At 61.3% G+C, this 111,058-nt stretch carries 108 protein-coding genes, 1 other RNA gene and 2 pseudogenes (1 of these 111 cut by a window edge); 64 read left to right on the forward strand and 47 right to left on the reverse strand.

Going from position 1 to position 111,058, the window contains the following annotated elements; all coding sequences use genetic code 11:
* Positions 1-83: 83 nt before the first annotated feature.
* Positions 84-1,478: a NorM family multidrug efflux MATE transporter gene (locus AD663_RS01055; protein WP_053213255.1), complete on the reverse strand. Its 1,395-nt coding sequence runs from the start codon at positions 1,476-1,478 to the stop codon at positions 84-86.
* Positions 1,479-1,635: 157 nt separating this feature from the next.
* On the opposite strand from AD663_RS01055, the gene AD663_RS01060 reads away from it, so the two are divergent.
* The 4 genes and pseudogenes from AD663_RS01060 to AD663_RS01070 all read left to right on the forward strand — a co-directional run bounded on the left by AD663_RS01060 (position 1,636) and on the right by AD663_RS01070 (position 6,216).
* On the forward strand, positions 1,636-2,556 hold the full coding sequence (locus AD663_RS01060; protein WP_053213119.1) for a LysR substrate-binding domain-containing protein: 921 nt from the start codon (positions 1,636-1,638) through the stop codon (positions 2,554-2,556).
* Between the two features lie 346 nt (positions 2,557-2,902).
* Positions 2,903-3,817 (forward strand): annotated as a pseudogene (locus AD663_RS29530) (Cache 3/Cache 2 fusion domain-containing protein); the annotation flags it as partial.
* Positions 3,818-3,997: 180 nt separating this feature from the next.
* Complete coding sequence (locus AD663_RS29535; protein WP_371261145.1) at positions 3,998-4,720, forward strand: methyl-accepting chemotaxis protein; 723 nt, start codon at positions 3,998-4,000, stop codon at positions 4,718-4,720.
* Positions 4,721-5,001: 281 nt separating this feature from the next.
* Positions 5,002-6,216 (forward strand): aldose 1-epimerase family protein, encoded by a 1,215-nt coding sequence (locus AD663_RS01070; RefSeq protein WP_003177297.1) that lies wholly within the window; start codon positions 5,002-5,004, stop codon positions 6,214-6,216.
* A gap of 6 nt (positions 6,217-6,222) precedes the next feature.
* Here the strand turns inward: AD663_RS01070 and AD663_RS01075 are convergent, their stop codons facing one another.
* Together AD663_RS01075 and AD663_RS01080 are read right to left on the reverse strand one after the other, a co-directional pair.
* Entirely contained in the window at positions 6,223-7,716 is a 1,494-nt protein-coding gene (locus tag AD663_RS01075; protein WP_003177298.1) for a YifB family Mg chelatase-like AAA ATPase, read from the reverse strand.
* A gap of 189 nt (positions 7,717-7,905) precedes the next feature.
* Entirely contained in the window at positions 7,906-8,166 is a 261-nt protein-coding gene (locus AD663_RS01080; protein WP_003177299.1) for an accessory factor UbiK family protein, read from the reverse strand.
* A 414-nt stretch (positions 8,167-8,580) separates the two neighbouring features.
* On the opposite strand from AD663_RS01080, the gene glnK reads away from it, so the two are divergent.
* The 4 genes from glnK (at position 8,581) to sutA (ending at position 11,349) form a co-directional block, all read left to right on the forward strand.
* Entirely contained in the window at positions 8,581-8,919 is a 339-nt protein-coding gene (gene glnK, locus AD663_RS01085) for a P-II family nitrogen regulator (protein ID WP_002555808.1), read from the forward strand.
* 33 nt (positions 8,920-8,952) lie between these two features.
* Positions 8,953-10,287 (forward strand): ammonium transporter, encoded by a 1,335-nt coding sequence (locus tag AD663_RS01090; RefSeq protein WP_003177300.1) that lies wholly within the window; start codon positions 8,953-8,955, stop codon positions 10,285-10,287.
* 211 nt (positions 10,288-10,498) lie between these two features.
* A complete protein-coding gene (locus AD663_RS01095) occupies positions 10,499-10,924 on the forward strand; it encodes a secondary thiamine-phosphate synthase enzyme YjbQ (RefSeq protein WP_003177301.1) in 426 nt (141 codons plus the stop codon).
* A 101-nt stretch (positions 10,925-11,025) separates the two neighbouring features.
* A complete protein-coding gene (gene sutA / locus AD663_RS01100) occupies positions 11,026-11,349 on the forward strand; it encodes a transcriptional regulator SutA (protein ID WP_003177303.1) in 324 nt (107 codons plus the stop codon).
* Positions 11,350-11,549: 200 nt separating this feature from the next.
* Here the strand turns inward: sutA and AD663_RS01105 are convergent, their stop codons facing one another.
* The 6 genes from AD663_RS01105 to AD663_RS28035 are packed head-to-tail and all read right to left on the reverse strand — an operon-like array spanning position 11,550 to position 16,154.
* Complete coding sequence (locus AD663_RS01105) at positions 11,550-12,254, reverse strand: HAD family hydrolase (protein WP_053213120.1); 705 nt, start codon at positions 12,252-12,254, stop codon at positions 11,550-11,552.
* Positions 12,251-13,150, reverse strand: a complete 900-nt coding sequence (gene xerC / locus AD663_RS01110; RefSeq protein ID WP_003177306.1) for a tyrosine recombinase XerC — start codon at positions 13,148-13,150, stop codon at positions 12,251-12,253. The genes AD663_RS01105 and xerC overlap by 4 nt, the downstream gene beginning before the upstream one ends.
* A 2-nt stretch (positions 13,151-13,152) precedes the next feature.
* Complete coding sequence (locus tag AD663_RS01115; RefSeq protein WP_003177307.1) at positions 13,153-13,878, reverse strand: DUF484 family protein; 726 nt, start codon at positions 13,876-13,878, stop codon at positions 13,153-13,155.
* Between the two features lie 13 nt (positions 13,879-13,891).
* Complete coding sequence (gene dapF / locus AD663_RS01120) at positions 13,892-14,722, reverse strand: diaminopimelate epimerase (protein ID WP_053213121.1); 831 nt, start codon at positions 14,720-14,722, stop codon at positions 13,892-13,894.
* 4 nt (positions 14,723-14,726) lie between these two features.
* On the reverse strand, positions 14,727-15,974 hold the full coding sequence (gene lysA, locus AD663_RS01125) for a diaminopimelate decarboxylase (protein WP_053213122.1): 1,248 nt from the start codon (positions 15,972-15,974) through the stop codon (positions 14,727-14,729).
* Between the two features lie 9 nt (positions 15,975-15,983).
* Positions 15,984-16,154, reverse strand: a complete 171-nt coding sequence (locus tag AD663_RS28035; RefSeq protein ID WP_003177310.1) for a lipoprotein — start codon at positions 16,152-16,154, stop codon at positions 15,984-15,986.
* 184 nt (positions 16,155-16,338) lie between these two features.
* Here AD663_RS28035 and cyaY point away from each other — a divergent pair, with 184 nt between their 5' ends.
* From cyaY to rnk, 3 genes are all read left to right on the forward strand, one after another.
* Complete coding sequence (gene cyaY, locus AD663_RS01130; protein WP_003177311.1) at positions 16,339-16,671, forward strand: iron donor protein CyaY; 333 nt, start codon at positions 16,339-16,341, stop codon at positions 16,669-16,671.
* Between the two features lie 4 nt (positions 16,672-16,675).
* Positions 16,676-16,894 carry a DUF1289 domain-containing protein gene (locus AD663_RS28045; protein WP_083455083.1) on the forward strand — a complete coding sequence of 73 codons (219 nt, stop codon included), beginning with the start codon at positions 16,676-16,678 and terminating at the stop codon, positions 16,892-16,894.
* A 147-nt stretch (positions 16,895-17,041) separates the two neighbouring features.
* Positions 17,042-17,452: a nucleoside diphosphate kinase regulator gene (gene rnk, locus AD663_RS01135; protein ID WP_053213123.1), complete on the forward strand. Its 411-nt coding sequence runs from the start codon at positions 17,042-17,044 to the stop codon at positions 17,450-17,452.
* A gap of 13 nt (positions 17,453-17,465) precedes the next feature.
* Here the strand turns inward: rnk and AD663_RS01140 are convergent, their stop codons facing one another.
* The 3 genes from AD663_RS01140 to AD663_RS01150 all read right to left on the reverse strand — a co-directional run bounded on the left by AD663_RS01140 (position 17,466) and on the right by AD663_RS01150 (position 21,242).
* On the reverse strand, positions 17,466-20,309 hold the full coding sequence (locus AD663_RS01140; protein WP_053213124.1) for a class I adenylate cyclase: 2,844 nt from the start codon (positions 20,307-20,309) through the stop codon (positions 17,466-17,468).
* Positions 20,310-20,488: 179 nt separating this feature from the next.
* Positions 20,489-20,734 carry a TIGR02647 family protein gene (locus AD663_RS01145; RefSeq protein WP_053213125.1) on the reverse strand — a complete coding sequence of 82 codons (246 nt, stop codon included), beginning with the start codon at positions 20,732-20,734 and terminating at the stop codon, positions 20,489-20,491.
* Positions 20,735-20,957: 223 nt separating this feature from the next.
* Complete coding sequence (locus AD663_RS01150) at positions 20,958-21,242, reverse strand: hypothetical protein (RefSeq protein ID WP_053213126.1); 285 nt, start codon at positions 21,240-21,242, stop codon at positions 20,958-20,960.
* Between the two features lie 124 nt (positions 21,243-21,366).
* Here AD663_RS01150 and AD663_RS01155 point away from each other — a divergent pair, with 124 nt between their 5' ends.
* Entirely contained in the window at positions 21,367-22,026 is a 660-nt protein-coding gene (locus tag AD663_RS01155; RefSeq protein WP_003177317.1) for a glutathione S-transferase family protein, read from the forward strand.
* A gap of 131 nt (positions 22,027-22,157) precedes the next feature.
* Here AD663_RS01155 and argH read toward each other — a convergent pair whose 3' ends face one another.
* A complete protein-coding gene (gene argH / locus AD663_RS01160; RefSeq protein WP_003177318.1) occupies positions 22,158-23,552 on the reverse strand; it encodes an argininosuccinate lyase in 1,395 nt (464 codons plus the stop codon).
* A gap of 463 nt (positions 23,553-24,015) precedes the next feature.
* Between argH and AD663_RS01165 the strand changes: the two genes are divergently transcribed.
* From AD663_RS01165 to AD663_RS01190, 7 genes and pseudogenes are all read left to right on the forward strand, one after another.
* A complete protein-coding gene (locus AD663_RS01165; RefSeq protein WP_003177320.1) occupies positions 24,016-24,762 on the forward strand; it encodes a LytTR family DNA-binding domain-containing protein in 747 nt (248 codons plus the stop codon).
* A gap of 135 nt (positions 24,763-24,897) precedes the next feature.
* Positions 24,898-25,839, forward strand: coding sequence for a hydroxymethylbilane synthase (gene hemC / locus AD663_RS01170; protein WP_003177321.1), 942 nt, complete (start codon positions 24,898-24,900; stop codon positions 25,837-25,839).
* A pseudogene (locus AD663_RS29210) lies at positions 25,836-26,582 on the forward strand (uroporphyrinogen-III synthase); the annotation flags it as partial. The gene hemC and the pseudogene AD663_RS29210, both read left to right, overlap by 4 nt.
* A 36-nt stretch (positions 26,583-26,618) precedes the next feature.
* The gene (locus AD663_RS29215; RefSeq protein ID WP_033046367.1) at positions 26,619-27,752 is read left to right on the forward strand and encodes a uroporphyrinogen-III C-methyltransferase; all 1,134 of its coding nucleotides are present in this window, start codon (positions 26,619-26,621) and stop codon (positions 27,750-27,752) included.
* The gene (locus AD663_RS01180) at positions 27,749-28,996 is read left to right on the forward strand and encodes a heme biosynthesis protein HemY (RefSeq protein WP_053213127.1); all 1,248 of its coding nucleotides are present in this window, start codon (positions 27,749-27,751) and stop codon (positions 28,994-28,996) included. Before AD663_RS29215 ends, AD663_RS01180 begins: the two co-directional genes overlap by 4 nt.
* Before the next feature lie 284 nt (positions 28,997-29,280).
* Positions 29,281-29,823, forward strand: coding sequence for a disulfide bond formation protein B (locus AD663_RS01185; protein WP_003177324.1), 543 nt, complete (start codon positions 29,281-29,283; stop codon positions 29,821-29,823).
* A gap of 175 nt (positions 29,824-29,998) precedes the next feature.
* Positions 29,999-30,457 carry an Rsd/AlgQ family anti-sigma factor gene (locus AD663_RS01190; protein WP_003177325.1) on the forward strand — a complete coding sequence of 153 codons (459 nt, stop codon included), beginning with the start codon at positions 29,999-30,001 and terminating at the stop codon, positions 30,455-30,457.
* Between the two features lie 58 nt (positions 30,458-30,515).
* Here AD663_RS01190 and AD663_RS01195 read toward each other — a convergent pair whose 3' ends face one another.
* Complete coding sequence (locus AD663_RS01195) at positions 30,516-31,181, reverse strand: FKBP-type peptidyl-prolyl cis-trans isomerase (RefSeq protein ID WP_003177326.1); 666 nt, start codon at positions 31,179-31,181, stop codon at positions 30,516-30,518.
* Positions 31,182-31,372: 191 nt separating this feature from the next.
* Between AD663_RS01195 and AD663_RS01200 the strand changes: the two genes are divergently transcribed.
* Positions 31,373-32,563, forward strand: coding sequence for an AlgP family protein (locus AD663_RS01200; protein WP_003177327.1), 1,191 nt, complete (start codon positions 31,373-31,375; stop codon positions 32,561-32,563).
* Here the strand turns inward: AD663_RS01200 and AD663_RS01205 are convergent.
* On the reverse strand, positions 32,560-33,027 hold the full coding sequence (locus tag AD663_RS01205) for a TIGR02444 family protein (RefSeq protein WP_053213128.1): 468 nt from the start codon (positions 33,025-33,027) through the stop codon (positions 32,560-32,562). The genes AD663_RS01200 and AD663_RS01205 overlap by 4 nt on opposite strands.
* A gap of 50 nt (positions 33,028-33,077) precedes the next feature.
* Between AD663_RS01205 and AD663_RS01210 the strand changes: the two genes are divergently transcribed.
* From AD663_RS01210 to rhtB, 3 genes are all read left to right on the forward strand, one after another.
* Positions 33,078-34,988 (forward strand): ATP-binding cassette domain-containing protein, encoded by a 1,911-nt coding sequence (locus tag AD663_RS01210; protein ID WP_003177329.1) that lies wholly within the window; start codon positions 33,078-33,080, stop codon positions 34,986-34,988.
* Positions 34,988-35,569, forward strand: a complete 582-nt coding sequence (locus AD663_RS01215) for a mechanosensitive ion channel family protein (RefSeq protein WP_003177330.1) — start codon at positions 34,988-34,990, stop codon at positions 35,567-35,569. Before AD663_RS01210 ends, AD663_RS01215 begins: the two co-directional genes overlap by 1 nt.
* 102 nt (positions 35,570-35,671) lie before the next feature.
* Positions 35,672-36,304, forward strand: a complete 633-nt coding sequence (rhtB, locus tag AD663_RS01220; protein ID WP_003177331.1) for a homoserine/homoserine lactone efflux protein — start codon at positions 35,672-35,674, stop codon at positions 36,302-36,304.
* 137 nt (positions 36,305-36,441) lie between these two features.
* Here rhtB and AD663_RS01225 read toward each other — a convergent pair whose 3' ends face one another.
* The 4 genes from AD663_RS01225 to AD663_RS01240 all read right to left on the reverse strand — a co-directional run bounded on the left by AD663_RS01225 (position 36,442) and on the right by AD663_RS01240 (position 39,769).
* The gene (locus tag AD663_RS01225) at positions 36,442-37,185 is read right to left on the reverse strand and encodes a hypothetical protein (protein WP_003177332.1); all 744 of its coding nucleotides are present in this window, start codon (positions 37,183-37,185) and stop codon (positions 36,442-36,444) included.
* 3 nt (positions 37,186-37,188) lie between these two features.
* Entirely contained in the window at positions 37,189-37,776 is a 588-nt protein-coding gene (gene lpoB / locus AD663_RS01230) for a penicillin-binding protein activator LpoB (RefSeq protein WP_003177333.1), read from the reverse strand.
* A gap of 208 nt (positions 37,777-37,984) precedes the next feature.
* The gene (locus tag AD663_RS01235) at positions 37,985-38,356 is read right to left on the reverse strand and encodes a YcfL family protein (RefSeq protein WP_003177334.1); all 372 of its coding nucleotides are present in this window, start codon (positions 38,354-38,356) and stop codon (positions 37,985-37,987) included.
* 18 nt (positions 38,357-38,374) lie between these two features.
* A complete protein-coding gene (locus AD663_RS01240) occupies positions 38,375-39,769 on the reverse strand; it encodes a COG3014 family protein (RefSeq protein ID WP_053213129.1) in 1,395 nt (464 codons plus the stop codon).
* 316 nt (positions 39,770-40,085) lie between these two features.
* Here AD663_RS01240 and AD663_RS01245 point away from each other — a divergent pair, with 316 nt between their 5' ends.
* Positions 40,086-41,984, forward strand: a complete 1,899-nt coding sequence (locus AD663_RS01245) for a cytochrome c/FTR1 family iron permease (protein WP_053213130.1) — start codon at positions 40,086-40,088, stop codon at positions 41,982-41,984.
* A gap of 108 nt (positions 41,985-42,092) precedes the next feature.
* Complete coding sequence (locus AD663_RS01250) at positions 42,093-42,548, forward strand: YaiI/YqxD family protein (RefSeq protein ID WP_003177337.1); 456 nt, start codon at positions 42,093-42,095, stop codon at positions 42,546-42,548.
* 123 nt (positions 42,549-42,671) lie between these two features.
* On the opposite strand, the gene elbB is transcribed toward AD663_RS01250, so the two are convergent.
* The gene (elbB, locus tag AD663_RS01255; RefSeq protein ID WP_003177338.1) at positions 42,672-43,340 is read right to left on the reverse strand and encodes an isoprenoid biosynthesis glyoxalase ElbB; all 669 of its coding nucleotides are present in this window, start codon (positions 43,338-43,340) and stop codon (positions 42,672-42,674) included.
* 125 nt (positions 43,341-43,465) lie between these two features.
* On the opposite strand from elbB, the gene AD663_RS01260 reads away from it, so the two are divergent.
* On the forward strand, positions 43,466-44,713 hold the full coding sequence (locus AD663_RS01260) for a sterol desaturase family protein (RefSeq protein ID WP_053213131.1): 1,248 nt from the start codon (positions 43,466-43,468) through the stop codon (positions 44,711-44,713).
* Here AD663_RS01260 and AD663_RS01265 read toward each other — a convergent pair.
* Positions 44,694-45,317 carry a DedA family protein gene (locus AD663_RS01265; RefSeq protein ID WP_053213132.1) on the reverse strand — a complete coding sequence of 208 codons (624 nt, stop codon included), beginning with the start codon at positions 45,315-45,317 and terminating at the stop codon, positions 44,694-44,696. The genes AD663_RS01260 and AD663_RS01265 overlap by 20 nt on opposite strands.
* Positions 45,318-45,522: 205 nt before the next feature.
* Here AD663_RS01265 and hemB point away from each other — a divergent pair, with 205 nt between their 5' ends.
* Both hemB and ppk1 read left to right on the forward strand, forming a co-directional pair.
* Entirely contained in the window at positions 45,523-46,536 is a 1,014-nt protein-coding gene (gene hemB / locus AD663_RS01270) for a porphobilinogen synthase (protein WP_003177341.1), read from the forward strand.
* A gap of 17 nt (positions 46,537-46,553) precedes the next feature.
* Entirely contained in the window at positions 46,554-48,770 is a 2,217-nt protein-coding gene (ppk1, locus tag AD663_RS01275; RefSeq protein ID WP_003177342.1) for a polyphosphate kinase 1, read from the forward strand.
* A gap of 173 nt (positions 48,771-48,943) precedes the next feature.
* Here ppk1 and ppx read toward each other — a convergent pair whose 3' ends face one another.
* The 5 genes from ppx to AD663_RS01300 all read right to left on the reverse strand — a co-directional run bounded on the left by ppx (position 48,944) and on the right by AD663_RS01300 (position 53,545).
* On the reverse strand, positions 48,944-50,446 hold the full coding sequence (gene ppx, locus AD663_RS01280) for an exopolyphosphatase (protein WP_003177343.1): 1,503 nt from the start codon (positions 50,444-50,446) through the stop codon (positions 48,944-48,946).
* Between the two features lie 255 nt (positions 50,447-50,701).
* Positions 50,702-51,436: an amino acid ABC transporter ATP-binding protein gene (locus AD663_RS01285; RefSeq protein ID WP_053213133.1), complete on the reverse strand. Its 735-nt coding sequence runs from the start codon at positions 51,434-51,436 to the stop codon at positions 50,702-50,704.
* Entirely contained in the window at positions 51,423-52,073 is a 651-nt protein-coding gene (locus AD663_RS01290) for an amino acid ABC transporter permease (protein ID WP_003177345.1), read from the reverse strand. The genes AD663_RS01285 and AD663_RS01290 overlap by 14 nt, the downstream gene beginning before the upstream one ends.
* Positions 52,070-52,738, reverse strand: coding sequence for an amino acid ABC transporter permease (locus AD663_RS01295; protein ID WP_003177346.1), 669 nt, complete (start codon positions 52,736-52,738; stop codon positions 52,070-52,072). The genes AD663_RS01290 and AD663_RS01295 overlap by 4 nt, the downstream gene beginning before the upstream one ends.
* Before the next feature lie 21 nt (positions 52,739-52,759).
* Positions 52,760-53,545 (reverse strand): transporter substrate-binding domain-containing protein, encoded by a 786-nt coding sequence (locus AD663_RS01300; RefSeq protein ID WP_003177347.1) that lies wholly within the window; start codon positions 53,543-53,545, stop codon positions 52,760-52,762.
* A gap of 254 nt (positions 53,546-53,799) precedes the next feature.
* Between AD663_RS01300 and AD663_RS01305 the strand changes: the two genes are divergently transcribed.
* The 6 genes from AD663_RS01305 (at position 53,800) to AD663_RS01330 (ending at position 59,909) form a co-directional block, all read left to right on the forward strand.
* Positions 53,800-54,507 carry a FadR/GntR family transcriptional regulator gene (locus tag AD663_RS01305; protein WP_053213134.1) on the forward strand — a complete coding sequence of 236 codons (708 nt, stop codon included), beginning with the start codon at positions 53,800-53,802 and terminating at the stop codon, positions 54,505-54,507.
* A 121-nt stretch (positions 54,508-54,628) separates the two neighbouring features.
* Positions 54,629-54,958 (forward strand): thioredoxin TrxA, encoded by a 330-nt coding sequence (trxA, locus tag AD663_RS01310; protein WP_053213256.1) that lies wholly within the window; start codon positions 54,629-54,631, stop codon positions 54,956-54,958.
* A gap of 241 nt (positions 54,959-55,199) precedes the next feature.
* Positions 55,200-56,459 carry a transcription termination factor Rho gene (gene rho, locus AD663_RS01315; RefSeq protein ID WP_003177350.1) on the forward strand — a complete coding sequence of 420 codons (1,260 nt, stop codon included), beginning with the start codon at positions 55,200-55,202 and terminating at the stop codon, positions 56,457-56,459.
* 125 nt (positions 56,460-56,584) lie between these two features.
* Complete coding sequence (gene ubiD, locus AD663_RS01320; RefSeq protein WP_003177351.1) at positions 56,585-58,051, forward strand: 4-hydroxy-3-polyprenylbenzoate decarboxylase; 1,467 nt, start codon at positions 56,585-56,587, stop codon at positions 58,049-58,051.
* Complete coding sequence (locus tag AD663_RS01325) at positions 58,051-59,019, forward strand: CDP-6-deoxy-delta-3,4-glucoseen reductase (protein WP_003177352.1); 969 nt, start codon at positions 58,051-58,053, stop codon at positions 59,017-59,019. The genes ubiD and AD663_RS01325 overlap by 1 nt, the downstream gene beginning before the upstream one ends.
* Before the next feature lie 221 nt (positions 59,020-59,240).
* Positions 59,241-59,909: a gamma-glutamylcyclotransferase gene (locus tag AD663_RS01330; protein ID WP_003177353.1), complete on the forward strand. Its 669-nt coding sequence runs from the start codon at positions 59,241-59,243 to the stop codon at positions 59,907-59,909.
* On the opposite strand, the gene glpT is transcribed toward AD663_RS01330, so the two are convergent.
* Together glpT and AD663_RS01340 are read right to left on the reverse strand one after the other, a co-directional pair.
* Positions 59,885-61,234, reverse strand: a complete 1,350-nt coding sequence (glpT, locus tag AD663_RS01335) for a glycerol-3-phosphate transporter (protein ID WP_003177354.1) — start codon at positions 61,232-61,234, stop codon at positions 59,885-59,887. The two genes, AD663_RS01330 and glpT, sit on opposite strands and share 25 nt — an antisense overlap.
* Before the next feature lie 255 nt (positions 61,235-61,489).
* A complete protein-coding gene (locus tag AD663_RS01340) occupies positions 61,490-62,467 on the reverse strand; it encodes an NADPH:quinone oxidoreductase family protein (RefSeq protein WP_003177356.1) in 978 nt (325 codons plus the stop codon).
* A 150-nt stretch (positions 62,468-62,617) separates the two neighbouring features.
* Here AD663_RS01340 and AD663_RS01345 point away from each other — a divergent pair, with 150 nt between their 5' ends.
* The gene (locus AD663_RS01345) at positions 62,618-63,034 is read left to right on the forward strand and encodes a flagellar basal body-associated protein FliL (protein ID WP_003177357.1); all 417 of its coding nucleotides are present in this window, start codon (positions 62,618-62,620) and stop codon (positions 63,032-63,034) included.
* A 63-nt stretch (positions 63,035-63,097) separates the two neighbouring features.
* Here AD663_RS01345 and AD663_RS01350 read toward each other — a convergent pair whose 3' ends face one another.
* The 4 genes from AD663_RS01350 to AD663_RS01365 form a co-directional block, all read right to left on the reverse strand.
* The gene (locus AD663_RS01350; protein WP_003177358.1) at positions 63,098-64,216 is read right to left on the reverse strand and encodes an ABC transporter permease; all 1,119 of its coding nucleotides are present in this window, start codon (positions 64,214-64,216) and stop codon (positions 63,098-63,100) included.
* The gene (gene rbbA / locus AD663_RS01355) at positions 64,216-66,942 is read right to left on the reverse strand and encodes a ribosome-associated ATPase/putative transporter RbbA (protein ID WP_003177359.1); all 2,727 of its coding nucleotides are present in this window, start codon (positions 66,940-66,942) and stop codon (positions 64,216-64,218) included. Before rbbA ends, AD663_RS01350 begins: the two co-directional genes overlap by 1 nt.
* Positions 66,939-67,904: an HlyD family secretion protein gene (locus AD663_RS01360; RefSeq protein WP_003177360.1), complete on the reverse strand. Its 966-nt coding sequence runs from the start codon at positions 67,902-67,904 to the stop codon at positions 66,939-66,941. The genes rbbA and AD663_RS01360 overlap by 4 nt, the downstream gene beginning before the upstream one ends.
* 81 nt (positions 67,905-67,985) lie before the next feature.
* Positions 67,986-68,435, reverse strand: coding sequence for an EVE domain-containing protein (locus tag AD663_RS01365; RefSeq protein WP_003177361.1), 450 nt, complete (start codon positions 68,433-68,435; stop codon positions 67,986-67,988).
* Between the two features lie 196 nt (positions 68,436-68,631).
* On the opposite strand from AD663_RS01365, the gene AD663_RS28835 reads away from it, so the two are divergent.
* A complete protein-coding gene (locus AD663_RS28835; protein ID WP_003177362.1) occupies positions 68,632-68,778 on the forward strand; it encodes a hypothetical protein in 147 nt (48 codons plus the stop codon).
* A 35-nt stretch (positions 68,779-68,813) separates the two neighbouring features.
* Here AD663_RS28835 and AD663_RS01370 read toward each other — a convergent pair whose 3' ends face one another.
* From AD663_RS01370 to AD663_RS01380, 4 genes are all read right to left on the reverse strand, one after another.
* Positions 68,814-69,419, reverse strand: a complete 606-nt coding sequence (locus tag AD663_RS01370; RefSeq protein ID WP_053213135.1) for a 5-formyltetrahydrofolate cyclo-ligase — start codon at positions 69,417-69,419, stop codon at positions 68,814-68,816.
* Between the two features lie 119 nt (positions 69,420-69,538).
* Positions 69,539-69,718, reverse strand: a non-coding RNA gene (ssrS, locus tag AD663_RS28060) — 6S RNA.
* A 30-nt stretch (positions 69,719-69,748) separates the two neighbouring features.
* Entirely contained in the window at positions 69,749-70,066 is a 318-nt protein-coding gene (locus AD663_RS01375) for a cell division protein ZapA (protein WP_003177364.1), read from the reverse strand.
* Positions 70,063-70,272 carry a TIGR02449 family protein gene (locus AD663_RS01380; protein WP_003177365.1) on the reverse strand — a complete coding sequence of 70 codons (210 nt, stop codon included), beginning with the start codon at positions 70,270-70,272 and terminating at the stop codon, positions 70,063-70,065. Before AD663_RS01380 ends, AD663_RS01375 begins: the two co-directional genes overlap by 4 nt.
* 130 nt (positions 70,273-70,402) lie before the next feature.
* On the opposite strand from AD663_RS01380, the gene AD663_RS01385 reads away from it, so the two are divergent.
* The 8 genes from AD663_RS01385 (at position 70,403) to gcvH (ending at position 79,499) form a co-directional block, all read left to right on the forward strand.
* Positions 70,403-70,957, forward strand: a complete 555-nt coding sequence (locus tag AD663_RS01385; RefSeq protein WP_003177366.1) for a YecA family protein — start codon at positions 70,403-70,405, stop codon at positions 70,955-70,957.
* A gap of 25 nt (positions 70,958-70,982) precedes the next feature.
* Complete coding sequence (pepP, locus tag AD663_RS01390; RefSeq protein ID WP_003177367.1) at positions 70,983-72,317, forward strand: Xaa-Pro aminopeptidase; 1,335 nt, start codon at positions 70,983-70,985, stop codon at positions 72,315-72,317.
* Positions 72,314-73,501 (forward strand): 2-octaprenyl-6-methoxyphenyl hydroxylase, encoded by a 1,188-nt coding sequence (gene ubiH / locus AD663_RS01395; RefSeq protein ID WP_003177368.1) that lies wholly within the window; start codon positions 72,314-72,316, stop codon positions 73,499-73,501. The genes pepP and ubiH overlap by 4 nt, the downstream gene beginning before the upstream one ends.
* A 73-nt stretch (positions 73,502-73,574) precedes the next feature.
* Positions 73,575-74,792: a 2-octaprenyl-3-methyl-6-methoxy-1,4-benzoquinol hydroxylase gene (locus tag AD663_RS01400; RefSeq protein WP_172680573.1), complete on the forward strand. Its 1,218-nt coding sequence runs from the start codon at positions 73,575-73,577 to the stop codon at positions 74,790-74,792.
* 138 nt (positions 74,793-74,930) lie between these two features.
* Positions 74,931-75,935 (forward strand): extracellular solute-binding protein, encoded by a 1,005-nt coding sequence (locus tag AD663_RS01405; protein WP_003177370.1) that lies wholly within the window; start codon positions 74,931-74,933, stop codon positions 75,933-75,935.
* Between the two features lie 219 nt (positions 75,936-76,154).
* A complete protein-coding gene (locus AD663_RS01410; RefSeq protein WP_003177371.1) occupies positions 76,155-77,771 on the forward strand; it encodes an iron ABC transporter permease in 1,617 nt (538 codons plus the stop codon).
* Positions 77,772-77,979: 208 nt separating this feature from the next.
* Positions 77,980-79,062 carry a glycine cleavage system aminomethyltransferase GcvT gene (gene gcvT / locus AD663_RS01415; protein ID WP_003177372.1) on the forward strand — a complete coding sequence of 361 codons (1,083 nt, stop codon included), beginning with the start codon at positions 77,980-77,982 and terminating at the stop codon, positions 79,060-79,062.
* Between the two features lie 53 nt (positions 79,063-79,115).
* A complete protein-coding gene (gcvH, locus tag AD663_RS01420; protein ID WP_053213137.1) occupies positions 79,116-79,499 on the forward strand; it encodes a glycine cleavage system protein GcvH in 384 nt (127 codons plus the stop codon).
* Between the two features lie 76 nt (positions 79,500-79,575).
* Here gcvH and AD663_RS01425 read toward each other — a convergent pair whose 3' ends face one another.
* The 5 genes from AD663_RS01425 to AD663_RS01445 form a co-directional block, all read right to left on the reverse strand.
* Positions 79,576-79,896 carry a DUF2388 domain-containing protein gene (locus tag AD663_RS01425; RefSeq protein ID WP_172680574.1) on the reverse strand — a complete coding sequence of 107 codons (321 nt, stop codon included), beginning with the start codon at positions 79,894-79,896 and terminating at the stop codon, positions 79,576-79,578.
* Between the two features lie 64 nt (positions 79,897-79,960).
* On the reverse strand, positions 79,961-80,410 hold the full coding sequence (locus AD663_RS01430) for an NfeD family protein (protein ID WP_003177375.1): 450 nt from the start codon (positions 80,408-80,410) through the stop codon (positions 79,961-79,963).
* Positions 80,411-80,419: 9 nt separating this feature from the next.
* Positions 80,420-81,340, reverse strand: a complete 921-nt coding sequence (locus tag AD663_RS01435; protein ID WP_003177376.1) for an SPFH domain-containing protein — start codon at positions 81,338-81,340, stop codon at positions 80,420-80,422.
* A 124-nt stretch (positions 81,341-81,464) separates the two neighbouring features.
* Positions 81,465-83,249: a GspE/PulE family protein gene (locus AD663_RS01440; RefSeq protein WP_003177377.1), complete on the reverse strand. Its 1,785-nt coding sequence runs from the start codon at positions 83,247-83,249 to the stop codon at positions 81,465-81,467.
* 144 nt (positions 83,250-83,393) lie between these two features.
* Positions 83,394-83,732 carry a hypothetical protein gene (locus AD663_RS01445; protein WP_053213138.1) on the reverse strand — a complete coding sequence of 113 codons (339 nt, stop codon included), beginning with the start codon at positions 83,730-83,732 and terminating at the stop codon, positions 83,394-83,396.
* 126 nt (positions 83,733-83,858) lie between these two features.
* On the opposite strand from AD663_RS01445, the gene AD663_RS01450 reads away from it, so the two are divergent.
* Positions 83,859-84,329 (forward strand): Lrp/AsnC family transcriptional regulator, encoded by a 471-nt coding sequence (locus AD663_RS01450; protein WP_053213139.1) that lies wholly within the window; start codon positions 83,859-83,861, stop codon positions 84,327-84,329.
* Between the two features lie 152 nt (positions 84,330-84,481).
* Here AD663_RS01450 and AD663_RS01455 read toward each other — a convergent pair whose 3' ends face one another.
* The gene (locus AD663_RS01455) at positions 84,482-85,849 is read right to left on the reverse strand and encodes an inorganic triphosphatase (protein ID WP_003177380.1); all 1,368 of its coding nucleotides are present in this window, start codon (positions 85,847-85,849) and stop codon (positions 84,482-84,484) included.
* A 158-nt stretch (positions 85,850-86,007) separates the two neighbouring features.
* On the opposite strand from AD663_RS01455, the gene argE reads away from it, so the two are divergent.
* From argE to AD663_RS01470, 3 genes are all read left to right on the forward strand, one after another.
* The gene (argE, locus tag AD663_RS01460) at positions 86,008-87,165 is read left to right on the forward strand and encodes an acetylornithine deacetylase (RefSeq protein ID WP_003177381.1); all 1,158 of its coding nucleotides are present in this window, start codon (positions 86,008-86,010) and stop codon (positions 87,163-87,165) included.
* Positions 87,166-87,298: 133 nt separating this feature from the next.
* Complete coding sequence (argA, locus tag AD663_RS01465) at positions 87,299-88,597, forward strand: amino-acid N-acetyltransferase (RefSeq protein WP_003177382.1); 1,299 nt, start codon at positions 87,299-87,301, stop codon at positions 88,595-88,597.
* A gap of 477 nt (positions 88,598-89,074) precedes the next feature.
* The gene (locus AD663_RS01470; protein WP_003177384.1) at positions 89,075-90,421 is read left to right on the forward strand and encodes an OprD family porin; all 1,347 of its coding nucleotides are present in this window, start codon (positions 89,075-89,077) and stop codon (positions 90,419-90,421) included.
* 94 nt (positions 90,422-90,515) lie between these two features.
* On the opposite strand, the gene AD663_RS01475 is transcribed toward AD663_RS01470, so the two are convergent.
* Complete coding sequence (locus tag AD663_RS01475) at positions 90,516-90,944, reverse strand: DUF86 domain-containing protein (protein ID WP_003177385.1); 429 nt, start codon at positions 90,942-90,944, stop codon at positions 90,516-90,518.
* The gene (locus AD663_RS01480; RefSeq protein ID WP_003177386.1) at positions 90,934-91,329 is read right to left on the reverse strand and encodes a nucleotidyltransferase domain-containing protein; all 396 of its coding nucleotides are present in this window, start codon (positions 91,327-91,329) and stop codon (positions 90,934-90,936) included. The genes AD663_RS01475 and AD663_RS01480 overlap by 11 nt, the downstream gene beginning before the upstream one ends.
* Before the next feature lie 336 nt (positions 91,330-91,665).
* On the opposite strand from AD663_RS01480, the gene AD663_RS01485 reads away from it, so the two are divergent.
* The 7 genes from AD663_RS01485 (at position 91,666) to AD663_RS01515 (ending at position 97,278) form a co-directional block, all read left to right on the forward strand.
* Positions 91,666-92,304 (forward strand): peroxiredoxin, encoded by a 639-nt coding sequence (locus AD663_RS01485; protein WP_003177387.1) that lies wholly within the window; start codon positions 91,666-91,668, stop codon positions 92,302-92,304.
* A 242-nt stretch (positions 92,305-92,546) separates the two neighbouring features.
* Positions 92,547-93,140: an NADPH-dependent FMN reductase gene (gene ssuE / locus AD663_RS01490; protein ID WP_003177388.1), complete on the forward strand. Its 594-nt coding sequence runs from the start codon at positions 92,547-92,549 to the stop codon at positions 93,138-93,140.
* Between the two features lie 89 nt (positions 93,141-93,229).
* Positions 93,230-94,195, forward strand: a complete 966-nt coding sequence (locus AD663_RS01495; protein ID WP_003177389.1) for a sulfonate ABC transporter substrate-binding protein — start codon at positions 93,230-93,232, stop codon at positions 94,193-94,195.
* Positions 94,196-94,220: 25 nt separating this feature from the next.
* Positions 94,221-95,369 (forward strand): FMNH2-dependent alkanesulfonate monooxygenase, encoded by a 1,149-nt coding sequence (gene ssuD, locus AD663_RS01500; RefSeq protein WP_003177390.1) that lies wholly within the window; start codon positions 94,221-94,223, stop codon positions 95,367-95,369.
* Positions 95,370-95,376: 7 nt separating this feature from the next.
* On the forward strand, positions 95,377-96,159 hold the full coding sequence (gene ssuC / locus AD663_RS01505; protein ID WP_003177391.1) for an aliphatic sulfonate ABC transporter permease SsuC: 783 nt from the start codon (positions 95,377-95,379) through the stop codon (positions 96,157-96,159).
* A complete protein-coding gene (gene ssuB / locus AD663_RS01510) occupies positions 96,156-96,962 on the forward strand; it encodes an aliphatic sulfonates ABC transporter ATP-binding protein (protein ID WP_053213140.1) in 807 nt (268 codons plus the stop codon). The genes ssuC and ssuB overlap by 4 nt, the downstream gene beginning before the upstream one ends.
* Positions 96,963-97,062: 100 nt before the next feature.
* A complete protein-coding gene (locus AD663_RS01515) occupies positions 97,063-97,278 on the forward strand; it encodes a molybdopterin-binding protein (protein WP_003177394.1) in 216 nt (71 codons plus the stop codon).
* A 149-nt stretch (positions 97,279-97,427) separates the two neighbouring features.
* On the opposite strand, the gene AD663_RS01520 is transcribed toward AD663_RS01515, so the two are convergent.
* Both AD663_RS01520 and AD663_RS01525 read right to left on the reverse strand, forming a co-directional pair.
* Positions 97,428-98,063, reverse strand: a complete 636-nt coding sequence (locus AD663_RS01520) for a TetR/AcrR family transcriptional regulator (protein ID WP_003177395.1) — start codon at positions 98,061-98,063, stop codon at positions 97,428-97,430.
* A gap of 285 nt (positions 98,064-98,348) precedes the next feature.
* Positions 98,349-99,725, reverse strand: coding sequence for a glutamine synthetase family protein (locus tag AD663_RS01525; protein ID WP_003177396.1), 1,377 nt, complete (start codon positions 99,723-99,725; stop codon positions 98,349-98,351).
* Between the two features lie 278 nt (positions 99,726-100,003).
* Between AD663_RS01525 and AD663_RS01530 the strand changes: the two genes are divergently transcribed.
* From AD663_RS01530 to AD663_RS01565, 8 genes are all read left to right on the forward strand, one after another.
* On the forward strand, positions 100,004-100,780 hold the full coding sequence (locus tag AD663_RS01530; protein ID WP_003177397.1) for a gamma-glutamyl-gamma-aminobutyrate hydrolase family protein: 777 nt from the start codon (positions 100,004-100,006) through the stop codon (positions 100,778-100,780).
* Positions 100,781-100,820: 40 nt separating this feature from the next.
* The gene (locus AD663_RS01535) at positions 100,821-102,179 is read left to right on the forward strand and encodes a glutamine synthetase family protein (protein ID WP_003177398.1); all 1,359 of its coding nucleotides are present in this window, start codon (positions 100,821-100,823) and stop codon (positions 102,177-102,179) included.
* A 58-nt stretch (positions 102,180-102,237) separates the two neighbouring features.
* Positions 102,238-103,602: an aspartate aminotransferase family protein gene (locus AD663_RS01540; RefSeq protein ID WP_053213141.1), complete on the forward strand. Its 1,365-nt coding sequence runs from the start codon at positions 102,238-102,240 to the stop codon at positions 103,600-103,602.
* A gap of 179 nt (positions 103,603-103,781) precedes the next feature.
* The gene (locus AD663_RS01545; RefSeq protein ID WP_033045876.1) at positions 103,782-104,879 is read left to right on the forward strand and encodes a polyamine ABC transporter substrate-binding protein; all 1,098 of its coding nucleotides are present in this window, start codon (positions 103,782-103,784) and stop codon (positions 104,877-104,879) included.
* Between the two features lie 183 nt (positions 104,880-105,062).
* Entirely contained in the window at positions 105,063-106,160 is a 1,098-nt protein-coding gene (locus AD663_RS01550; RefSeq protein WP_003177401.1) for a polyamine ABC transporter substrate-binding protein, read from the forward strand.
* 66 nt (positions 106,161-106,226) lie between these two features.
* Positions 106,227-107,369 (forward strand): ABC transporter ATP-binding protein, encoded by a 1,143-nt coding sequence (locus AD663_RS01555; protein WP_003177402.1) that lies wholly within the window; start codon positions 106,227-106,229, stop codon positions 107,367-107,369.
* On the forward strand, positions 107,366-108,286 hold the full coding sequence (locus tag AD663_RS01560; RefSeq protein ID WP_003177403.1) for an ABC transporter permease subunit: 921 nt from the start codon (positions 107,366-107,368) through the stop codon (positions 108,284-108,286). The genes AD663_RS01555 and AD663_RS01560 overlap by 4 nt, the downstream gene beginning before the upstream one ends.
* The gene (locus AD663_RS01565; protein WP_053213142.1) at positions 108,283-109,170 is read left to right on the forward strand and encodes an ABC transporter permease subunit; all 888 of its coding nucleotides are present in this window, start codon (positions 108,283-108,285) and stop codon (positions 109,168-109,170) included. Before AD663_RS01560 ends, AD663_RS01565 begins: the two co-directional genes overlap by 4 nt.
* Positions 109,171-109,904: 734 nt before the next feature.
* On the opposite strand, the gene AD663_RS01570 is transcribed toward AD663_RS01565, so the two are convergent.
* Positions 109,905-110,543 (reverse strand): HD domain-containing protein, encoded by a 639-nt coding sequence (locus tag AD663_RS01570; protein WP_003177407.1) that lies wholly within the window; start codon positions 110,541-110,543, stop codon positions 109,905-109,907.
* Between the two features lie 201 nt (positions 110,544-110,744).
* Here AD663_RS01570 and AD663_RS01575 point away from each other — a divergent pair, with 201 nt between their 5' ends.
* Positions 110,745-111,058: the beginning of a GlxA family transcriptional regulator gene (locus AD663_RS01575; RefSeq protein WP_053213143.1), read on the forward strand. 652 nt of this gene lie beyond the right edge of the window; the window shows 314 of its 966 coding nt (coding positions 1-314); its start codon is at positions 110,745-110,747; the stop codon falls past the right edge of the window.

Here is a 111,058-nt window from a genome sequence, read left to right on the forward strand (position 1 = left end):
TCGCGAATGCAGTGTGTCAGCCAGGCATTTATTCACTGACACACCGCATTCGCGAGCAAGCCCGCTCCCACAGGGAATTTGTTTCACTTGGCTTGGATAGCTTCGAAACCTCGCTGCCCAGGCTCACGGCGAATCATCCGCTTCATCTTCCACTCAAACGCCAGCGTCAGGCTCACCGCCGCGCAGGCCAGGCCGAGGGCCAGGCCCCACCAGACGCCGGTCGGGCCCCAGCCCAGGTGGAAGGCCATCCACCAGGCTGACGGAGCGCCGATCAGCCAGTAGCAACCCAGGCCCACCAGAAAGGTCGTCTTGGCGTCCTTGAGTCCACGGATGCAGCCCATGGCAATGGTCTGCGTGCCGTCGAAGAGTTCGAACCAGGCCGCCACCGCCAACAGGCTCACCGCCAGATTGATCACGTCGCGAAACGCGGGATCGTTGTGGTCGAGGAACAAGCCGATCAATGGGTGCGGCAACAACCAGAACACCATGGCAAACGCCAGCATCGCAGCCGCGCCAAAGCCGATTCCGACCCGACCGGCCAGGCGCGCCATGGGCAACTGCCCGGCGCCATAGTGCTGGCCGATGCGCATGGTGATGGCGTAGGACATTCCAGCCGGGACCATGAACGCCACCGAGACGATTTGCAGGGCGATCTGGTGCGCCGCCAAAGGCGTGCTGCCCATGGTGCCCATGCACAGCGCGGCGAACGCGAACAAGCCGACTTCCACCGCATACGTGCCGCCAATCGGCAGGCCCAGGCGCCAGAGTTCCTTGAGGTACTGGCGGTTGGGGCGCGACAGGCCATCCAGCAATGGATAGGCCCGGTAGGCCGGATGCCGATGGATATGCCAGGCCAACGCCAGGGCCATGCAATTGGCGACGATGGCCGTGACCAGGCCGATCCCCATCAAGCCGAGCTTCGGCAGGCCGAACATGCCAGTGATCAGCGCGTAATTGAGCAGGAAGTTGGCTACCGTGCCGCCGAGGCTGATCACCATCACCGGGGTGGCGCGGCCAATGGCACTGGTGAAGCCGCGCAGGGCCATGAAACTCAAGTAGCCGGGCAGGGCGAACGGCAGCGCCACCAGGAACTGGCCGGCGGACACCACGTTAGTCTCGGTCTGGCCGAACAGCAGCAAGACCGGCTTGAGGTTCCACATCAATAGCCCGGCCACCAACGCCATGAGCCACGCCAGCCAGAGCCCGGCCTGGGTCAGCCGGGTGGCGCCTTCAACGTCGCCGGCCCCCTGACGGATCGCCACCAGGGTGCCCACCGCTGCGATCACGCCGATGCAGAAAATCGACACGAACGAATAGGTGGCAGCCCCAAGCCCGCCGCCGGCCAAGGCTTCGGGGCTCAGGCGCGCCATCATCACGGTGTCAGTGAGCACCATCAGCATGTGCGCCAGCTGCGAGGCAATCAACGGCCCCGCCAGCCGCAGGATGGCCCAGAGTTCGGTACGCACAGGATGCTGCATGATCATCACGCTCCATGTTCAAGCAAGGCAGTAAAGCGATGATTCTCGGCGCTCTTGGCGGTTTGCACAAAAGGATAAAAAACATTGCTGGCATGATTAAAACTCATGCTGGCGAGCTTTCTGATAGGGTTGCCCAAACGCCATAGGAGCTTTGCAAATGTCTCGTCGTCTCCCTCCTCTGTATGCGCTGCGGGCATTCGAAGCGGCGGCGCGATACAGCTCGTTTACCCGTGCGGCCGAGGAGCTGTCGATTACCCAGAGCGCGGTCAGCCGGCACATTCGTACGCTGGAAGATCACTTCGCCTGTCGGCTGTTCCAGCGCAGCGGCCGCAACCTGCAACTGACCGAAGCGGCGCGCTTGTTGTTGCCGGGCGTGCGCGAGGGTTTCATGGCCCTGGAGCGCGCCTGTCATACCTTGCATGGCGAGGACGGGATCCTGCGCATGAAAGCGCCGTCGACCCTGACCATGCGTTGGTTGCTGGCGCGTCTGAGTCGCTTCCGGCATTTGCAACCGGGCAACGAAGTGCAACTGACCAGCGCCTGGATGGACATCGATTCGGTGGACTTCAACGTCGAGCCCTTCGATTGCGCGGTGTTGCTGGGCAACGGGCATTTCCCCGCCGACTGGGAGACCAGCCTGTTGTTTCCCGAGGAACTGATCCCGGTGGGCGCGCCGAACCTGTTGAACGACCAGCCCTGGGATGTGGCGCGGTTGGCCAGCGCCGAGCTGCTGCATCCCACGCCGGATCGCCGGGACTGGCGCAACTGGCTCCAGCGCATGGGGCTGGCGGACAAGATCTCGCTCAAGGGCGGGCAGGTGTTCGATACCCTGGAGCTGGGCATGATCGCGGCGGCCCGTGGCTACGGCGTGTCCATGGGGGACTTGCTGATGGTGGCGGAAGATGTCGCACAGGGGCGCTTGAGCCTGCCATGGCCGACTGCCGTCGCCAGCGGTGAGCATTATTACCTGGTCTGGCCGAAAACCCGGCCCGGAGGCGAACGCCTGCGCCGGCTCAGCGATTTCCTCCAGAGCGAGGTGAAGGCCATGCAGCTGCCGGATGTGCACCGCCTGGGCTGAATCGTTGAAATACGGATGGTGGCCACTTGGCGTTAATCCTCGCAAGCCACTCAAGTATTCGGCCTCGCTGCCGAATCCGTGAACATAGAACCTTCGTTCAGAAAGGGCTAAACACACCTTACCCTTGAATAAAATGCCGAGCGTGCGACGTGATCAGGATGATCCAGTCTCTCGGCCAGGAGCCGTCATGTCTCAACCCCGTGCCCGGATCGCCTCACAGCTAGGCCTTGCCCTCGCCGTGATATTGGCGATCGTGATCTCCGGCAGTACCGTCTTCGCCCTGCGTTCGCTGGACGCCGCCAACCTCGCCACCCGTGAAGAACACCTGGCCAGCGAAGCGCGGCTGATGGCCGATCAGCTCAATACCTTCCACAGCACCTTGCGCGAGAGCACTCAGCGGTTGGCGGGGCTGTTCGAAAAGCGCTTCAGCGCGGGCCTGAGCGTGCATCCGGACCAGCCGGTGGCGGTGGCGGGCGTACAAACCCCTGGCTTGAGCCTGGGCAGCGAAGTGTTGAATAACAATTTCAAGGAAGTCGATGACTTCAAAGTGATGACCGCCGGGGTTGCCACGGTATTCGTGCGCAGTGGCGACGATTTCATCCGCGTCAGTACTTCAGTCAGCAAGCAGGACGGCACACGGGCCATCGGTACCGTGCTTGACCGCGCCGGCCCGGCCTACGGTCCGGTGATGAGCGGGCAGAGCTACATCGGGCGGGCCCTGCTTTTCGGGCGCTTCTACATGTCGCAGTACACGCCGGTACGCGACAGCAGCGGCAAGATCATTGCCGTGTTGTATGTAGGCTTCGACTATACCGATGCGCAGAACGCGCAATTCGAGAACCTCAAGCGCTTCCGCATCGGCCAGACCGGTTCGCTGGCCCTGCTGGACGAACAAAACAAGTGGCTGGTGCCGCCAGCCGGCGTGCAGGCGCTGGACCAGGCGAGTGCAACCATTGTCGGGCTGGTCAAGAAACCGGGCAAGGGTGCGTTCTGGACTGATACCGCCGAGGATTTCTACAGCGTTGCCGTGCCGTTCGAGGGCGGACCGTGGGCGGTGGTGGCGAGCATGCCAAAAACCGAGATTCGCGCCGTGACCTGGAGCGTCGGTACACAATTGGCCATCGGCAGTCTGTTGGCGATGCTGCTGGCGGTCGGTTCGGCAATGTGGCTGTTGCGTAGCAAATTGGCGCCGCTGGGGGATCTGGTGCGTCAGGCCGAAGCGTTGGGCGCCGGCGACCTGAGCGTGCGCCTGAACGTGTCGAGTCATGACGAAATCGGCCAGTTGGCCCGGGCCTTCAACCAGATGAGCCAGGCGTTGTCGACGATGGTCGAGCACATCCGCAAGGCCTCCCTGGAGGTCAACAGTCGCGCCCAAGCCCTGTCCGGGTTGTCCAGCGGTGCGTATGAAGGAATGGAGCAGCAGTCCGGCGAAATCACCAGCATGGCCGGTGCGGTGGAAGAATTCAGCGCCACGTCGCTGAACATTGCCGACAACATGGGCAACACCGAGCGCCTGGCCCAGGAAAACGCCCAGCAAACGCGCATCGGTCGGACCTCGATGGATGAGGCGTCATCGTCCCTGGAACAGATTGCTGGTGCGCTGAACAGCACTGCCCAGGTCATCAACACCTTGGGCCAGCGCTCCCAGGAAATCGGTGGCATCGTCGGCGTGATCACCTCCATCGCCGAGCAAACCAACCTGCTGGCCTTGAACGCCGCCATCGAAGCCGCCCGCGCCGGTGAGCAGGGGCGCGGTTTCGCCGTGGTGGCCGACGAAGTCCGCAGCCTGGCATCCCGCACCCGTCAGGCCACTGACGAAATTTCCGGCATGATCAACAGCATCCAGCAGGAAACGGGCAATGCCATCAGCACGATGGAGCAAGGCAACCTGTTGATGCAGGAAGGCCTGTCGCGCAACGCCAACGTGGCCTCGGCCCTGGCACGCATCGACGAGCAGAGCCGTTCGGCGGGCCAGCAATTCGCGGCGATCACCACCGCCACCCAGGAGCAAAGCAGCACCGCGACCTTGCTCAGCAGCAATTTGCAGAGTATTGCCATGGCCAACAGCGAACAGCGTCAGGTGGTCTCGAACCTGGCGGTCACCGCCAAGGAACTGGAAAAATTGGCCCAGGACCTGCGCCAAGAGGTTGATCGGTTCCGTTAACGCATTCTGCGACCCCTCGCGAGTAGGCCCACCACAGGTTCTTAGTGGTGAGTCTGGAACCTGAAAGCGCCTCCTCATCCCTGTGGGAGCGGGCTTGCTCGCGTAGATGGCTGCACAGCCAACCTCACCGCCAACAGGCCCACCGCTTTCGCGAGCAAGCCCGCTCCCACAATGTATTGACCTGCCCGTCGCTTTTTTTAGGAAATTTGCAGTTTTTAAGCTTGCTGAAACGTTTCTTCAAGTCTATAAAAACCGCACAACTCCAATAAAAGGCCCCGTTCATGACTCCGCTCAAACTACTCATCACCCTTGGCGCCCTGGGCGCTGCGTCCCATGCCATGGCCTGGGATTACGTCCTGCTCGACACCGATAAAGCGGCGCAGCCCTGGCAAATCACCAGCCAGCAACTCGGCGCGAAAACCGACAAACCCTTTTCCGTGACGATGCGCACCCTGCACGGTGGCCGGCAGGAGGGCGTCAGCGTCGTCGACATCGACAACGGCACCATGAAGCTTTCCGTTGTTCCGACCCGCGGCATGAATGTGCTGCAGGCATCGGTCGGCAGTGTCCGGATGGGTTGGGACTCGCCGGTCAAGGAAGTGGTCAATCCCGCCTTCATCGAGCTCAACGGGCGCGGTGGGTTGGGCTGGCTTGAAGGCTTCAACGAATTGGTCACTCGCTGCGGCTACGAATGGGTCGGCCACCCCGGCATGGATAACGGCGAACTGCTGACTCTGCACGGTCGTGCGGCCAACATCCCGGCCAACAAGGTCACTTTGCACATCGATGAAAAGCCTCCCTACGCCATCACCCTGCGGGGCGAGCTGAAGGAACAGGCGTTCAAGAAAGTCGATTTCTCGGTACAGACCGAGCTGGTCACCGAGCCGGGCAGCACAACGTTCGCCCTCAGCGATACGCTGACCAATAACGGCGATTATCCGAAGGAATACCAAGCCCTTTATCACAGCAACTTCAGCACGCCATTCCTGGAGCAGGGCGCTCGTTTTGCGGCGCCGGTCAAGCAGGTCTCGCCGTTCAACGACAAGGCGAAGGGAGAGCTGGCGGACTGGCAAACCTATCGGGCGCCCACCAAGGACTACGACGAAACGGTCTACAACGTAGTGCCCTATGCCGACGCCAAGGGCGACACGCTTACGGTGCTGCACAACAAGGCGGGCAGTCTCGGTGTCTCGGTGGGCTTCAACACCAGCACGCTCCCCGTGTTTTCCCTGTGGAAAAACACCGATACCCAAGGGCAGGGCTACGTGACCGGGCTGGAGCCAGGCACCAGTTTTTCCTATAACCGCCGGTATCAGCGACCACTGGGCCTGGTGCCTACAATCGGGCCGAAAGAGCACCGGCAGTTCCAGATCCACTACAGCTTGCTGGCGGACAAGGGCGCCGTGGATAAAGCGCTCAAGCGCATCGACGCAATCCAGAACGGTCAGAAAACCGAAGTGCGGGAAACCCCGTTGGCGGACCCGACCAAACCATGATGCGGCTCAGGGGGTAGCGGGTCGATACTGCAGGGCTTCGGCCAGGTGCTCGCGGCGGATCATCACCGCTTGCTCCAGGTCCGCCAGTGTCCGGGCGACCTTGAGTAGGCGGTGAGCGGCACGCAGCGACAGGGTCAAGCGTTCGCAGGCGGTTTCCAACCAGGTTTCGTCAGCTGTGGATAACGTGCAGTGCCGGCGTAAGCCCGGCAGGTCGAGAAACGCATTGGCGCAGCCCTGGCGCTTGTGTTGGCGCTCACGGGCTTGCGCTACGTGCTCGGCCACCGTGGCGGTATCCTCGCCCGTGTCGTTCCTGGGGTTCAGCGCCGTCGCCTCACGGGCAACGGTCAGGTGCAGATCGATCCGGTCCAGCAGCGGGCCGGAGAGTTTGTTGCGATAGCGCTGCACCATGTCCGGCGTGCAGCTGCAGCGGCCACTGGGCTCGCCAAGATATCCACAAGGGCAAGGATTCATCGCCGCCACCAACTGGAACCGTGCCGGAAAACGCACCCGGTCACGGGCGCGAGACACCACGATATGCCCTGACTCCAGTGGCTCTCTCAAGACCTCCAGTACCTTGCGGTCGAATTCCGGCAGTTCATCCAAGAACAGCACGCCGTGGTGGGCGAGGGTGATTTCCCCTGGCTGCGGCTTTGACCCACCGCCCACCAGCGCCGGGCCCGAAGCCGAGTGGTGCGGCTGGCGAAACGGACGTTGCGGCCAGTGGCTCAACGGCACGCAACTGGCGACTGACTGGATCGCTGCGACTTCCAACGCCTCACTTTCGGCCAAGGGCGGCAGCAGCCCCGGAAGGCGGCTTGCCAATAGTGTCTTGCCGGTGCCCGGTGGTCCGCTGAACAACAGGTTGTGCGCCCCCGCGGCGGCAATCAGCAAGGCGCGCTTGGCTGCGGCCTGGCCTTGTACTTCGTTCAGGTCGGGGTAGGGCTTGCTGGCCGAGAGCAGGCCATTGGACACATACGGCTCGACCGGGGTGTGACCATTGAAGTGCGCCACCGCTTCGAGCAGATGATCCACGGCGATTACCTTCAGCCCGGACGCCAGGCAAGCTTCTTCGGCGTTCGCCCTCGGCACCACGAGCATGCGCCCGGCCTTGCGCGCCGCCAGCGCCGCAGGCAGTACCCCGCGTACCGGGCGCACCGCGCCGGATAATGCCAATTCGCCGAGACACTCCACATCGTCCAGCGTCAGGGTCGGCACCTGCACGCTGGCCGACAGGATGCCTAAGGCGATGGCCAGGTCGAATCGGCCGCCATCCTTGGGCAGGTCCGCCGGAGCCAGGTTCAGGGTGATGCGCCGCGCCGGAAAATTCAGGCCCGAATTGATGATCGCACTGCGCACCCGGTCCTTGCTTTCCTTTACCGCCGCTTCCGGCAGGCCGACCATGGTCAGCGACGGCAAGCCATTGGCCAAGTGGACTTCAACGGTAACGGCAGGAGCCTCGACCCCCACTTGGGCGCGGCTGTGGACGATGGCGAGCGACATGAATCGTTCCTTGAGTGAAGAGGACACCGCGTCCTGCGGCTCTGGAAGATTAGTCGTGGGGATGGGCTTGGGCGGGGCAATCGAACAGGGAAATTTTGGCAGGATGTTGCAAGCAGCCGAAAGGATGACGAAAAAAGACCGCCATGAAGGCGGTCATTTTTCGCACGGTGTCGTTGCCCCGGCAGGTATTTATTCGCCGCCGGCCCCAAGTCTGGCTTCAAGCTCGGCGACCTTGGCCTCCAGGCTTTCAAGCCGTGCCCGGGTCCGCGCCAGGACAACCATCTGGCTGTCGAATTCTTCCCGGCTCACCAGGTCCAGCTTGCTGAAGCCGCTTTGCAGCAAGGCCTTGAACTGGCTTTCGATTTCGCTTTTGGGCAGCGGGTTGTCGCCGCTCAGGAGGCGGGAAGCGTGGCCGCTCAGGGCGTCGAGGAGGTCTTTGGGCGCAAGCATGGCAGGTGTCCTGAAAACAATGGCGGGCAGTGTATCACGCAGGGCCTATAGTCAATTCGTGAGCAAGGGATGCACGCTTTTCGCGCACGAGGCCGGGCGTCGTCGCACCGTTGTTGTGCGTATCGCTGCGCTGGATGACGCGGTGCAGCCTGGCTCGCCGGGCAAGAGACTGAAATCAGAGGGTTTGGACACAGATGGCAAGGTTTCTGCTTAGAGCCTGATGACCCATGCACTGAGGCAGTCGTCGAGACGAATGCAGTGCAGCCGGCGGAGCGGGGAGTTTCGTCAGGAGCGGTTAACTGGCGCCGGTCGGGCAACTTGGGCCGACGATGCGTTACAAAGCCAGGCACTGCGCTTAGACTTGAGTCGGGTTTGTTTTCCTGGGGCAAGTCCACCAATTCGGGAGAAAGTTTCATGAAGCTAGTCACTGCCATCATCAAGCCGTTCAAGTTGGACGATGTACGCGAGTCGTTGTCCGAGATCGGCGTGCAGGGCATTACCGTTACCGAGGTCAAAGGCTTTGGTCGGCAGAAAGGTCACACCGAGCTGTATCGCGGCGCGGAGTACGTGGTCGATTTCCTGCCCAAGGTGAAGATCGATGTCGCCATTGACGACAAGGATCTGGACCGCGTGATCGAGGCGATCACCAAGGCCGCCAACACCGGCAAGATTGGTGACGGAAAGATCTTCGTGGTCAATCTGGAACAGGCTATTCGCATCCGTACCGGCGAAACCGATACCGACGCCATCTAAGCCGCCAAACCCAACGCCCCAGGAGAAAACAATATGACTCTGCGTAAATTCGCAGGGCTAGGAGCCCTGTTGTCCTTCGCAATGCCTGGCCTGGCCATGGCGGAAGAAGCGGCAGCCCCAGTCCTGAACTCCGGCGACACCGCCTGGATGCTGACTGCCACGATTCTTGTACTGTTCATGACCATTCCCGGTCTGGCGCTGTTCTACGGCGGCATGGTCCGGTCAAAAAACCTCCTTTCCGTGATGATGCAGTGCTTTGCCATTACCGGTCTGATCAGCGTCCTGTGGGTCATTTATGGCTACAGCATCGCGTTCGACACCACCGGCATGGAGCAGGGCGTCGTCAACTTCAACTCCTTCGTCGGCGGCCTGGGCAAGGCATTCCTGGCGGGCGTTACGCCAGCGAGCCTGACCGGTCCGACGGCGCTGTTCCCGGAAGCGGTGTTCATCACCTTCCAGATGACCTTCGCCATCATCACTCCAGCCCTGATCGTCGGTGCATTTGCCGAGCGGATGAAGTTCTCCGCCATGCTGATCTTCATGGGCGTGTGGTTCACCCTGGTGTATGCGCCAATCGCGCACATGGTCTGGTCCGGTAACGGCGGCCTGTTGTGGGACTGGGGCGTGCTGGACTTCGCTGGCGGCACCGTGGTGCACATCAACGCCGGTATCGCCGGCCTGGTGGCATGCCTGGTACTGGGCAAGCGCAAGGGCTTCCCGACCACGCCAATGGCTCCGCATAACCTGGGTTACACCCTGATGGGCGCGGCCATGCTGTGGGTTGGCTGGTTCGGCTTCAACGCCGGCTCCGCCGTTGCCGCCAACGGCACCGCGGGCATGGCGATGCTGGTGACTCAGATTGCCACCGCTGCCGCGGCGCTGGGCTGGATGTTTGCCGAGTGGATCACCCATGGCAAGCCAAGCGCACTGGGCATTGCCTCGGGCGTTGTGGCGGGCCTGGTAGCGATCACTCCGGCCGCCGGTACCGTGGGCCCGATGGGCGCCTTGGTCATCGGCCTGGCAGCGGGCGTGGTGTGCTTCTTCTGCGCCACCACCCTCAAGCGCAAACTCGGTTATGACGATTCCCTGGACGCCTTTGGCGTGCATGGTATCGGTGGTATCCTCGGCGCAATCCTCACCGGTGTGTTCGCAGCGCCGGCCCTGGGTGGCTTCGGCACCGTGACCGATATCGGCGCGCAAGTGTGGATTCAGTTCAAGGGCGTGGGCTTCACCGTGGTCTACACGGCGATCGTCACCTTCATCATTCTCAAGGTACTGGACGCGGTCATGGGCCTGCGTGTCTCCGAGGAAGAAGAAGCAGTGGGCCTGGACCTGGCCCAACACAACGAGCGCGGCTACAACCTGTAAGCAAGCGCAAAAAAAATGCCCGGTTCGCCGGGCATTTTTTTGCCTGCGATTTGTCATTGCTCACAGGAAGTGCGGGTTTTTCCGACGCCTTTTGTTGTGTATGCGACATGGGTTTTTGAACCGCCAATGGCTTACATGGAGGCAAGAATATTAGGCCCTTTGTTTTTTCCCAGAGCGCGCTAGAATGCGCGCCGAACGTGTGGAGATCTGTATGTGGCAACAGACGCTGATCACCCTGCGGGCAAGGCCCCGGGGCTTTCATCTGGTGACAGACGAACTGCTCGCCGGCCTGCCTGAACTCCAGGCGTGTCGTGTCGGTCTGTTGCATCTGTGGCTGCAGCATACCTCGGCCTCGTTGACCATCAACGAGAACGCTGATCCGGCGGTACGTCGAGACTTCGAACGTTTTTTCAATCGGCTGATCCCACAAGGAACCGCCGGCTATGAGCACAACGACGAAGGCCTGGACGACCTCCCGGCGCACTTCAAGGCCAGCGTGCTCGGTTGCCAGCTCAGCCTGCCGGTTACGGCGGGAAGGCTGGCATTGGGTACCTGGCAAGGTGTTTATCTGGGCGAGCACCGTGATCATGGCGGTGCTCGTAAAGTCCTCGCCACCTTGTACGGTGAAGGGGCATGACCGCTGATTGCCGGCGGATGTTGAATTTTTTCTGGCAGCCTTCGACAGATGGCGAAGCTGGGCTATAACTAATCTGCTTTTCGCAAGTCATGAGGTAGAACATGAGCGACGATGATCTGGAAAACGACGACCTCGAAGTAGGCGATGAAGACGAAGCCGAAGAAGGCTTGGAAGCGGCGGCTGAAGACGTTGCCGACGACGATGGGGCCGATGTACCGGCGCCGACCGCCAAAGGCAAGGCCAAGGCCGCAGTGTCGGTCGACGAGTTGCCGAGCGTAGAGGCCAAGAACAAGGAACGTGATGCGCTTGCCAGGGCCATGGAGGAATTCCTGGCCAAGGGCGGCAAAGTGGTGGAAGTGGAGGCCAACGTGGTCGCCGATCCGCCCAAGAAGCCTGACAACAAGTACGGCAGCCGCCCTATCTGAGTTTCTGCTTCTTGCTTGCTGAAAAAGCCCGCCGTCGCTGCGGGCTTTTTCATGGGCGCAGTCATTGTAGGAGCGGGCTTGCTCGCGAAGGCGACGTTACATTCAACAACTGTGCAAGCTGACCCATCGCTTTCGCGAGCAAGCCCGCTCCCACAGAATTTGCGTCCGGCATAGCGCCGCAGTACACCGCTTAAAAGGGTTCAGGACCGGCTATGCCATCCCGCCAACAATTCGGGCAATTCGGTCAGGCTGCGGATTTCTGCATCCGGCGCGTGCTCGGCATCCCAGGCTTTGCCCGTTGGGTTGAACCACACCGCGCGCAGGCCGGCCTGTTGGGCGCCGGCGATGTCATCGCCTGGGTGATCACCAATGTGCACTGCGGTCTGCGCCGTGGCACCGCCGCGCTGCAAGGCTTCGTGGAACAGCCGGGCGTCAGGCTTGGCGATGCCGATGTCCTCGGCGCACAAAGCGAACTTGAAATAATCCGCCAACCCCAGGCGACGCACGTCGGCGTTGCCATTGGTGACCACCCCGAGGGCGTAACGATTGGCCAGGATCTCCAAGGTGGGCTGCACCTCGGGGAAAATATCCAACTGATGGCGGGCATGCAGGAACGTCTCGAATGCCTGGTCCGCCAGTTCCGATGCCTGCCACTGATCATAGCCGGCCTCCTGCAAGGCACGGAACAGCACCCGCCGGCGCAACGCACTGATGCGGTGCTTCAGCGCGGGTTCTTCGCGTAATACTTGCTCGCGAATCGAAAAAAGATGTTCCACCGGCACGCCGCCCAGGTCAGGTGCGTTGTCGGTCAGCCACTGGCGTAATACGGCTTCGGCGCTGGCGATCACTGGAGCGGTGTCCCACAGGGTGTCGTCCAGGTCGAAAGTGATGAGCTCGATGGTCATGATTCGTCGCCCTTGATGCGTTTGGCCCTGGGATGGGCACTGTCATAGACCGTCGCCAGGTGCTGGAAATCCAAATGGGTGTAGATCTGGGTGGTCTTGATGTCCGAATGGCCGAGCAGCTCCTGGACGGCACGCAGGTCCTGGGAGGACTCCAGCAGGTGGCTGGCAAACGAATGCCTGAGCATGTGCGGGTGCAGGTTCTGGCCCAGCTCCCGTGCGCCGGCGGCCTTGACCCGCAGCTGAATCGCCCGTGGACCGAGGCGTCGGCCCTGCTGGCTGATGAAAACGGCGTCGTCGGCAGGGTTGGCCAGCGCCCGTAGCGGCAGCCAGAGGTCCAGCGCCTCGCGGGCCTTGCGGCCGATGGGCAGCAGGCGTGTCTTGCTGCCCTTGCCGAGCACCTGGACCATGCCGTCGGCCAGGTCCAGTTGATCCAGGTTCAGCCCCGTCAGCTCCGAAAGCCGCAGGCCGGAGGAATAGAACAGTTCGAGAATCGCCTGGTCTCGCCGCGCCAGGAAATCATCCTCGACCGCACCTTCGAGCAATTGCAGCGCACGATCGGTGTCGAGGGTTTTCGGCAGCCGGCGTTCGCCCTTGGGCGGCGCCAGGCCGGTAGCCGGGTCGTGGGTGCAAAGGCCCTCACGGTTGAGGTACTGGTACAAGCCGCGCACCGCCGATAGCAGCCGCGCCAGGCTGCGGGAGGATTGCCCCTGCTGATGCAGGCGTGCGACCAGGCTACGCAAGCGCTGGATGTCCAATGCCGACCAGCTGTCGATGTTCTGCTTCTGGCACCAGTGCAGTACTTTTTCCAGGTCGCGACGATAGGCCGACAACGTGTGGGGCGACACCTGGCGCTCACTGCGCAGGTGCTCGCAGTAGGCGTCCAGCTGTCGTTCCATTGTCAGCGTACCGAGCGCAGCGAACCGGCGACCCGTGGCAGCACGCGGCCGGTGACTTCGGCGATGTAGCTCAAGAACAGCGTGCCCACCGAACTCTTGTAGTGCTGCGGATCGCGGCTGGCGATGGCGAGCACGCCGTGTACGCCTTGATGGGCGATGGCGACGACTGCGGTAGAGCCGATCTGCTGGCGCTGTTCTTCGCCGAACAGGAAGTCCAGCTCATGTTCGCGCAGGCTGCCGCTGACGCTTTTGTTTTCCGTGAGCAGGCCGCCGATGGCCGTCTGGGCTTCGGCGTGGGTCACCCAGCGGCCCACGGGCATGGCGTTGTCGCCGAACAGGATGAGGCTGACAAAAGGCACCTGGAAATCCTGGCGCAGGCTGTCTTCGACACTCATCACCAGATCTTCGAGGGTGCTGGCATCCATCAATGCCAGGATCAAGCGGCGGGTCTTGTCGAAGAGCCGGTCGTTGTCCCGGGCCACGTCCATCAGGTGCGAAAGACGGTGGCGCATTTCGATGTTGCGCTCGCGCAGGATTTTCATCTGGTGTTCCACCAGCGACACGGTGTCCCCGCGTCGATGGGGAATGCGCATGGTCGCCAGCAGTTCTTCATGCTCGACGAAGAAGTCCGGGTGAGCCTCCAGGTAAGCGGCCACGGACGCAGCTTGGGTAAGCTGATCCGTGGATTCGTCGGGCTGCGGGGCTGGAACCTGTGGCTTGTCGGTCATGGGATTGGCTCACTCAAAGACGAACTTGTCCTTCGTATACGCGTACCGCCGGGCCGGTCATCATCACCGGTTGGCCAGGGCCTGCCCATTCGATGGACAAGCGCCCGCCCGGCAGGTCGATCAACAATGGCGAATCCATCCACCCCTGGCTGATCGCGGCGACAGCAGCGGCGCAGGCGCCGGTACCGCAGGCCTGGGTTTCCCCGGCGCCACGTTCCCAGACGCGCAGTTGGGCGCGATGGCGGTCGATGACTTGCAGGAAACCGACGTTCACCCGCGCCGGAAAGCGCGGATGATGCTCGACTTTCGGCCCCAGCTCATGCACCGGGGCACTGTTGATATCGGCCACTCGCAGCACAGCATGGGGATTACCCATGGACACCGCCGCCAGCTCCACCGTGGCGCCGTCCACCTCGACCTGATAACTCAGGGCCTGGGCCGGTGCTTGGAACGGAATATCCGCCGGCACCAGACGCGGGGCACCCATGTTCACGCCGATCTGGCCGTCGCTGCGCACATCCAGTTCGATGATGCCGCTCTTGGTTTCGACGCGAATCTGCCGCTTGGCGGTCAGGCGCTTGTCCAGCACGAAGCGGGCGAAGCAGCGCGCACCGTTGCCGCATTGCTCCACTTCCGAACCGTCGGCGTTGAAGATCCGATAACGGAAATCCACGTCCGGGTTATTGGGCGCCTCGACGATCAGCAACTGGTCGAAACCGATACCGGTGTGCCGATCGCCCCATTGCTTGGCGTGCTTGGGCAGGATGTGCGCGTGCTGGCTGACCAGGTCGAGGACCATGAAGTCATTGCCCAGGCCGTGCATCTTGGTAAAACGCAGCAGCATGGTTTTACTCCGGCAGCAGGCTTTCGCCGGCAAACAACTCGGCTACCGTCTCGCGGCGACGCACTTGGAATGCCTGATCACCGTCCACCAGCACCTCGGCGCAACGGCCACGGGTGTTGTAGTTGGAACTCATGACAAACCCATAGGCACCGGCCGAATGCACGGCCAGCAGATCGCCTTCTTCCAGCGCCAGTTCCCGGCCCTTGGCCAGGAAATCGCCGGTTTCGCAGATCGGTCCGACGATGTCATAGCTGCGGGCAGCGGTATCGCGCGGGCGTACCGCCGTCACGTCCATCCACGCCTGGTACAGCGCCGGGCGGATCAGGTCGTTCATCGCCGCATCGACGATGGCGAAATCCTTGTGCTCGGTGTGCTTGAGGTATTCGACCTGGGTCAGCAGCACGCCGGCGTTGGCCACGATGTAGCGGCCTGGCTCGAACATCAGCGCCAGGTCGCGACCTTCGAGGCGCTCGCGCACGGTCTTGATGTAGTCGGCCACCAGCGGCGGTTCTTCGTCGCGGTAGCGCACGCCGACACCGCCGCCCAGGTCGATGTGCCGCAGGTAGATCCCGCAGTCGCCGAGGCGGTCGACCAGTGCCAGCAGGCGGTCGAGGGCATCGATGAAGGGCTCGAGAGTGGTCAGCTGCGAGCCGATGTGGCAATCGACGCCCAGCACTTCCAGGTTCGGCAGTTGGGCGGCGCGCACGTACACGTCTTCGGCGTCGGCGATGGCGATGCCGAACTTGTTTTCCTTCAGGCCGGTGGAAATGTACGGGTGGGTACCGGCATCGACGTCAGGGTTCACGCGCAGGGAAACCGGTGCACGGACACCCAGCTCGGCGGCAACCACTTGCAGGCGTTCGAGCTCGTCGGTGGATTCGATGTTGAAGCAGTGGACCCCCACTTGCAGGGCGCGACGCATGTCCTCACGGGTCTTGCCGACGCCGGAGAAGACGATTTTGTCGGCGCTGCCCCCGGCGGCCAGGACGCGTTCGAGCTCGCCGCCGGAAACGATGTCGAAACCGGCGCCCAGGCGTGCCAGGACATTGAGCACGCCCAGGTTGGAGTTGGCCTTGACGGCGAAGCACACCAGGTGCGGCATGCCGTCGAGGGCATCGGCGAACGTGCGGTATTGGGCTTCGATGTGTGCACGGGAATAGACGTAGGTCGGCGTGCCGAAACGTTCGGCGATCGCAGACAGGGCAACCCCTTCCGCGAACAGCTCCCCGCCACGGTAGTTAAAAGCGTCCATGGCGTTCCCTTAGTAAGTGGTGTGGGTGTCGTGCGCGTGGGCCTTGGATTGCGACGACTTGGCCTGTTCTTCAGGGGACTTGCTGTCATCCGGCAGGTACAGCGGACCTTTTTGACCACAGGCTGTCACAAGGCAAGCAACCGCGACGAGCGCAGCAAGGGAAGAGATCAGGCGCTTCATGGCGAAATCCTTGAAAATGCGTTAATTGCGCCGGAGTATACCGGCCACCCGGCAGCTTGCCTATGCAACGGGGCTCCCGTCCGGCGGCGCTGGTGTCGTTGATCGGTATATCCTTTGCAATCGTCGGGCGGCGTCCGTATCTTGCGGCGCTTGAGCATGAGCAGACATTTTCGAGGTTGCCACAATGAGTTTGACTGAAGCCCGTTTCCACGATCTGGTCGATGCGACCCAGCAAACGCTGGAAGATGTGTTCGACGACAGCGGCCTGGACATCGACCTGGAAAGCTCCGCCGGTGTGCTGACCGTCAAGTTCGAGAACGGCAGCCAGTTGATCTTCAGTCGCCAGGAGCCGTTGCGGCAATTGTGGCTGGCAGCCGTCTCCGGTGGTTTCCACTTCGACTACGACGAGGAAAGCGAGCGCTGGATGTGCGACAAGAGCGAAGAGCAGTTGGGCGAGATGCTCGAGCGGATCGTCAAGCAGCAGGCGGATGTGGTACTCGATTTCGAAGGCCTGTGACCGCGTGAGCCAGACTGCCCAGGCGCGTCCGCCCAAGCCGCTCTACAGCAATGTCAGCCCGGCCGTGCCGTCACCGTGCACCGGCGTGTGCAAGCTCGATGAGCAAAAGTTCTGCCTCGGCTGTTTCCGTCACGTGGAGGATATCCGCCAGTGGCGCTCGGCCGATGATGAGCGACGGCGGGCCATCTGTGCCGAGGCGGCTCAACGACGATCCTCAGCCTGATCAACGCCACTGTCCGCCTGGGTTGTTTATTTATTGAGCTGTGGTAGTGTCCGGCTATGCCTCAACTCATCGAGGCTGGTGAAAACCCCGTCTTCCTTTGGCGGGGTTTTGCTTTTTTTGTGCAGAAGAAAGGAGTCTGCCTGAATCATGACCGCACCTTCCATCACCCTTACCCGTCTGGACGTACAGCGTCTGGAACGCCTGATCGACAGCCTCGACGAGACGCTGCCGGGCGTGATTGGGCTGCAAACCGAGCTGGATCGCGCCGAGACCCTGGTGGGCCACGATGAAGTGCCCGCCGACGTCGTGACCATGAATTCACGCGTGCACTGCCGCGAAGAAAGCAGTGGCAAGGATTATCACCTGACCCTGGTTTATCCACAGGACGCCAATGCCGACGAAGGCCGGATTTCTATCCTGGCGCCGGTGGGCAGCGCCTTGCTGGGCCTGAAGGTCGGCCAGCACATCGACTGGCCGGCCCCGGGCGGCAAGACGTTGAAACTGACGTTGCTGGACGTTGAATATCAGCCGGAAGCAGGCGGCGATTTCCACCTTTAAGTGTCCGGATATTTCAGACCAGGGCCAGTGCCTCGTTCAGGGCGCGTTCCAGGTCGGCCTTGTAGCGCAGGTACAGATTGCTTGAACAGGCATCGTCGCCCACCAGCCCCGACAGGTCCAGGTCGGTGATATAGCAACGATAGCGCTGGGCTTCGCGGCGCTGTCCGATGATTTCCCTGGCGACCACGCGAAACAGCTGGTCGCCATGCTCCAGTTCGGAAAACTCCTGCTGATCGCAATACAGGGTGACGTGCACTTGACCGTGCGCGGCTTTGCCAATGATCGCCTGCACGTCATAGAACGGATTGTTCACCGGCGTCTGCGGGGCCGACCGTGCTTCGATCCGCCGCGCCCGGCCACTGCCTGAGGGCAGCAACTGGTAGTAGAGCGTTTCCAGGCCCAACGGCTGGGCAACCTCCATCGATAACAGCGCGTCCCGGCGGTACAACAGTGATTGCAGGAAGCGCTGCAACGGCACCAGCAAGCTTTGTTCGTCGTGATAGGGCAGGCGCTGCTGCCATAGAGCGTTGAGCTCATCGAGCACGTACAGATCGGCTTCGTCCTCGTAGACCCGGTAGAACACCTGGATGCACTCGGGCTGGCCCATGGGCAGGATCAACGCCAGGTCGTGGTCGTCCAGGGCCATCGGGTCCAGGTGCAGCGGGCTGTAGGCGGTCGGTTCTTCACCCAGATAATCCGTCAGCGCCGACAGGCTGCCCAGCGCCACGAGATTGACCTGGCCGGGCACCAGCTCCAGCACGTGGTAGTGCTGCTGGACCTGGAGCAGATAACGATAATTGAGCCTGCTCAGTAGCAGGGTCTGCGCCGTTTCGATGACTTCCTCGACGCGCCGCGCGATGAACTGGGCGCGGTTGTGGCAGAAGCAGCGCACCTGCAAACGCGGTTGACGCTGGTCGTTGGGCAGATCGTTGAGGTAATCGCGCAGGCAGTCGAGCAAGGCATGCTCGCCGTCGAAGCGGTTGACCAGCACTTCGTTCCAAGTGTTGAGCGTGACTTGGTCGAGGGTCAGCACCAGGTTCTCCCTGACTCCGGCGTAGCTCAGGGAGTCGGTGCGCTCGGTGGTCATCAGGATATTCAGGTCGCGGTGATGCTTGAGCGGATCAACGCCGACGTTCACCAGGATCAACACTTCGCCGGGTACGCTGGCGCGCAGCAATTGCGCTTCGTCCACCGTGGCCAGGGGCAGGGCGATGGTCTGTTGCAGACTGCCGAGCAGGTTGAACAGCTCGAACTCGCTCAGGTCGCTGTCGCCGGGGTGCAGCGCCAGGCGCGTGCTGCTGTCGATTACGCCGTTGCGATGGCACCAGGTCAGCAGTTCCAGTAATTCACGGCTGCGCTTGATCGGCGCGAAATTTTCCCATTCCAGTGCGTTGAGGCTGCCGTTGTAGAGGCCCCACTGGTTCTGTCCCGGCTCTTTCTTGTTCGGCGACTGGACCAGCGTCAGGGTGTCTTCGGCCAAGTCCGGAGCGATGCCGGGATTGATGAATTCGACCTTGTCGGCCTTGCGCTCGAAGGCTGCATACAGGCGCCGGCCAAGAACGTTGAGGTCGCGCTTGTTGATGACGCTGACGGTTTTTTCAGTGCGGGCGAACTGCGTCAGGAAGCGGTAACTGTGAGTGAGTTCGTTGACCAGCGCGCGCCGTTCGTTGCTGACCTGGCGCACCTTCCACTGGCTGCGGCTGTCCAGCAGCGCCAGTTGCCGCTGGTCCCAGCCCCATTCCCGGGCCAGTCGCTCGAGCAGTACTCGTTGCCAGCCACTGCTGCGTCCCTGGCCTGTGAGCTTGCGATTGACCTTCAAGTACAGCGCCCGGCGAATCAGTTCCAGGCGCTCGGGTTCGCCACGGGTGCTGAGGTATTCCTCGAGGCGGCGGTAAACCACCATGTAGGGGTCGAGTTCTTCCAGGTCCAGGCGGTTGGCGAACACGGCTTGCTTAAAGCGCAGGCTCAGGCAGCGGACGTCGGGATGTTCGCTGGCGTAGACCTCGGTCAGCAGCAGCTTGAGCACTGACTTGTAGGGCGACTCGATGCCTTTGAACAGCTGCCACAGGCCGGCACCAATGAACTCGCCTGGCGGGATATAAGCCAAGTGCCCGAGATCCAGCGTTTCGTCGGCGCGGATGAAGCGCTTGGAAATCAGCGTATGGGTGTACTGCTCATAATTGTCTTCTTCATACACCGGCACCAGCCACCAGATCGGCGTACGCCCGGCCAGCCAGATCGCGGTGCGGTAGAACTCGTCCAGCAACAGGTAATGCTGAGTCGTGCCGCAATCGTCTGAACTGAGTTGGTTATCCCGCTCGCCCCGCACGAAACGCGCCGGATCGATGAGGAAAAAATGAGCTTCGGCGCCCTGGGTCGCGGCCCATGTCTCCAGCAACTGGCATTTTTTGCGCAGCTCGGCCAGTTCGTCATCGCTCAGGTCCGGGCCGTGGCAAACCCACACGTCCATGTCGCTCTGGTCAGCCTGGGCGAGGGTGCCGAGGCTGCCCATCAGGAACAGCCCGAGGATCGGCCGTGGCGGGTTGCTGCCGTGGCGCGGCTTGTAGGAGAACGACCGTGTCAGCCGCTGGGCCTCGGCGAGAACGTTGGCATCGGGCTCGTAGTTGGACAATCCGGCCGGCGTGCTGCCGGAGACGTAGCCGGGCAGTAGCGGATGATTGACGTGAAAGAACAGCGGCAGCAGCGTCAACACGCCTTGCTGGCGAGGCGACAGGCCTTCCAGGGCGCGATCCATCCGGACGGTGTTGAGTTTGAGAAAACGGGCGCGCAGCTGGCTCAGGACCTTGCGGTCGATTCCCTCGTCCAGATCGGGGCGTATTTCATGGTTGCGGGTCATGTCGGCTCAAACCGGCTCGCGGCATCGAACGTGGGAGAACACAGGTGATGGCAGTTTAGCGCCCGGATTGAGGAATTCTTAAGCTGAAAGTAGGAATTTGGCGTCAGATTTTTCTTAGGCAGGCGCCAATGCGCCTGCGGAAATCCCGAGCAAGGAGATTTCCGTGGGCGACAGGGGGATCAAGCGGCTTCTTGGACGCTGAGTATGGTCAGAACGGTTTGTATGTTTTGCGCCGCATCGCGTCCCAGGCTGGTCAGATAACCACCATCGGGTTGGCTGATCAGTTCTTTTTCGTACAGGCGTTGGGCGGCGGCAATGACTTTAGGGGCAGCGGTCTGATGAATTTTCAGGCCTTCCTGGGAACTGTCCAGGTTGAAGAGTGCAAGGATTTCCAGTTCGGCAACCAGCTCAGGGGTAAGCGACATAAGGACTCCAGACTTTCTAGGAATTTGGACGACAGCGTCACTAAGGTGAGCGTAGTCGGGCGGGCTGTCCAGTGTCAGTGTCATGCTTTTTTGCTTTTGGGTGACCGCAGGAGCCATTTATCGTGGCGAGGGAGCTTGCTCCCGCTGGGCCGCGAAGCGGCCCCAAAAGCTTTGCGACTGCTGCGCAGCCGAGCGGGAGCGTGCGCCCACGAAGTCTGCGGAGTTATTTCTTTTCCGGCGGTAACTCAGGTAGCGCGCGCAATGCGGCTTCGTACCACTCGGTATTGAAAGGGCGGTCTTCTTCCAAGATCGCGTCGATCTCCACCGCCAGCACATGGGCCATCAGGTTGAGAATCTCGTCGCGCTCATAACCCACCAGGGTCAATTTGTTGAACGTGGCTTTCGCCGCTGGCGGGTTGTCACTTTCGATCTGGTTTTCGATGGCTTGGATCAGGGTGTTCTCGACGAATTCTTCCTCGTCGCTGTCGATGTCGGTTGGCTCGCTCATGGCAGGCTCCTTGAATGAAGGCCGCCAGTTTACCTGCATTGCGCGGCGTGATGCGCCTGGCGAGAAGTGCCTGGGCAGTCTATAACGCTAGGCTGCCCACCCCGCACGGCCTGGAGGCTTTGTAATGCTTGAGCTTTATGGTTTCTCCGTCAGTAATTATTACAACATGGTCAAGTTGGCGCTGCTGGAGAAGGGCTTGCCCTTCGAAGAAGTGTTGTTCTACCCCAGCCAGACTCCCGAAGCCCTGGCCGTCAGCCCGCGCGGCAAGGTGCCGGTGCTGAAAACCGAGCAAGGGTTCATCAACGAAACCAGCGTGATCCTTGAATACATCGAGCAAACCCAACCTGGCAAAGCCTTGCTGCCCAGTGACCCGTTCGAGCGTGCCCAGGTATTGGCCTTGTGCAGAGAGATCGAGTTGTACATCGAGCTGCCGGGGCGAGCCTGCTACGGCGAAGCGTTTTTCGGCATGACGGTACCCGATGCCATCAAGGAAAAGACCCGGGCCGAATTGCTCCTGGGGTTCGCTTCGCTCGGCAGGCACGGCAAATTCTCGCCCTACGTGGCGGGCGATAGCATGAGCCTGGCCGATCTGTATTTTCTCTACAGCTTATCGCTGGCCCTGCAGGTGGGCAGGAAGCTGTTCGATATCGACCTGTTGGCAGACATGCCGGCGGCCAAGGCGCTGATGGAGCGGATGGAGCAGAACCCGCATGTGCAGCGGATCGCGGCGGATCGAGACGCGGCGATGCCGGCGTTTTTGGCGATGATCGCTGCCAAGAAGTGAAGTGTTGAGGTGATCTCAGGATCGCCTTCGCGAGCAAGCTCGCTCCCACATTGGATCCCCAGTGAACACAATTCTTGTGAACATATAGAGATCTACTGTGGAAGCGAGCTTGCTCGCGAAGCTTTTGGCTTTTAGCGGCTGGCCAGCAACGCCTGGCCGCGCACCACGGCCGCCTTGACTTGAGCCGGCGCGGTACCGCCGATGTGGTCGCGGGCATTGACCGAGCCTTCCAAGGTCAATACTGCAAACACGTCCTGCTCGATCTGGTCGCTGAACTGGCGCAGCTCGTCCAGGCTCATTTCCGCCAGGTCCTTGCCGCTGTCCACGCCGTATTTCACGGCATGGCCAACGATTTCATGGCAGTCACGGAACGGCAGGCCGCGGCGTACCAGATAGTCGGCCAGGTCGGTGGCGGTGGAGAAGCCGCGCAGGGCCGCTTCACGCATTACCGCGTGCTTGGGCTTGATGGCGGGGATCATGTCGGCAAAGGCCCGCAGCGAATCGCGCAAGGTGTCGGCCGCGTCGAACAATGGCTCTTTGTCTTCCTGGTTATCCTTGTTGTAGGCCAGCGGTTGGCCTTTCATCAGGGTCAGCAGGCCCATCAGCGCACCAAACACCCGGCCGCTCTTGCCCCGGACCAGTTCCGGCACGTCGGGGTTTTTCTTTTGCGGCATGATCGAGCTGCCGGTGCAGAAGCGGTCTGGCAGGTCAATGAACTGGAACTGCGCGCTCGTCCACAGCACCAGCTCTTCGGAGAACCGCGACAGGTGCATCATCGCGATGCTGGCGGCGGAGCAGAATTCGATGGCGAAATCGCGGTCCGAGACGTTATCCAGCGAGTTGCCGCCCACCGCGTCGAAACCCAGCAACTGGGCAGTGTATTCACGGTCGATCGGGTACGTGGTACCGGCCAGCGCGGCGCTGCCCAGGGGCATGCGGTTGGTGCGTTTGCGGCAGTCGACCAGGCGCTCGTAGTCGCGGCTGAGCATTTCGAACCAGGCCAGCATGTGATGCCCGAACGTTACGGGTTGAGCGGTCTGCAGGTGCGTGAACCCCGGCATGATGCTCCCGGCCTCACGCTCGGCCTGCTCCAGCAAGCCTTTTTGCAAGCGGGTGATCTCGGCCAGGATCAGGTCGATTTCATCGCGCAGCCACAGGCGGATGTCGGTCGCGACCTGGTCGTTACGGCTGCGGCCTGTGTGCAGTTTCTTGCCGGTCACGCCGATGCGATCGGTCAGGCGCGCCTCGATGTTCATGTGCACGTCTTCGAGGTCGACGCGCCAGTCGAACTGGCCGGCCTCGATTTCAGCCTGGATGGTCTTCAGGCCGTCGATGATGCTGTCACGTTCGGCATCGGTCAGTACGCCGACCTTGGCCAGCATCGTGGCGTGGGCGATCGAACCCATGATGTCGTGGCGATACAGGCGCTGGTCAAAGTTGACGGAGGCGGTGAAGCGGGCGACGAAGGCGTCGACGGGTTCACTGAAGCGGCCGCCCCAGGACTGATTGGTCTTGTCAGTGCTCATGAATTCGCTCGTGATCGGCTGTGGAAAAAGTAGCGGTTAAAGGCTGCGGCGGATGATAGCAGGGTTGCCAGGGCTGGCGCTGGCACTGGTCGGCAGGTTTTTCGATGTAAGCCGGGCGTTACAGCGGGATTTTTCGTACAACGATATTTTTCGATTGAGCAATATCGTCTTGGCAACCGTCTACAGTGGACGGTAGGACTTTTGCTTTTTCCATCCATGGCGCACCGGACGAATAAAAGAAGGGGGAGCTCATATTGATCAGATCGAGAGTTAACAATCCCTACGGCGACGCCGTGCGACAACGGGCCTCGAGCATCGGTCGGCAAGCGCTGGTAAAGATAGACAACCGCTTCGCGGCACTTTTTGGCCCTCGAACGAGTCTTAGCGTGGATCGCGGTGACGGATGTCACTTCCCCTTACTACGCTATCCTTGTGCGAGACTCACGCAGGAATCCAGCGCAATATGAATGTCCTGATCGTTGATGACGAACCACTGGCCCGCGAGCGCCTGAGCCGAATGGTTGGCGAGCTCGAGGGTTACAGTGTCCTGGAGCCGAGCGCCACCAATGGCGAAGAGGCATTGGCCCTTATTGACAGCCACAAACCGGATATCGTGCTGCTCGACATTCGCATGCCTGGCCTGGACGGTCTGCAGGTCGCGGCGAAGTTGTGTGAACGCGAGTCGCCGCCCGCCGTGGTGTTCTGTACCACCCGGGATGATTTTCCACCCGAGGTGTTGCAGGCTGGCGCCGTCGGCTACCTGGTCAAACCGGTGGCAGCCGAGGCGTTGGTCGAAGCCTTGCGCAAGGCTGAGCGGCCCAACCGGGTGCAACTGGCCGCGCTGACGCGCCCAGCGGCCGAAAGCGGCAGCGGCCCGCGCAGCCATATCAGTGCGCGCACCCGAAAAGGCATCGAGCTGATCCCGTTGAACCAGGTGGTCTATTTCATTGCCGACCACAAATACGTGACCCTGCGCCATGAGAGTGGCGAGGTGCTGTTGGACGAACCGCTCAAGGCTCTTGAAGACGAGTTCGGCGAACGCTTCGTGCGCATCCACCGCAATGCCCTGGTGGCCCGCGAGCGTATCGAGCGCCTGCAACGCACGCCCCTTGGGCATTTCCAGTTATTTCTCAAGGGCCTTAATGGCGACGCGCTGATCGTCAGTCGGCGGCACGTGGCCGGCGTGCGCAAGATGATGCAGCAACTTTAACCCGGCGTTGCGAGATTCAGCGCGCCATTTGCAAAGGCGATGGCGGCCAGGGAGGGCATGGGGTCGTGATTCAAGTCAAAGCGGTTTTGACTGAGCTGTTATTATCCGCCGTATCTTTTAAGTACGGATTGATCCATGTCCCCTCGCGAGATCCGCATTGCCACTCGTAAAAGTGCCCTGGCCCTGTGGCAGGCCGAATACGTCAAAGCCCGTCTGGAAGCCGCCCATGCCGGCCTCGTCGTGACGCTGGTGCCCATGGTCAGTCGCGGCGACAAGCTGCTGGACTCGCCCCTGTCGAAAATCGGCGGCAAGGGTCTGTTCGTCAAGGAGCTGGAAACCGCGTTGCTGGACAACGAAGCCGACATCGCCGTGCATTCCATGAAAGACGTGCCGATGGACTTTCCCGAAGGCCTGGGCCTGTTTTGCATCTGTGAGCGGGAAGATCCGCGAGATGCGTTCGTTTCCAACACCTTTCCCAGCCTTGAAGCGCTGCCGGCCGGCAGTGTGGTCGGCACTTCCAGTCTGCGTCGCCAGGCCCAGTTGCTGACGCGCCGTCCGGATTTGCAGATCCGCTTCCTTCGCGGCAACGTCAACACGCGCCTGGCCAAGCTCGACGCCGGCGAATATGACGCGATTATCCTCGCCGCCGCCGGCCTGATCCGCCTGGGCTTCGAAGACCGCATCACCTCGGCCATCAGTGTCGACGACAGTCTGCCGGCCGGCGGGCAAGGCGCCGTGGGCATCGAGTGTCGCAGTGCTGACAGCGACATCCAGGCCCTGCTGGCGCCGCTGCATCACAAAGACACCGCCACGCGGGTGTTCGCCGAGCGCGCCCTCAACAAACATCTCAACGGCGGCTGCCAAGTCCCGATCGCCTGCTACGCGGTGCTGGAAGACGACCACGTCTGGTTGCGCGGGCTGGTAGGCGATCCGAGCGGTGGCCGGTTGCTCAGTGCCCAGGCCCGGGCGCCGCGTAGCGATGCCGAGGCGTTGGGCGTGCGGGTGGCCGAGGATCTGTTGAGCCAGGGCGCCGATGACATCCTCAAGAAAGTCTACGGCGAGGCTGGCCACGCGTGACGGGCTGGCGACTGCTGCTCACCCGGCCGGCGGATGAGTCCTCGGCCCTGGCGGCTGTCCTGGCCGAGGCGGGTGTCTTCAGCAGCAGCCTGCCGTTATTGGATATCGCGCCGCTGCCCCTGGGCGATGCCGAGCGGACGATCCTCCAGCAGTTGGACCAATATTGTGCCGTGATCGTCGTCAGCAAGCCTGCGGCACGTTTGTGCGTGGAGCTGCTGCGCCAATATTGGCCCCAACCTCCAGATCAGCCATGGTTCAGCGTCGGGGCCGCCACCGGTGAAATCCTGGCCGGTGCCGGCCTCACGGTGTTCTACCCCGAGAGCGGCGACGACAGCGAAGCCTTGCTCGAACTCCCTGCGTTGCGCCAGGCTGTCACACGGCCCGAACCACGGATCCTGATCGTGCGGGGCGAGGGTGGACGCGGCTTGCTCGCAGAGCGTTTGCGCGAGCAAGGTGCTAGGGTCGATTATCTGGAATTGTACCGTCGCGGCCTGCCGCATTACCGCGAAGGCGAATTGCCGGCGCGGGTTGAAGCGGAACGCTTGAACGCGCTGGTGGTCAGCAGTGGGCAGAGCTTCGAGCATCTGCAGCGGCTGGCGGGCGATGCGTGGCCGACGCTGGCGCAGTTGCCGTTGTTTGTTCCAAGCCCAAGGGTTGCCGAGATGGCGCGTGCCGCTGGGGCCCGAACAGTTGTGGATTGCCGTGGCGCCAACGCCGCGGCTTTGCTGGCGGCGTTACGGGAACAGTCCGTGCCGTTTTCTAATGCAAAGGATGGATACGTGAGCGAAACAGCCTTGCCAAAAGAAGATCAAGACCAGCCAGCGATCGTTGCGCCGGTTGAACCTCCGGCCCCGGTGGCACCGCGTCGCGGCAACGGGCTGGCGATTGTTGCACTGCTGCTCGGAGCCGCCGGCGTGGCCGTTGGCGGTTGGGGTGTGTGGCAGGTACGTCATCTGCAAGCCAATAACCAGCAACAGTCCACCCAAGTCCAGGCGTTGAGTGACCAGGCCCAGACGCTCAAGCTCAATGAGCAGCGCCTGACCGAGCGCCTGGCGCAGTTGCCCCCGGCCGAAGAGCTCGAGGAGCGTCGTCGCCTGGTGGCCCAGTTGCAAGGTGATCAGCAGCGCTTGAACCAGCGGTTGGAAACCGTGCTTGGCGCGAGCCGCAAGGATTGGCGTCTGGCTGAAGCCGAACACCTGTTGCGCCTGGCCAGCCTGCGTCTTTCTGCATTGCAGGACATCAACAGTGCCCAGGCCCTGGTGCAGGGTGCTGACGAAATCCTGCGCGAGCAAAACGATCCTGGTTCGTTCGCTGCCCGTGAGCAACTGGCCAAGACCCTCGCCGCGTTGCGCAGTACCGAGCAACCGGATCGCACCGGGTTGTTCCTGCAACTGGGTGCCTTGCGTGACCAGGTGCTGCAACTCAGTGAGCTGGCGCCCGAATACAAGGACCGCGGTGAATCCCTGCTGGGCCTGACCGCCGATGGCGATGGTGCCAGCCGCTGGGCACAGTGGTGGGACCAGATCTCGCATTACATCCGCATCGATTTCAACGCCGATGAGAATGTCCGTCCGCTCCTGGCCGGGCAAAGCTTGATGCAAGTGCGCCTGGCCCTCAGCCTGGCGCTGGAGCAGGCGCAATGGGCCGCTCTTAATGGCCAGGCGCCGGTGTACACCCAGGCGCTGACCGAAGCACGGGACGTCCTGAAGAACAACTTCAATCAGGACAATCCGCAGAGCAAGATCATGCTCGAACGCGTGGTTGAGCTGTCCAGGCTACCGGTGACAGTGGTCACGCCAGACCTGACGGGCACGCTGAGCAGCGTCCAGGCCTATCTTGAGCGTCGTAACCTGAACGCCGAAGAGTCGGTCAAGCCGCTGCCCAAGGCGGGCGGGCAGGAGGCTACGCCATGAAGCGTCTCTACGTGATTCTGTTCGTGGTCATCGCTGCCGCCGCCTTGCTGGGCGTAGCGATTTCCGAGCATTCGGGTTACGTGCTGGTGGCATACAAGAACTTCCGCTACGAAGCCGGCCTGTGGGTCACCCTGGCACTGGTCGCCGTGCTCTGGTTGCTGTGGCGCGGCGTCAGCGGCTTGATCGGGCTGGTGACCACTTCTACCGGTGTGGTCAATCCATGGTCGCGGCGCAATCGCAGTCGTCGCGTGCAAGTGGCAATCGAACACGGCCAATTGGACCTGGCCGAAGGTCGCTGGGCCAGCGCCCAGCAGCATCTGCATCGTGCCGCCGAGGCCGAGCGCCAGCCATTGTTGTATTACCTCGGCGCTGCCCGGGCGGCCAATGAACAAGGGCTTTACGAGCAGAGCGACAGTTTGCTGGAGCGCGCCCTGGAGCGTCAGCCCCAGGCGGAACTGGCCATTGCGCTCACCCACGCGCAATTGCAGACCGACCGCGGCGACACCGAGGGCGCGTTGAATACGTTGCAAGCCATGCATGAGCGTCATCCCCATAACGCCCAGACCCTGCGCCAATTGCAACGATTGCATCAGCAGCGCGGCGATTGGTCGGCAGTGATCCGTCTGCTGCCTGAACTGCGCAAGGACAAAGTACTGCCGGCCAGCGAACTGGCGGAGCTGGAGCGTCGGGCATGGGGCGAGAACCTCACCCTGGCAGCCCATCGTGAGGAGGACGGCACTGTTGGCCTGCAATCGCTCAATCGTGCCTGGCAACAACTGACCTCCGCGCAGCGTCAGGAGCCGGCGTTGATCCTGGCCTATGCCGAGCAACTGCGACAGCTGGGCGCCCAGGCCGAAGCCGAAGAGGTGCTGCGGGTCGCCCTCAAACGCCAGTACGACAGCCATCTGGCGCGCCTCTACGGTTTGGTTCGTGGTCACGATCCGATTCGACAGTTGCAAACGGCCGAAGGCTGGCTCAAGGACCATCCGGCCGATCCAAGCCTGCTGCTGACGCTGGGGCGCCTGTGCCTGCAAGGCAGCTTGTGGGGCAAGGCTCGGGATTATCTGGAAAGCAGCTTGCGGGTCCAGCGTAACCCCGAAGCGTGCGCCGAACTGGCACGGTTGCTGGCGCAACTGGGGGATGCCGAGCGCAGCAATCAATTGTTCCAGGAAGGCTTGGGGCTGCTGGATGAACGCTTGCTGGCCGCACCGTTGCCGGTCCCGGCCCAGGTCCTGCCTACTTGAGTCGGCGGGACAATCTTAAAATCGACATGAGTCCATGGGGTGAGGAGGCAAGCTTCCTCACCCCCCGGGATGACGCGATTCTTGAATGAGCGGCGCGATAACAGGCCCGATTTAGGCGCTTTGCTCGTGCCTTCGGCAAAGTCCTACAGCGCGTTGCGCCGAATCCCTTTGTACCCGTCGGGAATTCCCTACATCCCTGGTGAACTGTCTGCCCGGGCCCGCCTTGAAAGGCCCGAGGGCTTTCCTCTACCGTAACTACTTGTCTCTTCTGTTACGGAACCGCCATGTCCTTGGCCAGCTCACGCTTCTCGTTTCTCATGGCTTCCACCGCCGCAGCCCTGGCTTTTGGCATTGCCAGCTATCTGGAATATTCGGTCGGTCTGACGCCTTGCAGCCTGTGTGTCTTGCAGCGGTTGTGCCTGCTGCTGTTCCTGGTGAACGGCCTCATCGCTTGCGTACACGGTCCAGGTCAAAAGGGCAGCATCGTCTACGGGGCGATGGGATTGGTTTTTGCCTCTGCCGGAATGACCCTGGCCTGGCGTCAGGTGCTGATGCAGAGCCGTTCGTTCGAGCGGTTGCCCAGTTGCGTCGCTCCGCTCGACAGGGCGGACTCTTGGTGGTGCGCCCTGCGCAGCGTTCTTGATGGCGCGGTCGACTGCGCGAATATCACCTGGACGTTGTTCGACTTGAGTATCCCGGAGTGGAGCCTGCTGTTTTTTCTCGCAGTCTCGATCGCAATGAGCTACCTGCTGTTGCGCCTGGTCTGGAACGCCCTGGTGCGCCCGCTTAGCGGCGATACGTCGCAGCTGGTCCGGGTATTGGATTAAACACTTGTATGAACATTATCTCCTGCGTACCTTGAAGCCGTTGTCGTGCGGGCATAATCTGGCCGGCACGTGTTATTGGAATTGTGCCGCTCGATCACGTTGTGCCTGGCTTGTCCCTGATCAATCAGGCGCGTGCAGGCTGCGAGGGGCATGACTCACAAGGGAAGAAATCACCATGCTCGAAAGTTGTCAGAATGCTCAGGAACGCTGGGGTGGGGTGCATCTGCTGATCGACCGCTGGTTGCAGGAGCGTCACGAACTGGTTCGGGCCTATGACGCTCTCGGCGACAAGCCTGAAGCGCTGGGCGAAAGCCGCAAGCCCCTGTTGGAGTTCTGCGGTGTGCTGGTCGACTATGTGTCTGCCGGTCATTTCGAGATCTACGAACAACTGACGGGCGAGGCCAAGGCCTTCAACGACAAGCGCGGCCTGGAACTTGCCGAGCAGATCTATCCGCGCATCGACGTCATCACCGAAAAGCTGCTGGCGTTCAACGACCTGTGTGATGAAGGCAAGTGCGTCGCGGAAAAATTCAAGGAGCTGGGCGGCTTGCTGCACGAACGTTTCGAACTGGAAGACTGCCTGATCGAAGTGCTGCACAACGCTCACAAGGAAGAAGCTGCGGTCCAGGCCTGAGGGTTCGCAGTCATCAAAAACGGTGCGCATTGCGCACCGTTTTTCGTTTCGGGCAGTGTCAGGTCGTCGCGCCCAGCAACTCGATTTCAAACACCAATGGCGTGAAGGGTGGGATTACGTCCCCGGCACCTTCGGCGCCATAGGCCAGGGTCGAAGGAATCACCAACCGCCATTTAGCGCCTACCGGCATTTGCGGCAATGCGCTGCGCCAGCCATCAATCACGCTGTCGAGATTGAACCACTGCGCCTGGTGGTTGGAGTCGAATACGGTGCCGTCCGGCAGCCGACCGATATACAACACCTGGACCTTGCCATGAGGACCGGCCTTCGCACCTTTGCCTGGCTTGATTTCGGTCAGCAGGATGCCGTCGGCGAGTTGCTGGACGCCGGGCCGATTTTTTTCTGCGTTGAGAAATTTCTGCTCCGTCTTCAACGCCACTTCAATTTGCGGGGTTGTCGATGAGGCCGTCAGTTGTGCCTGATGTTCGGCCAGGATCTGTTCAATGCGCTCATCCTTGAGTGCCAATGGCTTGCCCTGATAAGCCTGTTGAAGCCCTTCGACCAACGCTTGGATCTGCAGGTCGGGCACGTCCTGGCGCAGGCGTTCACCCAGGCTTGCGCCAAGGCTATAAGCCAAATCGTGTGCATCGTTTGCGCCGGTTTTTTCAACGGCCATGGCCGTGGAGCAAGCGATGCACAGCAATAAAAACAGGTGACGCGACATGTCTGCTCTCCGGTCTCGAATCGAGAAATTATGCCAGTGACGATCTCTGTAGTGATGGGTTGTCCAGGCACTGGTGCAGAAGATTTTTCGTCCCTTGCAACGCAACGTCTTGTGTACTGTCAACATGCCCTAGCGGCGGTTGCAGCAGAGGTCTAGTATGAGCCGCACTCACGTCAGTCAGGAGGTAAACCATGTCGGCCACCAAGAAGCCTGTAAACACTCCGTTGCACTTGCTCCAACAACTTTCGGGCAGCTTGCTCGAGCATCTTGAAAATGCCTGCTCCCAAGCCCTGGCTGATGCTGAAAAACTGCTCGCCAAGCTGGAAAAACAACGCGGCAAAGCGCAAGAAAAACTGCACAAGTCGCGCACCAAATTGCAAGACGCAGCCACCGCTGGCAAGGCCAAGGCACAAGCCAAGGCCAAGGACGTCGTGAAAGAACTCGAAGACCTGCTCGATGCCCTCAAGGATCGCCAGTCCGAAACCCGCACCTACATTCTGCAACTCAAGCGTGATGCCCAGGAAAGCCTGAAACTGGCCCAGGGTGTTGGTCGCGTGCAGGAGGCTGCGAGCAAGGCGCTGACACTTCGAGCGGCCAAGCCTGTCGCTGTATCGGCCAAGAAGCCAGCGGCTAAACCCGCCGTGGCAAAAACACCGGCGAAAGTGGCTGCCAAGCCAGCCGTTAAAGCAACCGCCAAAGCGGCCAGCAAGCCAGCCGCCAAACCGGTCGCTGCCAGCGCTGCCAAACCTGCTGCTAAAAAACCGGTCGTCAAAGCTGCCGCCAAGCCAGCGGCCAAACCTGCTGCAAAAAACGCAGCCGCTAAACCTGCTGCCAAGGCAACTGCAAAACCTGCTGCCAGCAAAGTCGCCGCGGCCAAGCCTGCGGCCAAAGCGGCTGCGAAACCCGCTGCCGTCAAACCAGCAGCAACCAAGACCGCCGCGGCCAAACCTGCGGCTAAAGCGACTGCGAAACCCGCTGCCGCGAAACCAGCAGCGACCAAAACCGCCGCGGCCAAACCTGCTGCCAAAGCGGCTGCAAAACCCGTCGCCAAACCCGCCGCGGCCAAGCCTGCAGCGAAAGCGACCGCCAAGCCTGCCGCTGCCAAAGCACCCGCCAAAGCGACCGCTAAATCCGTTGCCAAACCTGCTGCGGCCAAACCTGCTGCCGCGAAGCCAGCCGCTGCAAAACCTGCCGCCAAGCCAGCGGCCAAACCTGCCGCGAAAAAACCCGCTGCCGCAAAACCTTCGACTGCACCAGCAGCCAAGCCTGCGACATCGACTCCAACAGCGACTCCTGCGCCAACCGCCAGCACTCCGGCCCCGGCGATCAACCCAACCGTCGCCGTTGCGCCGAGCACCAGCACCCCAACCAGCGCTTCCTAAGTGCCGGACACCGCGACGCGCAGCTGATGCAGCGCGTCGTGGTTCGCTGGGTCAGCACTCGCCGCCACCAGCCCTTGCAGCCATTGTGCTGAACCGTCCTGTTGTACCTCAGGCCAATCCCCGACCGCCGTCTCCAATCGCTCCAGCAATCGCCGTTCGGCATCCAACTCAAGCTGCTTGATCTGTTCCCGCAAGGAATAAAGCACTGCGTCTTCGCAAGCCTTGGTCTTCCATTGGATGCGCAGCGTGCGCAAGGGCCTGACCACGTCAGCGTCCCAAGACTCGGCCAATTGTCGAAGCTGTTGCAACCGTTGTTCACTGCACGCTACGCCGCGCCGTTCCAGCCATAAACCGCACAGCAGCAGGCAGACGTTGGCGCCGGCATCTTGTAGCGCCAGGCAGGCATGCTCGACGCCAGGCTTGGCGTAGAGGTCGAGGGAAAAGCTCCACAGGTCAGGGTGCATCGTGCTACTCGCGCCAGTTGCGAGCGAAGCTGGTAGACTCCGCCGCCATTATGATCCGACTTCAGAACCTCACTTTACAGCGTGGCCCGCAACGTCTGCTAGAAGACGCCGAGCTGACCCTGCACGCCGGCCACAAAGCCGGTCTCATCGGTGCCAACGGCGCCGGCAAATCGAGCCTGTTCGCCTTGCTGCGAGGCGAATTGCACCCGGATTCGGGCAATTGCCTGTTGCCGGCCGATTGGCGCATCGCCCACATGCGCCAGGAGGTCGATACCCTCGAGCGCCTGGCGGTGGACTATGTGCTCGACGGCGACCTGCGCCTGCGCCAGGTGCAACGCGACCTGGCGGCAGCGGAGGCGGCTCACGACGGCGCCGCCCAGGCCCGTCTGCACTCGGAACTCGACAGCGCCGACGGTTACACCGCCGATGCCCGTGCGCGCAAATTGCTCGCCGGCCTGGGTTTTACCAATGAACAGATGGACCGTCAGGTCGGGGATTTTTCCGGCGGCTGGCGGATGCGCCTGAACCTGGCGCAGGCGCTGATGTGCCCATCCGATCTGCTGTTGCTCGACGAGCCGACCAACCACTTGGACCTCGACGCGATCATCTGGCTGGAAGACTGGCTCAAGGGTTATCCCGGCACGCTGCTGCTGATTTCCCACGACCGTGACTTCCTCGACGCCGTGGTCGATCACGTCGCTCATGTCGACCAACGCAAGCTCACCTTGTACCGCGGCGGCTACAGCGCGTTCGAGCGGGCCCGTGCCGAACGCCTGGCCCAGCAACAGCAAGCCTACGAGAAGCAGCAGGCGCAGCGTGCGCACATGGAAAGCTACATCGCCCGCTTCAAGGCCCAGGCCACCAAAGCCCGCCAGGCGCAGAGCCGGATCAAGGCGCTGGAGCGGATGGAGGAGCTGTCCGCGGCCCACGTCGATTCGCCGTTCGATTTTGTCTTCCGCGAATCCACCAAGATCTCCAGCCCGCTGATCGACCTGTCCGATGCGCGCCTGGGCTATGGTGACAAGACCGTGCTGGAGAAGGTCAAGCTGCAACTGACCCCAGGCGCACGGATCGGTCTGCTGGGCCCCAACGGTGCCGGTAAGTCGACCCTGATCAAGAACCTCTCCGGCGAACTCGAACCGCTGGCCGGGCGCCTTACCCGAGGCGAGAACACGGTCGTCGGTTACTTCGCCCAGCATCAGCTCGATTCCCTCGATTCCAAGGCCAGCCCGCTGCTGCATCTGCAACGCCTGGCGCCGACCGAGCGTGAGCAGACGTTGCGTGATTTCCTCGGTGGTTTCGATTTCCGCGGGGCGCGCATTGACGAGCCGGTGCTGAATTTCTCCGGTGGCGAAAAGGCGCGCCTGGCGCTGGCACTGATCGCCTGGGGCCGGCCGAACCTGTTGCTGCTCGACGAACCGACCAACCACCTGGACCTGGAAATGCGCCTGGCCCTGACCATGGCCTTGCAGGAATTCAGCGGGGCGGTGCTGGTGGTGTCCCACGATCGGCATCTGCTCAAGAGCACCACGGACAATTTCTTCCTGGTGGCCGACGGCAAGGTCGAGGAATTCGACGGCGACCTGGAAGACTATGCGCGCTGGCTGGTGGAGTATCGCCAACGCAACGCCCCGGTCAGTACCACGCCGGTCAACCCGGACAAGACCGACAAGAAAGCCCAGCGCCAGGCTGCGGCAGCCCTGCGTCAGCAGTTGGCCCCGCACAAGCGCGAGGCGGACAAGCTCGAAGCCGAACTGGGCAAGCTCCACGAGAAATTGCAGAAAATCGAAACCAGCCTCGGCGACAGCGGTCTCTACGAGGTGGCGCGCAAGGATGAATTGCGTGATCTGCTGGCCGAGCAGGCCAAACTGAAGGTTCGAGAAGTGGAGCTTGAGGAGGCGTGGATGCAAGCGCTTGAACTGCTGGAAAACCTGCAAGCGGAGCTGGAGGCGTTGTCCTGATGGAAGCGATGACGTTGCCTGTCCCGATTATGTGGATCGAGCCGATCTGGCTCGGTGTGCAAGTGCTGCTGATCCTGCTGGCCGGCTATGTCGCGCAGCGCTTCGTGGCGCGTGCCCTCACTGGCCTTGGCGAGCGCTACCCCTTTCCGCCGCAATTGGTGATCATCCTGCGGGGCGTGCTGCGCTGGTTGATCATGGGCAGCGCGGTGCTGGTGGTGCTCGAACGCCTGGGCGTCTCGGCCACGGTACTGTGGACCGCGTTATCGGGTTTTGTCGCGGTGGCGGCGGTGGCGTTCTTTGCCATCTGGAGCGTCTTGTCCAACCTGCTCTGCGCCGTCCTGATCTACACCGTCGGGCCGTTTCGCCTGGGGGACGTGGTCGAGTTGGTGGAAGCTACCGACAAGCCCGGCATCAAGGGGCGAGTGGTCGCGATCAATCTGCTTTACACCACACTGATCGAGCCCGATGAGCTCGGCACGGGCAGCTCGATGGTGCAGGTGCCCAACACGCTGTTCTTCCAGCGTTCGGTCCGACGCTGGCGCGGCAGCGAGGCGTTTCCGGTGGGTGGTTTCGTCGAATAACCTGGCCTCGGCAGATCATTTGTCTTTATAAAAAAACGGTGGTCAACCTCACGGCGGCGCATTAGCTTAGGCGTTTTCGACGAATCTGAGCCGAGGTGTGCAATGTTGCTGGAAACATGGCTGGCGTTTTTTGCTGCGTGTTGGGTCATCAGCCTTTCTCCAGGCGCCGGTGCCATCGCATCGATGTCCAGTGGTCTGCGCTATGGTTTCTGGCGTGGTTACTGGAACGCCCTGGGCCTGCAACTGGGCCTGGCGCTGCAAGTCGTCATCGTCGCTGCCGGTGTTGGCGCGATACTCACGGCATCGGCTACCGCTTTTCATGCGATCAAATGGTTCGGCGTGGCTTATCTGGTCTATCTGGGTATCAAGCAGTGGCGAGCCATCCCCGGCGACATCAGTGACGACGCTGTCGTGCGGCCTATCGGTAACCCTTTAGCGCTGGTGTTCCGCGGTTTTCTGGTCAACATCAGCAACCCCAAGGCCCTGGTGTTCATGCTGGCGGTGCTGCCGCAGTTCATCGATCCCCATGCCCCGCTGGTCAAGCAGTACCTGATCCTGGGCGTGACCATGATCTGCGTCGACCTCATCGTCATGGCCGGGTACACCGGGCTGGCGTCCAAGGTCCTGCGCCTGCTGCGCACGCCGCAACAGCAACGGCGGATGAACCGCACTTTTGCCGGCCTGTTCATCGGGGCGGCGGGTTTCCTGGCGACGATGCGCAGGGCTGCGGTGTAAACAGCTTTTGCACTACACCTGTGGCGAGGGAGCTTGCTCCCGCTGGGCTGCGAAGCGGCCCCAAGATCTTGCGGTCGCTGCACAACCGAGCGGGAGCAAGCTCCCTCGCCACAAAAGCATCTATCCAGCGGTGTGGCTCAGCGCAGGATCACCGGCGCGGTATCCCGGGGCAGGTTGTTGCGCTGCACGGGTTCGCCAGGCTGTTCGTAACGCGGGCCGCCAAGCTGTTCGCTCAGCTGTCGCGCCACGTCCTCACCCAGGGCCTTGGACACGTCGCGCACCACCCGTGGACGGTTGAGGCTGATGTGTACGTCCCGGTGGTTCAACAGCTTGGTGTCCTGGCCTTCGCCCATGGCGGTGAACGCCGAGGTGATTTCGTAGGTCTTGGTGTTGATCAGGCTGAAGTCCGCCACCAGTGTCAATGCAAGCACCGCCGAATAGCTGTTGGTGTTGGCCAGTTCATTGATGTCGCGGGTGAAATCGATGTCCGACACCGTGCCGAACAGCACGTAGTCGGCGCCCTTGAAATTCCCGGCCTTGATGCGCTTGATCACGTCATAGACATCGCCCTTGGACGACGCGGTGTAAGGCGTGCCCTGGACCAGCTGGAACATGCCGCTGCGCAGCATCTCGCCCTTGATGTCACCGGTGAACTTGCGCAGTTCGCCTTGCTCGATGTAGCTGCTGGTGGCTTCCATCTCGTCGTAGCTCGACGAGGCGCTGGCGCTGTAGGGGTTCGCCTGGAAATTGCTCTGGGCTGAAACGGTGTGGATGTATTCCTCTACCCGTTCTTGGTACGCAAGGTCAGTGACCGCGACTTTTGGGGCCGCCTGCGCGCTGAACGCACAGGCCAGGGCCATGATGCCGATCCATGTGCGCATGGCTTATCGCTCCGTGGTCTTGCGGATTTCTTTCTCGTCCATCCACTCGGCCAGACCGCTCTCGACGTCGATCAGTTGCAGGCTGAATTTGTAGAAGACGTCCTTGTAGTCGCTGCTGCGCTTGACGATCGAGCTGATGGAGCCTTCGAGGCGGTACTTGGCGGCGATCATGTTGCCGGTCTTGGCCACGGTGCTTTTCTTGTACAGGCCACTCTGGTTTTGCAGCTTCAACTGGTCGACCTGGCTGTCCATGGCGGTGTTGTCGCTGGCGAAGCGCGCCGCACCGGTCTTCATCAACTGGGTCTTGATGCTGGTGGTGATTTCACGGGTGTCGATGTATTCGCTGGTCTTGTTCTTCACGTCATAGACCTGGACCACCGGGCGACCTTGCAGGATGCCGGACTGTGCCAGGGAACGGGTCATGGACTCGGCAATCATCTGCAGGTCGGTGGAGCCGAATTCATTGGTCACGGTTTCCACGGCCTTGGTGTCGCCGTAGCTGATGTTCTTGTTGCCCAGGACAGGCGAGTTATTGGCGCAGCCGCTGACCAGCAGGGCCGCGAGGGCGAGGGAAGAAATGCGTACGAACATGTGGGTGCTCTCGAAAGCTGAATGAAATGGGGCTAAGGCGTAATGCCGGTCAGTACAGGAACTTGTGCCGACGATCCCCTGTGGCGAGGGAGCTTGCTCCCGCTGGGCTGCGAAGCAGCCCCAAAATCTTGCGGTCGCTGCGCAACCGAGCGGGAGCAAGCTCCCTCGCCACGGGGTCTGGTGTTGGCTTGACTGACCGGAACCAGGCTCAAGGCGTATTGATTTCCAGACGGAAGTCCACGGCCTTGGGGGTCGGCGCGATGGCGGGCAGGAAGCTGGTCTGTTCGCCGTACAGCGTCAGGGTTTTCCAGGTTTCCTCCTCGGCAATCGGGAAGCCTTCGGGGCCCAGCCAGGCGAAGCGGTAGTACATCGTCTTGTTGTTGTAGCTGGTGTTGCTCAGCTGCACGTTGACGGTCATGTAGCCGTTTTCCCGGGCCACGCGCATGGCGCCGACCACGATGTTCTTGGTCTTGCCCATCGCCACGACCTTGCTGGCGGCGGTGCCCGGCTCCGGTGGCGGCGGGGTGGCGCAACCGGCCAGCAAGGCCAGGGCGCCGACGGCGATCAGTTTTAAACGCATGCGAGCAAGACTCCGTTCTTAAGGTTTGAGGGTGGCGACGGCGGTCGGGTTGGCGGTCGGGATCACCTGGGCGGCCAGGCCACCGGTGAAGACCTGATTACCCACCGTCCGCAGGCTGATGACTTGGTAGCGCTGATCGACGGTGACCTTGACCACCGAGCCGCCCACTGCGCTTGGCAGGGTGACCTGGTGCTCGCCTTTCTTCAGGCGCAGGCGCACCACTTGGGTGTAGTCGGGCAGGGTGCGCCAGGTGCGGGTGTCGGCACCTTCAAGCACGGCCGAGGTGAGGCCCACGGCGAGGCCGGCCAATGGATTGGTGTCGTTGATCTGTTTCTGCGCCACGCCACGGGTGACCGCGCGCACGGTGGTGCGCAGGATGATGCCGGGCATGTCGTCGCGCAGGGCGCGGCGGGACATGGCGGTGGTGCTGTTGAGCTGGGTCAGGTCCATCTGACGGCCGTCCACCCCGATCTGGGCAAACGTGGCGGTAGAGGTGTCAGGCTTGATAATCGGGAACGACAACGGCGTGATGACCAGGTTGCCGCTGATGGGCAAGGGCAGGGGGATGCGGATCGAGTCCCGGGACGGCGCCAGGCCGCTCTGCACCACGATCAGGATGTCGCTGTCGTCGTTCTTGGCGGCAGGTTTGTCCAGGTTGAGCAGTGCCTGTTCCAGCAACGGGGTGTTGGGGCGCAGTTCGGCCGCCTTGCGATAACCCGGTGCAGCCAGGTCTTTTTCGCCCAGGGCTTCATAGACGAAACCGGCCAGGTAATGGCTGAACGCACTCTGGTAACTGTTCTTGAGGCTGACCACTTCCGGAGCGTCGAGGCTGGCTACCGGATAGCCCTTGAGGTCCTTGTATTCGGTCTTGACCCCTTGCTGCTCGGCTTCTTCCTCGCGCTTGAGGTATTCCTTGTCCCGCAGGTCGGCGATTACAGCTTCGCGCTCGTGGGTCTTTTTGATCTGGGTCCGTGCGCCGTCGAAGTCGTTCACGGCCAGCAGATTCAGGGCCATTTGCGTGGTCAGCATGACCTTTTCGTAGTCATAGCCTTCGTAGCGACGGACCTTATCGTTGACCAGGAAGCTGCCGAACTGCGCGAGGTATTTGGTCGTGTCGAGCTTGACCGCGTCTTCCCATTGGCCCACTTGCACGTCAGCGCTGGTCCAGGCCGTCTGGCTGCCGGAGAGGTCGCCCTTGGCGCGGAGCAGTTCACCCTTCTCGAAGTAATACAGCAGGTCTTTGTCCTTGCTGGTGTTGTTCTTTTCCAACAGGGTCAGCGCGGCGTCGACGTTGCCGGCAGCCAGTTGCTGGTTGGTCTGGGCCAATTCGCTGTCGTAGTTGCGAAAGGCCGAACAGCCGGACAACAAAGTGCTCGCACCGAGGGCGACCAAAAAAACGGCACGGGAGGCCATGAACAATTCTTCCCTGAGTATCAGCCTGAAGGGTGCGGGTCGGGCTGGAGCGATCCACGGACATGCGCCGGGACGCTGTCGGTTCCTCATAAAAAGAGGAGCTGTTATGCCATCGGATAATAAGAAGGCGGGCGGGATTATAAACATGGCCGTTGGCTATGTAATGGCTTTTCAATCTCGAACTGCCTTTTTTGTGACATCACCTCCAAAGCATGAATTTCCGATGAAAATGTGCCGCCAATGCACATCCGCCCTTGAGCCAAAGTCATTGGAAGTGAACAATGTGTTACTTCTTATTACCAATCGAGAGTCATTCATGACTGCCCCGCTCCGTTTTCTGGCCTGGCTTGCAGTGCCGCTGCTCGCGCTGTGCAGCAATCCTCTGCTGGCCAACACTGTCGAGGGCGCCTCCCAAGCGCTGCATCTGCTGGATTACATCGGGGCGGATTACCCGGCAACGGTCGAAACGGGCAAGATCATTAATGATTCCGAATATCGCGAACAGCTTGAGTTCGCCCAAGTGCTGGAGGGCTTGATTGCCGAGCTGCCGGCCAAGCCGGAAAAGGCTGAGTTGAGCCAAGGCATCGTGGCCCTGCGCGGTGCCATCACCCAGCGGCAGGACGCCGCCGATGTTTCCCGCCTCGCACGCCAGCTGGGCGCAAGATTGGCGGTGGCGTATGAAGTCAGCCAGGCACCGGTCATCACACCGGATCCGGCCCGAGGGGCGCCGCTGTATGCCCAGAACTGCTCGGTGTGCCACGGCGCCAACGGTGCCGGTGATGGCCCCGCCGGTGTTGGCCTGGAGCCGCCGCCGTCCAACCTGCGGGACGGCCGGCGCCTGGATCACCTGAGTCTCTATGCGATTTACAACACCCTCGGCATGGGCATCGAAGGCACCGACATGCCAGCTTTCGCCGATCAGCTCGATGACCGGCAACGCTGGGACCTGGCGACCTACATTGCCAGCTTCAGCGCCGACCCGGCCGCTGCCAAAAGCGAGCAGACCTACAACCTCGCCGACCTCGCGCGCCAGACTCCGGCTGAAGTCCTCGCTGCGCAAGGCCCGGCGGCGGCCGCTACTTTCCGTGCCCAGCGGGCCCAGCCGCCACAGGTGCAGCGTGGCCCGGCTCAGTTGCTCGACTACACGGCCGCTACTCTGGACAAAAGCATCGCGGCGTATCGCGCCGGTGACCATGACCAGGCCTATGACCTGTCGGTGGCGGCGTATCTGGAGGGCTTCGAGCTGGTGGAAAGCTCCCTGGACAACGTCGACGCCAACGTACGCAAGGACACTGAAAAGGCCCTGATGGCCTATCGTCAGTCCCTGCAGGACGGCTTGACGGTCGCCCAGGCCGAACAACGCCTGGACGCGGCCAAAGCCAAGTTGAAGGAATCTGCCGGCCTGCTGGGTGGCGATGGCCTGAGCTGGTCGCTGAGCTACATCTCAGGCTTGCTGATCCTGCTGCGCGAAGGGCTGGAAGCAATCCTGGTCCTGGCGGCGATCCTGGCGTTCCTGCGCAACACCGGCCAGCAATCGGCGGTGCGCAGTGTCAACCTCGGTTGGGGCCTGGCGCTGTTGGCCGGGCTGGCGACCTGGGGATTGGCGGCCTATGTGATCGATGTCAGCGGTGCCCAGCGCGAACTGCTTGAAGGCGCGACGGCATTGTTCGCCAGTGTGATGGTGTTGTGGCTGGGGGTGTGGATGCACGACCGGCGCCATGCAGCGGCCTGGCAGGACTATATCAAGAGCAGCCTGGTGGGCGGCGGTGGCCGTTTTGGTTTTGCGATCCTGGCGTTTTTCTCGGTCTACCGCGAGCTGTTCGAAGTGATCCTGTTCTATGAAACCTTGTGGTTGCAGGCCGGCCCCGCCGGGCACAACGCCGTGCTGGCGGGCGGTGCGACAGCGCTGGTGCTGTTGGTCGGCCTGGCCTGGGTGATCCTGCGGGGTTCGGCGAAACTGCCGCTGGCGCTGTTCTTCAGTATCAATGCCGCGTTGCTCTGCGCGCTGTCTGTGGTGTTTGCCGGTCATGGCGTGAAGGCGTTGCAGGAAGCCGGGATCTTCGGCACCCGCCCGGTGGCGTTCTTCGATTTCGACTGGCTGGGTATTCATGCCGATGCCTACTCGCTGTCGGCCCAGATGGTAGCGATCCTGGCGATCGTGGTGTTGTATGGGCGCAGTTGGGTGGTGGAGAAGCGTCGGGTCCAGGTTTCCTGACCAGTAGCATTCGCGGCACATATCGCGAGCAAGTTCACTCGCACAGGATGTAGGCTGTCCTTGTGGAAGCGAGCTTGCTCGCGATGCATTTAGAGAGGAGCAACCCCGATGCGCGTATGGATCGACGCCGATGCCTGCCCCAAGGCCGCCAAGGAGTTGGTGGTCAAGTTCGCCCTGAAGCGTCAGTTTGAAGTGGTGCTGGTGGCCGGCCAGCCGCAGATCAAGCCGGGCCTGGCCTGCGTGAAGCTGATCGTGGTGCCTAGCGGCCCTGACGCGGCGGACGATTACCTGGTGGAACACGCCGTGCCCGGTGAGCTGGTGATTTGCAGCGACGTGCCCTTGGCCGACCGATTGGTGAAGAAGGGTGTCGCCGCCCTGGACCCGCGGGGCAAGGAGTTCGATGCGCAGAACATGGGCGATCGACTGGCGGTGCGCAACCTCTTCACTGACTTGCGTGAGCAAGGCCATATGGGCGGCGGCCCGGCGGCGTACAGCGAGCGGGACAAGCAAGGGTTTGCCAATGCGTTGGATCGGATACTGACACGTTTGGCCCGAGCCTCTTAAGTCTTGCCTGGAACCCCTTGTGGGAGCGGGCTTGCTCGCGAAGACGGTGTGTCAGCCAACAAAGATGTCAGCTGAACCGACGCCTTCGCGAGCAAGCCCGCTCCCACAGGGATGGCGGCGGTGTCAGGCGTCGTTCTCGTGCGTCAGTTCCAACACCCGATCCACCAGCTTATTGATGCCCGAGGCCGCTTCGCTGATGTGCTGCGCCAGCATGTAGGCCGGGGTGCTGACCAGTTTGCGCGCGGTGTCTTCGACGATGTCGCTCACGGCGCAGTCCTGGTGAGTGCCGCCCATCTTGGTCACGGCGGCTGCCGTATCGCTGTCGGTGCCAATGGTGCAGGTCACCCCTGGGCCATAGATCTTTGCCGCCAGGGCCGGGGAAATGCACATCAGCCCCACTGGCTTGCCGGCTTCGGCAAAGGCTTCAGTCAGCGCCAGGACCTCTGGCTGGACTGTGCAGCCGGCGCCTTCGACGGCGAAGTTGGAGAGGTTTTTCGCCGAGCCGAAACCACCCGGTACGATCAAGGCATCGAAATCCTCGACCCTGGCTTCACGCAAATCCTTCACGTTGCCCCGGGCGATCCGCGCCGACTCCACCAGAACGTTGCGGCTTTCGGGCATTTCTTCACCGGTCAGGTGATTGATTACGTGCAGTTGGGCAATGTTGGGGGCGAAACATTGCACCTGCGCGCCACGCTGGTCGAGACGCAGCAACGTGATCACGCTTTCTTGGACTTCTGCGCCGTCATACACGCCACAGCCGGAAAGGATCACTGCAACTTTTTTGCTCATGGGTTTTCTCCAGATTCATGGCGTTAAATGTCCACTAATTTGTCACTCGTTGCCATAGGGTTATCTGGCAGCTACACCTAATCTGCCGACTATCTCCCTGCTTGCTCATGCCTCCGGGTCGCGTCATGAATTTCATTCTGTATGCCGTGCCGTTCTTCTTCGTGCTGATTGCCGTCGAGTTGCTGGCTGATCGTTGGCGCGGCGTGAGTCACTATCGCCTCGCTGATGTGATCAACAGTCTGAGTACCGGCGTGCTGTCGACTACTACCGGCCTGCTGACCAAGGGCGTGGGGCTGGTGACCTACGCCTTTGCGTTGAAACACCTGGCCGTCATTCAATTGCCTGTCGACCGGGCCTGGGTCTGGGTGTTCGCCTTCGTGCTCTACGACCTTTGCTACTACTGGCTGCACCGCATGGGCCATGAGCGCAACATTCTCTGGGCCGCGCACTCGGTGCACCATCAGAGCGAGGACTACAACCTGTCCACTGCGTTGCGCCAGACCAGCACAGGATTTGTGTTGAGCTGGATCTTCTATATCCCCCTTGCCGTGCTGGGGGTGCCGCTGGCGGTATTCGTCAGCGTGGCGGCGCTGAATCTGCTGTACCAGTTCTGGGTCCACACCCAGCACATTCCCAAGCTCGGCTGGCTGGAGTGGTGCTTCGTCACGCCGTCCAATCATCGTGCCCACCATGCACAGAACCCTCTCTACATGGATCGCAACTACGGCGGGGTGTTCATTATTTGGGACCGTCTGTTTGGCACCTTCCAGGAAGAAGACGAAGATGAGCCCGTGATTTTCGGCGTGACCACGCCATTGGCGAGCTGGAATCCGTTGTGGGCCAACCTGCAGTTCTATGTGCAGTTATGGGCGGACGCGCGCCGGGCCGGGCGCTGGCAGGACAAGCTGCGGATCTGGTTCATGCCTACCGGTTGGCGGCCTGTGGACGTCGCTGCGAAGTACCCGCTGAACAAACCGGACCTGGGCGCGTTCCGCAAGTTCGAGGTGCCGCTGGACAGGCGCCAGCAGGTTTACGTAGCGCTGCAGTTCTGCGTCTACATTGCCTTGGGCAGTTACTTGATGAACCTGGAGAACAGCCTGCCGACCGCCGCCCTGATACTGGGGTGGGGCGCAGTGGCGTTCGGTCTGTTCGTGTTGGGGATGACCCTGGAGAATCGCCCGTGGGCGCTGAGGCTGGAGCTGTTGCGGCTGGCGTCGAGCCCGCTGCTGGTGTGGCTGGCCCCGCTGGCCGGATTGTGGCCGAACGATGCGGCGATAAGCCAGGGGGCCTGGCTCGGGTTGCTCAGCTACAGCCTGCTCAGTGGCATCGGGCTGTATTGCTGCAGCAACCGGTTCACTCGGTTGGCGTCGTAGATTCGCTGGAGCTGGCCTGTTCCAGCCGCTCCGCTTCGAGGATTTTCCTGGCCAGGCGTGCGTTCTTGATGCGTCGGCGCAGCCACAAGACCAAACCCAGCAACAGCAGGGCGCCGAGTACCCAGAGTTCGTATTTCTTGATGCTGCCCAGCATGCCTTCGAGCACCGCGCCGAAGTGGTACGCCGCGGCCGCCAGCGCCGTGGCCCACACTGCCGCACCGATGCCATTGAGCAACAGATAGCGGCCCGGCGGATAGCCGGACAGGCCGATCGCCACCGGCATGACCGTGCGCAGGCCATAGACGAAGCGGAAGCTCAACACCCAGATGTCCGGGTGCCGGCGGATATGTTCCAGCGCGCGATCGCCCATCAATTGCCAGCGCGGCTTGCGCGCCAGCAGCTTGCGCCCGTGCTTGCGTCCCAGGAAATACCACAGCTGATCGCCCGCGTAGCTGCCGCAGAACGCTACGACCACCACGAGATTGATGTCCATGTAACCACGGAACGCCAGGAAGCCTGCGAGCACGAGGATGGTTTCGCCTTCGAAGAACGTGCCGATAAACAGGGCCAAGTAGCCGAAGTCATGCAGAAATTGTTGGAGCATTGTCTGGGTGCTGGCGAAATGAACGCGCAGCCTAACCCTTCAGGCACATTCAGGAAAGTATCGAAATGTGTCTCGACGTGAACATTTCCTACAACCACAATAACTGCGACTACCGGTCACAGGTGCACATAACTGTCATACGTTCGTCATAATGGCCGCTTATAACTGTCACGCTCGCCCGTCCGCGCGGGCTCAGGAGTCTGCCGTGAGCTTTACCCCCGCCAATCGTCTGTTCCCTGCCACCCGCCTGCGTCGCAACCGCCGTGATGAGTTCTCGCGTCGGCTGGTGCGTGAAAACGTGCTGACCACCGATGACCTGATCCTGCCGGTGTTCGTGCTGGACGGCGAGAACCGTCGCGAAGCCGTGGCATCGATGCCCGGGGTGGAGCGGCTGACCATCGACCTGCTGCTCAAAGAAGCCGCTCATTGGGTCGAGCTGGGCATACCTGCTCTGGCGCTGTTCCCGGTCACGCCGCCGGCACTCAAGTCCCTGGACGCCGCCGAAGCCTGGAACCCGGAGGGCATCGCCCAGCGCGCGACCCGCGCACTGCGCGCGCGCTTTCCGGAACTGGGGGTGATCACCGACGTGGCGCTGGACCCGTTCACCACCCACGGCCAGGACGGCATTCTCGATGAAGAAGGCTACGTGCAGAACGACATTACCGTCGACGCGCTGGTCAGGCAGGCGCTGTCCCACGCCGAGGCTGGTGCCCAGGTAGTGGCGCCGTCGGACATGATGGACGGTCGTATCCAGGCCATCCGCGAAGCCCTTGAAGTGGCCGGCCACGTCAACGTGCGGATCATGGCCTACTCGGCAAAATACGCCAGCGCCTATTACGGCCCGTTCCGCGATGCGGTCGGTTCGGCCCTGAACCTGGGCAAGGCCAACAAGGCCTCTTATCAGATGGACCCGGCCAACAGCCACGAAGCCTTGCACGAAGTGGCGGCTGACTTGTCAGAAGGGGCAGACATGGTCATGGTCAAGCCGGGCATGCCCTACCTCGACATCCTTTGCCGGGTCAAAGAAGAATTCAAAGTGCCGACCTTCGTTTATCAGGTCAGCGGAGAGTACGCCATGCACATGGCAGCCATCCAGAACGGCTGGTTGGGCGAAGGGGTGATCCTGGAGTCCTTGACCGCTTTCAAACGCGCGGGCGCTGATGGCATCCTGACTTACTTCGCCGTGCGCGCCGCCCAACTGCTACGAGAGCAGAAATAGCCTCTCAGGAACTTGCGATGAATACCGAAGGACTCTCTGAAGTTGCAGTAAAAGACGCTCAACCCGTAATCGAGCAAATTGCCGAAACGCCGCCGGAGCTGGAGCCTACTCCCCCGGTCGTCAACGAGCCTGCGCCGGCTCCGGCGATTGCCATTCCGAACCTGGATGACAGCAGCCTGTACATCCATCGTGAGCTGTCGCAACTGCAGTTCAACATCCGCGTGCTGGAGCAGGCGCTGGACGAGTCCTATCCGTTGCTGGAACGCTTGAAGTTCCTGTTGATCTTTTCCAGCAACCTGGACGAGTTCTTCGAGATTCGTGTCGCCGGCCTGAAGAAGCAGATCACCTTTGCCCGTGAACAGGCCGGTGCCGACGGCCTGCAACCGCACCAGGCCCTGGCGCGCATCAGTGACCTGGTCCACGGCCATGTCGACCGCCAGTACGCGATCCTCAACGACATATTGTTGCCGGAGCTGGAAAAACATCAGGTCCGCTTCATCCGTCGTCGCAACTGGAACACCAAGATCAAGACCTGGGTGCGTCGCTATTTTCGCGATGAGATCGCGCCGATCATCACCCCGATCGGTCTCGACCCTACGCACCCGTTCCCGCTGTTGGTCAACAAGAGCCTGAACTTCATCGTCGAGCTGGAAGGCATCGACGCCTTCGGTCGCGATTCGGGGTTGGCGATCATCCCGGCGCCGCGCTTGCTGCCGCGCATCATCCGCGTGCCGGAAGATGTCGGTGGTCCGGGCGACAACTACGTCTTCCTGTCGTCGATGATCCATGCCCATGCCGATGACCTGTTCCAGGGCATGAAGGTCAAGGGTTGCTATCAGTTCCGCCTGACGCGTAACGCCGACCTCTCGGTGGACACCGAGGACGTCGAAGACCTGGCCCGCGCCTTGCGCGGCGAGCTGTTCTCACGTCGCTACGGCGATGCGGTGCGCCTGGAAGTGGCCGATACCTGCCCGAAACATCTGTCCGATTACCTGCTCAAGCAGTTCAACCTGCATGAGACCGAGCTGTATCAGGTCAACGGTCCGGTCAACCTGACTCGCCTGTTCAGCATCACCGGCCTGGACAGCCATCCGGAGCTGCAATACCTGCCGTTCACGCCGCAGATCCCGAAACTGCTGCAAAACAGCGAGAACATCTTCAGCGTGATCAGCAAGCAGGACATCCTGCTGTTGCACCCGTTCGAGTCGTTCACGCCGGTGGTCGACCTGCTGCGCCAGGCCGCCAAGGACCCCCATGTGTTGGCGGTGCGCCAGACCTTGTACCGCAGCGGTGCCAATTCGGAAATCGTCGATGCCCTGGTGGACGCGGCGCGCAACGGCAAGGAAGTCACAGCGGTGATTGAATTGCGGGCGCGCTTTGATGAAGAGTCCAACCTGCAACTGGCCAGCCGTCTGCAAGCGGCCGGTGCGGTGGTGATCTACGGCGTGGTCGGCTTCAAGACCCACGCCAAGATGATGCTCATCCTGCGGCGCGAAGCCGGTGAAATCGTGCGTTACGCCCACCTGGGCACCGGCAACTATCACGCTGCCAACGCCCGCCTGTACACCGACTACAGCCTGCTGACTTCCGATGATGCCTTGTGCGAAGACGTCGGCAAGCTGTTCAGCCAGTTGATCGGCATGGGCAAGACCCTGCGCATGAAAAAACTGCTGCACGCGCCGTTCACCCTGAAGAAGGGCATGCTCGACATGATCACCCGGGAGACGCAGTTCGCCCTGGACGGCAAGCCGGCCCACATCATCGCCAAGTTCAACTCGCTGACCGACCCGAAGATCATCCGTGCGTTGTACAAGGCCAGCCAGTCGGGCGTGCGCATCGACCTGGTGGTGCGTGGCATGTGCTGCCTGCGGCCGGGCATCCCCGGGGTCTCCCATAACATCCACGTCCGCTCGATCATCGGGCGCTTCCTGGAGCATACGCGGGTGTTCTACTTCCTCAACGGCGGTGAGGAGCAGATGTTTTTGTCCAGCGCGGATTGGATGGAGCGCAACCTCGACAAGCGGGTCGAGACCTGCTTCCCGGTGGAAGGCAAAAAGCTGATCCTGCGGGTCAAGAAGGAGTTGGAGAGCTACCTCACCGACAACACCCACAGCTGGAGCCTGCAGTCCGACGGTCGCTACATCCGCAACACGCCGACCGGCAACCAGAACCCGCGCAGCGCCCAGGCAACCTTGCTGGAGCGCCTGAGCAGCCCGGTGTTGGCGGTTCGTTAAGTCATCCTGCGAAGTGCGCTCCCCCTGTGGCGAGGGAGCTTGCTCCCGCTGGGGCTGCGAAGCGGCCCCAAATCCGAGGTCGTGATCCGTCAATCAAATCATCGCAGCCGCTCTTGGGAGGGCTTCGCCCTCCAGCGGGAGCAAGCTCCCTCGCCACGGAGGCTGCGCAGGGCTCAGTGGATGTTCAGCACAATCCCGACTCGGGTCAGCCATTCGGCTTCCTGGGCGAAGTCCGCCTGGGTCAACTGGTTCTCTTCCAGCCAGTTTTCCGGAAACAGCACATCCAGCTGGGCGCCGTCGGCGTGCAGGGTGACCTGGGGCATTTCCTGGGTGCCACGGATGTGGTGGAACAGAATCGCAAAGCGCAGCAGCACGCACAGGCGAATCAGCTTGATGCCGTCATCGCCGAACTCGGCAAACTTATCCTTGGGAATATTGCGGCGGTGGCCACGCACCAACAGCGCGAGCATCTGTTGGTCCTCCCGGGAAAACCCGGCCAGGTCCGAGTGCTCGATCAAATAGGCGCCGTGCTTGTGGTAGTGGTAGTGGGCGATGTCCAGGCCCACTTCGTGCACCTTGGCGGCCCAGCCCAGCAGTTCACGCCAGACTCCGTCGTTCAGGTCCCAGTCGTCGGCCACCTGGTCGAAAGCATGCAACGCCTTGCGCTCGACCCGCGCGGCCTGTTCCTGATCGACGTGATAACGCTCCATGAGCGAGCCCAGGGTGCGTTCCCGGACGTCTTCGTGGTGATGACGACCCAGCAGATCGTAGAGCACGCCTTCGCGCAGGGCGCCCTCACAGTGATCCATGCGTTGCAGTTCCAGGGCATCGAAGATGGCTTCGAGGATCGCCAGGCCTGCCGGGAAAATGGCCCGGCGATCAGGCTTGATGCCTTCGAAATCGATCTTGTCCGCTTCGCCGAGCTTGAACACCTTGCGCTTGAGCCAGGCCAGGCCCTCGGCATTGACCTCACCGCTGCCATGGCCGCCGGCCTTGAGGGCCAGGCCGATGGCGCGAATGGTGCCCGAGGAGCCAATGGCTTCATCCCAGGTCAGGCGATGCAAGGCATGTTCGATGCTCATGATTTCCAGGCGCGCCGCCGTGTAGGCCTGGGCATAGCGGGCCGGCGTGATCTTGCCGTCGCGGAAATAGCGCTGGGTGTAGCTGACGCAGCCCATCTGCAGGCTTTCGCGCAGCAGTGGTTCGAAACGCTGGCCGATGATGAACTCGGTACTGCCGCCGCCGATGTCTGCCACCAGGCGCTTGCCCGGCGTGTCGGCCAGGGTGTGGGAGACGCCGAGGTAGATCAGGCGGGCTTCTTCACGGCCAGAGATGACTTCCACCGGATGGCCGAGGATTTCTTCGGCACGGCGGATGAATTCGCCGCGGTTGCGCGCCTCGCGCAGGGCGTTGGTGCCAACGATCCGCACCGCGCCCAGGGGCATGCCGTTGATCAATTGGGCAAACCGCTTGAGGCAATCGAGCCCGCGCTGGATGGATTCTTCGCTCAGTCGGCGCTCTTCGTCGATGCCGGCGGCCAGTTGGACCTTTTCGCCGAGTCGCTCAAGAATGCGAATTTCCCCGTTCTGGGCTTTGGCGACGACCATGTGGAAGCTGTTGGAGCCCAGGTCTATGGCAGCGATCAGGGACAGATTCTTGGCTTGGGATGACGGCATGGTCAAAAAATCTCGGTCGATAACCCCGCCATCCTGCCACGATCGACCGCTTACGCCAACGCGCCTGAACCAAACCCTTGACCCGAGGCAGGGTTGCTTGGGTTTCCTGTGGCGAGGGAGCTTGCTCCCGCTGGGCTGCGCAGCGGCCCTAAAGCCAATCAACCCGGTATATCAGGAATAAATCGACAGGCGGATCCTGCGACTGCTGCGCAGTCGAGCGGGAGCAAGCTCCCTCGCCACAGGGTTTGCCCAACCTCAGGCATGCTCAACCGTCCCAATGAAATTCGCCAGTTCCGCCGTCTGCGGATGGGCGAACAGCACCTTGGGATCGCCCACCTCATGCACCTTGCCCTGATGCATGAACACCAGCTTATCCCCGACTTCCCGGGCAAAGCGCATTTCGTGAGTGACCATGATCAGCGTCATGCCTTCCTTGGCCAGTTGCCGCACCACGCTGAGCACTTCGTTGACCAGTTCCGGGTCCAGGGCCGAGGTGATTTCGTCGCACAGCAGCACCTTGGGCGACATTGCCAAGGCGCGGGCGATGGCGACCCGTTGCTGCTGGCCGCCGGACAGGCGGTCCGGGAAGGCATCGAATTTTTCGCCGAGGCCAACCCGCTCCAGCATCTGCCGCGCCAGCTCGGCGGCCTTGCTCTTGGATACTTTCTGTACAACCTGCGGCGCAAGCATCACGTTCTCGCCGACCGTCAGGTGCGGGAACAGGTTGAACTGCTGGAACACCATCCCGACTTTCTGCCGCAGGCTGCGCAGGTCGGCGCGGGCGGCGTCGAGGTATTCGCCGTCCACTTCGATCACGCCGTCGTTGATCGATTCCAGGCCATTGAGGGTGCGCAGCAAGGTGGACTTGCCCGAGCCGCTGCGGCCGATGATCGCCACCACCTGGCCTTCCTCGACGCTCAGGTCGATGCCTTTGAGCACGTGGTGATCGCCGTAGTATTTATGCAGGGCGGAAATTCTAAGCAGAGGCATGCAGTCTCCTTTCCAGGTAGCGCGCACTGAGGGACAGGGGGTAGCAGAGCAGGAAATAACCGAGGGCCACCAGGCCATACACCATGAACGGCTCGAACGTGGCGTTGGCGAGCATGCCGCCGGTCTTGGTCAGTTCGGTAAAGCCAATGATCGACGTGACGGCGGTGCCTTTGACCACCTGCACGGAAAAGCCCACGGTTGGCGCCACGGCAATGCGCAGGGCCTGGGGCAGGATCACATAGCGCAGCTGTTCCAGTGGGGTGAGGGCCAGGCTTGCGGAGGCTTCCCACTGGCCATTGGAGATCGACTCGACGCAACCGCGCCAGATCTCCGCCAGGTAAGCGCTGGTAAACAGCGTCAGGGCAATCGCCGCCGCCATCCACGGCGAAATCTCCACCCCGGCCAGCGCCACGCCGAAAAACACCAGGAACAGTTGCATCAACAGTGGTGTGCCTTGGAACAACTCGATGTAGGTGCGGGCGATATTACGCGGCAGGGCATTCTTGGAAATGCGCAACACCATCACCAGCAAGCCGATCACACCGCCGCCGATAAACGCCACCAGCGATAACGCCAGCGTCCATTGCAGGCCCGTGAGCAAGTTGCGCACCACGTCCCAGAAAGTGAAATCGCTCATTGGCGGCTCCTGGAAATGTAGCGACGACCCAGCCAGTTGAGGAACTGACGGATCAACAGCGCCATGCACAAGTAGATCAGCGTGGTCAGTGCGTAGGTTTCGAACGCGCGGAAATTGCGCGACTGAATGAAGTTGGCGGCGAAGCTCAGCTCCTCGGTAGCGATCTGCGAACAGACCGCCGAGCCAAGCATCACGATGATGATCTGGCTGCTCAGGGCCGGCCAGACCTTGCCCAGCGCCGGCAGCAGCACCACGTGGCGAAAGGCTTCGAAGCGGCTCATGGCCAGGGCCGCGGCGGCTTCCAGTTGCCCCCGCGGAACGGCCTGGATACCCGCGCGAATGATCTCGGTGGAGTAGGCGCCGAGGTTGATCACCATCGCCAGCACTGCGGCCTGCCACTCGGAGATCTGCACGCCCAGGGACGGCAGGCCGAAGAAAATGAAAAACAGCTGCACCAGGAACGGCGTGTTGCGGATCAGCTCCACGTACACGCCGAAGATGGCTGCGAACGGACGAATGTTCCACGCCCGCACCACGGCCCCGACGATGCCCAGGCTGACCCCGAGCAATGCACCAATGGCCGTCAGTTCCAAGGTGAACAGCGCGCCGCGCAGCAGCAGCTCGGTGTTTTGCACCACCGGCAGAAAGTCGAACTGATAAGCCATGCTCAGCCTCTCAAGCAGCGGTCAGAGGTCGGCCGGCAGCGGTTGCTTGAGCCAGGTCTGGGCGTTTTTCTCGAGGCTGCCATCGGTTTTCGCCGTGGCGAGGATCTGGTTGACCTTGTCCAGCAAGGCCGGCTCGTTCTTGTTCACGCCCACATACACCGGCGAATCCTTGAGTTTCACTTTCAGGGCCGGGACGCGCTTGGGGTTGCGCTCGCTGATGGCGACCATTACCACGTTGCCGCTGGCGATCAGGTCCACCTGGCCGGCCAGGTAGGCGGCAATGGTCGAGTTGTTGTCTTCGAAGCGCTTGATGGTGACGCCTTCGGGAGCGACCTTGGTCAGCTCGATGTCCTCGATGGCGCCACGGGTGACGCTGATGGTCTTGCCCTTGAGGTCGTCCAGGCCATTGATCGCCGCGTCAGGCGGGCCGAACACCGCCAGGTAGAACGGCGCGTAGGCGCGTGAAAAGTCGATGACCTTCTCGCGCTCCGGGTTCTTGCCCAGGCTGGAGATGACCAGGTCGACCTTGCCGGTGGTCAGGAACGGGATGCGGTTGGTGCTGTTGACCGGGGTCAGCTCCAGCTTGACCTTGAGTTGGTCGGCCAGCAGTTGTGCGGTATCGATGTCCAGGCCGCGGGGCTTCATGTCCGGGCCCACCGAGCCGAATGGCGGGAAGTCCTGGGGCACGGCGACCTTGAGGGTGCCACGCTTGACCACGTCTTCCAGGCCATCGGCGTGGGCGGGCAGCTGGCAAAGCATCAGGCTGGCAAACAGGGCTGTGAGCAGGGCGCTGCAACGCTGAATCATGGCGAATCTCCGCAATCGGTGATGTGAATTCTGCGTTCGGACAGAGCACAGGCCATGCCAAGGCGACGTTTAATTGGCCAAGGCCACGGTTTTGCTGGTGGCGATCGGTCTTACTGGTCTGAACAGTTGCGTCGTGTTTCGCACCTTTATCGGGCGTCGGCATTTGTCGCCGAACCCTGCTGGGGCACGACTTGCCGGGCGCGGCGAATAGCTTTACAACTAGCCGCTCACTGGCCCGGTTCGTCTGAAAAATCATGAATTCCATCGCTCGTGCCGTTCCTGAAGTGGCCCTGCAAGCCATCCGCAAACTGATCGTCGATGAAGGCTTCGGCCCGGGCGATGCGCTGCCGTCGCAACGGGACTTGGCGCTGCAACTGGGTGTGAGTCGGGCGTCGTTGCGTGAAGCGCTGTCGTCGTTGAGTGCCTTGGGCATGATCAGCGTGCAACCAGGCAAGGGTGTGTTCGTGCAGTCATCGGCCGAAGTGCCGCGCAGCGAGTCGGCGCCAGGCTGGCCGTTCGCGGCCCAGGCTTCGCCGGTGGATATCTTCCAGTTGCGCTACGCCCTGGAGGGTTTCGCGGCCGGGTTGGCGGCGGTGACGCTGAGTGCCGATGAGCTCGACATGCTGGAAGACAATGTCCAAGCCATGCGCCGGGAGCTGAAATCAGGGGATTTCGACGCGGCGGCGCGGCTGGATTTCGAGTTCCATCGACGTATCCTGCTGGCCAGCGGCAACCAGGCGATGTTGAGCATCCTTGTCGCCAGCGCCGACATCTTCCTGGAAAGCCAGAAGCTACCGTTCATCAGGGCGGAGCGGGCCATGGAAACCTGGCAGGAACATCGCAAGATCCTGCGCGCCCTGGCCCGTCGTGCTTCGGGCGCTGCGCAAAAAGCCATGCAGGAACATGTACGTAACGCTGCGCTGCGTACCGGTATTTCCTTCGTTGCGCCCGCTGCCTCGTAAGTTGGGCTATACACAAATACGGCTTGCGCCATAGCGAGACTCAATCAACTGCGGCTTCCTGAACCTTGGAAGGGCCGCTATGATGGGCCACGTTTTTTTGCTGACAACCCCGGAGATTTCCATGAGCAGCGATCTGATCAAACACGTTAGCGACGCTAGCTTCGAGGCTGACGTACTCAAGGCCGAAGGCGCAGTACTGGTCGACTATTGGGCTGAGTGGTGCGGTCCGTGCAAAATGATCGCCCCGGTCCTGGACGAAATTGCCGAGTCTTACAAAGGCAAGCTGACCATTGCCAAGCTGAACATCGACGAAAACCAGGAGACGCCGCCCAAGTATGGCGTACGTGGTATCCCGACCCTGATGCTGTTCAAGAACGGCAACGTCGAAGCCACCAAGGTCGGTGCGCTGTCGAAGTCGCAACTGATGGCTTTCCTCGACGCTGCCATCTAAGCGCCGAATGCCACTGGAAAAGCCCCGCAAATCGCGGGGCTTTTTCGTTATCCGGGGCTAGACGCTTGCAAACCCAGGTGTTACATTCGGCCCCGCACTGGTTTCTCCAGTGCCCCCTGCAAGCCGTCGCCGACGCTCTCCTTTCGAACAAGTACGCGATCCTGTCGCCTTCTCCGCGGCGCGGCCTCATTAAGCCAAAAGCTTAATTTCCCCCCTCCATAAATGATTACGTCATTCCTATATGAATCTGACTGAACTCAAGCAAAAGCCGATTACCGAACTGCTCGAATTGGCCGAACAGATGGGCATAGAAAATATGGCCCGTTCGCGCAAGCAGGACGTGATTTTCTCCCTGCTCAAGAAGCACGCGAAAAGCGGCGAGGAAATCTCCGGTGATGGCGTGCTGGAGATTCTCCAGGACGGCTTCGGCTTTCTTCGCTCCGCAGACGCTTCCTATCTCGCCGGCCCAGACGATATCTACGTCTCGCCGAGCCAGATCCGTCGCTTCAACTTGCGCACCGGTGACACCATCGTTGGCAAGATCCGCCCTCCGAAGGAAGGCGAGCGTTATTTCGCGCTGCTCAAGGTCGACACGATCAACTTCGACCGTCCGGAAAACGCGAAAAACAAGATTCTCTTCGAGAACCTGACCCCGCTGTTCCCGACCGTGCGCATGAAGATGGAAGCCGGCAACGGTTCCACCGAAGACCTCACCGGTCGTGTCATCGACCTGTGCGCACCCATCGGCAAAGGCCAGCGTGGTCTGATCGTGGCGCCGCCGAAAGCGGGCAAGACGATCATGCTGCAGAACATCGCGGCCAACATCGCGCGTAACAACCCTGAAGTTCATCTGATCGTGCTGCTGATCGACGAGCGTCCGGAAGAAGTGACCGAGATGCAGCGCACCGTGCGCGGCGAAGTGGTTGCCTCGACATTCGACGAGCCGCCGACCCGCCACGTGCAGGTTGCCGAAATGGTGATCGAGAAGGCCAAGCGCCTGGTCGAACACAAGAAGGACGTGGTGATCCTGCTGGACTCCATCACCCGTCTGGCCCGTGCCTACAACACCGTGATCCCGAGCTCCGGCAAGGTGCTGACCGGTGGTGTCGACGCCCACGCGCTGGAAAAGCCGAAGCGTTTCTTCGGTGCCGCGCGAAACATCGAGGAAGGCGGTTCGCTGACCATCATCGCCACCGCGCTGGTTGAAACCGGCTCGAAGATGGACGAAGTGATCTACGAAGAGTTCAAGGGTACCGGTAACATGGAGCTGCCCCTGGATCGTCGGATCGCCGAGAAGCGTGTATTCCCGGCCATCAACATCAACCGTTCCGGCACCCGCCGCGAAGAGTTGCTGACCGCCGACGACGAATTGCAACGCATGTGGATCCTGCGCAAGCTGCTGCATCCGATGGATGAAGTCGCAGCCATCGAGTTCCTGGTCGACAAGTTGAAAGCGACCAAGACCAACGATGAGTTCTTCCTGTCGATGAAGCGCAAGTAAGTCGAGCAGGACAGGCCAGCAAGAGCCGGGGAAACCCGGCTTTTTGCTATCTGTGCATTCACTATTCTGAACGGGCGGCGTTAAACTCGGGCCCCCGAACGCCACGGCCACTATGAGGCTCTTGCATGCAGTATCGCGATTTGCGCGACTTTATCAGCGGTCTGGAACAACGCGGCGAACTCAAGCGCATCCAGGTGCCGGTGTCTCCCGTACTGGAAATGACCGAGGTCTGCGACCGCACCCTGCGCGCAAAAGGCCCGGCGCTGTTGTTCGAGAATCCTACGGGCTACGACATCCCGGTGCTCGGCAATTTGTTTGGCACGCCTGAGCGCGTGGCCTTGGGCATGGGCGCCGAAGCTGTCAGTGAACTGCGCGAGATCGGCAAGCTGCTGGCGTTCCTCAAGGAGCCCGAGCCACCGAAAGGCCTGAAGGACGCTTGGTCCAAGCTGCCGATTTTCCGCAAGATCATTTCCATGGCGCCGAAAGTCGTCAAGGACGCGATCTGCCAGGAAGTGGTGATCGAGGGCGACGATGTCGACCTCGGCATGCTGCCGGTGCAGACCTGCTGGCCGGGCGATGTCGGGCCTTTGATCACCTGGGGCCTGACCGTCACCAAAGGTCCGAACAAGGATCGCCAGAACCTGGGCATCTATCGTCAGCAGGTGATTGGCCGCAACAAGGTCATCATGCGCTGGCTGAGCCATCGGGGCGGCGCGCTGGATTACCGTGAGTGGTGTGAAAAACACCCTGGCCAGCCATTCCCGGTGTCGGTTGCCCTGGGCGCGGACCCGGCGACTATCCTGGGCGCCGTCACGCCGGTGCCTGACAGCCTCTCTGAATATGCCTTCGCCGGCCTGTTGCGCGGTAACCGCACCGAGTTGGTGAAATGCCGTGGCAACGACCTACAGGTGCCGGCCACCGCCGAAATCATCCTCGAAGGCGTGATTCATCCCGGCGAGATGGCCGATGAAGGGCCGTATGGCGACCACACCGGTTACTACAATGAAGTCGACAGCTTCCCGGTGTTCACCGTCGAGCGCATCACCCATCGGATCAAGCCGATCTACCACAGCACCTACACCGGCCGTCCGCCGGATGAACCAGCCATTCTCGGCGTGGCGCTGAACGAAGTCTTCGTGCCGATCCTGCAGAAGCAATTTCCGGAGATCACCGACTTCTACCTGCCGCCGGAAGGTTGTTCGTACCGGATGGCCGTGGTGACCATGAAGAAGTCGTATCCGGGGCACGCCAAGCGGGTGATGCTCGGGGTCTGGTCGTTTTTGCGACAGTTCATGTACACCAAGTTCGTTATCGTCACTGACGACGATATCAACGCACGGGACTGGAACGATGTGATCTGGGCCATCACCACGCGCATGGACCCCAAGCGCGACACGGTAATGATCGAGAACACGCCGATCGACTACCTCGACTTCGCTTCGCCGGTATCCGGCCTGGGGTCGAAGATGGGGCTCGACGCCACGCATAAATGGCCGGGTGAAACCACCCGTGAGTGGGGCCGGGTTATCGTCAAGGATGAAGCCGTTACCCAACGGATCGATGCCATCTGGAATCAGTTAGGAATAGATTGATGCGTGTAACCTTGCAGCCTTCCGGTGCGGTGCTGGAAATCCAGCCCGCCGAGCGGATCCTCGATGGCGCGCGGCGCCTGGGCTATGAATGCCCGCAAAGCTGCCGCAACGGCAACTGCCATGTGTGTGGCGCGTTGCTGGTGGAGGGCCGTGTGAAACAGGCAGGCGAGGTGCGCGATCACGGTGAGATCTTTACGTGCATCGCCGAACCGCTGGAAGACTGCGTGGTGCTGTGGGATGGCGTGTTGTCGCCGGGTGAATTGCCGGTACGACAGCTGTCTTGCCAGGTCATCGAATGCGCCGAGGTGGGTGGCGATGTCTGGCGGGTTCGCCTGCGCGCGCCGGCCGGCAAGCCGCCGCGCTATCACGCTGGGCAATACCTGATGATCGAACGGGAGAACGGTGAGAAGTCGGCATTCTCCCTGGCCTCGGCGCCCCACGCCGGCCGCGAGCTGCAACTGCATGTCCTGGCGCGCGAAAGCAGTGCACAAGCGCTGCTGGAGCAACTGCGTCGCAATCCCAACGTGCGCATCGAAATGCCCTTTGGCGACACTCATCTGTCTGAACTGCCGGACGGTCCGTTGGTGCTGATCGCTGCCGGTACCGGCATGGCGCAGATGCACAGCCTGATCGAGCATTGCCGTGCCGAGGGTTTCAAGCATCCGGTGCATCTGTATTGGGGCGTGCGGCGACCGGACGATTTCTATGAAATCGAACATTGGGATGAATGGAAAAAACTGCCGAACCTGTACCTGCACAAAGTCGTCAGCGACCTGTGTGGGTGGGAAGGCCGTTGCGGGATGCTCCATGAAGCCGTGTGCGAGGACATCAGCGATCTTTCCAGAGTGCATGTCTATGCCAGCGGCTCGCCGGCGATGATCTACGCCACCCTCGACGCACTGGTAGATGCCGGAATGGACGCGCACCAGATGCGCGCCGATGTTTTCGCATATGCGCCACGGACTTAGCGGCTGACCCAGGATCCTGTGGTGAGGGAGCAAGCTCCCTTGCCACACGCATATATCAGCGAATATGCCGATTCGGTATTTAGTCCGCCGGCCAGATGCCGTTAAGGTATATAACAGCGCCCCCGGATGGCATTCAATTTGCCTTGATTCTGCCGAGCGTCAGCGTCATGACGGCGCGCTATCGAGCTATATCAATTGCGAGGAGCCCTACGCTACCGGCCATGACCGCTATCGAATCCGCCATTATCTGTGCCCCATACCCGCCACGGCTTGACCTGGGACCGAAGCTGACGCGTGAGCAATTGCTCGCCTCGATGCAATTGACCATGGGTCTTCACCAGGGCGGCCCGGTCTGGCTGTTCGCCTACGGTTCATTGATCTGGCGGCCTGAATGCACGGCGGTTGAGCGGGTGCGCGGCCGGGTCCATGGCTATCATCGTGGCTTGTATTTATGGTCCCACGAACATCGCGGCACCCCGGAGTTGCCGGGGCTGGTATTCGGGCTGGATCGCGGCGGCTCGTGCAGCGGCTTCGCTTATCGACTGCCGGAGGATAATCTCGAGGAATCGCTGTTTGCCTTGTGGCAGCGCGAGATGCCATTCCCGTCCTATCGTCCCCACTGGCTCAGTTGCCGCCTCGAAGATGGCAGTCGGGTGCAGGCCCTGGGGTTTGTGCTCGAACGACACCTGCCCAGTTATGCCGGCAACTTGCCGGACCATGTGCTGAGCCAGGTGTTCGAAAGCGCCTGCGGGCGGTATGGCACCACCCGCGACTACGTCGAGCAGACCATTCAGGCCCTGCGCAGCCACGCCATGCCAGACCGAAATCTGGAGGCGCGGCTCAAGCGCTGCAAATCAGCGCTGGATCAGGCTACCGCTTTGCGGCTCTGACTGGCGACTTGCTTGTGCCTCAGGGTTGGCGCGAGGAACGCCATCGACAGCAGGCAGGCGCCGATCAGCAGCACAAAACCACCGTCCCAACCGAAATGGTCCACGGTGTAGCCCATAGCGGCACTGGCCGCGACTGAACCTCCCAGGTAACCAAACAGCCCCGTGAAGCCTGCGGCGGTACCGGCGGCTTTCTTCGGCGCCAGTTCAAGTGCCTGCAAACCGATCAGCATCACCGGGCCGTAGATCAGGAAGCCGATGGAAACCAGGGCGATCATGTCAACGGTCGGGTTGCCGGCCGGGTTCAGCCAATACACCAGCGTTGCCACGGTCACCAGCGCCATGAACACCATGCCGGTCAGGCCACGGTTGCCACGAAAGATCTTGTCCGACATCCAGCCGCACAGCAACGTGCCGGGAATGCCTGCCCATTCATAGAAGAAATAGGCCCAGGAGCTTTTGTCGACTGTGAAACCCTTGGCTTCCTTGAGGTAGGTTGGCGCCCAGTCCAGCACGCCGTAGCGCAGCAGATAGACGAAGACGTTGGCCAGGGCGATGTACCAGAGCATCTTGTTGCGCAGCACGTATTTGACGAAGATTTCCTTGGCGCTGAATTCGTTCTCGTGACTGGCGTCGTAGCCTTCCGGGTAATCGTTCTTGTATTTCTCGATCGGCGGCAGGCCTACCGATTGCGGCGTGTCGCGCATGGTCACGAAAGCAAACACCGCCACGGCAAGCGCCACGGTAGCGGGGACATAGAATGCAGAATGCCAGTCGTTGAACCAGCCCATCCCCAACAGGAACAGCGGGCCGATCAGGCCGCCGCCGACGTTGTGCGCCACGTTCCACACCGACACCACGCCGCCGCGTTCCTTTTGCGACCACCAGTGCACCATGGTCCGCCCGCTCGGCGGCCAGCCCATGCCCTGGGCCCAACCGTTGATGAACAGCAGGATGAACATGATGGTCACGCTGGACGTCGCCCAAGGTGCGAAACCGAAAATGAACATCACGCCTGCCGAGACCAGCAAGCCGAAGGGCAGGAAGTAGCGCGGGTTGGAGCGATCGGACACCAGGCCCATCAGGAACTTCGAAAGCCCATAGGCAATGGCGATGGCCGACATGGCCAGGCCCAGTTGACCACGGGTATAGCCCTCGTCGATCAGGTATGGCATGGCCAGGGAGAAATTCTTGCGCAGCAGGTAATACCCGGCGTAGCCAAAGAAGATGCCGGCAAAGATCTGCCAGCGAAGGCGTCGGTAGGTACTGTCTATTTTTTCTTCAGGCAGGGACGCCTGATGAGCGGCGGGACGAAAGAAAGCAAACATTCAAGGGCTCCAGTTTCTTGTTATGACTGCGGATGCGAATGTTACAGTTTCGTTACCGAAAATAGCATTGATTCTCATCGCTAAAAAGAGGAAGTTTTCTCGAAAGGATGTTCTTAAACGAACATATCGCGCGGGGATAAGCACGGGGCGTTGCAGGGACGGTCGCCGATGGATAGCTTACCGCCCGTCAGGACCGTGGCGTCAGGCGGCTGGAGCAGACGCGGTCCACGGCTCAGGTGGACCGCCTTGAGGGATTCAACGCACCTGCACGACCACTTTCCCCACGGCCTTGCGCTGCGCCAGATCGTTGATCGCCTGGGCGGCGTTGCCCAGCGGGTAAGTCTGCGACACCAGCGGTTTGAGCTTGCCTTCGGCAAACCAGCCGAACAATTGCTGGAAGTTGGCGGCGTTGTCCTGGGGTTGGCGCTGGGCGAACGAACCCCAGAACACGCCGAGCACGGCGGCACCTTTGAGCAGCGCCAGGTTCACCGGTAGCTCGGGAATGCGCCCGCTGGCGAAGCCGACCACCAGCAGCCGACCGTTCCAGGCGATGGCGCGGATAGCCTGGTCGAACAGGTCGCCGCCCACCGGGTCGTAGATCACATCGGCGCCCTGGCCATCGGTGAGGCGCTTGATTTCCTCCTTCAGGCTGGTTTCGCTGTAGTTGATCAATTCATCGGCACCGGCGGCCTTGGCCACGGCGAGCTTCCCTGCGCTGCTGGCGGCGGCGATCACCCTGGCACCCATGGCCTTGCCGATTTCCACCGCCGCGAGGCCGACGCCACCGGAAGCGCCGAGCACCAGCAGGGTTTCGCCCGGTTGCAGGTGGGCCCGCTGCTTGAGCGCGTGCATCGAGGTGCCGTAGGTCATGCTGAAAGCCGCCGCGGTGTTGAAATCCATGGACGCAGGGATCGGCAGCACGTTATAGCCCGGCACCGCGACCTGTTCGGCAAAGCTGCCCCAGCCGGTCAGCGCCATCACCCGGTCACCCACCTTCAGGTGACTGACTTTTTCACCCACCTCACGAACCACGCCTGCCGCTTCGCCCCCGGGGGAAAACGGGAAGGGCGGCTTGAATTGATATTTACCCTCGATGATCAGCGTGTCAGGGAAATTCACCCCGGCGGCATGCACATCCAGCAGCACTTCGTTTTTCTTCGCGACGGGGCTGGCGACGTCTTCCAGCACCAGCGATTCGGCAGGACCGAATTCTTTGCACAGCACGGCTTTCATCAGGGCTATTCCTTTGGGAGTGATGGCCGATAAGTGTAGGTGTGAGAGTCGACGGGTCAACGAGCATGCCTCGCCCTGATAGCCGGCCATAAGCTTGTGCTTGAACGGCGGGGCGGTATGCTGGGCCGCAAACCGAATGAGGAATCAATTTTGAAAGCGCGGATCATGTTGTTGCTGGCCCTGTCGTTGCCCGTGGCGGCGATGGCCGAAGAGGCCAAGGAAGTGAAAGAAGGCGAGGCGCCGAAGGTCAGCTACATCACCCTCAGCCCACCGTTCGTGGGCAATTATGGCTTGGACGGCACTGCGAAGTTGAAGGTCTACAAGGCCGATGTGGCTCTGCGCGTGACCGGCGAAGCCGCCGCTGCGGCGGTGAAGGCCAACGAGCCGCTGATTCGCAACCAATTGGTGGCGCTGTTCGCCCAGCAGACCAGCGAGACGATGAACAGCCTCGAAGCCAAGGAAAAACTGCGTCAAGAAGCCTTGAAACAGACCCAGCAGGTGATGAACGACGAAACCGGCAAGCCGATGGTGGAAGATTTGTTGTTCAATAACCTGATCATTCAATAAAAGACAGGTTCGCAGCCTTGGGCAGCGCCCGGATATCCGCGCGTTGCCCGAGGCTGTGCTTTATCACGAAGCCAGGCTTTTACGAAAACGTCCCAGGGCAATGGCAAAGAACACCAGCCCGATGGCCGCCAGTGCCAGCAGGTCCGGCCATACCACGCCAACGCCTGCGTCACGGAACAGGATCGCTGCACTGAGGCTGACGAAGTGGGTCGAAGGCGATCCTTGCATCACCCATTGCAGCCATTGCGGCATGCTGTCCAGCGGCGTACTGCCGCCGGACAACAGCAGCATCGGGATGATGACCGGGATCGACAGCAAACCGAATTGCGGCGTCGAGCGGGCCAGGGTGGCAAGGAAGATGCCCAGGGCGGTGCTGGCGAACAGGTAGAGCGCAGTCACCAACAGGAACAGCAACATGGAGCCGGCAAGGGGCACGCCCAGTGCGAACCTGACGATGATTTCCAGTGATGCCCAGGTGCACAGCACGACCACCAGCATATTGCTCCAGATTTTCGCCAGCATGATTTCCAGCGCCGTCAGTGGCAGCACCAGCAGGTGGTCGAGGGTGCCGTGCTCGCGTTCGCGCAGCAGTGCGGTGCCGGTCAGGATGATCGCCAGGATCGTGATGTTATTGACGATCTGGATCACCGCCAGGAACCAGCCACCCTCCAGATTGGTATTGAACAGCGCGCGGGTGGTCAGCCTCACGGGCGTTTGCTCGCGGGTTTGCGCCTGGCCGCTGTAGGCCAACAGTTCCTGTTGGAAAATCCGTCCGATATAGCCGGCCCCCATGAAGGCCTGGCTCATGGCCGTGGCATCGACGTTCAGTTGCAGCGCCGGCTCGCGTCCGGCGAGCAGATCGGCCTGGAAGTTGGCGGGTACGTTGATCACAAAGGTGTAGTGGCCGCTGTCCATGACCTTGTCCAGTTCGGTGTAGGGCAGCGCCACCGGGGCTTGGAATTCCGGCGGTTGAAGCACCTGGGCCAATTGGCGGGAAACATGGCTCTGGTCTTCGTCCACCACCGCCACGCTGGCATTGTGGACGCCGATCACCGAACCGGCGGCCGGCATGTAGATCGCCACCGTGAAGGCGTAGCCCAAGAACAACAGCAGGACAGAGTCGTACCTCAGGCTGGTCAATTCCTTGAGCCCAAGGCGCCAGATATGTGAAAGCGTGTGCATCAGGCCTCCTGCTTTTTCAGCATGATCAGGCTGAGCCCGGTGAAGCCCAGGAAAAAACCGAATAACGCCAGGCATTGCGGCCACAACTGGCGCAAGTCCAGAGCCTTGGTGAACGTGCCGACGGCGATATCGAGGAAATAACCGGCGGGAAACAACTGGCCCATCACCGACGCTGCGCCCTCCAAGGACGAGCGCGGCACGATCAGCCCCGAGAATTGAATGGTCGGCAGGCTGGTGATGATCATGGTGCCGAGGATCGCCGCGATCTGGGTGCGGGTGAACGCCGAGATCAACAAGCCCATGCTGGTGGTCGCCAGCACGTAGAGCAGGCCGCCAACTGCCAGTGTCAGACCGCTGCCCTTGAATGGCACGCCGAACAGCCAGCGATTCATCGCCGTCAGCAGGGCCAGGTTGACCAGGCTCACGGCCAGGTAGGGCGCTTGTTTGCCCAACAGGAATTCCAGGCGGGTCAGCGGCGTGGCATAGAAGTTGGTGATCGAGCCCAGCTCCTTTTCCCGCACGATGCCCAGGGCGGTCAACATGGCGGGAATGAACGCGAGGATCAGGGCCATCACGCCCGGCCCGATGGCGTTCACGCTGACCACGTCCTGGTTGTAGCGAAACCGGGTTTCCAGTTTGGCCGTGGCTTGCGGGTTTCGCGCCGGGCTGCTCTGTTCGGCCCACTGTTCGAGGTTGGCCTGATGCACCGCTTGGACATAGTTGCGACTGGTCTCGGCGCGAAACGGCATGCCACCGTCCAGCCAGGCGCCGACGGTGGGTTGCCGACCGGCATACAGATCGCGACCAAAACCGGGTGGTATTTCCAGGGCCAGCTTGATTTCCGAGCGTTGCAGGCGTCGATGCAGTTCGGCCGCGTCCCGGATGACCGGCTGCTCCTCGAAGTAGCGCGAACTGCGAAACGCTTCCAGGTAGGCGCGGCTTTGCGGGCTCTGGTCCTGGTCGTACACGGCGAAGGCGAGTTTCTCCACGTCCAGGGAGATGCCGTAGCCAAAGATCACCATCATGAACAGGGCGCCGAGCAGGGCGAACGCCATACGCACTTTGTCGCGCAGCAGTTCCTTGCCTTCGCGGTTGGCGACGGCCAGCAGGCGACCGAAGCTGAGGCCGCGTCGTTCCGGTGGGGCATCGGCATTATCGAGGGCGACGGGAACGGCGTCCGGCTGCGCCTCGCCTTGGGCCTGTTCCAGACACGTAACGAACGCGGCTTCCAGGGTCTGGCCGTTGAACTGCGCCTGTAGGGCTGCGGGGGTATCGCAAGCCAGGACCTTGCCGGCGTGCATCAGTGAAATGCGGTCGCAGCGTTGGGCTTCGTTCATGAAGTGCGTGGAGAGAAAAATCGTCACGCCCTGTTCGCGAGACAACTCGATCAGCAGGCGCCAGAAATCATCCCGCGCGGCCGGGTCCACGCCGGAGGTCGGTTCGTCGAGAATCAGCACTTCCGGGCGATGCAGCACCGCCACCGCCAGGGACAAGCGCTGGCGCAAGCCCAGGGGAAGCGCCCCGGAGGGTTGGTCGCTAAAGTCCTGGAGCTTGAAGCGCTGGATCAATTCTTCGATACGGCTGGCGCTTTCGCTCTTGGGCAAGTCGAACAGCTTCGCGTGCAGGGCCAGGTTCTGACGCACGCTCAATTCGCCATACAGTGAAAAGCTCTGGGACATGAAGCCTACGCGTTTGCGGGTGGCGAGGTCCTTGGCGTTGACTGGATTGCCTAGCAGGCGAGCGGTGCCTTCGCTGGCCGGCATCAGTCCGGTCAGCACTTTCATGGTGGTGGTCTTGCCGCAACCGTTGGAGCCCAGGAAACCGAAAATCTCGCCACGCCCAATCGCGAAACTGACGCGGTCCACCGCCGTGAAATCACCGAAGCGCAAGGTGAGGTCGTGGGCTTCGATGGCGATGTCGGCGGTGCCGGCGGATCGGGGCGGAATCGCCAATGGCTGGGCGTCGCGGCCATTGTCGCCCTGGAAATGCGTGAACGCCGAGTCGAGCTTGCCATCGGGCGTGACTGCGGCCAATTCGGCGCTCAGTCCTTGGGCGATCAAGCGACCGTTGTCGAGCATCAGGCAGTGCTCGAATTGTTCGGCTTCCTCCATATAGGCCGTGGCGACCAAGAGCGTGAGTTGCGGTCGCTGCCGGCGCACGTCTTCTATCAATTCCCAGAAACGGCGTCGCGACAAGGGGTCCACGCCAGTCGTGGGTTCGTCGAGAATCAACAGGTCCGGCTCGTGGATCAATGCACAGCACAGGCCGAGCTTCTGTTTCATGCCGCCGGACAGCTTGCCGGCTGGACGATCGGCAAAACGCTGGAGGTCGGTGGCCAGCAGCAATGTGCCCATGCGTTGCTCGCATTCGGCCCGCGACAGCCCGAACAGCGTGCCGAAAAACCGGACGTTTTCACGTATCGATAAGTCAGGATAAAGATTGCCGCCCAGCCCTTGCGGCATGAACGCGATGCGGCGATAGAGGGTGTTGCGATGACGACGGTCCTCGATCGAGGCTCCCAGTACGTCCAGTTCGCCGCGCTGGAGCTTTTTCACCCCGGCAATCAGCCCGAGCAGGCTCGATTTGCCCGCCCCGTCCGGGCCGATCAGGCCGCAGCGTGTACCGGCAGGCAGGCTGAAGGCAATGTCGCTGAGGGCGAGATGCTGGCCGTAGCGATGCTCCAAGGCTGCGGCGCGCAGCGCCGGTGCGCCAACGCTGACGGTCATTGCAAGTTGGCCGGCCAGTCGATGGGGGCTGTGCGCACGTAGCCGGCGCCGGGCATGCCGGGCTTGGCCTGGGGCACTTCGCCGGGCCGGGTCAGGCGCACCTTGACGCGAAACACCAGCTTCTGGCGTTCATCACGGGTTTCGACTTCCTTGGGCGTGAACTGGGACTTGGCCGCGACGAAACTGACCCTGGCCGGCAGTGGCCGTTCGGGCAGGGCGTCGAGCAGCAGTCGTGCCTCATCGCCCACTGCCAGTTTTCCGGCGACCGAAGCCGGCAGATAGAGATTCATGTACTGGTCGTTCGGATCGATCATCAGCAGCACCCGTCCGCCGGCGCCCAGCACTTCGCCCGGCTCGGCCAGGCGCAGTTGGATCACGCCATCGATCGGTGCGCGCAACGTGCTGTCGTCTATTTCACTGGTGAGTTGGGCTACCTGGGCCTGGGTCGCGCCGATGGCCGCTGTCGCCGCCGACACCTGGGCTCGGGCCGCATTGACGGCGGCGTTGGCAGTGTCTACGCGTGCTTGCTGCTGGTCGATGATCTGACCGCTGGCGTAGCCACGCTTGAACAGTTCCTGAGTCCGCTTGAGTTCCTGGTGGGCAAGCAATTGTTCGCTCTGGCGCAACTGCACGTTGGCCTCGGTGGCGGCAAGATTCTGCCGGGCGCGTACAACTTCGGCTTCGGCCTGGTTGCGCTGGGCCTCCAGGGTCCGGGTGTCCATGCGCGCAAGCACTTGGCCCTTGGTGACGTTATCGCCTTCCTCGACATGGACCTCGGCCAGGCGCCCGGGCGTCTTGCTGGCGATCTGGACTTCGGTGGCCTCCAGGCGTCCGTTGCCCATGCTCAGGCCTGGCGGCAGGCGATCGTGGCGGGACTTCCAGTAGCCGAACCCGCCGGCGGCCAGCAACACCGCCATCAAGGCGATTGCGAAAAAGCGAGAGGTACGGGGGTTCGTCGACATGTCCGGCATCCTGCGGCTGTAGCATGGTAGTCTGCCGGACCGGCTGCCGCCCGAGCTTGATATCCATCAACGGATGGGCGATTAGCGCAGGCCGATTACCGCTGCCCATTGCTCGGCAGTCACCGGCATCACCGACAGCCGCGAGCCCTTCTGTACCAGTGGCATTTCTGCCAGGGCAGCCTGTTGCTTGAGGTAATCGAGCTTGAGGACGCGGGGGAACGTCTCGATGTGGGCCACATCAATGGCCGTCCACGGATTTTTATCCGGGCTGGCCTTGGCGTCGAAGTAATGGCTGTCGGGCTCCAGCGCCGTGGGATCGGGGTAACCCGCCTGGATGATTTCGCCAATCCCGGCGATACCTGGCTCCGGGCAGCTGGAGTGATAGAAAAAGAACCGGTCGCCGACGGCCATCGCCCGCAGGAAATTACGCGCTTGATAGTTGCGAACCCCGTCCCAGCGCGCCTGGCCGAGTTTTTCCAGGCCTTGGATGGACAATTCGTCGGGCTCGGATTTCATCAGCCAATAGGCCATGATTTCTACTCCTGGGCGGTGTTAAAAAAAATAGTTCAGCGATTTTATGACAAACCGACAGTCGGTTGACGCCAGAGTTTGCGTGTAGCATCAGGTTGCCGCAAAATGCCGGCCTTCCAAGCTTGACGCTGCTGCACGGCCAATAAGAAAAACCGCTGCTGTCATCGTGTGTGATATGCCTTGAGGGGGGCAATCGATGAAACGCAAACCGGATTTGTTGTGGGTTCTGGTCATTCTGTTCGGCCTGGGTGTCGTGACCACGGGTTACGCTCAAAGCCTTTGGTCCACCAAGACCGATGCGCCGATGGACATCACTCAACCCACGCCATCGCTCAAACGCTGAACCTGTTCTCCTGGCGCCGCGTCACGTTCGCGGCGCTATTGCGCCATATACCACCGCTTGTCGCTCACCGTTCCCTGTAACGGTACGTCCCAACTGGCTTGTGCCAATCGTTCGACCTTCTGGCATTCATGAGCCAGCCCCAATAGCGTCGGCTTGCGCCATTGCTTGCGTCGCCCCAGGTACGCCAGGCTGCGGTCGTAAAAACCGCCTCCCATGCCTAGCCGGCCGCCCGCATCGTCAAACCCCACCAACGGCAACAATACTAAATCCAATGTCCAGACCTTGCGTTGCCGGGCGATGTTCTTGCGTGGTTCCGGAATACGAAAGCGGTTGGGGCACATTTTTTCGCCAGGGTAGATGCGCTGAAACACCATTCGGGTCTGCGGCCACGGGCTGAGCACCGGCAGGTATGTCGCCTTGCCCCGGCGCTGGGCGGCGCGCAGCAGCAGGCGGGGGTCGATCTCGCCATCGTTGGGCAGGTACAGGGCGATGTGGCGTGCGCGACGAAACAGCGGATGCTGGGCCAGTTGCCGATAGAGTCCCTGGGCCGCTTGCCGTTGCTGGGCTGACGTCAAGGCGCGACGGGCCTGGCGCAGCAGGCGTCGGAGTTGCGGGCGGGGGAGCAGCGCAGGTTCGGTCATTTCGAGGCTTCACGCAGTGACGATGGCAGTGCTACAGCGTAACCGCAAACCGAACGTCCAGAAACGCCCACGCCAGAAACGACAATGCCAGTCCATATGGACTGGCATTGTCTGGAATCAGGCTCCCCGGATGAACCGCTGTCGGCTTAGCCCTTGAACCCGAAAGTTCAAGGTGGAAGTTGCAGGAGGCGTTAAGGCTTTCCGTCAAGCGGACATGCACACCGGCCCCAACGTGCAACCCCCGTGGTTGTGCGTATCGGCTCAGGGACATCACCAACTGGCAAGCACCCCAGGGAGTGACGCAAGTATACCCCAGGCAGTCTCGGGAATCAGCCCTTGCTGACGTCCGGATCGGTCGCCAGTACCAGATCCACCCGATCGAGCAGGTCGCGCACTTGTTCACGGGTCGAGCCGCTGACCTGCAGGTCCGGCGTATCCTGGCGATGCAGCAGATCGTGGGTGATGTTCAAGGCAGCCATCACAGCGATGCGGTCGGCGCCGATGACTTTGCCGCTGCTGCGGATCTCACGCATCTTGCCGTCCAGGTAACGGGCGGCGCTCACCAGGTTGCTGCGCTCTTCCTGGGGACAGATGATTGAATATTCTTTGTCGAGGATCTGCACGGTAACGCTATTGCTTGAACTCATGAGTCTTGCTCCAGGGCCTTGAGGCGCGAAATCATCGATTCGACCTTACGCCGGGCGATTTCGTTTTTTTCAATGAGGTGCGCGCGTTCCTCGCGCCAGGTTTTTTCCTGAGCTAATAGGAGTCCGTTTTGGCTCTTAAGTTGCTCGACCCGGTCAATTAGCAACTCGAGTCTGGCCATCAGCGCTTGCAGGTCGGTGTCTTCCATTGTGTCCACTGAAGATTGTGTCTGATGGAGGGATGTCGGTCGTACAGCCTCTGATAGTCTTGGCGAGTCTGTCGATGTAGGATACAAGGCCTCCATTCTAGACATAGCGCCGTCTGGCGCCTAGCTGCCCATGCCCATTCAGAATTCCCCGTATCAAGCATTCGCCACCCTGCTGAGCACCAGCGGCCATCCCGTTTCGCCCGCCGAACTCCATGGCCTGTTGCTCGGCCGCAGCTGCGCCGGCGCCGGCTTCGAGGCCGACGCCTGGTTGGCCGACGCCGCCGAGCTGCTGGAAGGCGAGCCGGCGGATAACGTCCGTAACGCGCTGATCGGCCTGCAGGAAATGGTCAAGGGTGAGCTGACCAGCGACGACATGACCGTCGTCCTGCTGCTGCCCACCGACGACGCGCCTTTGGCTGAGCGCGCCGCCGCGCTGGGCCAATGGTGCCAGGGTTTCCTCGCCGGCTTCGGCCTGACCCGCCGCGAATACGCGTTGAGTGATGAAGCCAAGGAAGTGTTGCAGGACCTGGCTGCGATCTCTCAAGTCCAGGATGCCCTGGAAGAATCCGATGATGGCGAAAGCGACTACATGGAAGTGATGGAGTACCTGCGGGTCGCGCCGTTGCTGCTGTTCACCGAGACCAAGAAAACCGATGCAGCGGCGGCCAAGCCGTCCTTGCACTGATCGCTAGAGGGAACCCCGTCTGCCCATGATTCATATCCCGAAATCGGAATACAGCCGTCGCCGCAAGGCCCTGATGGCGCAGATGGAACCCAACAGCATCGCAATCCTGCCCGCCGCCGCCGTTGCGATCCGCAACCGCGACGTCGAGCACGTCTACCGCCAGGACAGCGACTTCCAGTACCTCAGTGGCTTCCCCGAACCGCAAGCGGTGCTGGTACTGATGCCTGGCCGCGCCCACGGCGAGTACATCCTGTTCTGCCGCGAGCGCAACGCCGAGCGTGAACTCTGGGATGGCCTGCGGGCCGGCCAGGAAGGCGCGATCCGCGACTACGGCGCCGACGATGCATTCCCCATCACTGACATCGACGACATCCTGCCGGGCCTGATCGAAGGCCGCGACCGCGTGTATTCGGCCATGGGCAGCAACCCGGAATTCGACCGGCATCTGATGGAGTGGATCAATGTCATCCGCTCCAAGGCTCACCTCGGCGCCCAGCCGCCGAATGAATTCGTTGCCCTGGATCATCTGCTGCATGACATGCGCCTGTATAAATCGGCGGCGGAAGTGAAGGTGATGCGCGAAGCGGCGCGGATCTCTGCCCAGGCGCATATCCGCGCGATGCAGGCGGCGCGCCCGGGGTTGTTCGAATACAGCCTGGAGGCCGAGCTGGATTATGAGTTCCGCAAGGGCGGGGCGAAAATGCCGGCCTATGGCTCGATTGTCGCGGCGGGGCGCAACAGTTGCATCCTGCATTACCAGCAGAACGACGCGGTGCTCAAGGACGGCGACCTGGTGCTGATCGACGCTGGGTGTGAAATCGACTGCTATGCGAGCGATATCACCCGTACCTGGCCGGTCAGCGGCAAGTTTTCGCCGGAACAGAAAGCGATCTACGAAGTGGTGCTGGCGGCCCAGGAGGCGGCATTTGCCCAGATCGCGCCGGACAAGCATTGGAACCAGGCCCATGAAGCGACGGTCCGGGTCATTACCGAAGGGCTGGTGCGTCTCGGGTTGCTGGAAGGTAAGGTGGAGGAGTTGATTGCCAGCGAGGCCTACCGGGCGTTCTACATGCACCGCGCCGGGCATTGGCTGGGCATGGACGTGCATGATGTCGGCGAATACCGGGTCGGCGGCGAATGGCGGGTCTTGGAAATCGGCATGACACTCACTGTCGAGCCGGGGATCTACATCAGCCCGAACAACCGCAGCGTAGCGAAAAAATGGCGCGGCATTGGCGTGCGCATCGAGGATGACGTGGTAGTGACCAGAACCGGTTGTGAAATCCTGAGCCACGGCGTACCGAAGACGGTCGCCGACATCGAGGCCCTGATGGCCGCCGCACGGACTCAAGCGGCATGAGTCGGGTCAACCTGGCGATTATCGGCGGCGGCCTGGTCGGCGCGAGCCTGGCGCTGGCCCTGCAAGCCGGCGCCAAGGCCCGGGGCTGGACGATCACGCTGATCGAGCCCTTCGCCCCTGGCGACGCCTGGCAGCCGAGCTATGACGCGCGGTCCTCGGCGTTGTCCTACGGCGCCCGGCAGATTTACCAGCGCCTGGGTGTCTGGCAGGAAATTTCCCGGCGTGCCGAACCGATCAAGCAGATCCACGTGTCCGATCGCGGGCGGTTTTCCACTGCGCGCCTGTCGGCGATGGAAGAGGGTGTGCCGGCCCTGGGCTACGTGGTGGAGAACGCCTGGCTTGGCCATTGCCTGTGGCAGGGCCTGGACAAGGAAGTGGTCAGTTGGCGCTGCCCGGCGCAGGTCACTCGGATGGAGCCGCTGGTGGGCGGCTATCGCCTGACCCTCGACGATGAAACCACCTTGGAGTGCGACCTCGCCGTGCTGGCTGACGGCGGCCGCTCCGGCCTGCGCGAGCAGTTGGGCGTCGGCGTGCGCAATCGGCCTTATGACCAGAGCGCGTTGATCGCCAATCTCACCCCCAGCGAGGCCCACAATGGCGTGGCCTTCGAACGTTTCACCGACGACGGGCCGATGGCCTTGTTGCCGTTGCCGGACAATCGCTGTGCACTGGTCTGGACCCGCCAGGGCATGGATGCACAACGGCTGGCGGCCCTCGACGAGCGCAGCTTCCTCAGCGAGTTGCAGGGTGTATTCGGTTACCGCCTGGGCACGCTGAAGCAGGTGGGCGTGCGGCATCTTTATCCGTTGGCGCTGGTGGAGGCCGAAGAGCAGGTTCGTCCCCACTTGGCGATCCTTGGCAATGCCGCCCACAGCTTGCATCCGATTGCCGGACAGGGGTTCAACCTGTCCCTGCGTGACGCCCAGGCCCTGGCCGACGCGTTACTCGACAGCGACAGCGAGCCGGGCGACTTTGCCGTGTTACAGGCCTATCGCGAGCGCCAGCGGATGGACCAGGCCCTGACCGTAGGTTTTTCCGACCAGGTCACGCGCCTGTTCGGCAGCAGTCTGCCGCTGGTATCCCTGGGCCGCAACCTTGGCCTCTTGGGCCTCGACCTGCTGCCGCCGGCCAAGCGCTGGTTCGCCCGCCAGGCCATGGGCCTGGGGACGCGTCCGGATGTGTGAGTGCGGATGCGAAGTTGACCATTCTTTTCACGGGCGGCTCACGTCGCCAGCAAAACAGGCTTGAAGCATGGAATTGCGTGCAGATCTGCTGATTGTCGGCGCCGGTATGGTCGGCAGCGCCCTGGCGCTGGCGTTGCAAGGCAGCGGCTTGCAAGTGTTGCTGCTCGACGGCAGCCCGCTGAGCGTCAAACCCTTCGATTCCCAGGGCTCGTTCGAGCCTCGGGTCAGCGCCTTGTCAACGGCCAGCCAGCGAATCCTCGAGCGCCTGGGCGTCTGGGAGGGTATCACCGCCCGACGCGCCAGCCCTTACACCGATATGCACGTCTGGGACGGCAGCGGCACTGGGCAGATCCATTTTTCGGCCGCCAGCTTGCATGCCGAGGCGCTGGGGCACATCGTTGAAAACCGTGTCGTACAGGATGCGTTGCTGGATCGATTGCATGACTGTGACCTCGGCCTGCTGGCCAATGCACGACTGGAGCAGATGCGCCGTTCCGGCGATGACTGGCTGCTGACCCTGGCCGACGGCCGCACGTTGCGGGCGCCTTTGGTCATCGCCGCCGACGGGGCGAATTCCGCCGTGCGCCGCCTGACGGGCGTCGCCACGCGGGAATGGGATTACCTGCACCATGCCATCGTTACCAGCGTGCGCTGCGCCCGACCGCATCGAATGACCGCATGGCAGCGCTTCACCGACAACGGCCCGCTGGCGTTCCTGCCACTGGAACGCGACGGCCAGCACGATTGGTGCTCGATCGTCTGGTCCATCACCCCAGGCGAGGCCCAGCGCCTGATGGCCCTCGATGACGCTGCGTTCTGCAATGAGTTGGAGCGGGCTTTCGAGGGCCAGCTCGGCCCTGTTTTGAGTGCCGACCCGCGCCTGTGCGTGCCGCTGCGCCAACGTCATGCCAAGCGCTACGTGGCCGAAGGGCTGGCGCTGATCGGCGATGCGGCGCACACGATTCATCCGCTGGCCGGGCAAGGGGTGAACCTCGGGTTCCTCGACGCCGCCGTGCTGGCCGAAGTGCTGTTGCAGGCAGCCGGACGGGGCGAGCGGTTGGCGGATGTGAAAGTGTTGAGCCGCTACGAGCGCCGACGCATGCCCCATAACCTGGCGTTGATGGCGGCGATGGAAGGTTTCGAGCGCTTGTTCCAGGCCGATCCGCTGCCGGTTCGCTGGCTGCGCAATACCGGCTTGAAACTGGTCGACCGCATGCCCGAGGCCAAGGCGCTGTTCGTGCGTGAGGCGCTGGGGCTGATCGGGGATTTGCCTGAGTTGGCCAAGGCCTGATTGGAGCTGATGGGGCAGGAACGGCCACCCCAGTTCCTTGCGTGCAACATTTGGAAATGTGTCCGCCCACTGTTCGATTGAGATGCCAAATGTGAGTCCTTATCATTTGCGCATTCCACAAATCGAGAGACCCCTTCCATGTCGGCACCCAAGCGCCTGCTGTCCGCCCTCGTCTTGACCCTGATCGGCTCTACTGCTGTCCAGGCCGCCGATGAGGTGGTGGTCTACTCCTCCCGTATCGACGAGCTGATCAAGCCGGTCTTCGATGCCTACACCAAGAAGACCGGCGTGGCGGTGAAGTTCATCACCGACAAGGAAGCGCCGTTGATGCAACGTATCAAGGCCGAAGGTGAAAACGCCACGGCCGACCTGCTGCTCACCGTCGACGCCGGCAACCTCTGGCAGGCCGAGCAGATGGGCATCCTCCAGCCGTTCACCTCCCCGCTGATCGATGCCAACATCCCGGCTCAATACCGCGCCGCCTCCCACGCCTGGACCGGCTTGAGCCTGCGGGCACGGACCATTGCCTATTCCACCGACCGGGTGAAGCCGGGTGAACTGACCACTTATGAAGCATTGGCTGGCAAAGAATGGGAAGGCCGCCTGTGCCTGCGGACCTCGAAGAAGGTCTATAACCAGTCCTTGACCGCTACCCTGATCGAAACCCACGGGGCGGAAAAAACCGAGGAAATCCTCAAGGGTTGGGTGCGCAACCTGTCCACCGACGTGTTCTCCGACGACACCGCGTTGCTGGAGGCCATCAATGCCGGGCAGTGCGACGTCGGCATCGTAAACACTTACTACTATGGCCGCCTGCACCAGCAGAAGCCGGACCTGAAGGTGAAACTGTTCTGGCCGAACCAGGCTGACCGCGGCGTGCACATCAACCTCTCGGGCATTGGCTTGACCAAGCATGCACCGCACCCGGACGCCGCGAAAAAATTGGTGGAGTGGATGACCACGCCGGAGGCGCAAAGCATCTTCGCCGATGTGAACCAGGAATTCCCAGCCAACCCGAAGGTCGAGCCGTCCAAGGAAGTGGCTGCCTGGGGCAAATTCAAGGCCGATACGCTGCCGGTGGAAGTCGCGGGTAAACGCCAGGCCGAAGCGATTCGCATGATGGATCGCGCTGGCTGGAACTGATCGGCCTGGGTGTGCGTCTGTGGCGAGGGAGCTTTCCCTCGCTGGAGGGCGAAGCCGTCCCGGAAGATCTGCCGGGATCTACCTGACGGGTCATGATTCAGAATCGGGGGGCTACTTCGTAGCCCAACGGGAGCAAGCTCCCTCGCCACATGGGTAATTGTCAGCAATGACAACTGCGCACCTGTAGCGTGGGCATCATCACTTGAACGAGCGTTCTCCTTGACCCACCCCGTCCAACGCCGCTGGTATCCCCTGGTCTTCGCCGTCGCGGCGCTGGTCCTGCTGCCCCTGAGTGTCCTGTTGTTATCCTGGCAGAGCATCGACGTGCAAATCTGGTCCCACTTGTGGGAAACCCAAATGCCACGTCTGCTGGGGAACACCCTCACGCTGATCCTGGGCGTGGGTGTCGGTGTGACAGTGCTAGGGGTCAGCCTGGCTTGGCTCACCAGCCTTTGCGAGTTCCCCGGTCGACGGTGGCTCGACTGGGCGTTGATGCTGCCTTTTGCGATACCCGCTTACGTATTGGCGTTTGTCTTCGTTGGCCTGCTGGATTTTGCCGGCCCGGTGCAAACGTTGCTGCGCGAATGGTTCGGCAGCGGCCTGCGCCTGCCCCGGGTCCGTTCCACCGGTGGCGTGATCCTGGTGCTGGTGCTGGTCTTTTACCCTTACGTCTACTTGCTGGCACGAAGCGCTTTCCTCGCCCAAGGCAAGGGGTTGATGGAAGCGGCCCGGGCGCTCGGGCAAACGCCTTGGCAGGCGTTCTGGCGAGTGGCGCTGCCGATGGCGCGGCCGGCCATCGGCGCGGGCGTGGCGCTGGCGCTGATGGAGACCCTGGCGGATTTCGGCGCGGTGTCGGTATTCAATTTCGATACCTTCACCACCGCCATCTATAAGACCTGGTACGGCTTCTTCAGCCTCTCCAGTGCCGCCCAACTGGCCAGCCTGTTGCTGCTGGCGGTGATGATTGTGCTTTACGGCGAGCGCCGGGCACGCGGCGCCCATCGGGCAGGCAACGAGCGGCCGCGGATCAAGGCGCTGTATGCGCTGCGCGGATTCAAGGCCGCAGCGGCCAGCGGCTGGTGCTTGCTGGTGTTCGCCTGTGCGTTTGTCATCCCGGTACTGCAACTGGTGGTGTGGTTCTGGCAGCGTGGTCGTTTCGACCTGGATGAGCGTTATGCCGGGCTGATCGTCCATACCCTCTACCTTGGTGCCCTGGCTGCGCTGATCACGGTCTGTGTCGCCTTGCTGCTGGCTTTTGCCCGGCGCCTGGCGCCGACCCGTTCCATTCGCGCGGGCGTCGGCCTGGCGAACCTGGGTTATGCATTGCCCGGCTCGGTGCTGGCGGTGTCGATCATGCTTGCGTTCAGCTATCTGGATCGCGAATGGGTCATCCCGCTGTCGACTTTGCTTGGCGGTGCCGGCAAACCACTGCTGCTGGGCAGCCTTTCGGCGCTATTGCTCGCCTATCTGGTGCGCTTCCTGGCCGTGGCCTACGGGCCGCTGGAAAGCAGCCTGGCGCGCATTCGCCCCTCGCTGCCAGAAGCCGCACGCAGCCTGGGGATCAGCGGGCCGCAGCTGTTTTTCAGGGTGTATTTGCCATTATTGTTGCCCGGCACCTTGAGCGCGGCGTTGCTGGTGTTCGTCGATGTGCTCAAGGAAATGCCGGCAACGCTGCTGATGCGCCCGTTCGGCTGGGATACGCTGGCAGTGCGGGTATTTGAAATGACCAGCGAAGGGGAGTGGGCCCGGGCCGCACTGCCAGCGTTGACCCTGGTACTGGTGGGCTTGCTGCCGGTCATCGGATTGATACGACGTTCGGCCCATCGAAACAGCTAGAGGAGGTTCTTAATGACTATCCCCTGCGGCGACCAAATTAATTGCACGCGCCCGTAGGTGCCAGTCCTACATCATGCGGCTACAATGCGCGGCATTCGGTGCGGTCCGTCCGTCGGGCCGGGTGACTGAGAATGGCGCAAGATGCTTATTCCAAGGCATTGCGCTGAGTCCCTGTCCGCACCTTCGCCAAGCCCGGAAGGAGAAACCCATGGGACAGCGTACGCCTCTGTATGACCTTCATCTCGCCCTCGGCGCGAAGATGGTCGATTTTGGCGGTTGGGATATGCCCTTGCATTACGGCTCGCAGGTCGAAGAGCACCATCAGGTGCGTCGCGACTGCGGTGTGTTCGATGTATCCCACATGACCGTGATCGACGTTGCGGGGCCCCAGGCCAAGGTCTGGCTGCAGCGTTTGCTGGCCAACGACGTCGAGCGTTTGCAGGACACTGGACGTGCCTTGTACAGCACGATGCTCAATGAGCGGGGTGGCATCGTCGACGATATGATCATTTATCGGGTCGAGAGCGGCTATCGGCTGGTCTTCAACGCGTCGACCCGTGACCAGGACCTGGCCTGGATGCAGGCGCAGCTTGGTGCCTACGACGTGCAACTGCATGAGCGCGCCGAGTTGGCGATGCTGGCAATCCAAGGGCCCCAGGCCCGGCAGAAAATCGCCGAATTGGTCTCGCAGCCGCGCGGCCAGTTGATCCAGCAACTCAAGCCTTTCGAAGGCCGCGCCGACGGCGAGTGGTTCATCGCCCGTACCGGCTATACAGGCGAAGACGGCCTGGAAATTGTCCTGCCTGCCCATGAAGCGCCGAGTTTTTTCAACGACCTGGTAGGCGCGGGCATTTCGCCCATTGGCTTGGGCGCCCGCGACACCTTGCGCCTGGAGGCTGGTATGAACCTTTATGGCCAGGACATCCACCAGGACGTTTCGCCGTTGGCCTCGAACATGGCCTGGAGTATCGCCTGGGAACCGGCGAGTCGTCAGTTCATCGGACGCAGCGCGTTGGAAGCGGAGCTTGCCGGCGGTGTGCAGCACAAACTGGTCGGACTGGTATTGGAAGAACGGGGCGTTTTGCGCGCCCATCAGGTGGTTCGCATCGCCAATGTTGGCGAAGGGGAGATCACCAGTGGTAGTTTTTCTCCTACGCTTAGCAAGTCGATTGCCCTGGCACGTGTTCCGATGGCTACCGCCGATCGTGCCGAGGTGGAAATTCGTGGCAAATGGTATCCGGTACGGGTGGTCAAGCCGACCTTCGTCCGCCATGGCAAAACCTTGATCTAACCTTTTTGCGGCGGGCCGCTGGCCGCTGACACTTTATCTTGAGGACACAGAATATGAGTGATATCCCTGCCGAACTGCGTTTTGCCGAAAGCCATGAGTGGGCAAAGCAAGAGGGCGATCTGATCGTTGTAGGCATTTCCGACCACGCGCAGGAAGCGCTGGGTGACGTGGTTTTTGTCGAACTGCCGGAGCTTGGCAAGGTGTTTGCGGCAGGTGACGCTGCGGGCGTGGTGGAATCGGTGAAGGCAGCCTCGGATATCTACTCGCCGGTGGCGGGTGAAGTGGTTGAAGTCAACGAAGCCCTGAGCGGTGAGCCTGAGGCGTTGAACAATGCGCCCTACACGTCTTGGATCTTCAAGGTGAAACCCTCCAATGCCGGGGCTGATCTGGACAAGCTGCTCGACGCGGCAGGCTACAAGGCTGCTATCGGCGAATAGCCGGCGAACCTGTGGGGGATCTTAAGCAGGCAAAAAAATGCCGCTCAATCGAGCGGCATTTTTCATGGTCTGGGAATCAGTCCTGGGCGACGGCGTTTTTCGCCAGGATGGCGTTGGCCAACTCCATGTCGGTGGCCTGCAGGCCCGGGTTGTCGGCACGGACTTTCTGCATCGCAGCTTCCAGGTAGGGGCCACGAATGCTGCCATCGCTGGCGACGAAGCTGCCGGCATCGTCCTGGGCGGCAACGATCAGCTTGTGATCCTTGAAGGTCAGGTAGGTAGAACCGGTGGTCGCACCGGATGAGATGACGTTACGCCAAAACGTGTCAGCCATTGCCGAGCCAACAGGAAGAGACAGCAAGGCTAGGGTAGCGACAGCAAGTTTGAGACGCATGATAGGTGACTCCACTGGGTTAACTATAGGTTTTGAGCGCCGGCACCCAGTTCAGTTCCGTGACCCTTCAGTCATACCGCTCCACCTGCAGGATCGCTCCATCCTGTGCCACTACCCTGACGCGAACGCCAACGGGTGATTCCGGACCCTTGACCAGCCATACCCCGTCGGCCACCTTGATTTTTCCCCGCCCGTCGACAATCGCTTCGTGCACCTGGAAGGTTTTGCCGATCAGCTCCTGGCCCCGAAGGTTCAGGTGCGGCTGATCGCTTTCGCGAACTGCGCTGCGCTGGCGACGCCACCAATACAATGCTGTCGCGATGGCGAACAGGCCGAACAGCAGGAACTGCAGCTCCCAGGAAAGCTGCGGGACGACGAAGAGCAAGGCGGCGACCGCTGCTGCGGCCATGCCGATCCAGAGCAAATATCCACCGGCACCGAACACCTCCAGGATCAACAGGATGACGCCCAGTGCCAGCCAGTCCCAATACGACAGGTTTTGCAGAAAAGCCCACATGTGCGTGCCTCAGATCTTCTTGGTGTCAAAAGTGGCCTTGACGATCTCGCCGATGCCACCGACCGCACCGATCACCTGGCTGGCCTCCAACGGCATCAGGATTACCTTGCTGTTATTGGCCGAAGCCAGGCGGCCGAGGGCGTCGATGTATTTCTGGGCGACGAAATAATTGACCGCCTGAACGTTGCCGTCGGCAATCGCCTGGGACACCACCTGGGTGGCCAGGGCTTCGGCTTGTGCCTGGCGCTCGCGGGCCTCGGACTCGAGGAACGCGGCCTGACGGCTGCCCTCCGCTTCGAGGATCTGTGCCTGTTTTTTGCCTTCGGCGGTCAGAATCGCCGAGGCGCGCAGGCCTTCGGCTTCCAGGATCTGGGCACGCTTGATTCGTTCGGCCTTCATCTGTCCCGACATGGCCGCCATCAGGTCCGCCGGCGGGCTGATGTCCTTGATCTCGATCCGGGTGATCTTGATACCCCAAGGCGCCGTAGCTTCGTCCACCGTGCGCAGCAGCTTTTCATTGATGCCGTCACGCTGGCTCAACATCGCGTCCAGCTCCATGGAGCCGAGCACGGTGCGGATATTGGTTTGCAGCAGGTTCCGGATGGCATGTTCGAGGTTGTTGACCTCGTAGGCGGCCTGGGCCGTGTTGACCACTTGGAAAAAGCACACCGCGTCGATCTGCACCGTGGCGTTGTCTGCGGTGATGACTTCCTGGGGTGGGATGTCCAGTACGCTTTCCATGACGTTTATCTTGCGGCCGATACGGTCCATGACGGGGATGATGATGTTCAGGCCGGGCTTGAGCGTGTTGGTGTAGCGCCCGAATCGTTCGACCGTCCATTGGTAACCCTGGGGGACGACTTTGAAGCCCATGAACAGGACGGCCAACACCAGCCCTATGAAAAGTAGAAGTACGCTGCCGATCTGCATGACGGTTCCTTGTTCCAATGAGATGACTCGGGAAACCTCAGTGTAGGGCACCCGGCCACTATCCTCGTCACGGAACCGTCTGGTTTGTGCGTGGGAGGTTTCGTCTCCCAGGCGCCGCCATGGGCTATTTCTGTTCGCTTTGAGGTGTCACGCGCAACACTTCCTCCACCGTTGTCAGCCCGGCGGCGACTTTCTGCGCGCCGGACAGCCGCAGGCTGCGCATGCCCTCCTTGAACGCCTGGCGGCGCACCGCCAACAGATCGGTGTCCGGGTGGATCAAGGCCTTGACGCTGTCGCCCAGTTGCATGATTTCGTAGACGCCGGCGCGGCCGCGATAACCGGTATCACGGCACTCCGAACAACCGACGGCCCGTTGAGCGTTGCTTGGCAATGGCGCCTGCCACGGCCGTGTGAGGGTTTGCCAATCATCCTCGTCAAGGGTCAGGGGCGCCTTGCAATGCGGGCACAGCGTGCGGACCAGGCGCTGGGCCATGACCCCCAGCACGGTGGCCTTGATCAGATAATGAGGCACGCCTAGTTCCAGTAGGCGACTGATCGCACTCGGCGCATCGTTGGTGTGCAGGGTTGAAAGGACCAAGTGTCCGGTGAGCGCGGCCTGGATCGCCATTTCGGCGGTTTCCAGGTCGCGGATCTCACCGATCATGATGATGTCCGGGTCTTGTCGCATCAGCGCCCGCACCCCGGCGGCGAAGGTCAGGTCGATGTTGTGCTGGACCTGCATCTGGTTGAAGGATGCCTCGACCATCTCGATCGGGTCCTCGATGGTGCAGAGGTTCACCTCCGGCGTCGCCAGTTTCTTGAGGGTGGTGTAGAGGGTGGTGGTCTTGCCCGAACCAGTAGGGCCGGTCACCAGGATGATGCCGTTGGGCTGGCGGGTCATGTCCTGCCAGCGGCGCAGGTCGTCGGCAGAGAAGCCAAGCTGGTCGAAATCCTTGAGCAGCACTTCCGGGTCGAAGATCCGCATGACCATTTTTTCGCCGAACGCCGTCGGCAAGGTCGACAGGCGCAATTCCACCTCGCCGCCGTCCGGGGTCTTGGTCTTGACCCGGCCGTCCTGGGGTTTGCGTTTTTCCGCGACGTTCATCCGCCCCAGGCTCTTGAGCCGGCTGATGATGGCCATGGTTACCTGCGGTGGGAACTGATAGACGGTGTGCAGCACCCCGTCGATGCGAAACCGCACGGTGCCCTGTTCGCGGCGCGGTTCGATGTGGATATCGCTGGCCCGCTGCTGGAATGCGTACTGGAACAGCCAATCGACGATGTTGACGATGTGCGCGTCGTTGGCGTCCGGCTCCTGGTCGCTGGCGCCCAGGTTGAGCAACTGCTCGAAATTGCTCAGGTTGCTGGGCTGCTGGTCGACCGTCGTGGCGCCGCTGACCGACTTGGCCAGGCGATAGAACTCCACGCTCAGGCGTTGGATGTCCACCGGATTGGCCACCACCCGCTTGACCGGCAGCTTGAGCACGTGGGTCAGGTCGGCTTCCCAACTGCTGACGTAGGGTTGGGCGCTGGCCACGGTCACGGCGTCGCGATCAACGGCCACCGCGAGAATCTTGTGGCGCTGGGCAAAGGCATAGGACATGAGGGGCGTCACGGCCGCCACGTTGATTTTCAGCGGGTCGATGCGCATGTAGGGCTGGCCGGCCTGCTGGGACAGCCACAGCGTCAGGTTTTCCAGGTCCAGGCGCTTGCCAGGGCGGCTGAGGTCGTCCAGGTGCTGGTTGGCAATGAACTCCAGCGGGTGTTGTTCGCTCTTGGCGTTGTGGCGCCGACGGGCATTGAGGGCGGTTTCGGCTGAATCCTGACTGATCAGGCCTTGGGCGACCAATTGGCGCAGCAGATCGTTGAGGTCCAGCCAGCGGTCCTGAGTGGCGTGTTTGGTGGACATGCGGGTTCCTATTGGACAATTGCAGCAAAGCCGCGATACAGACGCCTCGGCGTCTTCGCTCGGTCTGCAAAAGAATAGTCCCGACCCGATAGACCGTTGGGCCACTACCCGACCAATGCGTTACGAATTCTTGCTCCTCACCCCTCAGCCCGCCGCCTGGATCGCCCCAACCCGCGCAATATCAGCGTCTTGCAGATCTACCGAGTACACGCTGATCAGGTTACGTAATTTTTCCGCAATCACCTGGGCGCGATGCCAGCTCAGCCCGTCCATGACGATGTCCATCGACAGCAGGTCGCCTTGGCGCTCGACGCGCACCTGACTCGGCGTCAGGCCTTGCAAGGCAAACAGGTTCAATGCCCGGCACAGGAGGTCTGGCTCGGCTTCAGCCTGCACTTGGTACTGCACGCTGCAATGAGCATTGGTCGCATTCCATACGTCGGCGCGAGTCGGGGCAGTGGCAACGGCTTCAAGTGGGGGCATGTACGGTCTCCTTGGGCTTGGGAGAAATATTTACATGCGTCGACGGATATTTCTTATCTAAGATGAGCGTTCTTGGCGATATTTCGAATCGTCTAATTCGTCACATCATTCATTTTGGGTTTACTTATGCAAAGCGAGCTGGATAGCTACGACCGCAGGATTCTGGCGCTGCTGCAAGAGGACGCTTCGCTGTCCAGCGCGCAGATTGCCGAGCAGGTGGGCTTGTCCCAATCGCCATGCTGGCGTCGGATCCAGCGGATGAAGGAGGAAGGGATCATTCGCGGCCAGGTGACGCTGCTCGATCGCAAGAAGATCGGCCTCAACACGCAGATCTTCGCCGAAGTAAAACTCAATGCCCATGGGCGTTCGAACTTCACCGAATTCACCGAGGCGATTCGCGGCTTTCCCGAAGTACTGGAGTGTTACGTGCTGATGGGGTCGGTGGATTTCCTGCTGCGCATCGTCACGGCGGACATCGAGGCCTATGAGCGATTCTTCTTCGAAAAGCTGTCGATGGTGCCGGGGATCCAGGAAGTGAACTCGATCGTGGCGCTGTCGGAGATCAAGTCCACGACGAGCTTGCCGGTGCTGCGATAGTTTGATCTGAGATGAAAGTGGCGGCCCCTTCGCGAGCAAGCCCGCTCCCACACTGGATCTGCGCCGTACACGCTTTTTGTGTTCACTGGAGATCCAATGTGGGAGCGGGCTTGCTCGCGAAGGCGATATGAAAGGCGCCGCAGATATCTCGGTTACAGGCGCAACAAAGTCTTCCAGGCCCGATTCTGATACACCGCAATCGCCTGCTGCTTGCGCGCATCCAGTGCTTCGTCGGTGATCGGCTCATTGGCCAGTTGTGCCAGTTTGTTCAGCTCGCCGTAGAGGCGATCCATTTCCGGGATTTCCAGCACATGGCGGGCGTGGTGCAGCCAGGCCCGGATACGCTCGATGCGTGGCAGTTGTTCGGCGAGGTCTTCTGGCTGCTGTTGGTAGCGTTGCAGTTGCAGGGACGAGGATTCTTCGCCCAGCAGGCGCGGCAGCCAGCTGCCCAGTTGCGCTGCGCCCTGGCGGTTGCCACGGGTGTTGCGCTCGGCGGCCCAGGTGCGGGCCAGCAGCCAGCGCGAGGTGGTGAGGGAGAACAGGCCCCAGCGCGGATCCTGCAGCTCTTCCAGGAACTGTTCCGGTGCGGCTTTGCGCACGTCTTCGTCATCCAGGCCGGCTTGGACCAACGGGCGCCAGTCTTCCAGCAGTGCGTCCAGCGCCACGCGCAAGTCGTGGGTCGATTGGCGCGGTGCGGCCTGGCCAAGGCTGCTGAGCAGGGCCCGCAGTTCGACAAGGATTTCCACCCAGTCCTGCAACAGGCGCCAGTGACCATTAAAGCGATATTGCTCGGCCAAGCGCTGGCTGCTGCCCAGCAAATGCCAGCTCAGCGCGGCGAAGGCGTCATCCAGCGGCGTTTCGGCGGTCAGTTGCGGTGCCGGCAGGCTCAGCGCATAGCTGCCCGCGTCGTGCAGGCGATAGCCACGTTCGGCCTTGCTGATGTCGCAGGGCATCAAGGGCAGCGTCGCGGCCAACTCGGCGGCCAGTTCCAGCAGGGCGGCGGGCTCGCCTTCGCGCAGCTCCAACTCCAGCTCGCAGATTTCTTCCTTCTGCTTGCCGACCACCACATGGCCCAGGTCCAGCGCGGCTTCGATGACCACCTTGCTCTTGCCACGGCCCCAAGCGATTTCCGCGCGTTCGCGGACGAAATCCGTGGTGAAAATGGCCTTGAGGGTCTTCTTGTCCAGTTCGGCCAAGGCCTCGGGCCAGCATTCGCCGTCGAGTTTTTTCAGGTCAAGCTTGGCCTTGGGCAGGTGCCAATCGTATTCGTTGCGCTCGGACAGGCCGGCGATGCTCTGACCTCGGGTCTTGAGGGTCTGGATCACCTCTTCGCCGTCGCGACGCAAGCGCAAGGCGACCTTGGCCTGGGCCAGGTCGCGCTCCGGCGTGTCGAAGTACTGGTTCATCAGCTCATGGCGTTCCCAGCCACTTTTGTTGCGTTTTTTCAGCAGCGGGTGCTCGCGCAGGGCTGCCAGGGTCTCGCGGCTGACGCGGAGTTTGATTTCGGTTTCTTTCTGCATGGCCGGAAAATCCAGGGATCGGGTGCGCAGCCGGGGAAAGGTGTGGCTGCCAAGGCCGTGCAGTGTACAGGACTCGGTCGTCCTACGCGCCGCGGCGGTTTCTTCCTGGCGCCGGATGGTTCTATGATGAACGCCAATTTGTAAGCCCGGAGCCAGCGATGCCTTTGCCATCCATGAAAGATCAGTTCGCTGCCCTGATCGCCGCGCCTTCGGTCAGTTGTACCCAGCCTGGCTTGGACCAGTCCAACAGCGCCGTGATCGAACTGTTGGCGGGCTGGCTCGGCGACCTTGGGTTTACCTGCGATATCCAGCCAGTCAGCCCCGGCAAGTTCAACCTGCTGGCCAGCTTCGGCAGTGGCCCAGGGGGCCTGGTGCTGGCCGGCCACAGCGACACGGTGCCATACGACGGTGCGTTGTGGCAGACCGATCCGCTGAAGCTTACGGAGGTCGATGGCCGCTGGGTGGGCCTGGGCAGCTGCGACATGAAGGGTTTTTTCGCCCTGGCCATCGAAGCGGTCAAGCCGCTGCTGGACCAGCCGTTCCATCAGCCCCTGCTGATTCTTGCTACTTGCGATGAAGAAAGCTCCATGGCCGGCGCCCGGGCCCTGGCCGATGCCGGGCGTCCACTGGGGCGGGCGGCCATCATCGGCGAGCCGACCGGCCTGCGGCCGATTCGCCTGCACAAGGGCGTGATGATGGAGCGCATCGACATCCTCGGGCGCAGCGGCCATTCCTCGGATCCGAGCCTGGGCCACAGCGCCCTGGAAGCCATGCACGACGCCATGGGCGAACTGCGTGGCCTGCGCCTGCAATGGCAGCGCGAATTCCGTAACCCGCAGTTCACGGTGCCGCAACCGACCCTGAACTTTGGTTGCATTCACGGCGGCGACAATCCCAACCGGATCTGTGGCCAGTGCTCCATGGAATTCGACCTGCGGCCCTTGCCGGGCATGGACCCGCAAGTGCTGCGGGCGGCGATCCAGCAGAAGCTCGACCCCATCGCCGAGCGACACAAGGTCAAGATCGACTATGCGCCGCTGTTCCCCGAGGTGCCGCCGTTCGAGCAGGTCGAGGACTGCGAACTGGTGCGCGTGGCCGAACGGCTCACCGGCTACCGTGCCGAAGCAGTGGCGTTTGGCACCGAAGCGCCTTATCTTCAGCGCCTTGGCTGCGAAACCCTGGTACTCGGCCCTGGCGATATTGCCTGTGCCCACCAGCCGGGCGAGTACCTCGAAATGTCACGTTTGCAACCTACCGTACAGCTGTTGCGGCAGTTGATTGGTCATTACTGCCTGACGCCGGCCACTGCCGGCTAAATTGCCCCCGTCCGGGCCCGTATTCATGAGGAGAGCGCGCGTGTCGCCAAGCCTGTTCCGACGATAACCATCAGCCCGCTGTGCGTTCTGTCTTCGTCTTTTTTCGGCTGTTAATTATTACAGGCCCAGGTTCATGCCCGAATACGTCAATTGGCTTCGTCACGCTTCGCCCTATATCAATGCCCACCGCGATTGCACTTTCATCGTCATGCTGCCCGGCGACGGGGTGGAGCACCCGAATTTCGGCAACATCGTCCATGACCTGGTGTTGCTGCACAGCCTCGGCGTGCGCCTGGTGCTGGTCCATGGCTCGCGCCCGCAGATCGAGACCCGCCTCGCGGCACGTGGCCTGACGCCCCATTACCACCACGGCATGCGCATTACCGATGCCGCGACCCTGGAGTGCGTGATCGACGCTGTCGGCCAGTTGCGCATCGCCATCGAGGCGCGCCTGTCCATGGACATGGCGTCCTCGCCCATGCAGGGCTCGCGTCTGCGGGTCGCCAGCGGCAACCTGGTCACTGCCCGGCCCATCGGCGTGCTGGAAGGGGTGGATTACCACCACACCGGCGAAGTACGGCGGGTCGACCGCAAGGGCATCAACCGCTTGCTGGACGAGCGCTCCATCGTGCTGCTGTCGCCGCTGGGCTATTCGCCCACGGGGGAGATTTTCAACCTTGCCTGTGAGGACGTTGCCACCCGCGCTGCCATCGACCTGGCAGCCGACAAGCTGTTGCTGTTCGGCACCGAACAAGGGTTGATCGGCGAGGATGGCAGGCTGGTGCGTGAGTTGCGTCCGCAACAGGTCCCGGCCCATATAAAGCGCCTGGGCAGCGACTATCAGGCCGAATTGCTGGATGCGGCGGCCCAGGCATGCCGTGGCGGTGTGGCTCGCAGCCATATCGTCAGCTACGTCGAGGATGGTGCGCTGCTGGCCGAGCTGTTCACCCGGGACGGTAGCGGTACGCTGGTGGCCCAGGAACAATTCGAGGTGGTGCGCGAAGCGGCCATCGAAGACGTCGGCGGCTTGCTGGACCTGATCAGCCCGCTGGAAGAGCAGGGGATCCTGGTGCGTCGCTCCCGCGAAGTACTGGAGCGCGAGATCGAGCAGTTCAGCGTGGTCGAGCGCGAAGGCATGATCATCGCTTGTGCGGCGCTGTACCAGATCGCCGATTCGGACGCCGGGGAGCTGGCCTGCCTGGCGGTGAACCCGGAGTACCGCCACGGTGGCCGGGGCGATGAGTTGCTGGAGCGAATCGAGACCCGCGCCCGCGCCAAGGGGCTCAAGACCTTGTTCGTGCTCACCACCCGTACCGCCCACTGGTTCCGCGAGCGGGGCTTTGAACCCAGCAGCGTCGACCGGCTGCCGGCGGCGCGGGCGTCGCTCTATAACTACCAGCGCAATTCGAAAATTTTCGAAAAAGCCCTTTAGCAGCGGCTGTGTAGAACTGTCGCAGGCCGCCTCTTGTTGATTTCAGACAATGATTTGTCTGACGCAAAGCCATCAAGATCGCGGCCTGGGGGGACGGTGCTGTGCGCAGAGATACGGCGATTGAAGGGCGGCGAGACAGGCCCGGGCGCTCGGCATATCGCCCTGGCAGAGGTTCTCCGACAAACAGCCATTCAGTAATCTGCCGCCAGGCCGATACGCCGGGTCACGGTTGACGAAGCTCGAATGGCGTCTATATTTCCAAACGGGCTGAAAACTGATGAAACAATTCTTTTTAGATTTATAGAGAATCCATTATTCTGCGGGCCGGTGTAGTGGGGGTTAGACCATAGTCGTAGTCATAAATGGTTACGATTGACTTGTCGGTCACGGTCTGGCGCTAATCGCGCATCCGCGGATTCCGGGCATTCGATCCGGAGCCAAAGAAACACAAGAATTAGAAAACGAGAGGAGCGAAGCATGAACAAGTCCACCTTGGCCCTGGCCGTGGCCGTTGGGGTTTTGGCGCAGCAGGCAGGCGCCGCCGGTTTTATCGAAGACAGCAAGGCTACCTTGGGTCTGCGTAACTTCTACATCAACACGGATAACCGTGATTCTGCGGCCACCGTTAATAAAAACGAAGAGTGGGGCCAAGGGTTTGACCTGCGCTTCACTTCCGGCTACACCCAGGGCACCGTCGGCTTCGGTATCGATGCCATCGGCCTGCTGGGTATCAAGCTGGATTCAGGTGGCGGCACCAATGGCGCCTCCAACAATAGCTACGGCGGCACTGTGTTCCCGAGCAAGTCTAACGGCGAGGCGGTGGATAACTTCTCTAGCCTGGGCCTGACTGCCAAAGCCAAGATCTCCCAGACCGAGCTGAAGCTGGGCACCCTGCAGCCAAAACTGCCGGTCATCGTAACCAACGATGGTCGCCTGCTGCCGCAAACCTTCCAAGGCGGCCAAGTCACCTCGAACGAAATCAAGGACCTGACGCTGATCGGCGGCCAGATCGAGCACGCCAAAGGCCGTAACTCCAGCAACAACGAGGAGTTGTCCATTGCCGGTGCGAACGGTCGTACCGCAAGCGGTCGCGACAGCAACAAGTTCATCTACGGTGGTGGTGACTATAAAATCACCAAAGACCTGACCGCCCAGTACTACTACGGCAACCTGGAAGACTTCTACAAGCAACACTTCCTGGGTCTGGTGCACAACTGGGCCATCGGCCCGGGCGTACTGAAGTCTGACCTGCGTTATTTCAACAGCCGCAGCGACGGCGCCAATGGCAATGACTCCACCTACTACACCACCGGTAATTACAACGGTGTTGCCAGTGGTAAAGGCGAAGTCGATAACAACCTGTACAGTGGATTGTTTCTGTATACCGTTGCAGGTCACACTTTCGGTGGCGGTTATCAAGTCAGCAATGGCAGCAGTGACTTCCCTTGGTTGAACCAAGGTGATGGCTCGTCGGCTTACCTGACCACTGACATGCAGATCGCCAAGTTTGCACGCGCAGGCGAACGTACCTGGCAAGCGCGTTACTCTTACGACTTCGCCAAAGTCGGGGTGCCCGGCTTGACCGCGGGTATGATTTATCTGCGTGGCAATAACATTGATACCGTCGGTTCTAATGGTAATGAAAATGGTTCTGGCCGTTCCGAGTGGGAACGTGACATCACCGTCGGCTACGTCGTACCGGAAGGTCCGCTGAAGAACGTTGGCGTGATGTGGAAAAACGCTACCTGGCGCAACGACGTCCCAGGTCAGCGTGACCAGGACGAAAACCGCCTGATCGTCAGCTACTCGCTGCCACTGCTGTAAGCAGCGCGTTCGCCTGATAAAAAAGCCCCGCCCGGCATCGCGCCGGTCGGGGCTTTTGCGTTTTCTGAAGAGGGTTCTCTTAGCGCTCCCGCCGCTACGGTGCAGACTCCGCCGCGTCCTTACGCAGAATGAATGCGCTGAACGCTAGAAAATCATCCAAATGTCCGGTAATGATCGCGACCATGATTGGCAATTGCAGGGCTTGGTAGTCATGCACGGCGATATTCCTGAAACCCACCATGTTCTTCAGGTTTTTCACCAGACCTTCTTTCATCCAGCCACCTTGAAAAAGCAACTCGAATGTATCGCGGGCACTTTGCGGGACACCCAGTCGCTCACGGCGAATCAAATGCTGCCCCATATCCAGTGCCGCTTCACACGCCCGCTGGATGTTCAGGACTGCCGAATCCTGGCGAGTGAAATCGGTTGCAAACGTAGCGGGATCTTTCTCGTACTCCTCCCGCACCCTGGCGACGCAACGCTCGATACTCGCTGCTTTATTGATCAGCACGTCATCGGCCATACACACTGCCTTCTTCCTGGATATCCTTGAGCAAACCTGCCCGAGCCTCATCGAGCGCTGTTTTTTCGCTGAGAACAAAACACTCGAACAACCCCGCCTGTACGTCTCTGGCCCAGAGCCGCTGACCTCGAGTCACGATCTGATACTGCATAACGGTCGTTGCCCCGCGTAGATCGATCAGATCCACCGGACTGCCCGCGATATCCGCCAAATCACCTGAAAGCTGCCATAACGACACAGGATCGACTTCGCCGGACAAAAGCACAGCCAAATCGACATCGCTGCCAGGCCCGGCGGTGCCCTGTGCATGGCTACCGAACAGGTAAACCGCCAGCAGTCCAGGGAGGTGATTTTGCAGATGTGTCAGCAAGGCTTGAGTGTTCATGCTGCCTATCCTAGCCGCTCGTCCTGAAATCGCGTCAATAATTTCCGTAGTGTGGGTACAAAGCAAAAAAAGCCCCGCCCGGCATCGCGCCGGGCGGGGCTTTTGCGTTTCCGAGTCAGGCCCACCCCTGTAGCCCTTCTCGAAACTTCTCCTCTTTTCAGCAACTCGAGGCCTTCTCGAACCTCGCTGGCGATCTTGTGCCGGTATGCAAAGCGATGCCAGTGAACAGTTTTTTATATTCACTATTGATCTAGATAAATGGATATTTATTCTTTTTAAATCAATCGAAACGGGTGCAGAGTTGGGCTCACAACAACCTCATCCAGGAGCCGCACCATGAGCCTCAGACTCGGCGACATCGCCCCCGATTTCGAACAGGATTCCAGCGCCGGCAAGATCCGCTTCCACGAATGGCTCGGTGACAGCTGGGGCGTGTTGTTTTCCCATCCGGCGGATTTCACACCCGTGTGCACCACCGAGCTGGGTTTCACCGCCAAGCTCAAGGATGAGTTCGCCAACCGTGGCGTCAAGGCAATTGCCCTTTCGGTAGACCCGGTGGATTCGCACCACAAGTGGATCGAGGACATCAACGAAACCCAGAATACCGTCGTCAACTTCCCGATCCTGGCCGATGCCGACCGCAAGGTTTCAGACCTGTACGACCTGATCCATCCCAATGCCAACGACACCTTGACCGTGCGTTCATTGTTTGTGATCGATCCGAACAAGAAGGTCCGGTTGACCATTACCTATCCAGCCAGCACCGGTCGCAATTTCCATGAGATCTTGCGGGTAATCGACTCCTTGCAACTGACCGACAATTACAAAGTCGCCACCCCGGCCAACTGGCAGGACGGTGACGAAGTGGTGATCGTGCCGTCGCTCAAGGACGAGGATGAAATCAAGCAGCGCTTCCCCAAGGGCTACCGCGCCGTGAAGCCTTATCTGCGCCTTACCCCGCAACCCAATCGCTGATGCAACACTGAACCTGTGGGAGCGAGCAAGCTCGCTCCCACGCCAATGAACTGTGCACCAAGGGTTTTGGCCGTTTCGACGGCCTTTTTTATTGCTTGGAAAAAAGCTCCTTGTATATATCCAAATAGAATAACCAAATGAATAAATATGATTTAAAGATATATTGATCCCCTGTTATGGTTTGTCCCGTACAGCGAGATCGCCTACTGCGAATCGCACGTGACCTTTAAGGAATGCTTGGCATGTTGGTCGTCTCACTCGGTGGCAGTCCCAGCCAGCGCTCCCGTTCCGGGGTACTGCTGGAACGCTCGCAACGCTGGTTGCAGCGGCAAGGTGTCGAGGTCGTGAGCTATCAGGTGCGCGATTTCCCGGCCGAAGACCTGCTCCATGCCCGTTTCGACAGCCCGAAGGTCGTCGACCTGCTCCAGCAAATCGAAAACGCCGACGGCCTGTTGATCGCCACACCGGTATACAAGGCCTCTTTCTCCGGTGCGTTGAAGACCGTGCTTGACCTGCTGCCTGAGCGCGCCCTGGCCCATAAGGTGGTGTTGCCCATGGCCACCGGCGGCAGCATCGCTCACATGCTGGCGGTGGACTACGCCCTCAAGCCGGTGCTTTCGGCGCTCAAGGCCCAGGAAATGCTCCACGGAATTTTTGCCGAAGACAGCCAGATCGCTTATGGCGAAGGCAGCGCCCAGGCGCAATTGACGCCGGCCTTGCAACAACGTCTGGATGAGGCGCTGGAACAGTTTTTCAGCGCCATGGCCCGCCGGCCCAAGCCGCTGGACCCCGCTGTATTGAATGAACGTTTGTTGAGTGCTCGCTGGAGCATTTGAACGCTACTTACCCAGATTCAACTCACCTTACTCAGCCGCTAACGGCCAAGCAGGTGCAGCCAAAACCCCACAGCAAAAAGGAGAGCGCCATGCGCACTGTCATTTTGCGTCGCGGGCTGGTCGCACTGTTTGCTGCGGCTGTGTCCTTCGGCGCCATCATCCAGGCTCAAGCCGAGACCTTGCGGATCGGTTATCAGAAATACGGCACCCTGGTGCTGCTCAAGGCCAAGGGTTCGCTGGAAAAACGTCTCGCTGCCCAAGGCGTGGACGTGCAGTGGACTGAGTTCCCCGGCGGCCCGCAACTGCTCGAAGGCTTGAACGTCGGCTCCATCGATTTCGGCGTGACCGGCGAAACTCCACCCGTGTTTGCCCAAGCAGCAGGCGCCGATCTGCTCTACGTCGCCTACGAACCGCCAGCCCCCACCAGCGAAGCCATCCTGGTGCCCAAAGGATCGCCCATTCAGTCGGTGCAAGACCTCAAGGGCAAGAAAGTCGCGCTGAACAAAGGCTCCAACGTCCACTACCTGCTGGTGCGGGCGCTGGAAGATGCGGGTCTTGAATACACTGATATCCAGACGGTTTTCCTGCCGCCGGCCGACGCCCGCGCTGCGTTCGAACGTGGCAGTGTCGACGCCTGGGTCATCTGGGATCCGTACCAGGCAGCCGCCGAGCAGCAGTTGCAGGCCCGTACCCTGCGTGACGGCAAGGGTATCGTCGACAACCATCAGTTCTATCTCGCCACCAAGCCTTATGCGCAAAAAAATCCGCAGGTCATTACGGCCCTGGTGGAAGAAGTGCGCGCCGTGGGCGAATGGTCCAAGGCCAATCCTGAAGACGTGACGCAGCAGGTTTCGCCACTGCTCGGGCTGCCTGCCGACATCACGCTGACCTCGGTGAAACGCCAGGGCTATGGGGCATTGTTTCTCACGCCAGAAGTCGTCGCGGCGCAGCAGAAAATCGCCGACAGCTTCTACCAGCTCAAATTGATTCCCAAGCCCTTGAGCATCAAGGACGTGATCTGGACGCCGCCGGCGGCCGTTGCGAAAGCCCAGTAATTCGACTTCTTTAGGAGACCACTCCATGAGCCTCAATATCTTCTGGTTCCTGCCTACCCACGGCGACGGCCATTACCTTGGCACCGCCGAAGGCGCCCGCGCCGTTGACCACGGTTACCTGCAACAAGTCGCCCAGGCGGCGGATCGACTGGGTTTTGGCGGCGTGCTGATCCCCACCGGCCGCTCCTGCGAGGACTCCTGGCTGGTGGCTGCGTCATTGATCCCGGTAACCCAGCGCCTGAAATTCCTCGTGGCCCTGCGCCCCGGGATCATTTCCCCGACGGTGGCGGCGCGCCAGGCTGCGACCCTGGACCGCTTGTCCGGCGGCCGCGCGCTGTTCAACCTGGTGACCGGCGGCGACCCGGATGAACTGGCCGGCGACGGTCTGTTCCTGGATCACGAGCAGCGTTACCAGGCGTCGGTGGAATTCACCCGTATCTGGCGCCGGGTCCTGGAAGGCGAGACCGTGGATTACGACGGCGAACATATAAGTGTGAAAGGCGCCAAGCTGCTCTATCCACCGATCCAGCAACCGCGTCCGCCGCTGTATTTCGGCGGCTCGTCGGAAGCTGCCCAGGACCTCGCCGCCGAACAGGTGGAAATGGTGCTGACCTGGGGCGAGCCGCCAGCGGCCGTTGCGGAAAAAATTGCCCAGGTGCGGGCCAAGGCCGCGAAGCTGGGACGCACCGTGCGCTTTGGCATTCGCTTGCATGTGATCGTGCGTGAAACCAACGCCGAAGCCTGGCAAGCGGCCGACCGGCTGATTTCCCACCTGGACGACGACACCATCGCCCGTGCCCAGGCGTCCCTGGCGCGCTTCGATTCGGTGGGCCAGCAACGCATGGCCGCCCTGCACGGCGGCAGTCGCGACAAGCTGGAAGTCAGCCCCAACCTCTGGGCCGGTGTCGGCCTGGTTCGCGGCGGTGCCGGTACAGCGCTGGTGGGCGATGGTCCGACCGTGGCGGCGCGGGTCAAGGAATATGCTGACCTGGGCATCGACACCTTCATTTTCTCGGGTTACCCACACCTGGAAGAGTCTTATCGCGTGGCAGAGTTGCTGTTTCCGCACCTGGACGTGGAGCGTCCGGAACTGCCGAAGAGCCAGGGTTACGTAAGCCCGTTCGGTGAGATGGTCGCCAACGACATCCTTCCCAAAGCCGCGTCCCAGAGCTGAGGCGGCCATGAAGAAAATCATCCACAACCTGGCGCCATGGGCGGTGCCGCTGCTGTTGCTGGCGGTCTGGCAACTGTCGGTGTCGGCCGGCTGGTTATCCACACGGATCCTGCCGGCACCGGTGGCGGTGATCGAGGCGGGGGTGAACCTGGTGCGCAGCGGCGAGATCTGGACGCACCTGGCGATCAGCGGTTGGCGGGCGGCGGTTGGCTTCCTGATTGGTGGCGGCATTGGCCTGGCGCTGGGGTTCATCACCGGCCTGTCGAAATGGGGCGAACGCCTGTTGGACAGTTCGGTGCAAATGGTCCGTAACGTCCCGCACCTGGCGCTGATTCCACTGGTGATCCTGTGGTTCGGCATCGATGAGTCGGCGAAGATTTTCCTGGTGGCCCTGGGCACGTTGTTCCCGATCTACCTCAACACTTACCACGGGATTCGCAACGTCGATCCGGCATTGGTCGAGATGTCCCGCAGCTACGGCTTGTCCGGCTTCAACCTGTTCCGGCAAGTGATATTGCCGGGCGCCTTGCCATCGATCCTGGTGGGCGTGCGGTTTGCGCTGGGCTTCATGTGGCTGACGCTGATCGTGGCGGAAACCATCTCTGCCAGCTCCGGCATTGGCTACCTGGCGATGAATGCCCGGGAGTTCTTGCAGACTGATGTGGTGGTGCTGGCGATTCTTCTGTACGCGGTGCTGGGCAAATTGGCCGACCTCGCAGCCCGAGGGCTGGAGCGGGTCTGGCTGCGCTGGCATCCGGCTTATCAAGTGAACAAGGGAGGTGCCGCATGACCGCCCAACAACCTCCGCGCCTGCTGCGAGGCATTCCGCTGGCAGTGCGAAAGCTGCAAAAGACTTTCGGCTCGCGCCAAGTGCTGCGTGATATCGACCTGCATATCCCGGCCGGGCAATTCGTCGCCGTGGTCGGTCGCAGCGGCTGCGGCAAAAGTACCTTGCTGCGTTTGCTGGCCGGCCTCGATCAACCCACCGACGGCCAGTTGCTCGCCGGCTCGGCACCGCTGAGCGCGGCGCAACAGGACACGCGGCTGATGTTCCAGGAAGCGCGTTTGCTGCCCTGGAAAAAAATCATCGACAACGTCGGCCTTGGGCTCAAGGGCAACTGGCGGCCGCAAGCGTTGCAGGCACTGGAAGCCGTGGGCTTGGCCGACCGCGCCAACGAATGGCCGGCGGCACTGTCCGGTGGACAGAAGCAGCGAGTGGCCCTGGCCCGCGCGCTGATCCACCAACCGCGCCTGCTGTTGCTCGACGAGCCGTTGGGCGCGCTGGATGCCCTGACCCGCATCGAGATGCAGCAGTTGATCGAAAACCTCTGGCAACAACACGGGTTTACCGTGCTGCTGGTGACCCACGACGTCAGCGAAGCGGTGGCGATTGCCGACCGGGTCATCCTGATCGAGGACGGCCAGATCGGCCTCGATTTGCTCATCGACCTTCCACGTCCCCGGGTTCGCGGCTCGCACCGCCTGGCGGCCCTGGAAACCGAAGTCCTCAACCGTGTGCTGTCCTTGCCCGGCCAACCGCCGGAACCCGAACCCGTTTCACCCTTGCCCACGCAACTGCGTTGGGCGCAGTGAAGCAGCGGCAAGCTTCAAGTTTCAAGCGGCAAGTCAAAGCGAATCGGCTTTTGCTTGCAGCTTGTAGCTTGCCGCTCATTTCGACCCCAGGAGAAATCGTATGACTATCAAAGCCATCAACGTACGCAACCAGTTCAAAGGCACCATCAAGGAAATCGTCGAAGGCGACGTGCTGTCGGAAATCGACGTGCAGACCGCCTCCGGCATTGTCACTTCGGTCATCACCACCCGCTCGGTCAAGGAACTGGAACTGGCCATCGGCAGCGAAGTGATCGCCTTCGTCAAATCCACCGAGGTGTCTATCGCCAAGTTGTGAGCGATGTTTTACCCACAGCCCCGGACGGCGCGAGCCCTTCGGGGTTTTTGGGTTTTGAGGCGACCTGCGAATGGGCTTTGTTGAGGTTGGAGGGGGCTGCTGCGCAGCCTAGCGGGAGCAAGCTCCCTCGCCACGAGGCAGTTGCTGGGTCAGGGGGCATCACGCTTGGGTAAATATGGCGGCAGGTACAGCCCCAGGTATGCGTCGAATACTCGCATCCCTTCTTCGGCCATGCGCGGCGTAATCTGGTTGTGCTGCTGCACCGAGCGGGCGTAGACCCGGTCGCCCAGTTCCATGGCCAGGGCGAACACGTCGACGTCCTTGGGCAACGCCGGCAACTCGAAGTGGCGGTCGAAGAGTTTGTGCATCAGGTCGCCCAGCTCAAGGTCGTGCTGGCGGTCGGCTTGGGTGACTTCGGTCAGGCCGTGCTGGGCCAGGATGAGTTGGCGAGCGGCGGCGTCTTGGCTATAGATGGCAAGCACGCGCTGCTCCACCAGCCGTGACAGATCGCTCCAATGGTTCAGCGCCCCATGGTCGATCGGTGCTTGCAGGCAGGCCCGGAACGCAGCGTGGATATCGGCGGTGAGGGCTTCGAGCAGGGCCGGGACGCTGGCAAAGAAGTGGTACACCGATGAGGGCGGGATCCCGGCACGCTCGGCAACGCTGTAGATCGACAGGCTAGTCACACCTTCGGCCGCAAGCAGCGTACGGGCGGCATCGAGAATCGAGTCGATCCGGGCCTGGCTGCGTGCGCGAGGTTTGCGAGGGGTGGCGATGCGCGTCATGGATGTCTCCTGCGGGGCTGGCGGGCATTGTACGCAGAGCGAGGGGAGGGTCCATAGCAGCCCTAATGAACAAAGGTATTCCCGTGGCGAGGGAGCTTGCTCCCGCTGGGGTGCGAAGCAGCCCTCAAAACAGCCACTGCAGTGTATAAGGTCGATCGCTTTAGCCTGTTGGGGCCGCTGCGCGGCCCAGCGGGAGCAAGCTCCCTCGCCACAAAGGCTGATGAGTGCCCATAAAAAACGCCGCGGCCTTTTAGGGCCGCGGCGTTGTTTTTTTACTGCAACCGCTTAAACGGTATGCAGGTACCAGTTGTATTCAAGGTCGGAAATGGAGTGTTCGAATTCCTCCAGTTCACTTTCCTTGCAAGCCACGAAGATATCGATGTACTTCGGATCGATGTACTTGGCCATGACTTCGCTGTCGTCCAGTTCGCGCAGGGCATCGCGCAAGTTGTTCGGCAGGCTTTGCTCGTTCTGCTCGTAGCTGTTGCCTTCCACCGGCGCGCCGGGCTCGATCTTGTTGGTCAGGCCGTGGTGCACGCCTGCCAGCACGGCGGCCATCAGCAGATAGGGGTTGGCGTCGGCACCGGCGACACGGTGTTCCAGGCGTACGGCGTCGGCGGAGCCGGTCGGTACGCGCAAGGCTACCGTGCGGTTGTCCAGGCCCCAGGTCGGCGAGTTCGGCACGTAGAACTGTGCGCCGAAACGACGGTAGGAGTTGACGTTCGGGCAGAGGAAAGCCATCTGCGCGGGCAGGGTCTCGAGCACACCGCCGATCGCGTGACGCAGCGCGGCGTTCTGCTCGGGATCCTCGCTGGCAAAAATATTCTTGCCGTCCTTGTCCAGAATCGAAATGTGCACGTGCAGACCATTGCCCGCCTGGCCCGGATACGGCTTGGCCATGAAGGTGGTGTCCATTTCATGGTCGTAGGCGATGTTCTTGATCAAACGCTTGAGCAGGACCGCGTAGTCGCACGCCTTGATCGGGTCAGCCACGTGGTGCAGGTTCACTTCGAACTGCGCCGGGGCACTTTCCTTGACGATGGCGTCGGCGGGGATGCCTTGCTCCTTGGCCCCTTCCAGAATGTCCTGGAGGCAATCGACATACTCGTCGAGGTCGTCGATCAGGTAGACCTGTGTCGAGTGCGGGCGTTTGCCGGAGATCGGCGAGCGGGGCGGTTGTGGGCGTCCATTCACGTTCTCCTGGTCGATCAGGTAGAACTCAAGCTCGAATGCGGCGCAAATGGTCAGACCCAGCTCATCGAACTTGGTCACCACCTGGCGCAGCACTTCACGCGGGTCGGCGAAGAAGGGCTCTCCTTCGAGTTCATGCATGGTCATTAACAGTTGCGCGGTAGGGCGCTTCTGCCAAGGCTCATTGCACAGGGTGTCAGGGATTGGATAGCAGATCCGGTCGGCATCGCCGATGTCCAGACCCAGGCCGGTGCTTTCCACCGTAGAGCCATTGATATCCAGGGCAAATAAAGAGGCCGGCAGGTTGATGCCTTTCTCGTAAACCTTGTGGAGGCTGGTGCGTTCGATGCGCTTGCCGCGCACCACACCATTCATATCCGCAATCAGAAGGTCAACGTACAGAACCTCAGGATGTTCCTTAAGGAACGCGTTCGCTTCGTTAAGCTGAACGGCACGCGGGGGTACCGACATGATGCAACACCTTTGTTGTTAAAAATATCAATCATTGATCTCTTCGAAAGCCAGTCAACCCGAACGGCATGCCGAAGTCAAGCAGGGCCTTTTTTGCCCTAAAAAAGCACCTGTGGGGCTTTTTTGAGGCAATTTAGGGCGTTTTTTTCCCTTTGAGGGTCTTGGCGCCCGCAGGCTTGAGCGGGCCGTGTTGTATTTTTTACGGGGGTGTTGTGTAAAAAAATGAACAAGGCTAAGCTCGATTCAAACCCATAACAGCAATAATACCGGGGTGCTTCATGTCTCGCCTGCCGTTAATCGGCGTCACCACCTGCTCCAAGCAGATGGGTCTGCATGCTTATCACATCAGTGGCGATAAATATTCCCGGGCTGTCGCGACAGCCGCCAGGGGCCTGCCCATACTGATCCCGTCCCTGGCGGATCTGTTTGCACCGTCCGATATTCTGGACGCCCTGGACGGTATTCTCTTTACCGGCTCTCCTTCCAATGTAGAACCTTTTCATTACCAGGGCCCGGCCAGCGCGCCAGGCACAGCTCATGATCCTGCTCGGGACGCCACCACCCTGCCGCTGATCCGCGCCGCTGTCGATGCGGGCGTGCCGGTGCTCGGTATCTGCCGGGGGTTCCAGGAAATGAACGTAGCCTTTGGCGGAAGCCTGCATCAGAAAGTTCATGAAGTCGGAACCTTTATCGATCACCGCGAGGACGATACTCAGCCGGTGGATGTCCAGTACGGTCTGGCGCATGCCATGCATATCCTGCCAGGCGGTATCCTGGCGAACCTGGGCCTGCCCGAGGAGATCGCCGTCAATTCGATCCACAGCCAGGGTATCGAGCGCCTGGCTCCGGGCCTGAGGGCCGAGGCAGTGGCGCCGGATGGCTTGATCGAGGCGGTTTCGGTTATACAAGGCAAGGCTTTTGCTTTAGGTGTGCAATGGCACCCCGAATGGGCGGTAAGCTCTAACCCGCACTACCTTGCGATTTTCCAGGCATTTGGCGATGCCTGCCGAGCAAGGGCAATACAACGCGACGCCGATGCGTCAAACAACGCCTGACGACTAATAGCAGTCAGGAAACTCACGCCTAGAGGCATTTATGAGTAACAACCTCGACCAGCTCACCGATTGGTTGAAAGACCATAAGATCACAGAAGTCGAATGCATGATTGGCGACCTGACCGGTATCACCCGGGGCAAGATCTCGCCGACCAACAAGTTCATCGCCGAAAAAGGCATGCGCCTGCCCGAGAGTGTTCTGCTGCAGACCGTTACGGGCGACTATGTCGAAGACGACATCTATTACGAACTGCTCGACCCGGCCGACATCGACATGATTTGCCGCCCGGACGAAAACGCCGTTTTCCTGGTGCCCTGGGCCATAGAGCCCACCGCGCAGGTCATCCACGACGCCTACGACAAGCAGGGCAACCCCATCGAGCTGTCGCCGCGCAACGTGCTCAAGAAAGTGCTCAAGCTCTACGCCGATAAAGGCTGGCAGCCAATCGTCGCGCCGGAAATGGAGTTCTACCTGACCAAGCGCAGCGACGACCCGGATTTCCCGCTGCAACCGCCCGTGGGCCGCTCCGGCCGCCCGGAAACCGGTCGCCAATCCTTCTCGATCGAAGCGGCCAATGAATTCGACCCGCTGTTCGAGGACGTCTACGACTGGTGCGAATTGCAGGAACTGGACCTCGATACGCTGATCCACGAAGACGGCACGGCGCAGATGGAAATCAACTTCCGTCATGGCGATGCGCTGTCCCTCGCCGACCAGATCCTGGTGTTCAAGCGCACCATGCGCGAGGCGGCGCTCAAGCACAACGTGGCCGCTACCTTCATGGCCAAGCCCATGACCGGCGAACCGGGCAGTGCGATGCACCTGCACCAGAGCATCATCGACAAGGAAACCGGCAAGAACGTCTTCTCCAATGAAGACGGGACCATGAGCGATCTGTTCCTGCACCACATTGGCGGTTTGCAGAAATTCATCCCCGAGCTGCTGCCGCTGTTCGCCCCGAACGTCAACTCGTTCCGCCGCTTCCTGCCGGACACTTCGGCGCCAGTGAACGTGGAATGGGGCGAAGAGAACCGCACCGTTGGCCTGCGGGTGCCGGATGCCGGGCCGCAGAACCGTCGGGTGGAGAACCGCTTGCCGGGCGCCGACGCCAACCCCTACCTGGCAATTGCCGCGAGCCTGCTGTGCGGCTTCATCGGCATGGTCGAAGGCATCAACCCGAGCGCGCCGGTGGTGGGCCGTGGTTACGAACGTCGTAACTTGCGCCTGCCGCTGACCATCGAGGACGCGCTGGAGCGCATGGAGAACAGCGCCACCATCGAGAAATACCTGGGCAAGAAATTCATCACTGGCTACGTCGCGGTCAAGCGGGCCGAGCATGAAAACTTCAAGCGCGTCATCAGTTCGTGGGAGCGGGAATTCCTGCTCTTCGCCGTCTGAAGCGCCGGGCGAGGCTGCTTCAGGCAGCTTCGCCCTCACCGATAAAAGGAGAATTCGCATGACCCGCAATAACCCGCAGACCCGCGAATGGCAGGCCCTGAGCAACGATCATCACCTGGCGCCATTCAGCGACTTCAAGCAACTCAAAGAGAAAGGCCCGCGCATCATCACCCACGCCAAGGGCGTGTACCTCTGGGACAGTGAAGGCAACAAGATCCTCGACGGCATGGCCGGTCTCTGGTGCGTGGCCGTCGGTTACGGCCGCGAAGAACTGGCCGACGCCGCCAGCCAGCAGATGCGCGAGCTGCCGTATTACAACCTGTTCTTCCAGACCGCCCACCCGCCGGTGCTGGAATTGTCCAAGGCCATCGCCGACATCGCGCCTGAAGGCATGAACCATGTGTTCTTCACCGGGTCTGGCTCCGAAGGCAACGACACCATGCTGCGTATGGTCCGCCACTATTGGGCGATCAAGGGCCAGCCGAACAAAAAAGTCATCATCAGCCGCAAGAACGGTTATCACGGTTCGACCGTGGCCGGCGCGAGCCTGGGCGGCATGACCTACATGCATGAGCAGGGCGACCTGCCAATCCCGGGTATTGTCCACATTGCCCAGCCTTATTGGTTTGGCGAAGGCGGCGACATGAGCCCCGAAGAGTTCGGCGTATGGGCGGCCAATCAGCTGGAAGAGAAAATCCTCGAGATCGGCGTCGACAACGTCGGCGCCTTCATCGCCGAGCCGATCCAGGGCGCGGGCGGTGTGATCGTGCCGCCGGACAGCTACTGGCCGCGCATGAAGGAGATCCTCGCCAAGTACGACATCCTGTTCGTGGCCGACGAAGTGATCTGCGGTTTTGGCCGCACCGGTGAGTGGTTCGGGACCGACCACTACGGGTTGAAACCGCACATGATGACCATCGCCAAGGGCCTGACTTCCGGTTACATCCCCATGGGTGGGCTGATCGTGCGCGACGATGTGGTCGAGGTACTCAACGAAGGCGGCGACTTCAACCACGGGTTTACCTACTCCGGTCACCCGGTGGCGGCGGCGGTGGCCCTGGAAAACATCCGCATCCTGCGCGATGAGAAGATCATCGAGCGCGTCCGCGACGAAACGGCACCCTATTTGCAGAAGCGTTTGCGGGAACTGAACGATCATCCGCTGGTGGGTGAAGTGCGCGGCGTCGGTTTGCTGGGGGCAATCGAACTGGTCCAGGACAAAGCCACGCGCAAGCGCTACGAAGGCAAGGGTGTGGGCATGATCTGCCGGCAGTTCTGCTTCGACAACGGGCTGATCATGCGCGCGGTGGGCGACACCATGATCATTGCGCCGCCGCTGGTGATCAGCAAGGCCGAGATCGACGAACTGATGACCAAGGCGCGGCACTGCCTGGACCTGACGCTCAGTGCGTTGCAAGGCTAAGTGCTAGGCTCTGAGCGGGGCGCTTTCAACGGCCTCGCCCGGAGCGAACAAAAGGCTGGGCTTGTGTTGAAAGCCTGGCCTGTAACTTGCCAGACTACCGCAGTTCAAGTTGCCCGCGAGCCGGCTACTGAACGTGGCTAAAAAGAATAACTGGAGCATCATCCATGAAGGCATTAGGTATGAAGATAGCTGGCAAGACTCTCCTGGCCATGTCCCTGATGGGCGCGATGGCGGGCGCCGTTCAGGCGGACAATAAAGTGCTGCACGTCTATAACTGGTCCGACTACATTGCGCCGGATACCGTGGCGAAGTTCGAGAAAGAGTCGGGGATCAAGGTGGTCTACGACGTGTTCGACAGCAACGAAACCCTGGAAGCCAAGTTGCTGGCCGGCAAGTCCGGTTATGACATCGTGGTGCCGTCGAACAACTTCCTGGCCAAGCAGATCAAGGCCGGGGTCTACCAAGAACTGGACAAGTCGAAACTGCCGAACTGGAAAAACCTCGACACCGACCTGCTCAAGGCGGTGGGCGATGCCAGCGACAAGGGCAACCAGCATGCCTTCCCCTACATGTGGGGCACCATCGGCATTGGCTACAACCCCGAGAAGGTCAAGGCTGCACTGGGCGTCGACAAGATCGACTCCTGGGATACCCTGCTCAAGCCGGAAAACCTCGCCAAGCTCAAGAGCTGCGGCGTGAGCTTCCTCGATTCGCCAACCGAAATGATTCCGGTGGCGCTGCACTACCTGGGCTACCCGACTGACAGCCAGGATAAAAAGCAACTGGCTGATGCCGAGGCCCTGTTCCTCAAGCTGCGTCCTTCGATCGGTTACTTCCACTCCTCCAAATACATTTCGGACCTGGCCAACGGCAACATCTGCGTGGCCGTGGGTTACTCGGGTGATATCGAGCAATCCAAGAGCCGTGCGGCTGAAGCTGGCGGCAAAGTGAAAGTGGCCTACACCATTCCGAAGGAAGGTGCCGGTTCGTTCTATGACATGGTCGCCATTCCCAAGGATGCCGAAAACGTCGAGGCCGCTTATAAGTGGATGAACTTCATCATGCAGCCGGAAGTCATGGCGGAGATCACCAACAACGTGCGCTTCCCGAACGGCAACAAGGCCGCCACCGCCCTGGTGGACAAAGACATCTCCGGTGACCCAAGCATTTACCCATCGGACGAAGTGAAGGCGAAGCTGTACGCCATCAGCGATTTGCCACCGGCCACCCAGCGGCTGCTGACTCGCAGCTGGACCAAGATCAAATCCGGTAAATAAGCCGGCGTGAAGCAGTCCCCTGTTGTCGCCTTCTGCGCGACGGCGACAACAGGGGCAATTAAATAATTAAAAGTTTTGCTGGATCGGTTTATCGAGGGTAAGTTGCGCGCCGGTTTTGTTGCAGGGCTCACCATGGCCAGGTAACGGGGGCAACTTGGGCCCAACTATTTAGAGGACCTCCACGTGCCAGTCTTTTCTTTGTTACGCAACGCTTTGCTGGTGGGTGCCGGCCTGACGCTCGCTGTCAGCGTCCAGGCCGCTTCCACCGTGCATATTTATAACTGGTCGGACTACATCGGCGAGACCACCCTGGCGGATTTCGAAAAAGCCACCGGCATCAAGCCGGTGTATGACGTGTTCGACTCCAACGAAACCCTGGAAGGCAAGTTGCTGGCCGGCCGTACCGGTTACGACGTGGTCGTGCCGTCCAATCACTTCCTGGGCAAGCAGATCAAGGCCGGAGCGTTCCAGAAGCTCGACAAGGCGCAATTGCCCAACTACGCCAACCTCGATCCCGCGCTGCTCAAGCGCCTGGAAAGGAACGATCCGGGCAACCAGTACGCCGTGCCTTATCTGTGGGGCACCAACGGCATCGGTTACAACGTCGCGAAGATCAAGGCGGTCCTGGGTGTCGACAAGATCGATTCGTGGGCCATGCTGTTCGAGCCGGAAAATATCAAGAAGCTGTCCAGTTGCGGTGTTTCGTTCCTCGACTCGGGCGACGAGATGATTCCGGCGATGCTCAACTACCTGGGCCTGAGTCCCAACAGCGAAGACCCTGAAGACTACAAGAAGGCCGAGGCCCAGCTCCTCAAGATCCGGCCTTACGTGACCTACTTCAACTCCTCCAAATACATCTCCGACCTGGCCAATGGCGAGATCTGCGTGGCCGCCGGTTTCTCCGGCGATATTTTCCAGGCCCGGGCGCGAGCCAGTGAAGCCGGCAAGGGCGTCGAAATCGCCTACGTGATTCCCAAGGAAGGCGGCAACCTCTGGTTCGACATGCTGGCGATTCCGCGCGACGCCACCAACGTCAAGCAGGCTCACGCCTTCATCAATTTCCTGCTCAAACCTGAGGTCATCGCCCAGGTCAGCGACACCGTCGGTTATGCCAACCCCAACCCAAAGGCTGGTGAACTGATGGACCAGAAAGTACGCACCGACGAAGCGGTTTATCCACCGCAAGCGGTCGTCGACAAGCTTTATGTCAACTCAGAGTTGCCGCCCAAGATCCAACGACTCATGACCCGCAGCTGGACCAAGGTCAAGTCGGGTAAATAACGCTGAACGCTCTAATCAAGGTTCGTCCGCGTGGGGCGAACTGCAAATTCTGTGGGAGTTTCGTAAATGGCAGTTGCCTCCGGCGCCTATAAGAAAGCCCTCGAGGGCGACCAGACACCCAAGCAGGTGCTGGTCAAAATCGACCGGGTCACGAAAAAATTCGACGAGACGATTGCCGTGGACGATGTGTCCCTGGAAATCAAGAAAGGCGAAATTTTCGCCTTGCTCGGCGGTTCGGGATCGGGCAAATCCACCTTGCTGCGCATGCTCGCCGGTTTCGAGAGGCCCACGGAGGGGCGCATTTTCCTCGATGGCGTGGACATCACCGACATGCCGCCGTATGAGCGGCCGATCAACATGATGTTCCAGTCCTACGCATTGTTCCCGCACATGACCGTGGCGCAGAACATCGCCTTCGGCCTGCAGCAGGACAAGATTCCCAAGGCCGAGGTAGACGCCCGCGTGGCCGAGATGCTCAAGCTGGTGCAGATGAGCCAGTACGCCAAGCGCAAGCCGCATCAGCTCTCCGGCGGCCAGCGCCAGCGCGTGGCCCTGGCCCGTTCCCTGGCCAAGCGGCCGAAGCTGCTGTTGCTCGATGAGCCGATGGGAGCCCTGGACAAGAAGCTGCGCTCGCAGATGCAACTTGAGTTGGTCGAGATCATCGAGCGGGTCGGTGTGACGTGCGTCATGGTGACCCACGACCAGGAAGAAGCCATGACCATGGCCGAGCGCATCGCGATCATGCACCTGGGCTGGATCGCCCAGATCGGCAGTCCGATCGACATCTACGAAACCCCGACCAGCCGCCTGGTCTGCGAGTTCATCGGCAACGTCAACATCTTCGAGACCGAGGTGGTAGACGACGCCGAGGGTCATGCGGTGCTGACCTGCAAGGACCTGGACCGCAACATCTATGTGGGTCACGGCATCAGCACTTCGGTGCAGGACAAGTCCGTGACCTACGCCATTCGCCCGGAAAAACTGCTGGTTACCGCCGAGCAGCCAACCTGCGAAAACAACTGGTCCAGCGGCAAGGTCCATGACATCGCCTACCTGGGCGGTCATTCGGTGTTCTACGTCGAGTTGCCGAGCGGCAAGCTGGTGCAGTCCTTCGTCGCCAACGCCGAGCGCCGTGGCCAGCGTCCGACCTGGGGCGACCAGGTGTTCGTCTGGTGGGAAGACGACAGCGGCGTGGTGCTTCGCTCATGAACATGCGCAAATTCAAACGCCGACTCGATCGAATAACGCCCGGTGGCCGTCAACTGGTCATCGGGGTGCCCTTCATCTGGCTGTTCCTGTTCTTCATGCTGCCGTTCTTCATCGTCCTGAAGATCAGTTTCGCCGAAGCGGATGTGGCGATTCCGCCGTACACCGAGATCTACAGCTACGTTGACCAGAAGCTGCAAGTGCTGCTCAACCTCGCCAACTACGTGATGCTGAGCGAGGACGAGCTGTACATCGCCGCCTACCTTGGCTCGCTGAAGATGGCGTTGATCAGCACCGTCTTGTGCCTGTTGGTCGGTTACCCAATGGCCTACGCCATCGCCAACGCCCGCAAAGAGCTTCAGACGGTGCTGGTGTTGCTGATCATGATGCCGACCTGGACCGCGATCCTGATCCGCGTCTATGCGTGGATGGGCATCCTCAGCAACAACGGCCTGCTCAACGGTTTTCTGATGAGCATGGGCTGGATCAGCGAACCGCTACAAATCCTCAACACCAACCTGGCGGTCTATATCGGGGTGGTTTATTCCTACCTGCCGTTCATGATCCTGCCGTTGTACGCCAACCTGGTCAAACACGACCCCAGCCTGCTGGAGGCCGCATCCGACCTGGGTTCGAGCACCTTCAACAGCTTCTGGAAGATCACCGTGCCGCTGTCCAAGAACGGCATCATCGCAGGCGCGATGCTGGTGTTCATTCCCGTGGTGGGCGAGTTTGTGATCCCGGAACTGCTGGGCGGCCCGGAAACCCTGATGATCGGCAAAGTGCTGTGGCAGGAATTCTTCAACAACCGTGACTGGCCGGTGGCATCTGCCCTGGCGGTGGTGATGCTGGCGATCCTGATCGTGCCCATCATCCTGTTCAACCGCAGTCAGGCCAAAGAAATGGAGGGCAAGGAATGAAGCGCTTCAGTTTTTCAAGCCTGATGCTGGTGCTGGGTTTGCTGTTTATCTACGCACCGATGCTGATCCTGGTGATCTTCTCGTTCAACGCCTCGAAGCTGGTGACGGTGTGGGGCGGCTGGTCGGTCAAGTGGTACGTCGGCCTGTTGGATAACAGCCAACTGATGGGATCCGTGGTGCGCTCGCTGGAGATTGCCTGCTACACGTCGATTGCCGCCGTGGCCCTGGGCACGCTGGCTGCCTTCGTGCTGACCCGCATCACCCACTTCAAGGGCCGCACGTTGTTCGGCGGCCTGGTCACCGCGCCACTGGTCATGCCGGAAGTGATCACCGGCCTGTCGCTGTTGCTGCTGTTCGTGGCCATGGCGCAGATGATCGGCTGGCCCCAGGAGCGTGGCATCGTCACGATCTGGATCGCCCACACCACCTTCTGCGCAGCCTACGTGGCGGTAGTGGTCTCGGCGCGCTTGCGTGAGCTGGATCTGTCCATCGAAGAGGCCGCCATGGACCTCGGTGCGCGGCCATGGAAGGTGTTCTTCCTGATCACCATCCCGATGATCGCGCCATCCCTGGCGGCAGGGGGAATGATGTCGTTCGCGTTGTCCCTGGACGATCTGGTGCTGGCGAGCTTCGTTTCCGGGCCTGGCTCGACGACGTTGCCGATGGAAGTGTTCTCGGCCGTGCGCCTGGGTGTGAAGCCGGAAATCAACGCCGTGGCGAGCCTGATCCTGCTGGCGGTTTCGCTGGTGACTTTCCTGGTCTGGTACTTCAGCCGTCGCGCCGAAGAAAACCGCAAGCGGGCGATCCAGCAAGCCATCGAAGAAAGCGCCGCCGACTCCTGGAAACAACCGGAAGTCCGCCGGGCCGAGACCGCGCCGGTCTAACCGATAGCGCAGGCTGTGGGAGCGGGCTTGCCCGCGATAGCGGTGGGTCAGTCAGCGAAAAAGGTTGAATCTGAATCCGCCTTCGCGAGCAAGCTCGCTCCCACAGGTTTTTTGTGGTGTTCACAAAACCATGTTTCGCCGCAGTCCATTGTGGGAGCGGGCTTGCCCGCGATAACGGTGGGTCAGTCAGCGAAAAAGGTTGAATCTGAATCCGCCTTCGCGAGCAAGCTCGCTCCCACAGGTTTTTTGTGGTGTTCACAAAACCATGTTTCGCCGCAGTCCATTGTGGGAGCGGGCTTGCCCGCGAAAGCGGTGGGTCAGTCAGCGAAAAGGTTGAGTCTGAATCCGCCTTCGCGAGCAAGCTCGCTCCCACAGTTTTTTGTGGTGTTCACAAAACCATGTTTCGCCGCAGTCCATTGTGGGAGCGGGCTTGCCCGCGAAAGCGGTGGGTCAGTCAGCGAAAAGGTTGAGTCTGAATCCGCCTTCGCGAGCAAGCTCGCACACAGTTTTTTGTGGTGTTCACAAAACCATGTTTCGCCGCAGTCCATTGTGGGAGCGGGCTTGCCCGCGATAACGGTGGGTCAGTCAGCGAAAAGGTTGAATCTGAATCCGCCTTCGCGAGCAACCTCCCACAGTTTTTTGTGGTGTTCACAAAACCATGTTTCGCCGCAGTCCATTGTGGGAGCGGGCTTGCCCGCGAAAGCGATGGGTCAGTCAATGAAGAAGTGGGCAGGTTACGCATTCCAGGGTGATGTGCGGATGAGCTGTACGAAGTTCATCGGCTTGAACCCCGGTTCCTGATCCACCAGCACATCCGTCTTCACATTACCGAAGGTTGTCAGCGGGCGATGGCGCAGGCCGTCGGCGAAGGCGCAGATGATGCATTCCTTGAAGCCTTCTCCTCGGGGATGGGCGTGTACCACGGCATCCCGCTGCGCTGCCGGGAAAGCGGCGTAGTCCATGCCCAGCACGTCCATTTCCACCCCAGCGGTGACCAGGGCGACGGTGGGCCGCAGGTGTTTCGGTACGCCGGGCGTGGTGTGCAGGGCGATGGACAACCAGACCTGTTCGATATCGTCATCGCTCAGCCCATAGGGTTTGAGAAACGCCGCGGCAGCGTTTGCGCCGTCCACTTCGAAACGCTCGTCGTCGCTGCGATGACCGTCCACCAGGCCCAGGTCATGGAACATCGCGCCGACGTACAGCAGCTCCGGATCGTAGGCCAACTGTCGACGCTGGCCGCTCAAGGCGCCGAACAGGAAAACCCGACGAGAGTGGTGATACAACAGGTCGGATTCGATATCACGGATATATTCAGTGGTGGCGCGGGCGAGGGCGCTGTCAGGGATGGTGATGCCGGCAATGCTGTTCATGCTGCTCTCCTCTTGACGGTGCGCCAGGGTTGGCGCCGAGGGGTTCAGTCTGTTCGCCGGCGTAAACCGGGACAATCGCCCCATGGCAACGATCCTTGCCATTTAGCCCGGGTTTCGTGCCAATTGGCTTCCAGTGGGTGGATTGGCTAGGGTGCGGGTGTCACAGGCTGCGATTTCTTCCATTCGAAGGTAAGCGTGAACATGCACAAAACCGTCGCCATCGTAGTGTTTGCAGGCGTCCAGTCGCTGGATGTGACCGGTCCCATGGATGTATTCAGCGAGGCCAATCGGTTCCTGGCCCCCGAGGATCATTATCGGCTTGAGGTGATTGGCGTCGAGCAGGGCGCCATGCCTTGTTCCAACGGTTTGTCCCTCAATGCCCATCGGCATTTCAGCGACGCTTCCCAGGCATACGATTTGCTCCTGGTAGCGGGCGGGCCGCGATTGCCGTCCATGGACTTTGGCCCCGCATTCGATGCCTGGCTGCGGGATGCCTGCGGACGGGCACAGCGCTT

It is taken from the genome of Pseudomonas sp. Q12-87 (assembly GCF_001269755.1).
Taxonomy (GTDB): Bacteria; Pseudomonadota; Gammaproteobacteria; order Pseudomonadales; family Pseudomonadaceae; genus Aquipseudomonas; species Aquipseudomonas fluorescens_S.

What these genes read in the sequence shown, in the direction of transcription:
- AD663_RS01055 (WP_053213255.1), bottom strand. Translation starts at nt 1,478, where the DNA reads ATGCAGCATCCTGTGCGTACCGAACTCTGGGCCATCCTGCGGCTGGCG.
- AD663_RS01060 (WP_053213119.1), top strand. Translation starts at nt 1,636, where the DNA reads ATGTCTCGTCGTCTCCCTCCTCTGTATGCGCTGCGGGCATTCGAAGCG.
- AD663_RS29535 (WP_371261145.1), top strand. Translation starts at nt 3,998, where the DNA reads ATGGCCGGTGCGGTGGAAGAATTCAGCGCCACGTCGCTGAACATTGCC.
- AD663_RS01070 (WP_003177297.1), top strand. Translation starts at nt 5,002, where the DNA reads ATGACTCCGCTCAAACTACTCATCACCCTTGGCGCCCTGGGCGCTGCG.
- AD663_RS01075 (WP_003177298.1), bottom strand. Translation starts at nt 7,716, where the DNA reads ATGTCGCTCGCCATCGTCCACAGCCGCGCCCAAGTGGGGGTCGAGGCT.
- AD663_RS01080 (WP_003177299.1), bottom strand. Translation starts at nt 8,166, where the DNA reads ATGCTTGCGCCCAAAGACCTCCTCGACGCCCTGAGCGGCCACGCTTCC.
- glnK (WP_002555808.1), top strand. Translation starts at nt 8,581, where the DNA reads ATGAAGCTAGTCACTGCCATCATCAAGCCGTTCAAGTTGGACGATGTA.
- AD663_RS01090 (WP_003177300.1), top strand. Translation starts at nt 8,953, where the DNA reads ATGACTCTGCGTAAATTCGCAGGGCTAGGAGCCCTGTTGTCCTTCGCA.
- AD663_RS01095 (WP_003177301.1), top strand. Translation starts at nt 10,499, where the DNA reads ATGTGGCAACAGACGCTGATCACCCTGCGGGCAAGGCCCCGGGGCTTT.
- sutA (WP_003177303.1), top strand. Translation starts at nt 11,026, where the DNA reads ATGAGCGACGATGATCTGGAAAACGACGACCTCGAAGTAGGCGATGAA.
- AD663_RS01105 (WP_053213120.1), bottom strand. Translation starts at nt 12,254, where the DNA reads ATGACCATCGAGCTCATCACTTTCGACCTGGACGACACCCTGTGGGAC.
- xerC (WP_003177306.1), bottom strand. Translation starts at nt 13,150, where the DNA reads ATGGAACGACAGCTGGACGCCTACTGCGAGCACCTGCGCAGTGAGCGC.
- AD663_RS01115 (WP_003177307.1), bottom strand. Translation starts at nt 13,878, where the DNA reads ATGACCGACAAGCCACAGGTTCCAGCCCCGCAGCCCGACGAATCCACG.
- dapF (WP_053213121.1), bottom strand. Translation starts at nt 14,722, where the DNA reads ATGCTGCTGCGTTTTACCAAGATGCACGGCCTGGGCAATGACTTCATG.
- lysA (WP_053213122.1), bottom strand. Translation starts at nt 15,974, where the DNA reads ATGGACGCTTTTAACTACCGTGGCGGGGAGCTGTTCGCGGAAGGGGTT.
- AD663_RS28035 (WP_003177310.1), bottom strand. Translation starts at nt 16,154, where the DNA reads ATGAAGCGCCTGATCTCTTCCCTTGCTGCGCTCGTCGCGGTTGCTTGC.
- cyaY (WP_003177311.1), top strand. Translation starts at nt 16,339, where the DNA reads ATGAGTTTGACTGAAGCCCGTTTCCACGATCTGGTCGATGCGACCCAG.
- rnk (WP_053213123.1), top strand. Translation starts at nt 17,042, where the DNA reads ATGACCGCACCTTCCATCACCCTTACCCGTCTGGACGTACAGCGTCTG.
- AD663_RS01140 (WP_053213124.1), bottom strand. Translation starts at nt 20,309, where the DNA reads ATGACCCGCAACCATGAAATACGCCCCGATCTGGACGAGGGAATCGAC.
- AD663_RS01145 (WP_053213125.1), bottom strand. Translation starts at nt 20,734, where the DNA reads ATGTCGCTTACCCCTGAGCTGGTTGCCGAACTGGAAATCCTTGCACTC.
- AD663_RS01150 (WP_053213126.1), bottom strand. Translation starts at nt 21,242, where the DNA reads ATGAGCGAGCCAACCGACATCGACAGCGACGAGGAAGAATTCGTCGAG.
- AD663_RS01155 (WP_003177317.1), top strand. Translation starts at nt 21,367, where the DNA reads ATGCTTGAGCTTTATGGTTTCTCCGTCAGTAATTATTACAACATGGTC.
- argH (WP_003177318.1), bottom strand. Translation starts at nt 23,552, where the DNA reads ATGAGCACTGACAAGACCAATCAGTCCTGGGGCGGCCGCTTCAGTGAA.
- AD663_RS01165 (WP_003177320.1), top strand. Translation starts at nt 24,016, where the DNA reads ATGAATGTCCTGATCGTTGATGACGAACCACTGGCCCGCGAGCGCCTG.
- hemC (WP_003177321.1), top strand. Translation starts at nt 24,898, where the DNA reads ATGTCCCCTCGCGAGATCCGCATTGCCACTCGTAAAAGTGCCCTGGCC.
- AD663_RS01180 (WP_053213127.1), top strand. Translation starts at nt 27,749, where the DNA reads ATGAAGCGTCTCTACGTGATTCTGTTCGTGGTCATCGCTGCCGCCGCC.
- AD663_RS01185 (WP_003177324.1), top strand. Translation starts at nt 29,281, where the DNA reads ATGTCCTTGGCCAGCTCACGCTTCTCGTTTCTCATGGCTTCCACCGCC.
- AD663_RS01190 (WP_003177325.1), top strand. Translation starts at nt 29,999, where the DNA reads ATGCTCGAAAGTTGTCAGAATGCTCAGGAACGCTGGGGTGGGGTGCAT.
- AD663_RS01195 (WP_003177326.1), bottom strand. Translation starts at nt 31,181, where the DNA reads ATGTCGCGTCACCTGTTTTTATTGCTGTGCATCGCTTGCTCCACGGCC.
- AD663_RS01200 (WP_003177327.1), top strand. Translation starts at nt 31,373, where the DNA reads ATGTCGGCCACCAAGAAGCCTGTAAACACTCCGTTGCACTTGCTCCAA.
- AD663_RS01205 (WP_053213128.1), bottom strand. Translation starts at nt 33,027, where the DNA reads ATGCACCCTGACCTGTGGAGCTTTTCCCTCGACCTCTACGCCAAGCCT.
- AD663_RS01210 (WP_003177329.1), top strand. Translation starts at nt 33,078, where the DNA reads ATGATCCGACTTCAGAACCTCACTTTACAGCGTGGCCCGCAACGTCTG.
- AD663_RS01215 (WP_003177330.1), top strand. Translation starts at nt 34,988, where the DNA reads ATGGAAGCGATGACGTTGCCTGTCCCGATTATGTGGATCGAGCCGATC.
- rhtB (WP_003177331.1), top strand. Translation starts at nt 35,672, where the DNA reads ATGTTGCTGGAAACATGGCTGGCGTTTTTTGCTGCGTGTTGGGTCATC.
- AD663_RS01225 (WP_003177332.1), bottom strand. Translation starts at nt 37,185, where the DNA reads ATGCGCACATGGATCGGCATCATGGCCCTGGCCTGTGCGTTCAGCGCG.
- lpoB (WP_003177333.1), bottom strand. Translation starts at nt 37,776, where the DNA reads ATGTTCGTACGCATTTCTTCCCTCGCCCTCGCGGCCCTGCTGGTCAGC.
- AD663_RS01235 (WP_003177334.1), bottom strand. Translation starts at nt 38,356, where the DNA reads ATGCGTTTAAAACTGATCGCCGTCGGCGCCCTGGCCTTGCTGGCCGGT.
- AD663_RS01240 (WP_053213129.1), bottom strand. Translation starts at nt 39,769, where the DNA reads ATGGCCTCCCGTGCCGTTTTTTTGGTCGCCCTCGGTGCGAGCACTTTG.
- AD663_RS01245 (WP_053213130.1), top strand. Translation starts at nt 40,086, where the DNA reads ATGACTGCCCCGCTCCGTTTTCTGGCCTGGCTTGCAGTGCCGCTGCTC.
- AD663_RS01250 (WP_003177337.1), top strand. Translation starts at nt 42,093, where the DNA reads ATGCGCGTATGGATCGACGCCGATGCCTGCCCCAAGGCCGCCAAGGAG.
- elbB (WP_003177338.1), bottom strand. Translation starts at nt 43,340, where the DNA reads ATGAGCAAAAAAGTTGCAGTGATCCTTTCCGGCTGTGGCGTGTATGAC.
- AD663_RS01260 (WP_053213131.1), top strand. Translation starts at nt 43,466, where the DNA reads ATGAATTTCATTCTGTATGCCGTGCCGTTCTTCTTCGTGCTGATTGCC.
- AD663_RS01265 (WP_053213132.1), bottom strand. Translation starts at nt 45,317, where the DNA reads ATGCTCCAACAATTTCTGCATGACTTCGGCTACTTGGCCCTGTTTATC.
- ppk1 (WP_003177342.1), top strand. Translation starts at nt 46,554, where the DNA reads ATGAATACCGAAGGACTCTCTGAAGTTGCAGTAAAAGACGCTCAACCC.
- ppx (WP_003177343.1), bottom strand. Translation starts at nt 50,446, where the DNA reads ATGCCGTCATCCCAAGCCAAGAATCTGTCCCTGATCGCTGCCATAGAC.
- AD663_RS01285 (WP_053213133.1), bottom strand. Translation starts at nt 51,436, where the DNA reads ATGCCTCTGCTTAGAATTTCCGCCCTGCATAAATACTACGGCGATCAC.
- AD663_RS01290 (WP_003177345.1), bottom strand. Translation starts at nt 52,073, where the DNA reads ATGAGCGATTTCACTTTCTGGGACGTGGTGCGCAACTTGCTCACGGGC.
- AD663_RS01295 (WP_003177346.1), bottom strand. Translation starts at nt 52,738, where the DNA reads ATGGCTTATCAGTTCGACTTTCTGCCGGTGGTGCAAAACACCGAGCTG.
- AD663_RS01300 (WP_003177347.1), bottom strand. Translation starts at nt 53,545, where the DNA reads ATGATTCAGCGTTGCAGCGCCCTGCTCACAGCCCTGTTTGCCAGCCTG.
- AD663_RS01305 (WP_053213134.1), top strand. Translation starts at nt 53,800, where the DNA reads ATGAATTCCATCGCTCGTGCCGTTCCTGAAGTGGCCCTGCAAGCCATC.
- trxA (WP_053213256.1), top strand. Translation starts at nt 54,629, where the DNA reads ATGAGCAGCGATCTGATCAAACACGTTAGCGACGCTAGCTTCGAGGCT.
- rho (WP_003177350.1), top strand. Translation starts at nt 55,200, where the DNA reads ATGAATCTGACTGAACTCAAGCAAAAGCCGATTACCGAACTGCTCGAA.
- ubiD (WP_003177351.1), top strand. Translation starts at nt 56,585, where the DNA reads ATGCAGTATCGCGATTTGCGCGACTTTATCAGCGGTCTGGAACAACGC.
- AD663_RS01325 (WP_003177352.1), top strand. Translation starts at nt 58,051, where the DNA reads ATGCGTGTAACCTTGCAGCCTTCCGGTGCGGTGCTGGAAATCCAGCCC.
- AD663_RS01330 (WP_003177353.1), top strand. Translation starts at nt 59,241, where the DNA reads ATGACCGCTATCGAATCCGCCATTATCTGTGCCCCATACCCGCCACGG.
- glpT (WP_003177354.1), bottom strand. Translation starts at nt 61,234, where the DNA reads ATGTTTGCTTTCTTTCGTCCCGCCGCTCATCAGGCGTCCCTGCCTGAA.
- AD663_RS01340 (WP_003177356.1), bottom strand. Translation starts at nt 62,467, where the DNA reads ATGAAAGCCGTGCTGTGCAAAGAATTCGGTCCTGCCGAATCGCTGGTG.
- AD663_RS01350 (WP_003177358.1), bottom strand. Translation starts at nt 64,216, where the DNA reads ATGCACACGCTTTCACATATCTGGCGCCTTGGGCTCAAGGAATTGACC.
- rbbA (WP_003177359.1), bottom strand. Translation starts at nt 66,942, where the DNA reads ATGACCGTCAGCGTTGGCGCACCGGCGCTGCGCGCCGCAGCCTTGGAG.
- AD663_RS01360 (WP_003177360.1), bottom strand. Translation starts at nt 67,904, where the DNA reads ATGTCGACGAACCCCCGTACCTCTCGCTTTTTCGCAATCGCCTTGATG.
- AD663_RS01365 (WP_003177361.1), bottom strand. Translation starts at nt 68,435, where the DNA reads ATGGCCTATTGGCTGATGAAATCCGAGCCCGACGAATTGTCCATCCAA.
- AD663_RS28835 (WP_003177362.1), top strand. Translation starts at nt 68,632, where the DNA reads ATGAAACGCAAACCGGATTTGTTGTGGGTTCTGGTCATTCTGTTCGGC.
- AD663_RS01370 (WP_053213135.1), bottom strand. Translation starts at nt 69,419, where the DNA reads ATGACCGAACCTGCGCTGCTCCCCCGCCCGCAACTCCGACGCCTGCTG.
- AD663_RS01375 (WP_003177364.1), bottom strand. Translation starts at nt 70,066, where the DNA reads ATGAGTTCAAGCAATAGCGTTACCGTGCAGATCCTCGACAAAGAATAT.
- AD663_RS01380 (WP_003177365.1), bottom strand. Translation starts at nt 70,272, where the DNA reads ATGGAAGACACCGACCTGCAAGCGCTGATGGCCAGACTCGAGTTGCTA.
- AD663_RS01385 (WP_003177366.1), top strand. Translation starts at nt 70,403, where the DNA reads ATGCCCATTCAGAATTCCCCGTATCAAGCATTCGCCACCCTGCTGAGC.
- pepP (WP_003177367.1), top strand. Translation starts at nt 70,983, where the DNA reads ATGATTCATATCCCGAAATCGGAATACAGCCGTCGCCGCAAGGCCCTG.
- ubiH (WP_003177368.1), top strand. Translation starts at nt 72,314, where the DNA reads ATGAGTCGGGTCAACCTGGCGATTATCGGCGGCGGCCTGGTCGGCGCG.
- AD663_RS01405 (WP_003177370.1), top strand. Translation starts at nt 74,931, where the DNA reads ATGTCGGCACCCAAGCGCCTGCTGTCCGCCCTCGTCTTGACCCTGATC.
- gcvT (WP_003177372.1), top strand. Translation starts at nt 77,980, where the DNA reads ATGGGACAGCGTACGCCTCTGTATGACCTTCATCTCGCCCTCGGCGCG.
- gcvH (WP_053213137.1), top strand. Translation starts at nt 79,116, where the DNA reads ATGAGTGATATCCCTGCCGAACTGCGTTTTGCCGAAAGCCATGAGTGG.
- AD663_RS01430 (WP_003177375.1), bottom strand. Translation starts at nt 80,410, where the DNA reads ATGTGGGCTTTTCTGCAAAACCTGTCGTATTGGGACTGGCTGGCACTG.
- AD663_RS01435 (WP_003177376.1), bottom strand. Translation starts at nt 81,340, where the DNA reads ATGCAGATCGGCAGCGTACTTCTACTTTTCATAGGGCTGGTGTTGGCC.
- AD663_RS01440 (WP_003177377.1), bottom strand. Translation starts at nt 83,249, where the DNA reads ATGTCCACCAAACACGCCACTCAGGACCGCTGGCTGGACCTCAACGAT.
- AD663_RS01445 (WP_053213138.1), bottom strand. Translation starts at nt 83,732, where the DNA reads ATGCCCCCACTTGAAGCCGTTGCCACTGCCCCGACTCGCGCCGACGTA.
- AD663_RS01450 (WP_053213139.1), top strand. Translation starts at nt 83,859, where the DNA reads ATGCAAAGCGAGCTGGATAGCTACGACCGCAGGATTCTGGCGCTGCTG.
- AD663_RS01455 (WP_003177380.1), bottom strand. Translation starts at nt 85,849, where the DNA reads ATGCAGAAAGAAACCGAAATCAAACTCCGCGTCAGCCGCGAGACCCTG.
- argE (WP_003177381.1), top strand. Translation starts at nt 86,008, where the DNA reads ATGCCTTTGCCATCCATGAAAGATCAGTTCGCTGCCCTGATCGCCGCG.
- argA (WP_003177382.1), top strand. Translation starts at nt 87,299, where the DNA reads ATGCCCGAATACGTCAATTGGCTTCGTCACGCTTCGCCCTATATCAAT.
- AD663_RS01470 (WP_003177384.1), top strand. Translation starts at nt 89,075, where the DNA reads ATGAACAAGTCCACCTTGGCCCTGGCCGTGGCCGTTGGGGTTTTGGCG.
- AD663_RS01475 (WP_003177385.1), bottom strand. Translation starts at nt 90,944, where the DNA reads ATGGCCGATGACGTGCTGATCAATAAAGCAGCGAGTATCGAGCGTTGC.
- AD663_RS01480 (WP_003177386.1), bottom strand. Translation starts at nt 91,329, where the DNA reads ATGAACACTCAAGCCTTGCTGACACATCTGCAAAATCACCTCCCTGGA.
- AD663_RS01485 (WP_003177387.1), top strand. Translation starts at nt 91,666, where the DNA reads ATGAGCCTCAGACTCGGCGACATCGCCCCCGATTTCGAACAGGATTCC.
- ssuE (WP_003177388.1), top strand. Translation starts at nt 92,547, where the DNA reads ATGTTGGTCGTCTCACTCGGTGGCAGTCCCAGCCAGCGCTCCCGTTCC.
- AD663_RS01495 (WP_003177389.1), top strand. Translation starts at nt 93,230, where the DNA reads ATGCGCACTGTCATTTTGCGTCGCGGGCTGGTCGCACTGTTTGCTGCG.
- ssuD (WP_003177390.1), top strand. Translation starts at nt 94,221, where the DNA reads ATGAGCCTCAATATCTTCTGGTTCCTGCCTACCCACGGCGACGGCCAT.
- ssuC (WP_003177391.1), top strand. Translation starts at nt 95,377, where the DNA reads ATGAAGAAAATCATCCACAACCTGGCGCCATGGGCGGTGCCGCTGCTG.
- ssuB (WP_053213140.1), top strand. Translation starts at nt 96,156, where the DNA reads ATGACCGCCCAACAACCTCCGCGCCTGCTGCGAGGCATTCCGCTGGCA.
- AD663_RS01515 (WP_003177394.1), top strand. Translation starts at nt 97,063, where the DNA reads ATGACTATCAAAGCCATCAACGTACGCAACCAGTTCAAAGGCACCATC.
- AD663_RS01520 (WP_003177395.1), bottom strand. Translation starts at nt 98,063, where the DNA reads ATGACGCGCATCGCCACCCCTCGCAAACCTCGCGCACGCAGCCAGGCC.
- AD663_RS01525 (WP_003177396.1), bottom strand. Translation starts at nt 99,725, where the DNA reads ATGTCGGTACCCCCGCGTGCCGTTCAGCTTAACGAAGCGAACGCGTTC.
- AD663_RS01530 (WP_003177397.1), top strand. Translation starts at nt 100,004, where the DNA reads ATGTCTCGCCTGCCGTTAATCGGCGTCACCACCTGCTCCAAGCAGATG.
- AD663_RS01535 (WP_003177398.1), top strand. Translation starts at nt 100,821, where the DNA reads ATGAGTAACAACCTCGACCAGCTCACCGATTGGTTGAAAGACCATAAG.
- AD663_RS01540 (WP_053213141.1), top strand. Translation starts at nt 102,238, where the DNA reads ATGACCCGCAATAACCCGCAGACCCGCGAATGGCAGGCCCTGAGCAAC.
- AD663_RS01545 (WP_033045876.1), top strand. Translation starts at nt 103,782, where the DNA reads ATGAAGATAGCTGGCAAGACTCTCCTGGCCATGTCCCTGATGGGCGCG.
- AD663_RS01555 (WP_003177402.1), top strand. Translation starts at nt 106,227, where the DNA reads ATGGCAGTTGCCTCCGGCGCCTATAAGAAAGCCCTCGAGGGCGACCAG.
- AD663_RS01560 (WP_003177403.1), top strand. Translation starts at nt 107,366, where the DNA reads ATGAACATGCGCAAATTCAAACGCCGACTCGATCGAATAACGCCCGGT.
- AD663_RS01565 (WP_053213142.1), top strand. Translation starts at nt 108,283, where the DNA reads ATGAAGCGCTTCAGTTTTTCAAGCCTGATGCTGGTGCTGGGTTTGCTG.
- AD663_RS01570 (WP_003177407.1), bottom strand. Translation starts at nt 110,543, where the DNA reads ATGAACAGCATTGCCGGCATCACCATCCCTGACAGCGCCCTCGCCCGC.